Origin of the sequence: Aequoribacter fuscus, from assembly GCF_009910365.1 — a bacterium.
GTDB lineage: Bacteria > Pseudomonadota > Gammaproteobacteria > Pseudomonadales > Halieaceae > Aequoribacter > Aequoribacter fuscus.
The window spans coordinates 2,533,225-2,648,567 of sequence record NZ_CP036423.1; the positions used below are offsets into that span (position 1 = coordinate 2,533,225).

Below are 115,343 nucleotides of genomic sequence, written 5' to 3' on the forward strand. Positions count from 1 at the left end.
TGACCAGCCCTATGGTAAACAGCTGCATCATCTCGCGCGCGTAGTTTTCGTCGGGGCGTATGTTGCGCGCAGGGTCGGCCTTTTCATTGCGGACCATGCTTAAGTATTCGCCCATCATGGGGTTTAGAGTCACGTCTTTCAGCAGTTCGCGATAGTTACCCAGCGCGTTCTTGGCCAGAACATCATGGTAGTTCGCGACACCACGCACGTCGTTAAACAAGGCGTCAGAGATGTCGGAGATCACAAAAATCTGGCTCAGCGCAAACGCCATGCGCTGGCGCAGTTGGTCTTCGCCGTAGACAAAGGTTTCCCATAACACGTCACTGAGCAAGTTACGCTTGTACCAATCAAGCTCTAGGTTGCTCTTATCTAGCGGATTTAAGCCCGCCGCTCGCACTCGGTCATCTAGTGCCACTAGCACCTGCGATTGCGGCGCGACCAGCTGGTCGTTAATCCAAGTCTCATAATCGTAGTCGTCGGACCTAAGCGCCATCAGCGTCGCCTCGGTTACCCCAAATGACGCTTGCGTTAAAAACCGCGCGCCATCAATTGCCGCATCATCTTTTGCCAGCTCAAAAAAAGTGGGCTCGGGCTCGGGCGTATTTGTGACGGGTGGATTCGTTGTGCCTGACGACGGTGCCGGGTTAGAGGCACCGCCACCGCCGCCCCCACCGCACGCAGTAAGCAATACAAGGCTTGCTAGAAGTAATAGACGTAGACGTAACACGCGAACTCCGCGGACATTAAGTACCCATGGAGCATAGCGCATTAAAATGCGAGGAAGAAGCATGAAATCGAATGCAGAACTGGGCCGGATTACCGCCAAAGTAAACGGCGCTCGAGCAGCGATCGCATGTCGCGGCGACCATCTGCAATCACCATGACGTTAACGTGCCCTGCGATCACACGATGGATAATACGATAGGGCTTAAAGCGAATTTCACGGAATTCGCGCATACCCAGCGCCAATCATTCTTGCGGGTAGGCACCGCGTTCAGGGTTACTAGCAAGGCCGATCAACGCTTTCTCTATTTTATCAAGAACATAATCGGCTTTGCCCGGCACATCCTGCTGCTCGATATAACCGTACAAATCTTCGAGGTCGGCAGCCGCATCATCAGTCAAATAGACCGAGTGTCCCATCAGTCTGTCTTGCCCCGATTACGAAGTCGAGCGATGACATCGGCGGCGGGTTGAACTTTCCCCTGCTCAACCTGAAGCTGCCCCAACGCGAGCATCTTAAGCAAAGCCATAGTTTCTTGTGTGTGCTCGTAAGTCTTTATGTCCTGCATAACAGCCTTAACTTCACCATTCTGAGTAATCACTAGGGGCTCATCCCGAGACGAAAGATTCCTCACAATTTCGGCCGCATGCGCTTTTAAATAACTAATGGGTTTAATTTGATCGGATAATTTCATACGCACCTCGCTTCAGACCAAAAATAGTCTCAATATAGGTCACCGGTCAATGCGTAGCTCAAGAACAGACCGAGAGCTCCTATGCTTTACTCACCTCGCTCCCTACATATTTGCCAAGATAAACGAGACATCTTTCTCTAACTGGATTAGGCGCTGGGCTTTCCGTTATCAGCAACGCGGGGTTTTGTGGACCAACGGCAAGCCCTGCAACCTTCGACCCTCACAATAACAACAAAACTCTTTCGATTTAACGCTTAGTTGCAACCAAAACACTGAATCGCCGCTAATTTGCTAGACGCCTTTCAGTCGCACACAATAGCGAAGCGCGATCCGAGTAATCTGCTCTTCTTTGAATCGTTTCTTTGTAAGAGCCCCCTATCACAAGAGAACCCTAGCTCAAAGAGGAAGAGTTTAGGGGGTTACGGTCAGAGATCATATTGCCTGTTGGCTAGAGAGGCGAATCGACAGTGATTCGCCATCTCAGATGATGGCAAAAGATTGAATTAAGAAACCCAAACTATCCAATAACTATTACAAAGATAATTTGAGAACGTCTAATAATCTATCTTCCCAATTATCAGGTGTAATCTGAAAACAATTGAATATTTTAGAACAATCTAGTTGAGAGTTAGATGGGCGCTTGGCCGGGGTCGGAAATTGGTCAGAGCTGATGGCATTTACCTTGGGCGCCTTGTCGAGCAGACCAATTGCAACGGCGTCTTTGAATATTTTCTCGGCAAAACCATGCCAACTGGTAGAGGGGAGGCCTGTAAAGTGGTAAATGCCCCAGGGGATCTCAGCGCAGTCCTTAGCATCGATGATTTCTGCAATCGCGAGACAGCAGGCGGCTATCCCCGCAGCGCTAGTTGGCGCTCCCCATTGGTCGGCAACCACACCGAGTTCATCGCGTTCGGCCCCTAGCCGCAGCATGGTCTTAACGAAGTTATTGCCGTGGGCACCAAATACCCAGGCGGTGCGAAGGATAATATGTCGCTCGAGATATTCGGCAATGGCTTGCTCACCGGCCAGTTTCGACTCGCCATATATACCTGTTGGCCCTGTTGGATCGCTTTCTTCATAAGGAGCTAGGGTGTCGCCTGCAAACACATAGTCGGTAGAAATGTGAATAAGCGCCGCGCCATGGGCCTGGCAGGCCTTAGCTAAATTCGCTGCCCCGTAAGCATTGATCGCAAACGCCCTGTCAGGCTCACTCTCAGCCTTGTCGACCGCGGTATAAGCGGCACAGTTGATAACCACATGAGGGCGCTCTCGCGCGATGACGTCGGCAACTTGTTGCTCATCGCTGATATCCAACCCTTTGCGATCAAAACATATCCAATCATGACGACTATTTTCTGCCAGGCATTTAAAATCATGACCGACTTGCCCGTTACTTCCTGTCACCAATATTTTCACAATTACTGCCCTGTATAGCATGGCAGTTGGTCGGGATTGATATCTGCCAAGCGCTTAGCGCTAGCGTCTTTAGCTGACAGCTGTGGTATGTCTATTGGCCAAGGAATGTTGAGCGCCGCGTCTGACCAGAGCAGCGCACCTTCGTCCTCAGGATGATAGTAGTCGGTACACTTGTACTCAAAATCGGCTGTCACCGACGTGACTACAAAGCCGTGGGCAAACCCTGGCGGTACATAAAACTGACGCTTGTTTTCAGCGCTAAGTTCAACCCATGCAGCTTTACCAAAGGTCGGGGAGCCAACACGTATATCGACGGCAACATCAAATACACTCCCGCTGACTACACGCACCAACTTACCTTGCGGGTAATTGAGCTGGAAATGTAGTCCGCGCAACACACCTTTGCTTGAGCGCGAATGGTTATCCTGAACGAACTCGGGAATACCAGCTGTTTTATAACGCTCCGCGGAGTATGTTTCCAAGAAAAAACCGCGATCATCGCCAAATACGCGCGGCTCAATAATCAAAACGCCCGGCAGGGCAGTTTCTGTCACGTTCATAGTGGTCCTAACGAATGTCGTATTTAACGATCTCAACCAAATAGCGGCCGTAATCGTTTTTCTGCAGCGGTTTGGCCAAGGCCATCAGTTGTTCGTCGTTAATCCAATGCTTACGCCAAGCAATCTCTTCTGGACAGCAAACTTTTAAGCCTTGACGTTTCTCGATGGTCTGTACGAATGAGGCGGCTTCGATCAGTGAGTCGTGGGTACCGGTGTCTAACCAAGCGGTGCCGCGGCCCATCACTTCAACATCCAAGGAGCCACGCTGTAAATAGGCATTGTTAATATCGGTAATCTCTAATTCGCCGCGAGGTGAAGGTTCAACAGCCTTGGCGATATCCACAACATACTTGTCGTAAAAGTAAAGGCCAGTGACTGCATAACGCGACTTGGGCTGAGCTGGCTTTTCTTCGATGGTTTGAGCGACGCCATCGGCATCAAATGAGACTACGCCGTAGCGTTCGGGATCGTGTACTGGATAAGCAAACACGGACGCGCCATTTTCTCTAGCCGCAGCGCGTTCTAGTGATTTTTGCAGGTCGTGACCGAAGAATAAGTTGTCGCCTAACACCAGTGCACAGCTGTCGCCATTGATAAACTGCTCACCAATCAAAAAGGCCTGTGCCAGGCCATCGGGTGAAGGTTGCACTGCGTAGCTCAGCGATAAACCCCAAGCTGAACCGTCGCCAAGTAGCTGCTTAAAGCGCGGCGTGTCCTGCGGTGTCGAAATAATCAAGATCTCTCTAATACCCGCAAGCATAAGGGTGCTTAGGGGGTAGTAGATCATTGGCTTGTCATATACCGGCAGCAGTTGTTTTGAAACAGCAAGAGTGACGGGGTGTAAGCGTGTACCGGAACCACCGGCCAGAATAATACCTTTCATATGACCTCCTTACGCCGACAAACCGAGGCGTTCGCCTTGGTAGCTACCGTCGAGTACTCGCGACCACCACGCTTCGTTGTCCAAATACCACTCGACCGTTTTGCGAATGCCAGATTCAAAGCTTTCTTCAGGGACCCAGTCCAATTCGCGTTGGATCTTGCTCGCGTCAATGGCATATCGCAGGTCGTGGCCGGGGCGATCCGCAACATGGGTAATCAGGTCGCGATATTGATCAACGCCTTCCGGTTTTTCGGGACGCAGATCCTCCAAAATATCGCAGATGGTGTGAACCACATCGATGTTACGTTTTTCATTATGACCACCAATGTTATAGGTCTCGCCAACTTTGCCATCAAACACCACTCTGACCAGCGCGCGGGCGTGGTCTTCGACATACAGCCAGTCGCGGATTTGTAGGCCCTCACCATAAACCGGAAGTGTCTTTCCGTGGATCGCATTGAGGATTAGCAGCGGGATCAGTTTCTCTGGGAAGTGATAGGGTCCGTAGTTGTTTGAGCAGTTAGTGACCACGACCGGCAAACCGTAGGTGCGGTGCCAAGCGCGTACCAAATGATCAGAGCCCGCTTTTGATGCTGAGTAGGGCGAGCTTGGAGCGTAATGTGTGGTCTCAGTAAACAGGTCGTCTGTGCCGTGCAGGTCGCCATAAACTTCGTCGGTGGAGATATGGTGGAAACGGAATGACTCTCGCGCCTCTCCAACCAAACTCAACCAATAATGGCGCGCGGCCTCCAACATACAATAAGTGCCTACCATGTTGGTTTCAATGAACGCCGAAGGACCATCGATAGAGCGATCGACGTGTGACTCGGCGGCCAGGTGCATGACCTTGTCGGGGCAGTGGTCGGCAAACACGCGTTGTAATTCGGCCAGGTTACAAATATCAACTTGCTCGAAGGTATACAGTGGGCTGCCATCAATTTCACGTAATGATTCTAAATTACCCGCATAGGTAAGTTTGTCGACGTTAACTACGCCGTATTGTTTGTCCCGAATGAGGTGGCGAACAACCGCCGAGCCAATAAAGCCAGCGCCGCCAGTGACCAAGACTTTCATGAAATCTATTCCTAACTTGGTGATAGACCAATGCACTTTTGTGCACACGAGAGATTGCTAAATTCTCTCATACTATCGATGCTCCACGAATAAAATCTTCACTAAGTTTTTCTATATTTTTGAAAAAGCAAATGCAATATTAGTTAAAGCTGCAGCTCGGTCATTTTTGACGTACCGATCGGTTCGAGAGTTTCTAACCTGCACAATATCCCGCTTGGAAGAACCCCGATTGTCTGTGGCCATATGAAGTACCTCCCCACTAATACCCAAATGCGAACATTACTACCTCACAATGCCTCAAAGCATAACGTTCCAGTCCTCAGCGGTGCCGCAATAAATGAAAAGATTTTTAGTCAAGGTCCATGAAATGGAGCTACACAACGTACCTGTTATCAGACTTCCCATAGGACTGGAGTTCTTCCCCCCCCCCACCATTACCACCTGTTAATTAGCCACCCACCCAACCCCGTAGTACAATCGCGCCACTGCACAAAGCACAAGAACTGCCTATGCCCGCAAAACTCAAACTTTTGCTCTTGCTCGTAGCCGACGCTGTCGTTATCTGCACCGGCCAAATCGCAACCTTATTGCTACTAAACCAGTGGTACCAAAACCCACTGACACCAGCCGTATCGACTCTAGCGTTTATTTTGGTGAGCTGGCTAAACGGCTTTTACAAAACCAGCATCTCGCACGTAGGCATCGGTGCGGTTAAGCAAGCCCTGGTGGCCGTCACCGTTAGCGGTCTCTCTATTTTCTTACTTGATGAATCCGCAAGGCTCACTCTATTTTCATCGGTACTCGCACTGATCGGCGTTATTGGCTACCGCGTATTCGCGCGCGAAGTCTTGTTCCAACAACGTCACTCTACCGCAGCGCGCACACTGGTATACGGCGCGGGGTCTGCAGGCGTGCAGTTCGTAACCGCCTCTATGCAGGGCGACACCCACAACGTGGTGGGCTATATCGACGACGACCCAGCCCTATGCAACACCTCTATCCATGGGCGCAACGTTTACCCTTCTAAGAACATAGAAACCTTAATCGAAAAGTACAAGGTCCAAATTATTGTATTGGCCTTGCCGTCTGTCTCTAAAGCAGAACGTAAACGCATTATCGAATCGCTTATCCCATTGCCGGTACGTGTGGTAACCGTACCCACCTACGAAGATCTCATCGAAGGTAAACAGCGCATAACCCAAACCGAGGATATCTCTATTGAGGACTTACTGGGCCGCGACCCCGTACCTCCTCTAGACCAGTACATGAAAGCCCGCACCACCGATAAAGTGTGCTTGGTGACCGGCGCGGGTGGCTCTATTGGCTCTGAACTGTGCCGCCAAATTGTAAAGTGCAAACCCAAACATCTTGTGCTGCTGGACGTAAGCGAACCCGCTCTCTTTGCCATAGAGCAAGAGCTGCTGCGCAACAACTTTACCAAACTAACCTGCTGCTTGGGCTCAGTCACCAACCCAGATTTCGTCGCCAGAGTATTTAACGACCACAACGTCGACTGCGTTTACCACGCCGCAGCCTACAAGCACGTACCCATGGTAGAGGCCAACCCCCTAGCAGGGTTAATAAACAACGTGGAAGGCACCCAAAACGTGCTGAATGCGGCCCTAAACCATAGGTGCGAATCGTTCACGCTGATATCAACCGACAAAGCCGTGCGCCCCACCAACGTCATGGGTGCTACCAAACGCCTAGCCGAAATGGCCTGCCAACTTGCAGCGGAGTCAAACACTGGCCCTACGGTTATATCGATGGTGCGCTTTGGTAATGTATTGGGCTCGTCGGGCTCGGTCATACCCACCTTTCAGCAACAAATTAAACGCGGTGGCCCAGTTACCTTAACCCACCCTGAAATTACGCGCTATTTCATGACCATACCCGAGGCAGCACAGCTGGTTATTCAAGCGGCTGGCATGGCGGAAAGCGGCGACCTGTTCCTATTAGATATGGGCACACCCGTTAAAATTATTGATCTTGCCGAGCGTTTAATCAGGCTATCTGGCAAGTCGGTTAAACGCGACACCAACAACGAAACGATGGGTGAAATTGAAATTAAAATTACAGGCCTGCGCCCTGGCGAAAAGCTTTACGAAGAGCTATTGGTCGATGCCGATGCACAGCCCACCGCGCACGCCAAAATCATGCGCGCCCGCGAGCAGTATGTTTCGTTGCAGGCCCTCGAGGTGGGCATGCAGGACTTAATCAGCCACCTAAATCAATCCAATACCGCGCAATTCAAACTGACGCTTGCAGAACTTGTGGTGGGTTACAAACCATCGGAGCCAACACAAGGTGTTTAAGAAACTCCTACAGCCTTTGCTGCATCTTGGCTTTCTGTTCACGCGACCACTGACCGTGGGCGTGCGTGCCATTTGCTACAGCGCAGAAAGCAACAGCATTCTGCTAGTTAAACATACATATTCTGAAGGGTGGGCCTTACCGGGTGGAGGTGTTGAGGTAGGGGAATCGATGCTTGCCGCACTGAAGCGCGAGGTAAGTGAAGAGACGGGCCTAGAGTGCAAATCGGCCCGTGTATTGGATACGTACCACAACAGCTCGATATCAAAACGAGACCACGTGGTTATTTACCTCGTGGAAGATTGGCAAGAAGAGCAGGCGCACGAGCCACCAAAATTAGAGATTGCCGAGACGGCTTGGTTTAGGTTGGATGAGTTGCCCGATGAGTTGACACCCTGCTCGGAGTTCGGGCTACAACGATACCAGCCGAATTGTTCGTGACTAAAGCTAACCGAGCAGACCGGAGGGTACATACTGCTATTTGATAAGCGCTACTTATCGCGCATCGCAGTGTATTTGTTAATTTTTGCACACGTTAGTGAGGGTTTATAATTAGCGAGTATCACTACAAACTACAATATGAGTAGCGAATTGCTCCAACAATAAATTTGGGTTCGTTTTGTTATTTTTTAAACCTTATCGCTTTTGCTAATTGATTAAACGCTTTTTGCTCATAACGAATTAATTTACTGTGCCGATCATTCTTTTCAAACAGCAAACCCGCCATATCGTTATCAGCTTTTACCATTTTATAGATCAGATTAAATACCGGTAAGGTTTCTTTTCTGGAAGGTCTGACTTCAGGCCCACCAAAATCCCGCAGTGCCTTCATAACAAATCCAGGCTTAAAATCAGGTAATCTTTCATCATTATAACGATCGTTATAGGAAGTCATTTTATGATCAAGAATTAGTCGTGATTGATACAAGGTAATTATACTTTCTATTGCCTGATCTCGAGCATATCCAATACCAATAAGCTCCTCAGAATAGTCTAAAAATTCATCAGGTAATCGATCTGTGTTTAATTGAGTAAAAGAATATTTTTTAGCATTACCTGCACTGGCAAGCTTTCCACTTAGAGTTCTAGGCCCTCGCGATTTTTGCGCATTTGCCTTATTGGCGAGCAATTTCTTTATCGAGATTTTCATGATCAGATAAACCCTTTTGCTCAAGCATTTGAATTTCCAATGTCATTTTTTTAAACAACAAGGGGGCAAACCGCAAAGACTCCAATGACTGCATCAGCAAACGAATATTTTTGATTTGACGCTCTATTAACCGGTCAATGATATCAACTTTATCGATGACATAACCAAAGGCACGACCTCTAAGCGAAACGATAGTAAATCCATTATTTGACAGCCTTTCTTGAAGATCCTTTTCATCTTTTTTACTCAACGACTGCCCAGTAAACGAGTTATACAATTGATCAAAAACTTGAAGGGCAACAGTTTCACCCATAAACCGTTCATTTTGATCGACAAGGAGCAATGCCATCTTCATAAGAACTAGATGCTCTTTGTCCCGGTGATAAGACTTCAACCACCATGAACACTCTGCGATTTGCCGAACTAACTCACCGGCAAACCCTTCTGGATGATCGTAACTCGCTAAATAATCATCGACAAAATGCCTGAACTCATCTTGCTCGTGATAAACAGAATTAATGGGCAACTGAATCACTTTATTGTCCGCCACAACAGCCTGAGGAATCTTGAATGTAACAGCGCCCAATACGGCAAGCAATACAATAAAATCAGTATAAATTGTCGATAAAATGTGGATAAAAATCAGTCAGAAATGTGAAGAATGACACCGGGGTTCTTTAATGGATCGCCGGTAAATTCTATACCGTAACTCTCGAGGCACGCCTTGATCGATAAGAGTACAGCAGTATTTGCAACAGGTATTCCTTCCTGAGACTCATATCGCCTAAGAGTTTTCATACTAATGCCACTTTTTTTAGCCAACTCCAAACCACTGAAGTTTAACATTGCACGGGCTGATCTAATTTGACTTGAGGATATCACAAAAAGAGCCTATAATGTCTCATTATGAGACTTTTATTGCTTTATATTATACATATTGGAGAATACCATGCTTGAAGAATTATTTGAAAAGTTTGATGGCGCTTTCGCAGAAAATACAATTCGCGCCTATAAATCAGATTTTAATCACTTCAACCAATGGTGCTTGCAAAACAATTTGGACACACTAAAAACCACCGGCGATGATTGGAAAGACTATATCGAATACTGTGCTGAAAACTTATCTACGGCCACCGTCAGACGCCGCATTGATTCACTATCAAGCATGTTCAAACTAGCCTCATTAGAATGCCACGCAGACCACCCAGAGGTTGTCTTAGCTCTTAAACGAATGCACCGCAAAAAAGGCCGAGCACAAAAACAAGCCGAACCATTAACTAAACATGTAAGAGATAAATTACTCGCTGTTTGTACTGATGACACGCGCGGAATGCGCAATAAAGTTCTACTTATGCTTGGCTATGAGACAATGCGCAGACGCTCGGAACTTTGCAACTTCAGGTTCGAAAACTTACAAATCATGCCAAACGGAAAAAAAGCCATTTTCATGACCAAATCAAAAACAGACCAATATGGCCAAGGAAAGCTGCTGCCTATATCCGATGAATTATTCGAATTAATTGGTGACTGGGAAAAAATCGTTGGCAGTGGTTATATACTTCGCGGCATCAACCAAAACCTTCAATTTACGAAGCAACTATCGCCGGCAACTATTAATAGAATCCTAAAACAACTCCAACAAGAAGCTGACTTAATACTCAATAAAGAGTTATCAGGACACTCATTTAGGGTTGGAAGAGCTTTAGATCTTCTTTTAGAAGGTGAACCATTTGAGAAGATAATGTTACGGGGTGGTTGGCGAAGTGAATCTACAACCATACGTTACCTAAGAGCTTGGCAAGAAATTAGCCAGGCTTAGAAGCCAAAGTCATGACTTCAGATAAAACATCACACGTCTTTTGAATTTCAGCCTCAGTCAATGTAGGGTGCACCAAGAACATCAATGAAGTTTCACCCAACTCTTTTGCCACAGGCAAGCGCTCTTTGGGGCGATAAGGGGTATTATCGAAAGCTTTTTCTAAGTAGACTTCTGAACAAGAACCAGAATAACATGGCACACCTCGAGAATTAATCGCGTCAATGATGCGGTCACGATTCCAACCAGTATTTAATTGACCTGGCCTAACAAAAACATAACATTTATATGCTGCGTGCTGACAAGCTGTGTCTAAACTGCATCCAGCACAGCTAGCGCATTTAAGATAGGGGACACGTAAAGCAAGGAATTTGGAGGCTGTTTCCCAAATTTTGATTTGGTTTTGTTGCCTTAATTTTGTCCAATCTGACATTCTATTTAATTGAATTCGACCTACAACAGCTTGAATTTCAGTCATTCGCCAATTAGTACCAAAACTTTCGTGCAGCCAACGAAATCCCGGTGGATGCTCACGCTCATAAACCGCTTCGTAACTTTTACCATGATCTTTATAAGACCACATTTTACGCCAAAGGAATTCATCATTTGTGGTAACCATGCCACCTTCTCCAGCGGTGGTCATAATTTTATCCTGGCAAAAACTCCACGCCCCGACATGACCTATAGAGCCTACAGACTTTCCTTTGTATTTCGCACCATGCGCTTGTGCACAATCCTCAATTACTGTAAGGCCATGTTCTTCAGCTAAGGCCATAATTGGATCCATATCCGCAGTCATCCCAGCGAGATGCACAACAATAACAGCTTTAGTTTTAGGGCTTATAACAGTAGTAATAGTTTCGGCACTAATATTTTGGGAATTAGCATCAATATCGGCAAAAACTGGGATTGCGCCTGCTGTAACGACAGAAGAAACAGAAGCTAAAAAGGTTCTAGGAGTGACAATTACTTCATCACCTTTACCAATATCTAAAACTTTCAGAGCAACATCTAGCGCAAGGGTTCCGTTACCAAGGGCAATAGCATATTTAGCATCAGACCAAGCGGCAAATTCTTTTTCAAATTCACGACATTCTTGTCCAGTCCAGTAGTTAACTTTATTTGATAATAGAGTTTGCTTGACAGCTTCAGCTTCTTCTTCAGTAAAACTAGGCCAGGGCGAAAATTGAGTATTTAACATTTACTAGATGCCTTTTGTCATATTGTAAAAATATAAATAGAATTAATATGGCAACACTAAATTAACATACCACCGTCGACACCTATTATTTGACCAGTCACATACGAAGACATGTCTGAACCTAAAAAAACAGCTAAAGATCCAACCTCTTCTTGTTGACCTATTCTTCCCATAGCAACAGAATTAACTCGATCTTGGAACATCTTGTCAGAGATAGATCTTGACATATCCGAATCTATGAAGCCAGGTGCTATTGCATTCACACGTATGTTCTTTTCGGCTAGTTCTTTAGCAAGGGATTTAGTTATACCAATAACAGCGGCTTTAGAACCACCGTAAACTGATTGTCCAGCATTTCCATTTGTACCAATAATTGACGACAAATTAATAATACTGCCAGAATTATTCTTTGACATAATACGCGAAGCGTATTGACACATAAAAATGATACTAAATGAGTTAATAGAGAAAGTATCAAAGATTTGCTTTTTGCTTACCATGCCAATTAAAGCATCGTCCAAAATACCAGCATTATTTACAAGCACATCTAATTTTTTTGATTTTTTTAAAAATTCTCTAAACGCTAATTTAACAGATTCAGGGTCAGAGACATCACAGATAAAAGGTTCGGCTTTACCGCCTTGAGAATGAATAAAAGTGACAACTTCATTTACCTTTTGTTCATTTCTTCCATTAACAAAAACAACCGCTCCATGTTCTGCAAAAAGAAGAGCTGTCGTGTAACCAATTCCACGAGTTGCACCCGTAACAATACAAACTTTATTATTTAAAAGCATTAGATATTCCTAAAAAATATAAATTATCGTATAAAGCGATTTTTAAGAACTGAATAATCACTTCTCAATGAAATAATTGATTTCTCTGCTGCATCACTCTTAACGTAAGAATGAGAGTCAACTATTGACATATACCCTAGGGTAACACCAGGGAATATTGTTGAGCGTGTTCCTAAAAAGCAGCAAGCGCCTACATGAGAACATCCATTTGCAGCACAGTATGGTGAGAAAACTGTATTATCTCCAATAACAGCTTCATGACCAACACTTGAATGTACATTTAAAACTACATTATCTCCTATTTGAGCAAACGCATTTACAATGGTGTAAGGCGCAATTATACAACCAACCCCAAGTTTTGCAGTCTTGGAGATAAATGCAGAAGGGTGAATATATGTATAGAATTTTGCACCTTTAGAAATTAACTTATCAAAAATCGTTTTTCTGTAGGAAACATTACCGATTGCAATAATAAAATAATCATCATCACTTGGAATATAATCGTCGAGTTTACCAAGATACGAAAGCTCGTTTTGTATTTTCTTATCGTCCAAAATTCCCTTTAATTTGAAATTCATTAAAAATGAACTATCACACAAAAGGTAATCAATCAACTCTAAACAAAAACCACCACCACCAACAATAATTAGATTGTTCATAAATTCAATTCTTTATCTATAATCGGCTCTAATTATTCGTGAAAAATAGACAAATAAATCTTTTCCATCCCAGACGTGATCAAAATCTAATGCCGAACCAATTTTACAAACTCGGTCAATTTGAGATTCATTAAATTGTAAACATAATGAATCAACTCTTGGTCTATCTAGGCCATACTGACTCAATGTCTGAGTTTTGGGGGAAGTAAAAGGAATCATTTCTGATAATTCGTTAATAAAGGTAACTAAAATCAAACCATTTCCAACATGAAACGACATGTGATCATTCGGTGTTGGCGAATTTATAAAAATAATTTTAGAAAAATCACGATTCAATAAATATAAATCATCAAATTCAACCGACATTGATGAAATTGAAACAAACTTATCCATTATTTCAGAATTATTGAGTTCCAAACCATAGTCAAGGCGATCATTTATATCAAGGAAAAAGCGAAAACTGGCTTGATCTCCAATCCAAAAAAGCCTCAGAGGAGAACTGCAAGCCTGCTGATTAAAAGTTTTAATATCATTTAAAAATGATTTGAAAATAATCTCCTTTTTGGCATCGTCAGCTTCATTAAAGGACGACTGATCAATAACACAAATTGATTCTCTATCAGGAAAATAAATATCTCTTGTATAGGACGGTGCTGATATTTTTCTTAAGTTTTTAATTGATTCATCGCCCCCCCAAAAAACACGCAAATGAGCAAGTTCAGAGAAAAATGTAGTTATTTGGTCATCACGTTCATAAGACAGCAACAATATTCTAGATACAACATTTTTATATCTTTCAATTAAAGACATTTTCTTGAAAATTGATATCATTATATTAATTTGTTCTGATTCTTTTGACGAAATCCTAACAATATTCATATTGCCCATTAAGAGTGATATAAATAATGAATATACAAAAATGGTATCAACATTACTTGGGCAAATATGGAAAACAGTACCCAAGGGAGACGAATTCTTACAGTATATTTTTTCAAAGTTTTTTACTTTTGATTTACGAAACCAATAAGCTAACGCCTGTAAATCTGGATATTTTCTAAATTCAATGCTTAATAGTTCTTTTGAAAATTCACAAATAAATTCTATAGTGGTAGGAGAAAATGGCTGTTCAACATTTCGATTAAGAGAATAACTTTTAAATTTATCTAAAGTTAAACGCTTATCCTGAATGAGCAATTTAATCAAGTTACACCTTCCTTGTATCACTACAGCCACGTAATTCAGCTTGCGGTAGACGACCATTTACTTTGAAATATTTTCCATTTAAACCACATGAGCAATCGTCCTCACCATACAAGACACCAACATCTTCAGTTAAAATAGAATTTCCTGGATAACTAGTTGGTAAAATACTTATAACTTGTATTAGCCCTTCTTTACCATGATCCAACACCGCGTAGTCAGATTTATCTCTTATTAAGATGTCAGAGTAATTGGACGCATGTAACATACCAGCAGAACACTCCATGAATACCGATCCAACTTGCTCAATCATTCCATAATAATTGTATACATATACTAACTTAAGCTGATCATTTAGTCGTTTTTTAAATGTCTCATTTGAAATATTAAGATCTACTAGTTTTTTCCACCCACCGCCATGAATCATTAATGAATCTGGATGAACTACAAAAGAAAAATCCAATTCTTCAAGTCTTTCAATAAGTTTGCTCCATATTAAAAAAGTAAATCCAAAGAAAAATATAGGCTCATCCTCATACTTTTTAATAAAGGCAATAAATTCCTCTACCTTTAGATCCAGATTTTGGTCAAGACAATAAAAATGGTCACGACCAAAAACAGAATAACCTATAATACCGGCAGCTCTAGCATTAAATTTAGTTCTATCTTGGAGCAATTCTTTACTATCAATAATACACATCGGAATGCGTTTGTTACCTATGAAAAAGCTTGAAATTTTATTCAATACTTTAGATTGTCTACTAGCAGTAGCTTTATTAAGATAAATTTTTGAAACTGATCCGGTTGTTCCACTAGAATTCAAAGTTTTAAAAAGATGCTCTTTAGAAATACTCAACAAATTATTGTTTTTAAATAGCCGTACCGGTAAATAGGGATACTCACTTAGTTCTACAAAATCTTCCCGATAGTCAAAAAACTCTACAAAACGTCGGTAACCTTCACAATTTATGGAATGATGGATATGTAAATCTCCCAAAATATCCAGTATAAAAGCCCTTTTCTCGGATTTATTTAGAGAATAAGGATTCTCAAAAAATAAATTATCTACTCTCTCATTAATATCCATTTTATTTTTTCAATGCCTTATAATCTTTTTTGCCATTATCATTAAGGGGGAAGGAATCTATCACGTAGAACTTTATATAATTTCCATTAATTTTAAAATTTTTTTGAATACAAATTGCGAGTTTCTGAAATTCATAAGACTTAATTGAAAAAACGTTTAAGAGATCTTCTTCACCATCAACCATAAAATCATCATGGAATAAATCTGATAAACGCATTTCTATTTCGTCTAAACTATATCTAAACCCTGCAATTTTGATATATCGCTTGGCTCTTCCTGTAATAAAGAAAAATCCATCTTTATCAACATAACCAAGATCCCCAGTTCTCAATTCAGACAAGCCTGTTAATGCAGCAAAGTCACTGAATTTTTCGATATAACCCATCATTACATTAGGTCCAGAGTAAATAATTTCAGATTCACTAGACAGCCTTAATTTTCCTCCCGGAATAGCAATCCCTATTGATAGCAATTTATCCATGAGCATATTAGGAGGCACATAACTTATTCTAGCTGTAGCTTCTGTTTGACCATACATAACAAAAAACTCTTTATTATAAGTCTCTGCATATTCCAAGATCTTCTTTTTAAATCTTTCTTTAAGATTACCACCCGCTTGGGTAATAAACCTTAATGAAGGGTATTTATTCTTATAAAATCCAGTTCTCAGCAAAGCTTCATGTAAAAAAGGTACGCCAGAAATATTAGTACAATTATTTGCTTGAAACATATCAATAAAATCTTTATCAAAAGGTGTTTTCTTAGTTATTACAACTGAAGCATTACAGTTTAAATGAGAATTTAGAATTGATAGCCCATAAGAATAGCTTAATGGCATTGAACAGAAACCTCTATCATTACAAGTTAGATTCAAGTAAACACTTATCGAATCTGCATTAGACTGAAGAGCTTCATACGATAATGCAACAAGTTTTGGTGAGCCTGTTGATCCAGAAGTAGAAAGCAGTAAGGCTACCTCTTGATTGGGTACTACCCTTTGATGATTCAATTCTAATATTCTATTTTTTGAAAAAATTGCCGAAGGATTATAGAGTTCAATATATTTTTTTAAATCTTCCTCCATAATATTTTCCGGCAAAAGCAAAGGAATAATTTTTAATTTTAAACACGCAATATAAGTAGCGACGCAATTAATAGAATTATCCATCACTATCAAAAAAATTGATCTCTTTTTAAAGTGGCTGAAACTTTCTGCAAATGTCGTAACTAAAATATTAAAACGTTCGAATGATAAACTGTCATCATCGGATATCAAAAAAACATCCGATGATGAGGAGATATTTTCCCAGAAGTACATATTAATCTAAATATTTCTGAACAATCTCTTTGGCTTTAGCAAATGTGCTCATTTCAATAACATCATCTGTATCAATCATAATATCAAATTCATCTTCAAGGCTTACTATCAATGACATATGGGCTACTGAATCCCACTGAGGTATTGATGCATACTGCAATGAATCCACAACCAAACTTTCTTCAATATTTAGCGTTTCTATAAAACATTTTTTTAAAGAACTTTCAAAAGTTGACATTTTACACTCCTTAAAGTCATATATTTACAACATTAAAAAATACAGTTAGAGTAAAAATCATTAACTAATTATGATTTATTAACCCCAGTAAACTTAGGCATTGTAGCCTCACCCGCTGCAGATATTCCTTCTCGCATAAGTACTTTTTTTATAGTTAAGAATAATATTTTAATATCTAACCATAAATTATGATTATCTACATACCATACATCAAGTTTAAACTTATCATCCCAACTAATAGCATTACGGCCATTAACCTGCGCCCAACCAGTTATACCCGGACGTACGTTATGTCTTCGCGCCTGTTCATCAGAATATATAGGCAAATATTCAACGAGCAATGGTCTTGGACCCACAAGGCTCATGTCGCCTTTAATTACATTATAAAGACCTGGCAATTCATCTAAACTTGTTGATCTCAAAAAACGGCCAAAGCGTGTTAATCGCTGATCGTCAGATAACGCGTTCCCATCTTTATCAGCAGCATCCAACATAGAACGGAATTTAAAAATCTTAAAAGGCCTTCCATTTAAACCCGGCCGTACTTGTGTAAAAAGTATAGGTGATCCAATGTTAAATTTTATTAAAATCCCAACCAGTAAAATAACTGGCCAAAACGCCATAAACGCTAAAAACGCAAAGAACATATCAAAGATTCGTTTCACGAAACTACTCCGGTAACCCAATCAAACAACTGATCCGCAAATAAATCACGATTAAATTGAATTTTTGCCAATTGCTTATCTCGCATACCCATTCTTTTTAATTCACGTCTATCATTTGCTGCTTATTCAAGAACATTAGCAAAAGCTGAAGGATTTTCTGGTATAATAGAGCAATCCACATTGCTCATGTTTGATAAAATCATCAAACAAACCGAGATAGTTGTTTAAGACTGGTAACTCGGAAGCAATATAATCAAAAAACTTATTTGGCGATGTAATATAATAAAAAACAGGTACATTTGCAAATAGCTGCAAACCAATATCAGCACCTGCCATTATACCGGCTAACGTTTTGTTATCTACTGGATCATGGGAAATAACATTATCAAGGCCAAGGCATCGAGTGAGTTTTTGCAAGCTGGGCTTCATTTTTCCTTGGCCTATTAGAATGATTTTTATAACTTCTCGCTTACACTTTTTTAACTCTAATGCTGAATTTAAAAACACATTAGCCATACCATGTGTACTAGTAAAAACCTCCATGAGATCATCTGGATTTACACCAGTAGGTCGCCAAGCTTTATCATAGTTTTCGAAAAATGAAATATCCCAGCCATTAGGAATAGCAATTATAAAATCAAATAGGCACTTCAAATTACCTTCAAAGAATTGCATAAACTGACTCAAACCCGACTTTAAGATAAATCTTGAATAATAATAGTTTCTGTTAAAAGCCATATCTAAATAAATCAGTTAACTATAAAGTCTCTAGCCGTTCAACCAATCTAAGTGCAAGCTTATCGAAGTCATGTTCTTTAATAAGGAAATTGTAACCAGCTTCACCAAACCTTTGAAGCTCAGCATCAGTTATTGAACAAATATATTTTAAAGCATGTATCATTGATGTTATAGAATCAGGCTTCACACAAATACCACCTCTTGATAATTCAACAGTATTACCTGGGGAATCAATTGCAAGAACAATTGCTTTCTTAGCCAACATATAATCAAATATTTTATTTGGGCTGACACCGTATTGATACAGTTCGGGCAAATTTTGCGACCCACAATAACATGCATCAGAATAACTTAATAAATGCAACACTTCACGCTTCGGAACTGCATCAAAAAAATATATATGCTCTGAATCAGACATTTTTTTTAAATTTTCTTCTAACTGCCCCTTTCCAATAAGAACAAATGCAACCGAACTGTTACTCGACATTTCATTTGCAGCTGTGACAAAAAGTTCTAACCCGTTCGGAACTCCCATACTGCCTGTATGCATAACAACACGTTTATATTTGGCACGAATAACCTTTAATTGTTTGTCTAAGCTACTATTGCGTGACCATTCAAAATCGTTAATATAACCATTTGGAATATATAAAAAATTATTCTTCCTTAATCCCTTTGCTTCCATATATAAATTAGCATTTTTGAGGGGCGATATAACTAAGTCTGAATATCTGTAACCCACACGCTCAATTAGAGCAAGTAAAATATATAATGGATGCCATTTTTTTAGCCCTAGCAACAAATTTAATGATAATGGCCATAAATCTCTAACTTCGAAGACTAATTTTGCGTTGTATTTTTTTGACCACTTTAAACAAGCAAAAAAATGAAAAGGGTGAACAGATGATATTATGATAACGTCTGGTGAACGTAACCCTAACTCCTCAACCAAATCATGCTGCCATACTCTAAAAGAATAAGTAAGCATATTTAAAATACGCTTCAAACCATTCCCAAGATAATTTGGTGTTTTGAACCATACGAACGGAACACCATCAATGATATCGTATACAACTGGATCACGTTGTGGGATTTGAGATTTTTCTTTATGTAGATGGTGAAAGGAAGCAGAAATGACTACTGGGGAATGGCCACACTTCTTAAGTGACTTAGTAAGATAATATGAACGACCATCTTTAGGGCTCCTAGAACTCCCAGCGTAATGATTATAATACCAAATAACCATTTTATTCAGGGCGCCTAATCAATCTCGCAGGAGTAGCTGCAACAACACAACCATTTTCTACATCTTTTAACACAACAGAACCCAATCCAACCATTGCATTTTCTCCAACTTTAACCTTCTGTATAATTGTTGCATTAGGAGCAACCCATGCGTTCCTGCCTATCTCAACGCCACCACTTAAACTAGAGCAAGCTATGATGAATGCGCCATTACGTATAATGCAGTTATGCGCTATATGAACTAAATTATCAATTTTAACATTATCTTCAATTAGAGTATTACCTAGCGTACCCCTAGCAATACAAGTATTAGAACCAACCTCAACATTATTACCAATATTAACACCGCCAAGATGTATAAATTTTATAGGCTTTCCATTAATTTCTCTTTCATAACCGAAGCCGTCACCACCAATACTTGTATTAGAACGAATTAAGCAATTCTCACCTATATAAGTACCTCTATTAATAACGACATTACTCTCAATAACAGTATTAGGTCCTACAAAAACCCCATTTTCTATAACAACATTTTCTCCAAGTTTAACACTCGAGTGAACTTGTGGTTTAGCATCATCTAATTGAAACCCAATCACAGAGTTAATTACTTCAAGCGCACGAATAAAATCAAAACGCGGATTAGGACTTAACAAAACATTCTGAGAAATACTATCTTGTGGAGCAATTAAAACCGCATCGTGAATATTTAAGTCAGTAGTTTTTGTAAACATTAGTGAATTTGATTCTGGAGAATTAGAGTTAGCCACTCCAAAAATCTTAAAACTACCATCGCCACAAAATGGTATGTTTAAAATTTGTGATAGCCATCCTAAAGTAATTGGTTTTTGAAAATTATACATATATATATTCCTTGATTAATCTATACAATTAATCTGATAACTTCAAAGCATTCGGCATATTCAGTGCCAATTTGGACACCACGAGTTCGAGCTAACGAGTTAATAAATTGACGGGATATGTAAGGCCTAGCACCTTGTGATTTATACTCACCAAGAGCCAATGCCTTAGCGCCAACATTATCTATATTTAATTTTACGAAACATGTAGAAGCAGATGTTAGGTTGTTCCATATCAATTCATAACCAAGTATTGATTTATGCTTAAATGCTCGAATAGCTTCCTCTGTAACGGTTTTATGGTCCTGATGGATATCATTGGTTGAAGGGGTAAGAATCAAATCATAATCTTTCTTATTTCTTAACACTATTAAATCATCAAGAATTTGCTGCCGATGACTGGGAAATGTTCTTACCCGGTATGATAAAACCGTAACATTTTCACTGTTAATCCCTAAAGCAGCAGTGGCATTAATGACTTCTGTCCGTAAAACATTTATATCAAATCCAACCGGAACAGAATCTTCGGCTGCAGAAAAAGCAACATAATCAACAGAACAACCTTGTGAAATGAACTTATTTATTGTTCCACCAGCACCTAATTCACCATCATCTGTATGAGGAGCTAAAACTAAAATATTTTTAAACATTAAGAATCCTTCAATTCATTAATATACCATAAACATGATAAAATTATTGACCAGTCCTTTAGCTGATTGGTATGACTAACGTAGTTTGATAAAAAACTTGGTAAATATTGTTTATTAGAGGAAATGTATTTATTAACAAATAAAATATTTGAATCATTTTCAAAGTAATCAGATGTATCAAAACCACGCTTGAAAATATTCCAAATTATTTTACTACTGATTTGACCATTGAACATTTTTCGCAAAATATATTTTGTGAATCCAAATCTGATAAAATTAGATTTGTTTTTTGAATTAACATAATCAACAAGCCGATAATCTAAAAATGGCAACCTTGTTTCAATACTAAAAGCCATAGAATTTCGATCTTCATAACGTAGGAGTGTTGGCAAACTTGTATATGTTAAATCCTGTAAAGATAAATTATTAATAGAGGAAAAGTCATATTGAAATTTACGCGGAGAAGATTTTTTTCTTAAAAACTTTTTTTTAATCAGTTCAAAATCGTAACCATTAAAAAGAATCTCGTAGAATACATTAAATAAACTAAAAACAGAAAACCTATTAAAATATAAATATTTCTTATAACCACAAAAAAGCTCATCGGCACCCTGCCCACCGAGCATTACAGTAATCTTTTGCTCATTAGCTTTTTGAAAAACTAAATATTGCGCGACAATAGAAGTACCTAAAAATGGTGCTTCTTGCACATCAATAACATCATTTACTAAGTCAAGAAAAGATTTATTTGAATTTTTGGGTTCAACGTTTATTAAATCAAGACCACATTTATCAGAATGTCGTTTAGCATTGAAATACTCACTTTGTTTATCTTTACTACCAAAACAAAAAGCTTTTAATTTAGTATCTATAGATTTTGAAGTAACAAATGAAATTATAGATGAATCCACACCACCTGACTGTGATATACCGATAGCTCTATCAGCAATCAATCTAGTGTTAACAGAATCTATTAAAATATCACGTAATTCGGAAAAATCCTCATTATAAAATGTACATTTATTTATTTGATAGTAAAAATTAGTTTCTAATTTATTATCAAATAACCTAGATACAGATCCCGGTTTAACAGGAAATACATTTTGATACGGTGAATGATTAAACTCATCATAGAATCCGTTTTCAATACCAAATGATACATATTCATCATTAATATCTAAATCAAGATGTTTTGCTATAAGTTTTGCAGAAGATGAAATTATAAATTTTGATTTATACTTATAATAATAAAGTGGCTTAATACCATATCTATCTCTTATAAAATAAACATTATTATCTAGAATGTTGAAAAAAACAATTGCAAACATGCCATTGAATTCTTCAACAATCTTAGGGCCATATTTTCGGATTAATTTATAAATAACAACAGTGTCTGAAGATGTTTGATCAATTTCGTATTTTTTGATTAAGTCCTTAAAGTTATAAATTGAACCATTAAAAAGTAGAAAGTTATGGCCATCATCAGTATATGGCTGATTAGAATTATCAGATAAGTCAAAAATTTTTAATCTAGTATGATATGCTTGTAAATCTTCATTAAAAAAATGACCACTTGCATCTGGACCACGTCTCTTAAGAAAACGATCACAAATATCTAAATCTAAATTTATGTTTATTGAAAAAACTAATCCACACATAATTGTTCTTCAAACCTATATTTATTTTTATTATCAATACTAAATACTGCAGAGTCCAAATTGTTTATTTCATCTATTACAGTATTAATAGATTTACTATCAAGTTCAGTAAAAAAAACATTCTCGATGTTAAAATTCTTGACAACATCAATTTTTGAAGAAATTATTAATTTATTCATATAATAATATTCAAAGATTTTTACCGGTAATGCATCATGTGCAATCAATGAAAGTTTAGGAATACAAAAACCAACATCAAACAAATCAAAATATTCTTTTGCTTCATCAAGACAAATATCATTTACATAAATAATATTAGGAGGTAAATTTTTAACCATATGTTTAATTGAATCATCGTTAATACTACCAATTAAATAAAGTTTTTCACTTCTATTTTTAAAAACATCAATCAGCAAATCAATTGAACGCGTTTTTGTAAGTGTCCCAAAATAGCCAAAAGATTTTTGGCGATTTTTATAGTTTATATATTGATTTTCATCAATTAGAATATCCTGTGAGGGCAAATTATATACAAGCTGAGCATCATATTTATTACACACACAAAGAGAAGGCGAAATGATTTTTAATTTAAAAAAAATTCTGCAACTTTTTAGGCAAATCATATACACAAAACTAACAAATTTCCTTAAAAATCTTGGAATGTAATTTTTGATAAGTATATCTTTTTCAACATCTTCGTGAGAGTCAAAAACAAAATTTTTATAACCTAAAAAAAACAAAAAAGGTAGTAAAAGTAATAGAATAGGGTCATGTAGAATAATTACATAATCTTTATTTAATTTTTTTAGTATTTTTATCAAATTAAACATTTTAAATTTGTCACTGCAAACACGTAGGCGACTGTAATCAAAATTATCATTAGGTGGTTTGTCACATGTAACATAAATAGCTTCTTTTGAATTTTTTTCCAAAAACAATTGCCACCGAAAATAAACGCGCGTATCATAAAATTTATGCAAGATACTTAAATTGATAAATCCATGATCCGAAACAGAAAATTCAGCAACTCTATATTTTTTATTCTTGCAGTTATGCAATTCTGGATATCTCCTTTCGTTTCTAATTCAAATATTATATCAAATTTGTTATTAATTGCATTTATTTTTTTTAGTATTACACATAAAAATAAAAAATTGATTTTTGATTATTTCTATTTTTCTTTTCTATTATACATGGGCCTTATTTCTTTAATCTTTAATGAGAAAAACCAGATTGAAACATATTTTTATTACCTTGTGTTTGTTTTTTTATTTTCAATAATATTTGCTATTGAAAAAAGGAGTTTAAACTCTAATGACGTATTTGTTTTTATAATAATATTTTTAGTAAATATTTTATTTATGTTTTCAGAGAAAACATTGATATATAGAGAAATACTTTATTTTAATTTCGAGTCAGCGACATATTCCAAACCACTAACTTTATATTTTTCTATTTCTTCTATAATTTTTGCATTTAGTTTGAACAATTTTAAAGAAATAAAATACAAGGTTACATTTTCTTTATTGTTACTTTTTAGTATATATTTAGCAATTATGGCCGGCGGAAGGGCTGAATTCCTTTCTCTTTTTCTAATATTGATTTACATCTTTAGAAGTAAATTCATATATATACAATTTTTTTTACCGGTTTTAATATTATTTTTTTATTATAATGTTGAGTTACTCGAGAGTTTTAATTCTTTATACAGAATTTTCAATTCATTTGATATAACAAATAAATCAAATTTATCAATGCGTGACGAATTGTTATTTATTTTTGTTAACAATATTGATATTGATTGTATAGTTTTCGGCTGCGGAATAAACTCTTTTCAAGAATTGAACAATCTAAATATTGGACTTTATCCACACAATTTAATTCTTGAATTAATTTATAGTGTAGGAATATTTGGTCTAATTTTATTTACATTTATTTTTTATAAAAGCTATAAGAAAATAGGGCAATTAGAAAAAAATATATTAGTATTTATCACAATTGTTTCATTTATATCAGGTCAGCTCATTACAAACTTTTTGATGTTTTATTTATTAAACAATAACAAAAAATCTTAATGAAATTTTTTATTTATATTTATTTTTTTAAGATTAATAATTTTTATATATATCATGATATTTTAAAAATTCTAGTGAATAACGCTCTTAAGAATGTAACCATTTTTTTGCAACAAAGCCAATTATTTTATATAGAATTTTTTGTTTCTTTGTATATAAATTTAATAAAAATATAAAAAATCTTACTCTATTTATATTTCAGAATGAATTAGGCAGGGAGATTGATAACTTATTTAAAAATTTACTAATTAATCATTAGTGATAAGTCTTAAGATTTATAAACCTTGTTATCAATTTTGAAAAATAAACCAATATTTTTCTTAAATTATCCCAATTATTATAATTTGAATAATGATTCAATTTTGTAGGATCTTCATAAGAAATTAGTTCTGCATATGAAATCTCAAGTTTTTTTGCTACGTAATTTCGTAATGAATATTCTAGTTTTTCATCAAGAGGTTGATTTTTAAGCTTTTCAATAAAAGTTTCTCGATTTCCTTGGTTTGATAATATGAGACTTGAATAATGAAGTTTCCTTTTATCGAATCCATACTTATTAATTAAATATATATTTTGAAAATAAGAAGTAAATAATGATTCACCGTGTTTATATTCATACTCCTCATAATCAAACTCATCCTTCAATATAGAAATAGCATCATTTTTATTGTAAAAAGAAAAATTTAGTGGACATATTACTGTAGTTCTATTTATAAAAGGAATTTTTATATAGTATTCAAAAAAACTCATAAATTTATAACCTTTTATAGAACCATTTCCATGTCTTTTAAATACATCTTTCAAAATTAAAGCATCCATTGATGAGTGCTGCCATGATGGAACACTTACACCCTCAGTTGTAAAATTAGAGCCATTCAAAATATATTTTATTTTATATTTATGTATACATTTATATAACAATGAAAAAAATATATGATCTTGTATTGAGTCTTGATTCGCTAAATTTGATTTAAGCATTGCTAAATGCATATTTTTTACAGATGACCACGGCACAACATGTGTAATTAAATCAAAATTCGTATTTTCAATTATTTTTTTTATATTTGAAACTGCAGTCTTACTATTCCATCCAGTGTCAACATGCACTAAAAGTGGATTTAAATTATATAATTTACATAAATAAACAAGGTAAGAACTATCAACACCACCACTTAAACCAACTATACAATCATATTTATTATTACTCTTTAATGATTCAAAGAATTCTTTTTCTTTATTAAAGTGTTTGCTATTTTTATAACCTTCTTCATCTTTTTTAAATTTTTTACAATGATTGCAAACGCCATATTCGTCAATGATTATACCAGGATCACTATCATCCATTACACATACATTACAAATCAATTTTCCATCCTTTTCTAAAGTGTTCCAATTGCGAATTACTTAAATAACTAGGAAGTATACCTTTTTGACTTCCTTTAAAAGTGAACAGAGCGCCACAAGACACATTATCAATATATGTATCAATTTCTTTCAAATTATCAATACATGAAATACCACCAGAATAAATTATATTTTTCTTTTTTATCTCATCCGAAAAATATAATAATATATCTCTATCAAAACCTGTTAATGTTCCTTCCTTTTTTATTACTTTTAGTACATATTCAGAACATTCAACAGAATTAATAATTTCTTTAATTTTTAACAATGAATTATTATAAGTATCTTTAAATTTTTTAAAAAAATTAATTTTTATATCGAATCCAATTACTAAGCTTTGTAATCCATAGTTTTCTCTAACAAAGTTCAGCAAATGAAAATTATTTTGGTTTGTAATTTTAATTTTATCGAATCCAATTTCAAACAATGTTCTAATTTTCTCTAAGCTATCAATATTTCCTGAATAACAAAGTGGACATCTTGATATAGAGCTTAATTGTGTAAGAAAATGTATATAATGTTCAGTAAATGCAATATCATTTAATTGTGTAATACATATTTCATCTACAGAATAATCATTGTAGATCTTTACAATGTTAAGAGGGCAACCAATATATTCATGGTTTTTAAATTTTTCCCCCTTTACACAGTCATAATCTTTAAGCAAAATTTCAATATTTATTCGCATAACTTTAACATTTCATCAAAAAATCGCATACCATCAATTCCACTTCTTTCTGGATGAAATTGTATACCGATTTTATACTTGTCTTTTACAACTGAACAAAACTTTTCATTTTTAAATATTGAAGATAAATAGCAAAATTTTGATACCATATAATATCCATGAACAAAATAAAACCGCTCATTATATATATCATTATATATATTTTTATTATTATAATTCCAACCAACATTCAACTTCTTATCTTTAAATCTTTTTACCTCACCACTTATTAACCCTAATCCAAATTCAGTCCCCTCTTCACTTTTGTCTAGTAAAACTTGAGCACCTAAGCAAATACCTATTAATCTTAATTTATCGTTTTCGCAATTTTTAAATTTATAATAAATACTTGTTTTCTTTAAATTCTTTACTAAAGCATCAAAACTTCCAATACCAGGTAATATGTAGATATCAGAATAAGAAATTTCATTGATTTCATCTATTATCTCAAAATCTCTGTTTATTGATTCGAGTAAAGATGCTATTGTTTTATAATTACCAATACCACAATCAATTATTTTTATCATTAAGATAAAGCCTTAAACAGGTTAATGTTAAAATCAAATACATAGCTAAACTGAAATTACTGTAATTTATTACGAATTCAATATATTCAACTGATATTAAGCAAATTATCAATATTCCAACTAAATTGATTATTTGCCAGGTCAAGTCTATATGATTTTTCTTATAGTGAAAAAGTATAAATGAAATTGTTGAAGCAATTAACTTTAGCGAAACAAAAAGAGACATTATATTTATCAGTTCAGAAACACCCGCCCAAGATTGTCCCAAGAAATAGCTAAGAATTTTATCGTCAATATTTTTCATTATTAAAAATAGCATAAGACTCAAAAAAATTAATATTTTTAATATTAAATTTGATTCTTTTTTATCGTTTTTCGTTAATGATGCTCTTAAATATTCACCAATGCTTTTTGAAACTAAACCGATTGGTGTATATGATATTCTTGTTGCCATTGTAAATAATCCCAACATAATTGGACTAAATTTATTTTCAATGAATATGATCGGTATATATGCAGAAAATGAACCGGTTAACTCTGCTGGACAAGTATAAACTATATATCTTTTATATTTTTTTAAATATATTTTCAACTTCTTTAACGTAAATTTGTTAAATTTTAACTTTTGATTCTTTTTATAGAAGGCATATATTAATAAATTTATAAATATATTTGAAATTACAATCAAAAATACATCATTTTTTAATTTCAATAAAATCAATGGTATAATTAAGTTTAGTAAAGCTTGTATAAATCTTATTTTGTTTAAGCTTTTTATTTCATTTTCTAATACAAGTTTTATTATTTCAAAATTTACTAGCTGCACTGATAATGCCAATAAAATTGATAAAATATATTCTTTATTATTTATTATTATACTTATCGCTAATAAAAAAAATGTCAAAAATAATATTACTATTAGTAAAAATGCATTATTTCTTTTTCTTAAAATGCTTTTTTTTTCGTACAAAGATAAATCAAGTTTTAACGTATTAAACATCGATATAATTACACTTAATGCAATTATTTTTGCATATATTCCAAATTTTTCGGGACCGAGAATGTTCCCAAATATTAGGAATGCGAGGATATTTATCCCATGACATATTATTACTACTGAAGAGAATCTAATTATATTTAACATCGAGATATGGATGCATTGGTAAACTTAATACAGTATCGGATAATTTTGTAGCTACAGGGAAGTCTTCATCAGTATAATTTAGATGTCTAAATGCTGTTTGTTGATGCATACACGTACCATAATAAATCATGGTCGGTACTCCTTTGGCTTTAAATTCAGCCATTACTTGGTCTCTGTCATCTACTTGCAAAGTGTATTGCGCCCAAGAACTCAAATAATTTCTTGGAATAGTAGGTATATTATAGAGATTACTCAATTCTTCGTTGTAGTGTTGAGCCACCTTATTTCGAGCCTTTAATTCTGAAGGAAATGCCTCCAATTTTTCTAACAGTATTGCCGCCTGGATAGTGTCAAGTCTTGAGTTCATACCAATTCTAACGTTATCGTACTTATCTTTTCCTTTACCATGCACACGATAAGAAATTAGCAGTTCAGCAAACTCATCATTATCAGTAAAAACTGCACCACCGTCTCCGTAGCAACCTAAAGGTTTCGCTGGAAAAAAGCTTGTTGTAGATATATCACCAAAGGAACCCGCCCTCTTTCCATTAATTTCCCCTCCGAAACCTTGAGCAGCGTCTTCAATAATTTTCAAATCGTATTTGTCTGCTATCTTTCGTAGAGCGGGATAATTAGCTGGCAGACCAAATAAATCAACAGCAATAATCGCTTTTGGTCTGAGTTTTCCCTCATTTATGACGTGTTGAATTCTTTTTTCTAAATCTTGAGGGCAAATATTAAATGTATCTTTATTGGAATCAACAAATATTGGAGTTGCTCCTTCAAAAGCTATTGCTTCTGCCGTTGCAAAGAATGTAAACGTTGGACAAAAAACAGCATCCCCTTGTTTGACATCAAGCACCATAAGAGCAAGCGTTAATGCATCTGTTCCGTTAGCGCAACTTACAGTATTTTTTACACCCACATACTCCGACAGTTTCGACTCTAATTCCTCTACCTCAGGGCCCATGATATATTGACCATGGTCTAACACCGCTTGAATGCGAGCATCGATTTTTTCTTTTAAGTACTGATATTGCGCAGCTAAATCTATAAATTGCATTTTATATCTACTTCTCCAAATTATTTAATTGAAACAAAACCATTTTCTAACTGGTATTGCTCACCTGTGTATTCACACCTTGCAATACCACTTCCCTCTAGCGGTAGTTTTAGTTGTTCGCCGTATATGCTTATCCAGCCAATTTGTTTGGCCGGTACGCCCACCATAAGCGCAAATGGTTTTACATCTTTATTAATTACTGCACCAGCCCCCACAAGAGCATATTCCCCAATAGTCACACCACAGACTATGGTGCAATTCGCGCCTAATGTTGCACCTCGTTTCACTAAAGTGTCACGGTATTCTGTCTTTCGTTCAATGAATGAACGTGGATTATAGACGTTGGTAAATACCATGCTTGGTCCACAAAATACGTCATCTTCAAGGTAAACATTGTCATAAACTGATACATTATTTTGTATTTTACATTTATCACCTATGATGACTTTATTTCCTACAAAAACGTTTTGACCAAGTGATACCCCTCTACCTATTCTTGCTCCACCGCAAACGTGAACAAAGTGCCAAATTTTACTTTCATCTCCGATTTCGGCACCATCATCAACCACTGCAGTCTCATGTTTATAAAAGTTCATTTTTTTTCTTTTTTAAATAGGGATGTGCGCATGAGAGATCACGACTCAACGAAGCCGTTCTGATTTTCTCTACTGTCTCAATTGCTGTTCTATTATCGTCAATTCCATAGCCATTATTATCGAGAATTCTTTGATAACTTTGCGTATGGAGATCAGTAAAACCTCCTGAAAACTCTAACTCTTCCCCTTCAACAAGGATACTGCGGTAGGTTGATTTTTCCCCATGAACGGCATTATCAGGTAGATAATCTGCATCTATTGACAAGAACCATCTAACTCGGGCTCTTTTATATTCAAGGTAACCTGCTGTGGTTTTTTCATCACGATAATGCACTTCATTTTTTACAATATCACCAAAAATGAAATGTAACATGTCGTAAAAATGGACCCCAATATTTGTCGCAACACCTCCAGATTTATGGTCGAATCCTTTCCATGACTTCATGTACCATTTCCCTCTAGATGTTAAATAGGTAAGGTCTACATCAAAAACTTTATCTTCTGGCGCTTCAGCCACTTTATCTCTTAAAGCTATAATTGATGGATGTAGTCGAAGCTGAAGAATTGAATTAACTTTTGCGCCATACTTTTCTTCATATACTGCCAAAATATCTAAATCTTCTGAAGAAAGAACGAGTGGTTTTTCGCAAATTACATCAATACCTTTTTTTAGCGCAAACTTCATATGTGGTGCATGCAAATAATTAGGGGAACAAATAGACACATAATCTAATTTCTCCCCTTTCAGTGTCTGATCCTCTACAAAGGCTTCAAATTCTTCAAACTCTGTAAAGAATTCCGCATCAGGAAAATGACTGTCCATAATACCAACAGAGTCATTGATATCCATTGCCACCACTAGATCATTCCCCGTTTCTTTGATGGCTTTTAAATGCCTTGGCGCTATGTAACCAGACGCCCCAATCAAAGCAAATTTTTTCATAATTAACCCTTATTACAACCTGATATCTGAAGCACCAATAGGTAAAACATATTTCACGTCATACAAGACATGATTCTTCTTACCTAATTTACGAATTTTTTGTTCTCCCCATGACTTATAATCACTGTGATCTACGGCAAGAACAATCGCATCATAAATCCCATCTACAAGTTCTGAAATTAGAGATAAATTATATTCATGCTTCACTTCCTTTGGATCAGCCCAATGATCATAAACATCGACATTCATATTAAAACTTTTAAGCTCATCAACCATATCAATAATTTTTGTATTACGAACATCTGGGCAATCGCCTTTGAAAGTAAAGCCAAGAACCAATACACGAGCCTCATCGATGTGAATTTTTCTTTTCGCTACCGCTTTCACTAATTGAGTTGCGGTATATTGACCCATTCCGTCATTAATTCTACGACCTGCCAAAATAACCTCAGGTTGATAACCAACTTCTTTCGCTTTGTAGGTCAAATAATAAGGATCTACTGAAATGCAATGGCCGCCAACTAACCCTGGTTTAAATGGTAGAAAGTTCCACTTTGTACCCGCCGCATCCAATACCTCTTGAGTATCGATACCAAGGATATTAAAAATTTTTGCAAACTCGTTAATAATCGCGATATTTAAATCACGTTGAGTATTTTCAATAACTTTCGCTGCCTCAGCTACTTTTATGGAGGAAGCTTTATGAGTTCCAGCCAGAATGATAGATCTGTATAGCTCGTCGATTAAAATAGAAATTTCAGGCGTTGAACCGCTTGTTATTTTTTTAATTTTTGTAAGTGTATTTACTTTATCGCCAGGATTAATTCTTTCGGGACTATAACCTGCATAGAAATCAACGTTAAATCTTAATCCAGATTCTTTTTCAATAATTGGGATGCAAACTTCTTCTGTTGCTCCAGGATAAACAGTTGACTCATAAACAACCACATCCCCTTGTTTTATAACAGCCGCCAACATTGAAGACGCTTTTCTTAATGGCGTTAAATCTGGAGCATTATTTTCATCTATGGGCGTAGGCACTGTAACGATGTAAAAATTTGCTTCAGTTAAGTCTTCAACGACTGAACTAAATTTCAATCCCCCTGATGCCAACAACTCTTCTGATGAAACCTCTAAAGTAAAATCATTGCCAGCCTCTAATTCAGAAATTCTTTTGGTATTAATATCAAATCCGATGACATTTCGATGTTTACCAAACTCAACAGCTAGTGGTAGCCCCACATAACCCAAACCAATGATGGCTAATTTTGCGTTTTTTAATTCCAATTTACTTTCCCATTGTAATGTTAAATTTGATATGACCCATTATCGCGCGCCGGACTCTTCCACTTCGGCCTGCAAAAGGTCGATTTCGAGTTTGAGCGCTTCATATTCATTTTGCTTCCGTTTTAGAAAACGCAAGGTCATCGCCGTTTTTTCTGCAACGCCCTTGGGCGTCAGCAAATAAACGTAAGCCCTTTTGTCCTGGCTTCGTGCAAAGTTGCTCATTTTGATCCACCCAACATCAGCTAACGCTTTCAGGCAATAATTGATACTACCTAATGAAACACCCAACTCGTCGGCGAGCTGGCGCTGCGAGAGCTCTGGATTGTCAGACAGCTGCCGAAGCAGCTTAAGTTTGAGTTCGTCTTGGCTCATGTGGGTTCTTGTATCGATGGTGTGGGTAGCGTCTGGTTCCTGCTATCTACCGGACGGATGAAGCTTGGCGTTTCAGGCGACGAAAAGTGTTCCAGGTACGGGTGGCCGGCGTGAATTTAATTTCCTGGCTTGCTGATCATAAGAGCCCTTATCACCACCCAGCAACGCATTCCATTTTTATGAAGTAACATTCATTAATCTCAACACATAAGAGCACTTATCACTAAAAGCGCCCTAGCCTATCTGAGTGACCATTTACCTTGCTGCCAACAACCGGCGAGAGAAAAGCCTACTCGCCGAGATCCTTGGCATATTGAGCGTAAAGGATGTCCGCAAAATCTGTCTCAGTCAGAACTTCAAGCACAAGATCTCTCACTGCGTCAGCTAACAGATCATTGTCATCGGATAAATCAAAATCACTGAGGGAAAGAAACTCTAAAGCGACGGCAAGGGCTGTGCGTTTGTTGGCGTCTGACAATGCATGTGCTACAGCAATACTTGACGCGTATTTAGCCGCAATCTCAAAAACATCCTCCAGACCTTCATACCATATCGCGTTATCAATCCGAGAGAGCGCACCCTGCAACTTACCCAAATCAGGAGCCCCTTTGAACCCAGCTTCGGTTTTTAGTATCTGCTCATTGATGTCGACGACACGCTCGAGCGGAAACCGAATCAGCTGCATTACATGTCAGCCAATTTCGCGAATGTATTCTTGTGAACCTGCATGACGAGCTTGGTTTTAGAGCGAACAATCTCTTTGCCCGCTGGGCCCGACAAATCGAGCTCCCGCACAAGCTTTACCTTGGGTCTTGCAACGGGCTTCAAACCATATTTCTCGACGATTTTGTTCATACCCACCTCCTGAGCCGACATCCTGCCAAGCGAAATAGTGCCAATGCTTCGCTCTTGAATTATTGCACGGATCCCGATCCAGTCATATCTGTTAATGAGTCGTTCCACTCGGCATCAAGATTTTGTCTGAGCGTACGCCTCGCATACGCCTTCAACTCGTCCCGCCTAGCATCGGTCATTACTGACTCATACTTGCCATTCTCGACAGCCTCCAAAAGCTCAGGCTCTTCTGGTTCAAGTTCGACGTGATTTTTTCGCGCATTCTTTACGCGCCCGCTAACTACCAATCCAACTCGGTTGCGCAATCTTCAAGGTCTTCATCCATACCCTCAATGATCGAATCACGCATCCCAGGCACAGACAAAAAGTACAGAGTCTCAGCTTCTGCTTCGCTAAGCCCTTTGTCCATTGTTCACCTACCGCCCATCAGCCGCAAGCTCCGCCTGCAGCTGCTCGATCTCGGCCTTCAGCGCATCGTACTCGTCCATCTTGCGACGCAAGAACCTAGCGGTCAACGCGGCCTTCTCAGCAATGCCTTTTGGTGTTAGCAAGTAAGCGTAAACGCGTTTATCTTCGTTACGCGCAAAGTTACCGGCTTTAATCCAGCCGATATCAATTAAAGCCTTAACACAATAATTCACCCCACCCAAAGACACACCTAAGTGCTTGGCCAGGTCGCGCTGCGACATATTGGAGTTTGACTCCAGCGTTCGCATGACGCGGAGCTTGAGTTCGTCTTGTGACATGATTTTGTTTCAGGCAGGCTACCGCACGGCATGCATACCGTGCTTGATGTTCATAACGTGAACAGTATGCCCGATCGATATTAAAAATTCATTACTGGCGCTGGGTTTTTAGATTACGGTTTGGTTAGATTTGGTGGGGCGGTGCGCCACCACATGGTGGAAAGCGGCTTGATCCGCGAAGTTTACCAATAGAATTTCATGAACTGGGCCGCTAGTGCACACGCGTTACCGCGGACGCGATATCATACTATTGCGTCACGCCTGAGAGAAGCTAGGCTTTCAGGAAGCACAATCAACGTGTGGGCGCTTGGTATCCATCGAAAGGAGACTGAGACTGAATCGCATTAGGATGGTGTACAGATATCGTCACGTCTGTTTCGCGACCCCCAAACATCGAGACACCCTCTAAAAAAGAATTCCTGAAGATTTCAATGGTGGCAACGCGACTCTCTTTTTCAAACACCAAGATGATTTGGTCAGATACCGTTGATGCCGTCATCGTCCAACCCGACCCAACCGTACTTGTAGAAAAGTACTTAAGCAGCTCAGCTGGACTCTGTCCAGCGCTTAGCGCTATTCTGCCCGCCCAACCGGCACCTGTACCCAAAATGACGGTCTGGCTTTTTTGGATTTCTGAAGACTCAGGTAGCGGCAAATCGTAGAGTAAGTAAGAGATGATTAATTTAGTGTCGTCTTGGTAACGGTCACTGAACGTACTACACCCTGTCAGCACCCCAAGTAGCAGTATCACTGCACATGCTCTGATCATCACATCCACCTCTTTGATAGTACTCACACTTTATGGGACTGATCAAAGGCATTCAATTGGCAAATAATGAATCTTGAACAGAGTGCTGCTAATCCGACCTTGCCTCTGAGAACGCATAATGACGAACCAACACAATCAACACACCCAGCATGCCGCCCAGCATGGTGCCTAATACACAAATTAATGCGCGCTTGGGCTTCGACTTTTCTTCCGGGACAACGGCAGGGTCAATCGTTTTAAATACATATTCCGGGCGCACCTCCGCCAGCATAATCGTCTCGGTTTGGCTTTGAATGAGCTCAAAAAACATGGTTTGAAGCTCTGCTAGCGACGTATTGCTTATCTGTTCTTTGAGGTACTCGATCGATCGTTTGGCCTCGGCTACGTCTTGATCTTTAACGGCTTGATTGATGTCGTCTACCAACCAGCTTACCCACTGCTGCGCAACGTAGGGCGATTGATGCTCGATGCTTACAGTAACAAAGGCTGTTTCTTTGTCTTCTGACACACTGAGTATGTCAGTGAAGGCGTTGTAAGCCTCTTGCATAGAAGGCTCAGCTTGTTTGGGTGGCGCAACGTCACGCACCCACACGTTACCCTTAACGTCGTATAGCTCGGTGTCGTACTCTATGGCATTAGCGCTGGCGTCCCAGGCTTTTGTTGCCATTAAATCGGGTAAGATATTTCGACGCCGGATAAAATCCGACAAAAATGCGCGCGATTTAAGCAACTCTTTCGCTAAGCCTGATTTACTCGAATCACCGCCACCGGGTAAAGATATACCAGCAAGACTCGCTAAGCCACCGTACTGCTTCATTAAAGAGCTCATACCGCTTGTACTCTCTGCTGGAGCCAACAACGCGCTCGAAGTGTAGATATTGGGCATTATCAGTGCCACGACTACCGCAATAACGCCAGCCAGGGCAGTAATAGCGGAAATAACCCATTTACCAGCCCACAACACCATGAACAGTTCTTTTAAATCGATTTCGTCATCGGCCACAAAAGGGTATTGCGGGGTCACAGGCGCGTTTTGATTTTGCACAGGTTCATTCATGTTATAACCCCGCCACTGCAGCCACTGAAACAAGCGACTGATACACGATTTGCGTAATTTCTCGCCAGCTCGCTAAACGCTCTTTGTACTGAGTGTTCACAGGCACGACAATGGTATCACCGGGCTGGATTTGATTGGATGTGCCGCTAAAGCGCCACCAGTTAGTCTCAAGCGTTTGCACAGTACCATTGGCTCGCACGATGTACATGGCTTTGTCGTCGGCACGCGCAGACAAACCCGCAGATAAGCTCAAGTAATCTTGAAGAGCATATTGATTCTGAAATATATGAGAACCAGGCTGCTGAACCTCACCAACCACCGTCACCGTGCGGTTGCGTTTGGGGATGACCAACGCGTCTCCGTCGGTCAATTCAATATCAGCTAAGGGATCACCCGCTAGCGCTGCAGGCACATCGACCAGCAAACGCCCTTGCCCCTCGAACGTCTCTAGCGCTTGGGTTATTTGAGTAACATCAGCTAAGGTACTGCCCACCGTCTCTTCGGTAAGCAAGCGCGTGGCGAAGGTTTTACGAATATCAGCTGCAAAAAGCATGGCTCGCTCAGACTCTTTTCGCGCCACATCCTCACGGGTAAATACCGCTCCTTCAGGAAAAGCTTCTTCAGTAAACCCACCGGCCCGGGCAATGACGCTACTCAGTCGCTCACCTTTTTGAACTAAATATTCTCCAGGAAACACCACTTCTCCACTTATTGTGATCGAATCTTGAGGGCTCCAGTCCGGTATATCTCTGACGGTAAGATGATCGCGACTCTGCAGTAGCGAGCTTGTTTCTGGATCCAGTTCGCGAACCAGTGAAACTTCTCTGTATGTCGCGATCAAGCTTCCCCGCGATCGCTCACGCAAAGTCCTTAGCTCAGCCGCAGACAAATAAGCAGAGTCTTTTAAGCCCCCTCCTGCTTTAACTAAGTCAGCCAGCTTAGCGCCTGAGACCAACGGGTACGATCCAGGTGCACGCACGGCACCCGATATTGTGACAATTTGGACTGGCTCACCCTGTCGTGCCTGGGCAGTCAATTTAGCTAAAATCGGTTGCAACAAGATTTCACGACTATACTCCCTGGGATCATCACCCTCGGTCGTTTCATCCATCGAGGAATCTTTGCGCGCTTGTGCAAAATCGACCCGATCGGCACTCATTTCGTCGTCGGAAAGTTTTACAGCGCGGCGGCTTTTAGCTTCCGTCACCTTTGACTTTTGCAGCGTGTCTTCCTCGGCAAACGGCAACGAAAATACGATGAGCTGGTCGTACTCACGCAATTCAGGGTCAGAATTTGAGCCCGGGCTAGCGATGGCGTCCGCCAAGCTAAATTGAGTCACTGAGATGTCAAGCAACGTGTTTTTATAGCTGATAATAAGCGCATATTCTAAATCAGCGGTACGATGCAAATCGGATCTGGCATCCTCAATTAAATCGGACACCCTCAATCCTGGTTTCCAGCCGTAGGTACCGGGACGATGCACTGCGCCTTTAAGCTCTACCATACTGGCTAGCTGTCCGCTGGTTTTAGGGACTCGAATCTGATCTCCGTTTTCTACTGCCAAAGTCTTACTACCGGCTTGGGTTAAATCCAAATTCAAAGCCGCAGGCAAACCACCCGCATCCGACAGGCGAGTCAAAATCGCAGCATTAGGATACGCCTGCTGAGTGAACCCCCCCGCCATAGACACCAGGTCCTGCACGGTCTCGGTACCCTGCACCTCGTACACCATGGGGCGCTTAACTTCGCCAAGCACCTCAACCGATCCAGCGTAAGGGGGCACGAATACCACGTCGCCCGACTGTAGACGAATATCGCCAGAGGCGTCGCCCCGCAGCAGTAAATCGTAGGCATCAAATGTCGCAACTATCTGACTGTGACGCTTAACCTGTATATTGCGAAGGCTACCTATATCTGACACACCACCGGCTTGAAACAAGGCCTGCGTTACGGTCGTTAATGCGCTAACCGAATACGCACCCGGTACAGATACCTCACCCGCCATAAATATCCCAATGGCCCTTAGACGCCCCATACTGACAACAGCTTCAACCCCTATAAGCTGCTGTGCGACACGTGTTTTAATAATCGCTCGAGCATCTTCAAACGTTAATCCCGCCAGCGTAACCGAACCCAGCTTAGGAAAAATCACATCGCCATTTCGGCCCACCTGAAGCACAAACTCTTCGTTTTCTTTGCCGAACAACTGCACCGTTAACTGGTCGCCCACCCCTAACCGGTAAGACTCCGGTACGGGTGCGTCATCCGTCGGCGCAAAGGTCGACACCTTACGATTGAATAAATCACGCCCATACCGGGCGGGTGCACCGTCGTCCTCGTCCACACTCTCTGGCTCTGCTATCCAGTATTCTTCTCGAGGTCGGGGATTATCAATCGGCATGATCGACTCCCCCTGCGCACCCAGGGTATCGATAGTTGTGGCCGAAGGCGTGTTAGGAAGGGTAATGCCGTATTGTTTTGCTAACGCTTGTTGTTGGGCTGGCGGCAAAGCCTGCAGTTGCTGCAACATCTGCGGTGTTACCCCCGCCGGCAGGCCCTGCGCCGTAGCGTGAGCTGTAAACACAATAGCAAAAACACCTATCCACTTCCGCATAATCATTCCTGTTGCTGCTTTGTAAGTATGAGTCGAGTGCCGTCAGCACTAACGACTTGATCAATTTTAACAATGCGCCCGATATCATCGAGCGTAATTTCATTATTATAATAAAACTCAGATTCGCATTGCTGAACCCACTTTGCAAGTGGCGCGTTACGGTATATCCAATCGCTGCACCTATGGACCTGCGCGGTACCCAAACCCTCTTGATAAAGGCGCTCTTGGCCATCAGCGTCTATAATTAGGGTAGACGTTAAACCCAGCCCGACCACCGAACGTATCATCCAGCCATCAAACGCAATGGCGTCACCTCGCGAACCGGCAAAAACAATTAAGCCCTCACGATCGAGCGCCACTACACCCACATCAGTTCGTCCAAACTGTGCCCGCCAAAGATACTGTGCCTGCGCTGGTTCTTTAAAGCTGAGCAGTCCACGCAAGGTATTGAGCTGCGAAGAGTGAAAGGTGCAGCTAGTCAGCACCAGCGTAAATGCAGCTACAGCAAGTTTCATTATCCTCATGGCAGCATTCGCCCTACTGTTCCCACAAGCCCATCAAAGCGAGTATCGCGTAAGTCCCAGAACAAATTTCCTGAGTGATTTTCTAACCTTTGACCACCATCTCTCTGAATGGGGCGCATTCGAGTGCTGTAAGCCGAACGCGTATTACTGCCAAACAATCCATTCAGCGGGATTTTAAAGTAAAAACCCTTATCGAAACTACCCTCACCGAACGTATCAAAGGGCACATCAGTCAGAGTAGCCCAAAGACCCACCTGCCAACCGTTGTCGAACGTTCGCCTAAGCTCAAATGTAGCGCCCAAATCCTTGGCTAAATAACGACCGACATGCACGCCCGCATCGTAGTTGTAAAATGGCGAGGCCCAATAAGCGCTCACAAATCCCGTTGCCACCGAGTAATCAAGCAAATCCAAACTTTTATCAAAGGCGCGCTGACGCACGTAAGCGGCACTCAGGCCAAACGCAAGACGAGACTGCGCAGGCCAGTACAGCATTTCGCCCCCAATCCCCGAGTACATCTCCTCTAACACGCCGCCAAACAGTCGATAGTGCAGACTGGAACTCAAGCTGTCGCGTCCCTCTAGCATTAAAGAATCGAGCCCCGTCTCTCCTTCCGTTAAATACTTAACAATATCTGATCGAACTTTTGGTAAAACTGAATCGGAATTTTTACGGCGGCTTTCGTCAAATGTGTTGGTAATATCGACACCATACACACCCTTTAGTGCCCAGTGATTCGAAATTGCATACTCGGCGCCTATCTGCACATAAACTTGATATCGCGCGGGGTCATCTGGATCGAATAGCTGCAGTCGGTTATTCAGATCCGCTGTTATATTAATTTTTCCGGTAGTGAAGTCGGTTTGCTGACGCGGCCCAAGCAGATCTGCACCTCCCAACACCCGAATTTGACGCGATAAAGTGTCTTGGATGAGCGGCAAGGTAGATGGCCTGGGCACGACCACCGAAGAGGCTCTATGACCACCGTCTTCAGCAATTAAGTACAGCTTTTTCACGCTCGGAGGCAAATGCAGATCGGCCAAAGCAACGTGACGCGCAATCGCATCGGCCCAAAGCGGATAGATTTTATTACCCACAATTAACTCTGCCTGACTGCCATCGTCGCTCAGTCGACCCGCAACCAATAGTAAACCGGATCGCTCCACGTCATACAGCAATCGATCATACCAGCTGCGTTTGTTTATTTGAGGTGGCAATTGACTCTGCGGCAGGTCTCGACTCGAGATAAATTCGGGAGGCGCATATCTAGCAGGCCTGGCCTTGGTATCGAGCGCAGCGCTGAACGAGAAAGACACATTATCGCCATGCTGATGAGACACCCCCAGGGTAATGCCGGGCAGAGCTTCCCACTCTAAGCCATACGATACTGGGCTAGAGGGCGTATATGGACGAGCACCTGTGCGATTAAACTCGTACTGATCATCGTTATACTCAATCACGGCTTTAACGGGCAACGATTTAAACTGGTATGCCAAACCAACAAACAACCCTACGTTAGGACCAGAAAAAAAGTTATCAAAAGAAAACTCACCGCCGCTACCCGTAAAAGCGGTTCTTTGTTTAAAGCGATCGCTGACGTAACCCAAAGGATTCGTTATATTCTGCTGCCCAGCTAAACGGCCCCATGCCATACCGAGCGTAGCATCCCATTGCCCCATACCTTTGGAGGCCACCACATACTCCGACCCAAAAACCCCGGTTCCCACTGCGTCGCGAATGCCCACACTCACCTGAGGAAGCAACAACTGCTCTTGCCAAAGCCGGGCTTTAATCTCGTAGTTTCGATCCCAGTAAAAAAAATCGTTAAAACCCGTATATCGGAACGTCGCCTCTAACCAAGGGGTCGCCTGGTAGGTAAACATGTAAGATTTGTGCAGTCCATCCCACGCGCCTGTTACGGTGAACGTACCATCAGGCGCCATGCGGGCCGACGGAATATCGATAAGTCCTGTCGTACCGTAATCAGAAGCATGCGAACCCGCAGCTAAAAGGGTGAGCCCTATCGCGCAACAGAATGTTTTTTTCACCAGCACATCACGACTAAAAAAACTGACCCTAAACGAAACAGGGCACCTGAGTGCCCTGCTGCATGCCCTACTGTGGTTTTTAACCACCCGTGCCTGTAGTACCTGTAGTACCTGTAGTACCTGTAGTACCTGTAGTACCTGTAGTACCTGTAGTACCTGTAGTACCTGTAGTACCTGTAGTACCTGTAGTACCTGTAGTACCTGTAGTACCTGTAGTACCTGTAGTACCTGTAGTACCTGTAGTCTCGCCGTCAGTTGTGCCACCGTCAGTTGTGCCACCGTCGGTTGTGCCACCGTCAGTTGTGCCACCGTCAGTTGTGCCACCGTCAGTTGTGCCACCGTCAGTTGTGCCACCGTCAGTTGTGCCACCGTCGGTTGTGCCACCACCCGGAGCTTTATTGTCTTGCGCCGCGTTTACGGCCGCCGCTACCGCCGCCAAACCTGCAACACCCACAGCAACCGCCGTTGCAACGGACATACCCGCAACAGCACCCCCAGCCGCACCTGCCGTGCCTGCCGTGCCTGCACTTCCGGCCGTACTACTTGAAGATCCCGCCTCTGTGCCCGCAGTATTACTACCCTCTGCCGGCGCCGACGAACCAGATGAAGGAGCCTGTGGTTCTTGCGCAACTGCGCCTACTGGCCCAATGGCTAGCAAGGCAGAAAGAACTATCGCGATGTTTTTCTGTTTCATTGTGACACCCAATCCTTTTTTGCGTCTTTACAAAGTTTAAATATTAGGAAGCGTAGTTTACACCACTTCACGCCAAATACCAAAGGCCGAACATTAACACTATTTAACCCCAAAATAGGCATTCGTTGAAAAATGAGCTGACTTTAGGCTAACCATAAGCTCATAGACCACTCTTTGGCTGAATAACACACACTCGACGGCTTAGTACTCGCCAACTCGACAAGTACAGCATCCATAACACCATGTACCCACAAATCCACTCTGATGTGCTCTTCAGTCCCACCCATTGAAACAAAGCAAAAGGTATGCCACAAAAAACGATAGCAATACCGACACCGGTTAATGTATTGGCCTGGCGAGGGTAAACACCGGGGCGGCTCAAAAAAGCAAACACCAAATTGTGCAAGTGTTCATTGTCTGCTGCAAACGGAGATCGGCCGCTCATCACTCGGCGCGCCATGCTAAAAAGCAGATCAGCCACAGGGTAAAAGATTAAAGCCAGTAAATACCAAACAGAGACGCCCCCAGAATTTGACACCACAATTAAGCAAAACCCCACTATCGCACCCAATAAATAGGCGCCGCCATCGCCTAAAAAGAAACGCCCAGTCGCCAAGTTGTAAATCAAGAATAAAGCGCAAGCTATGGCTATCGAATATAAAAAACCCTGTAACTCAGATGGCGCGACACCAGCTAGCGCTAGGGTCACGGTAAAGGCAACACCAGACACCAGCCCATTTGCCCCGTCGGCGGTGTTAAATGCATTAGGCAAAAAACCCAAACAAAGCGCCGTAAACGCACCGGCCAACACGGTGTTGCGCAGTAACCAACCGTCGATAAACCCTATACCTACGGGCAATAGCCTAAACTCAGGCCAAATCAGCAGAGTAGCACCGGCAAAGCCCAGCATAGTCAGAAATCGAAATCGAGCGCTCAGTAAGCCGTACCAATCCTCGAACAACCCCACCAAAAAAAACGGCAAAGACCCCAACAAAATGGCGGCCGTTGTATGGTTTACTGCATTGGTCCCTAACGACAGACCCTGAAAGCCCAGATTGAGACCCAAATACGCGGCAATCATCACGCCACCAATTCGGGTGGATTCGATCTGAGAAAGTCCATGTTTGTTTGCCGAATCGGCACCGCCAAAATTCAAAAGATAGTGGCATATTAAAATCGCAAGTAGGCCCGAAATACCCGCCAATACAGTGCCGATAACGAGTAAGAGCAACGATCGCCCAACACTCAAGCCTAAACGGTCATTCACGGGATACTGCTCCTCACGTTATCCGGTTGGGTTGCTAACATGGCTTTTTGCACGGCATTTTCACTCAGGCGATGTTTGTCTAAACAGTGATGCCGCCACAGCAACTGATACGCCACTTCACCTTGCTCACCCATAGGAGGTGTTCGCTCGAGCACATAATAGATATTAAACGCTTCAAGTGTGGGCCATGGTGGCGCAAGCTCGCCCTGTTCTGGTGCGCTTTCGGGCCCCACCAGCGCATTCCAGCGCGCGCACGCGGCAGAGGCGTATCGACCCATCTCATCGGTATAGCCCGATCGTTTCATTCTGGCCAAGTACTTACGCCATCGATAATTTTGGGCCTGTTCAGGTACAAATGAACGCGGCTTGTCAGTGACTGGTGGGGTCAATTGCCACCGCAAAACATCGACCAACGCGCCATCATCCGTCAAACCTACCATTAAAAACCAACCGTCGTTTTTTTGCGGATACGGTGCAAACATATTCCACAATTGATCTAGACGCGCCGTTTGCACCAAGGGCTGCGACCACTGATAAAACTGCGAGACCCCCTTTAGCCAGCTTTCAGACAGCTTCGCTTTAGCCTCATTCGGCAAAGCCGACACGTTGCCAGCCAGAACCACGGCCGCAGCAATGAGTGCAGCACTTTGCCGAATCCGGCCGGGTCTGGGCATCTCGTCGCGCCACGGCATGGCTACTGACGTTAGACGCCCAAAGGCTCCCCGGTTATGGCCAATCCACGTGTAGATTGAGTCCCCCACCACACCCACTGCCGACAAGGGATAGGCAATCCAGGTAAAACGCCCGCCACGACGAACGCATTCCACCAGAGCGGCCCAGCGCAGGTATCGATTGCCCTCTACTTCCAGCACCCAACTAAACTCTTGCTCTAATATTGTGCCCACTTCGGGCGTGTCTTGAGCGGGCTCGACGCGAGCATTTAATGCAAACACTGATCGAATCAACACACAGGTTTTGTGGCAAAACACACAGGTTTTGTCGTAATACATAACCATGGGAGCGTGTGGTTTAGGCGCAAAAACGCGAGCCAGATAATCCCAGATTTGCGTCGGCAATAAGACCAACAGCGACGCGATTGAGATAAAAGGAAACAGCCCCACATTCAAATTGAACAAAAATCCAATTTCCAGAGTGATGAAGCAGAAAGCTGCCAAGCCTCGCGCCCACGCATTAAACCAAGGCGACAGTGCCACGATGGGGCCCAATAACTCCAACCACCAAACATAATGTGTTAGGGGTACCGTCAGCCAGTGCCAGTCGCGCCAATAAGGTGCCAGAAGGTGCGCCACCTGATCATTGTGCAGCGCATAATAAATAGCAGTTCCGTCAACTGTCCATTCACTACCATTTTTTAGAAACGCGGAAAAGAAATACACAGACAAAATCTGCAGCACTAATGCCACACTACCACCGCCGACGTAGCGTTGCTCTAAGCTCGGCTTGGCAACCATGGTGGCGTCCACCGACAGTCGTTCTCCCCAAGGTAAAAACAAGCCCCAAAACAGCAGCAGAATCAACAAATTGTCGCCGCCCTGAAGCAAAATAGGATTGCGGTTGTGAAGCGACACTAGCAATACAAACGCAAAGAAAGTGACCCAGCGAGTTCGCACGCCTGCAATCAGCAGCAATGCCACGGCAATATTGGCAGCAAACAAGGTGTGCACCCACCAGAGTCCGTCGGCCAACCAATACAGCGAGAACCGCCAGTCACTGGCGGCGGCCTTAGAGGCAGCGACCGAGTAGGCGCCGTAATCCGACATAAACCAGCCAATATCACTCCACCGAATGAGCAAATCGGCAATCAGCAGTGTGCCCACGGCAATGCGAAGCGCGGCCAGAGCACGAATATCTACGGCAAACGGGTTTTGCAAATCACCCCCCAAATACTTATCGCGGGTAGTCTAACCAATAGCGTAGCCAAGAAAAGCCCCAAAACATTACCAAACGGTTAGACTTTGACGCAAATCACACAAAATAGATAGGCTTGGTCGGCTCATTCGTCTTGAATGGCCATCTCTCTGCCGTTTTTTTACCCAAACCTATATTTAAACCGCAATCGTGCGCGTATTATTCCGACATGAAACGCATTCTCTCCATCGACGGCGGCGGCATTCGCGGCATTATTCCAGCCTTGGTCTTGGCACACCTCGAAGACACCACAGGCAAACCGGTAGCCGACTTATTTGATCTAGTGGTGGGCACCAGCACCGGCGGCATACTGGCGTGCGCATTGACCCGCGCGGGCCCTTTGCGGCGGCCACTGTACAGCGCACACGACCTGGTCGAGCTGTACCGCGAACGCGGGCACGATGTGTTCAACGGCTCGGTGTGGCAGCGTATAAGCACCTTGGGCGGCGTACTCGATGAAATGTACGACCACAAAGGGCTCGAGGGCGTCCTGCACCACTACTTGGGCGACTCGCTACTGTGCCAAGCGCTTGCGCCCACCATGGTCACGGCCTACGACATTGAGCGGCGCGAGACCATCTTCTTTAAAAGCTGGCGCGAGCGCTTTAACCACATTAACTGCGTACAGGCCTGCCGCGCCACCTCTGCAGCACCCACCTACTTTGAACCCGCGCTTGTCGATTTAGACGAACAGGAACGCGCACTGATAGACGGCGGCGTGTTCATAAACAGCCCGTCGGTATCGGCTTACGCCGAGGCTTTAAAACTGTTCCCCGGCGAGGAGTTTCAAATGCTCAGCCTAGGCACGGGCGAACTGACCCGCAAAATCCCGATTGAAGATAGCCGTACTTGGGGGAAGGCTGGCTGGCTTATGCCGCTGCTGAGCTGTATGTTTGATGGCATGGCCGATGCGGCCGACCACCAAATGCGGCTGTTTTTAGGGAACAACTACCGGCGCTTACAGCTCAACTTAGCCGGCGCGAGCGACGATATGGACGACGCCTCACCTGAGAACATCAATGCACTTGCCGAACTGGCAAGAGATCTGATCGCCAAAGAGCACGAAACGCTAACGCAAATTAAATACTGGTTTCAGCCCGAGCTCTAGGTCAACCCTTACTGCGCGGCGCAGTTCCTAAGCCCTGCTTATGTGCATTCCTTTTAACACCAAATCGGGCTCATAATCCCCAAATTCGCCAAGTTGATCGCGCATCCACTGGCCCGCGCCACCCGTAAACACCCACTGTGCTTGCTGCAAATTGTGCCGATCACGAATCGATTCAATCGCACCGATTTGCGCATGCGCAATGCCAAAGCGCACGCACTCTGCCGTGCTTTGCCCAAGCGCGAGGGCATGTGCCACGGGGTCATCAAAACGCACCTTACCGGTGCTCGACAGCAGCGCTTTTTCACTGAGTGCCGCGCCGGGAATAATCACCCCCCCAAGGTGCTGACCGTTGGCCGCGACCACATCTAGGGTAAGGGCCGACCCTGCGTCGACCACCACCACGTGGGCCTGACGTGGATACCAGGCACCCAACATGGCCAGCCAGCGGTCTATGCCCATACGCTCTGGCTGGGCATACGAATTTTTTAAGCCCAAGTGCTCGGCGGGTGTGTGCAGCTGCACAATAGGTACGACATAGCGTGATTCCAACACAGCAACCAAGCCGTCAACAAGCTCTTGCTGAGCAACCGAGGCAAGCACCACACGGTCGATGAGCGGCGTATTGGGCAAGCCCTCCCAGAAGCTGGGTTCGGCAATGCCTTGCGCTTGGGTTTCGCCGGAAGACATTAGGCGCCACTTGGCGCGGCTGTTGCCTAAGTCGATGTGCAGTTCGGTTTGTGTGCTCACGGCATTGGGCTCGGATGTAAAACGTTATTATCGCTCATGCCTTGGTACAGTAAAAGTCAGAGTAAGAAGTGGCGTCGCATATAACACGCATCTTTAGCCCATATTGCCTGCCAATCGGCACTGCGAGCTATTATTTCGCCAAAAGAATAGCCTACTATACCAAGGCAACGTTAACGGCAACTAAACCAGCAAGGTTTTTGCCAGCCCTCGCCCGAGCCAAGCCAACAGTACTGAGGCCAACACCATTGAATGCCATAATCGATGAATTAACCCAACTCCTTGTCCAACTCGGACCATCCTGGGGCATGGGCTTTATTTTTGCGCTCGCCTTCATAGAGGCTTGCCCGGGGCTGGGCCTGTTCATCTCGGGCGTACTGCTATTAGCCACCGCAACGGCTTTATATACCAATGATGTGTTAAGCCTGCAGCAAATTACGATGTGTGCATTTACCGGAGCGATCATTGCCGACCACGTAGGCTATTACTTGGGCCGCTTTATCGGACCGCGGTTTCATCATTCAAACTTTGCGCAACGGCACGCTGAACGCATCGCGAAAACAGAGCGTTTGCTGCGCCGCTTTGGCCTAGCGGCAATACCCGTGGGCCGTTTAATTCCCGCGGTGCGCAGTATCACCCCCATGCTGCTGGGTTTAAGCGGCGTCTCGCGCCTACGCTTTAGCCTTATTGACCTACTGGCCTGTGCGTTTTGGGCAACGGCTTTGGGTGCGCTGGCAAGCGGCATAACACTCGCAATTGAATAAAACTGAGCTACACTAACAGTGCGTCAGTTGGCGTAAAGCCAAAGCCTGCGCTCACACGACAATACAACAATAAAACGCGCCCTCACCTTGAGCTGGCGCCAGCGATAGAGAGATGGAACATGTACCGCCGCGATGCGCTTAAACTGTGTCTAACGACTTTGGGGATAGCATTAAGTCCGTCCTTGCAGCGCGCCTTTGCCCAAGAGACCTCGTTGCACGACGCCACTGGGTCGATCTTGTCGGAGGTCCAACACAACACCTTGGCCGGTTTAGCCGAACTCATCATACCCACCACCGATACCCCCGGGGCAATCGCTGCCGGTGTACCCGAGTTTATCGCCCACCTGTATAGCCATTGGTTTACCGACAACGAACGAGAAACCCTGCGACAAGGTCTCGCCAGACTTGAGCAGCGCGCACAAGAGAGTCAGGGATGCCAGTTTTTTTCAAGCCAGCCAAGATTTTCAAATTGCTGAGTTAGCAGCAGAGGAAGCCGCGGCCCTGTCCTACGTATCGACTGCACCGGTCAAAGGCGTGGCTACGCGTGAGCACGACCCCAACGCACCTTTTTTTACCCGCCTCAAAGAGCTGGTAGTGCTTGGCTATTACACCTCCGAAATCGGCTGCAAACAGGAGCAAATCTACAGCCCCATGCACGGTAGTTACGAAGGTGAGCTACTCTATTCTGACTTTAATCGCCGCTTTAGCTCGTAGGATTCAGTATGCAAACCACAGATTTCGACGCGATTGTGATTGGCTCGGGTATCACGGGGGGCTGGGCCGCAAAAGAGCTGACCGAACAAGGCTTAAAAGTACTCATGGTCGATCGTGGCCAGATGATCGAGCACGGCAAAGACTACATTACCGAGCACCAACCGCCCTGGGCCGATGCCCTGCGCGGCAAACCCCTGCGCGATTTGTATCAACAAGACTACCCCGTGCAGAGTCGCAACTACTTGTTCGACGAAACCACTCGGCATTACTTTAACAACGACAAAGATAACCCCTACGCCAATCAAGACCAATTTACGTGGTTCCGCACCGATGTTGTGGGGGGGCGTTCCTTACTGTGGGGGCGTCAAGTCTATCGCTGGAGTGACTTGGATTTTGGCGCAAATCTGGCCGACGGGCACGGTATCGATTGGCCCATTCGCTACCAAGATATCGAGCCGTGGTATCGCAAGGTCGAGGAATTCATCGGCGTCAGCGGTCAAGCCGAGGGCCTCGCGCACTTACCCGACAGCGTATTTTTACCAGCCATGAGCATGAATGTGGTGGAAGAACACGCTAAAGCCAAAATTGAACAGCACTTTGATGATCGGATCATGACCATCGGTCGCGCTGCCGTGCTGACCCAGCCACACCTGGGACGTGGCGCTTGTCACTATTGCGGGCCGTGCCACCGCGGCTGTTCGGTGGGCGCGTATTTTTCGACCCAAAGCTCTACTCTGCCCGCAGCGCGCGCCACGGGCAACCTCACCCTGTTGGCCAATACCGCGGCAGAGCGCATTGACTATGACAGCAGCCTACAACGTGCCACGGGCGTTACTACAGTGAACACCCAAACGCTGGAGCGCAAACGCTTCAGTGCCAAGCTGATTTTTGTGTGCTCTTCTTCCATCGCGAGCGCCGCTTTATTGCTTAACTCTCGCTCCGAGGCCTTCCCCACCGGTCTGGCCAACCGCAGCGGCACCCTGGGCCACTACCTGATGGATCACACTTACCGCACCGGCGCTACCGGCGTGTTTACGCAGTTTAATGACTTTATTGATCGCGGTAATCGACCCAATGGCATTTATATTCCGCGCTTTCAAAACATCGGCAAACAAGATCGCGATTTTGTGCGCGGCTACAATTTCCAGGGTGCCGCCATGCGCATACCCCTGCAGGCTCAGGCCCTGTCGACTCCGGGATTCGGTGCAGACTACAAACACAGTTTACGCACGCCAGGGCCTTGGATCATGTATTTGATGGGGTTCGGTGAATGCCTACCGCGCTACGAAAACCGCATGGAATTACTGCATGACAAAACCGATCGACTCGGGCTACCGCAAATCCGGTTTCATTTTGAATGGAGCGATAACGAGCACAAGATTCGCGCTGACATCATGCGCGAAGCTCAGGCGATGCTCGAGGCCGCGGGTGCTGTGGCGATCAACCCCTTCAACTGGGTGGGGCTGGGCGGTGAAGCCATTCACGAAATGGGGACCGCGCGCATGGGTAAAGACCCGGCAAGCTCGGTACTGAACAAATGGAATCAGGCGCACGACGTGCCCAATGTGTTTGTCACCGACGGTGCGTGTATGACCTCATCATCCAGCGTTAACCCATCGCTGACGTACATGGCGCTGACGGCCCGGGCCGCGAACTATGCCGCGCAACAACTCGCAGAGGGGCTTCTGTAGTCCGCAATCAATAAGTGCTCGGTAAGCAACCTCAGTCGAGCCGCACTGGCCTGCTACGCCGGCACACCCTGACACATGGCGCAGTAGTACAGGCGCCGCCCCGAGAGGTCCACTTTCGTCACTTTGGTGCCGCACTCGTAACAAGGCCTACCTTGGCGCGCGAACACGTGATGGCGAAACTGACTTCGCTTCACGCCTTGTTCCTTAAGCAGCGCCACACGCTCAAGATCATTGGTAATGCCGGCTGTTTTATAGGCGCGCTTGCTAATGTCTAAGGTCGCCTCCCCCAACGCCATGCGCTGCGCTGGGCTTAAATCTTTGGGTCGAAGATTTGGGTTAACGCGTGCTTCAAACAAAATTTCAGACCGTAAGTAATTACCCACTCCGGCTAAAAACCCCTGATCTAAGTACAAGTGCGCCAGTTTGCGCCCCTGAAACTTGGCGTGCTCCAGTTGCTCGACAACGCGTTGCGGCACCAAGTCTTTGCTCAAAATATCAGGGCCAATGCGGGATAAAAATTTGTGCGTTATCAGCTCGTCAGCGGTTAGCACCTCGATATCCGAGGCACTGTACAACACAGCACTGTGAGTGGCCGTGTGCAAAGCCACACGCAAGGAGCGATTGGTTTTGGGCATGCGATCGCGTTTGACGACATACCAACGCCCGTACAGCTGATTGTGAGAATACAGCGTTAGATCATTGTCAAAGTGGGTCAGCAGCGCCTTGCCTCGAGTTTCGAGGTCAGTGACGCGCAAACCCGATAGCATGCCCTCGAATTCCTGCAGGCGCGGCAGGCCGAATTCAACGTGCTCGATCACGCGCCCGGCGACCACTTTGGCGATACGATCGGCGGCTCGGCGAATTTCGGGTCCTTCAGGCATAGCGTGTTTTCGTCATTGGTTAAGGCGAATGAATGGGGCGTAAGCAACGCTCTTAACCAATACGCAACAATCGCTGTTCTTGATTCATTTGCTCAGATATTCGTCCGCATTGATCGCTCACGAACCCCAATGGGTCGCGCGCGCCAGAGCAGAACGTGTGCTTTACACCAGGGTCACTTATACTTGGCGCCTGATTAACATCCACGGCGAGCGCATGACCCCTGTTTTTGAGCGAATTCTTGCAAGCTTTCGGCAACAAAGCTTTATGCAAACCCTTGGTGCACAGCTTACCGACGCCAAAGAGGGCGAAGTCAGCATCGAGCTGCCTTTTTCTGACGCTCTATGTCAGCAACAGGGTTTTTTGCATGCAGGCGTTGTGGCAACACTCGCCGATAACGTATGCGGCTATGCCGCACTGACTCAAACCCCCGACGGTGCCGATGTGGTCACTGCAGAATTCAAAATTAATTTTGTACGCCCCGCCATTGGTGAGCGACTCGTCGCCCAAGGCACCGTAGAGACGGTGGGCAAACGCTTGTGTGTCTGCCGCGGCGAGGTCAGCGCGATTTCACAAGGCACCCGCAAAACCGTGGCACTGGTGCAGGCCACCGTCGCTATTGTTTAAGGACGCAATCGGTGACTAGGCACTCAGTGCGCGACCATAGCGCTGGGCAATTTGCTCGGCAGCAATTTTACCCGATACCGCCGCAGACTCGGTGCCAATTTTGCCCTTGGGTGCATTCCCGTCCCCGACCATGTACAGGCCTCGAATAGGCGTATTCACCGGCATACAACGCCCGACCGCGCGACGCCCCGCAGGATACTTGCCGCTAAACTTGGCCTTGACCAAAATCTCAGCCTCGTGTTTAAAGCCCGGAAAATTCGCCTCTAACTCATCAATGGTGCGCTGCAATTCTTCGTCTAAATTCGCGTCTTCAAAGTGCTCGGGCGCACCATAGGCTGTGTGAACATACTTACCCTCGGGAGAATATTGCCCGGGCGAGATCGCCGAGGGAATTTCTAAGTAAATTAAATTGCGGTTGTTGCTAAACACCATACAGCCGTCAAAATCGGGGACCAGGGGGCGATCCATAACAAACGCCACGTGGTAAATGGGCACGGGCGTCGCGTTAGTGTGCAGCTGCTCGACATAGCTGCGCTCGAACATCGACTCGCCGCCACAAAAGTTTACGGTGGCGTCTGGCCCGAGGTTCGAGACCACCACATCGGCGGGTATAAACTCCTCATCGCCGGCCGCGTTTTTAACCTGTACACCCGTGACTTGACCGTTTTCAGTTTGAATCGATTTGCACACGGTGTGGCACAGCACCTTACCGCCTTTGCGCTCGATACCCGCGACCAAGGCGTTCATCAAAGCCAAATTGCCCTGGCGGGCCAAACCGAAGCGCGTGCCCTTGCTGCTGTGTTTTAAGAATAAAAAGAAGTCGTGGGCGCTCAGCTCATGCGTGCGCACCCCCATCAAGGCCGAACAGTAGCCGTCGAAGAGCTGCTTGACGCCCTCGTTGTCGGTGTACTGGTCGAACCATTCGCGCAAACTGATATTGTCTAGGGGTAGCCAGTCTAGGAGTGCGGTTTTGATATGACCCAGCAGTTTGGCCGCCTCGGCTTCGTCCTGCATCGCAAAGGTTACCATGCCCGCCAAGCCGCCACCCCCTGGCGGCAAATCGTAATCCCCATGGGGCATTCGATAGCGCATGCGACCCGTCACGTCTACCATATCCATCTCGACATTTAGGGCATCAAAGGCCTGGCGAATAGCGCTGGACGGACCCATAGGCACCATCATGGCACCCGTTGTTACCAAATAGTCACCCCATTGCCGATGCGAGCAGCGACCACCTGGGTACGGTGACTTTTCAAGCACAGTAACATCAAAGCCCTGTGCCACCAGGTAAGCCGCGGAACACAAGCCACCAATACCGGCTCCCAGAACGATGATTTTAGGCGAATTCATAGCGCATCCTTTTTATTGTGTTGTGTCATGCGGTCAGCGAGCCCCATGGCTCTGCGCGCACCATCATCATTACGATGCTATCAGCTTGAATTTAAAATAGGAATTAAAGATTGTATAAATAGACTAAAAAAGCGGTAACGTTGGTGACAGCCGTCAATTGCTGGGGCGGAATTAACCCAACTCGGTCAACGCAACAAGCGCTTGCTGCGCAAGATGAGCCGGCACAAAGATATGATCATGATAATACCCTGCTACCACATTTGCGCTGATGTCACGGCGTGCTAACTGAGCTGACATCGCGGCCGTTAAACCTACCGCTTCGAGGCTGGAGTGCACGGTCAAGGTAATACAACAAAACACCGCGTGGTACTCCAAGCCATGCTCATCGGCTACGTCTCTGGGCACAACCAAAGTCATGCCCTCGACCTCACGTACCATCGCGATAGGCTGGAGATTTGCGTGATCCCCATACTGCGCATGGGCAAAAGATACAAATACGTACTCGCCAGCAAGCAGGCTAGGCGCCATGGATTTCAGTAAAGTCGCTAGGTTGGTTTCCCCCGTCATGCTTGTCCTTTCTGCAACTATCTCGAGTCGTGTTATTGGCCTAGCGAGCTTGCGGTTTTAACACCCCTAGGCTTGAGGCCGCAAACTCACCTCGCCGCCATGAAAGCTCTGCAGCCCCAGCGTTGTTTCGATTTGAATCGCGCCGTCGCGGTCCACACCCCGCTCGGTGCCCGCTATGCGCGCATCACCCATCAGTATATTCACTGGCTGGTCACGGTAGGCATCGAGCGCTTGCCAAGCTTCCCGCCAAGGTGCAAAGCCGCGCTCCTCCCAGTGTTGGAGCAAGGGCAATACATGATTTAACACACTGGCAATCAGCTCTGCGCGCGAGGGTTTGACGCCCTGCTGATACACATCGGTCCAGGCTTGATCAATTCCGTCTTGCGCATATTCAGGCATGTTGACGTTTAAGCCCATGCCCACCACGACGGAGCATGGGCCCGCCATATCACCGGTTAACTCAATTAAAATGCCACCTAGCTTTTGCTGCTCGACCACAATATCGTTGGGCCACTTCAGCTGCGCGGTCGCTACACCTAAATCCTCTAGAGCCCGCACAACGGCAACGCCTATCGCCAAAGACAACCCCTGCAAAGCGGCGGCACCACCCTGCACCTGCCAACCCACCGACAAATACATGTTGCGCGCGTAGGGGCTAACCCAGGCTTTGCCGCGTCGACCGCGACCCGCCGTTTGCTGCTCGGCGCTAACGACAATGGCTTTACCGGGAATTGCGCGGTCGCTCATCGCCTCTTGGCAGAGGCGATTGGTCGAGTCGATTTGCTGTAGCACCTGGAGCTCGCCAATCAGGCTTTTGGCTGTGTCGTTAACAGCGCCCAGTACGTCGTTATCCGTTAGCAAATCCAAACCGCCGACAATGCGGTGCCCAACACTTTTCACCGCCTCTAAAGCTATGCCCGCTTCTTGTAACTTTTGCAGCTGCTTCCATATGGCGACTCGGCTAACGCCCGCAGCGTCCGCCAAAGCCTGTCCCGAATGCCACTCGCCGTCGGCTAAAACCTGTAATAATTGCGTATTCACGTGCTGCTCCTGTGTGTAAGCTCAGTGTAGCAAATGTCACGACCCTAGCCCTAGCCTCATCAGGCAAGGTATCTTGCATGTCTCGCCTTGACACGCCAACACTAGGTATTCGAGATTAGCAATGAAGGATTAAATCGCATCGCACATGGCTCAACATACGCGTTTTATTACACCAACTCGCAACGTGCTAGCACTACTTGTGCTGGTCGTGGGCATCGGTCAGGTGGCCATGCTTTGGCACACGACCTTGGGCTACGACAATTTAATACGCGCCATATTGGGCTTTACCAATATCTTAACGGCTCTGGGTTTGTTGGGCACATCGCGTTTGCCGCTGTTGGGCACCACCATCATGCTGTCTTGTAGCATCATGTTAGATGCCCAATGGTTCCGATCGGGTACAACCGACAGCACCCTCGTATTTAGTCTACTGTGTGTGGGTATGCTGGGTGGACTCGCTCTGGCGATTTTGACTGCCCGAGCGCAAGTCGCAGATTCAAAAGCTAATTAATCTTATACTCCACGCACGCCAAAGATAAGAATTATTCTCACCCAGTTATTGACAATCATTCTCATTTGCATTTAGATTACACCCATCACAACACAATCAGGAATGTATTGCCATGCGCGCCAAAGCTCTACCCCTTTCAATTGCTGCCATTCTTGCCAGCGGGGTCGTAACCACCCAAGCAGATGAAGCCCCCACTGCACAGGCGGATCGCGCTATTCCGATGCCGGTCATCGAGGTGGTCGGCAAGCGCGTTGACGACGCTAAGCGCTTAACCGGTTCGGTGGTAATGGTCGATCGCGAGCAAATCGAGGCTATCCAGCCGCTCTCCACTGAAGACGCATTACGCCGCGTACCCGGTATTAACATTAAAAGCGAAGAAGAAACCTCGATAGTGGCCAACTTTGGCATTCGCGGCTTATCGGCTAGCGAGTCGAAATCGCTGATGCTAGAAGACGGTGTGCCCGTCGCACCGGGTTTATTTATTGGCAACGAGCGCTATTTCAATCCACGCATCCAGCGGGTTGAAAACATAGAGGTCTTAAAAGGCTCGGCGTCCTTGCGCTATGGTCCCTCGACCATTGGCGGCGTGGTGAACTATCAAACCAAAAATCCGCAAGAAGGTGTGCTCATTAGCGCTCGTGCCGGTTCCTACGATATGCGTGAAGTGTCAATCGAGGCCGGTGCCACCACCGTCAGCGGCGATGCCTTCATGGGCGTAGTGGCCACGCATGCTGAGAGCGATGGCTTCATGAACAAAGGCTACGACATGGACGACGTCATGATCAAAGCCGGGCTGGCCATTAACGATGCGCATACACTCGGCTTAAAAGTCTCTTGGTACGACAACGACGCCAACATTTCTTATCGTGGCTTGTTGCTGGACGACTATCGCAAAGGCGCCGAGTACAACCCCGCGCCCGATGACTACTTTTTAACCGATCGCCAAAGCGCCGACGTGAGCCACGAATGGGTTCTTAACAGCCAAGCCACATTAAAAACAGTGGCTTACTACAGCGAGGTCACCCGCGACTACTGGCGCTACAGCGTCGATACTGCGGCCTCAACCACAGCGGGGCGCTGGGTGTATACCGACGCGTTAACCGGCAACAACCGCGCCTTCGAGCGCGTAGGTTTTGAATCGCGCTTACAGCTGACCAACACCTGGTTCGGCCTTGATGGTGAAGCAGAGTTTGGCCTGCGCTATATGGAAGAAGAGTCAAACGACACTCGCATTCGTGCCACGCGCACCGCCGACCGCACGGGAATTAACGACCGTCATCGCGTCGACAGCGCCGACGATATGGCCGCGTACGTACAAAACCGCTTCGAAATTAACGACCGTCTGGCCCTAACACCGGGCTTGCGTGTCGAGTCTTACGAACAGCGACGCGTTATCTTAAGTGACAACAACGCCTCGGCAAAAACCCGCAACACCGAGTGGTTACCCGGCCTTGGCGCGACCTACGAAGTGAACGATGCCGCGCAAATTTTCGGCGGCGTGTATCGCGCTTTCTCGCCTGCGGCTAATGAGGTCGCTCTGGATGGTCTGCAAGATCAACAGCTCGACGGCGAGCGCTCGACCAACTTTGAATTTGGCGTGCGCGGCACACAAGGCGCACTGAACTACGAAGTGGCGGCTTTTTACATGGACTTCGACAACCAGGTCGTAACCGGCAACTCTGACCCTAACTTATCACAAAGCAACGCCGGTCAAACGACGCATGCGGGTATGGAAGCAAGCTTCGGTTACGTGTTTGGCAATGGCTTTAGTATCGATGCCAACGCCACCTGGGTGCCAGAGTCAGACTTCGAGACCGGCGACTACCGCGGCAACCGCCTACCTTACGCTCCCAAAGTGTTGGCTAACTTAAGCCTCAACTACCAGCGCGGTGACTTTAGTGGCGGCGTATTGGTGCACCACCGCGGCGAGCAATACGGCACTCCTGACAACCAGATCGCTTTACCAACCGGTGCGGCGGGCGGCATTTGGGGCGGACGCTTAGCTGCCTACACCATTACCGATGCAGTGGCTCAGTACGAAGTTAACAGTAACTTGACCGTGTTCGGATCGGTAAAAAACCTAATGGATGAGCGCGCCATTACTGGCCTTCGCCAAGGCATCTATGTAGCGCCAGGTCGCAGTGTCGAGATGGGCGTACGTATTCGACTGTAACTCCGCAAATGCGGTGTGATCGGTAAGACTCCCACCGCGTTTACCACTACCGCAAGCTCCCCCGGCTGTGCGGTAACCTTTGGCCGCGGCCCCCCTGCCGCGGCTTTTTTATTCAGTATGTTGCAAGCAAGATCAGCGAATACAAACTGCTTGCAGCTCAATATCCAGGGCCTTCAACACCGCCATTATCGTCTCAAATCTTGGCTTCGCACCAGGCACCAGTGCCTTATAAAGCGATTCCCGACCCAAACCTGTCGTATTGGCGATCTTAGCCATGCCTCTGGCTCTGGCGACGTGCCCGATCGCGCGCAAGAGCTCGTCGGTATCGCCGTCGTGTAGCACCAAACTCAAGTACTCAGCAACAGCCTCTTTAGATTGGAGGTACTCGGTTATATCAAAAGATTCTAGTTCGTCGCTATGATAACTCTTGGGCATTGGCCAGTTCCCCTGCTAAGGTATTTATTGCATACGCTCCGTATCCACTGGGATACAATCTCATAATTTACGGTTCCCGCGCAAGCCCAATATCAGGTACAGCTATGACCCCAATTATCAGCAAACTAGACCACGTAAGCATCGCAGTCACTGACCTAGCGAGCGCCGTAAAAGACTATCAAACCTTGTTCAACACAACGCTTAACGCCCGCGCATCGAGCACTGAAAACGAGGCCTGGCTTTACACCGGCAACATCTGGCTGCGCTTGCACCAAAGCGACGATGCCAGCGGCCTACACCACATGGCCTTTGCCTGTAGCGACTGGGCAAACGCCCAGCGACGCATTAAACAGTTTACACTGGCGATCGATGAACCCGCGGCACCAGAAGCAAAGAGTAGTACAGTGCGCCTAAATCCCGAGCGCACGCGCGGACTATCACTCAGTTTGATGCTACAAGTTGCGCCCTCGCAAGATGCTGTAAAGACATCGCGCGACGTCACAGGGCTGGACCATGTGGTCATCAAAACCGCCCAACCCGAACATACCGGATTTGTCTATGGCTCGATATTGGGCCTTGATTGCCGCATGGATTTGAGCAACCCAAAATGGGATTCGCGCTTAATTTTTTATCGCTGTGGTGATTTGATTGTCGAGCTTTATCACCCCTTAAGTCGTCGCGAGCAGGACGCCCCCGACAGCTTTTTTGGATTGACCTGGCGCGTGGCAGACGTGAACGCAACTCGCACACGACTGCTCGACTCAGGCGTTCTCGTGTCTGAGCTACGACCCGGTCGCAAACCTGGCACGGCAGTATTTACGGTTAAGTCACATACGCAGGACGTGCCTACACTGTTTATCGGGCCAGCGTAAAAAACCACCTATTGCCAAACGCAGAGTCACAACACTCAGTAGCGCAACAGAAGAATCCATCCATACAGTGATATCGAGCAACAAGCGCTCCCGTGGTGCCGATATGTGCACCGCGCCAACTGGGAGTCTCCCGCGGATCTGAAGCGTGATTTTCGGAGCGCGAGCATCCTTAAAGACGGACGAGCGGTCTTCAATATCCCAGGCAATAAATACCGGTTAGTCGCGTGGATTAACTACGCCTACAAAGTCGTATACATCCGTTTCATCGGAACACACGCCCAGTACGATTTAATTGATGCGCAAACCGTTTAATCGAACAAGAGGTTACGATGGACATACAGCCAATAAAAACTGAATCGGATTATCAGCGAACATTGAGTCAAATCGAGGATCTCATGTCGGCTCAGCTCAACACTGAGCAGGGCGACAAACTGGATGTATTGGTTACACTAGTTGAAGCCTACGAGACCAAGCAGTTCCCCTTAGATCTGCCAGACCCCATCGAGGCCATTAAATTCCAGATGGAGCGGCTTGGTCTCAGTGCTAAGCATTTAGAGCCTATGATCGGGCGCCGCAACCGTGTATACGAAGTATTAAATCGTCGTCGAGCGCTGACGCTACCGATGATACGCAAGCTCCACGCAGAGCTGGGCATTCCAGCCGAAGCACTCATCAAACCCATCAAAGTTGCGGCCTAAACCCTAAGCCTTTGGGTTAAGCCCCCTTTGGCGCCCCGGGCAAACCGGCATAGTAGTGCCCTGCGGTCATTCCACCGTCCACCACCAGCTCCATACCCATGCAGTAACTGGCATCATCGGATGCCAGATAAGCCGCAGCGGCTGCAATGTCCGATGGGTCGCCGGCACGCTGGCTTGGGTAACGCGCGTACGCTTTGTTGACATCTTCGCGCTTGTTCCCCTGTGGGTTAGACAAGGGCGTGTCGATACCGCCTGGGTGGATAGAGTTTACACGAATACCCCGTGGGCCCCACTCCAGCGCTAACGATTTGGTTAAACCTCGCACTGCAAACTTAGTAGCACCGTAAATCGACACCGCGTTCGCACCTTCGAGCCCGTCGGACGAGCTCATGTTAATGACACTACCACCGCGTTTCTCGAGTAGCGGCAACGCCGCCTGGCAACCGTAAATAACCCCCATCAAATTGACGTGAATGAGCATTTCGATTTGAGCATCGCTGTAGCCTTCAAAGGGCGCAAAGAACAAGACACCCGCGTTGTTTACCAGAATATCCAAACCACCAAATTGTGCTTCGACGGCATGCATCGCCTTGGCCCAATCGTCTCGCGAGCTGACGTCTTGGCGCAAAAACTGCGCGCTATCCCCATAGGCCTGGATAGAGCTTTTTCCCAAATCCTCATTTACATCGGTGACCAACACCTTGGCGCCTTCGGCAATAAAGCGTTTCACAATGCCAGCGCCAATACCGCTGGCTCCCCCCGTCACTAGCGCGACTTTCCCTTTCAACCGTTGCATAACTTTTTCCCTGCGTGATTATTCTTGTTTTGATTCTACGATGTCCGACCACGTATCGCCATGTGACGACGACCGTGTGACGTGCCAAATTATAGTCCAGATGCGCGTGCACCCATTCATGCCGTGCTGGGCAATATTCTGCAAGCGCACGCATGAAAATTACAGTACAGTGCGTTAAGCGATAGAGGTGCCGATGACAACAATAACAGCGAATCTTAGAACACAGCTCACCTACGGTTTTGGTGCCGTGGCCTACGGCATTAAAGACAACGGCTTTGGATATTTTTTACTGCTGTTTTACGGCACAGTCGTGGGCTTAGAACCCGGGCTGGTGGGCACCGCCATTTTTATCGCGCTGGTATTCGACGCCATCAGCGACCCCATTATTGGTTACTGGTCCGACAACACGCGCTCCCGATGGGGACGCCGACATCCCTTCATGTATGCCGCTGCAGTCCCTGTGGCCATCAGTTATTGGTTGTTGTGGAACCCACCTGAGTGGGGGCAAACGGGCCTGTTTTGGTACCTTGTGTCTCTTGCCGTATTAATTCGCACTTTTATCACGCTGTATGAAACACCGAGTTCCGCGTTAATGCCAGAGCTGAGTACCGACTACGCCCAACGCACCTCGATTCAGGCCTGGCGTCAGTTTTTTGGCTGGAGCGGCGGCAATTTCATGAGCGTAATGATGTTTGGCTTGCTGCTGGTACCGACCGAGCAATACGCTATTGGTACCCTGAATCGCGAAGGCTACGAAACGTATGGGGTAATCTCATCGGTACTGATCTTTCTGGCCATTATCATCTCAGCGGCCGGCACCCATAACCAAATTCCGCATCTACGTGTTCCACCCAAACGTGACCAGCGAGGTCTGGCCGCTATTTTTAAAGAGCTGTTTCAAACACTGGGTGAAAAAAGCTTCATGGCGCTGTTCGCCGCCAGCCTGTTCGGTGCTATGGCCACCGGGCTTGCCGGCGCCATGAGCTACATTTTGCTGACCTACTTTTGGGGCTTGTCGTCTAGCCAAATCTTTATTTACACCTCGCTGGTTTTTATTTCGGCGGGCATTGGTTTGGCGGTAGCGCCCTGGTTTGTGAAGCGCTGGGGCAAGAAAGCGGCGGCGATTCGCCTAGGTGCCATGGCGTTTTCGGTCGCACCTGCGCCAGTGCTGTTGCGCCTTATGGGCCTAATGCCTGAAAACGGCGACCCCATCCTATTTCCGCTCATTGCGATCATTAATACCGTCGATCTCGGCTTAATTATCGCCTGCCAGGCCGTGCTGTATTCTATGGTGGCTGACCTAGTCGAGAACAACGAATTGCGCACCGGCAAGCGCAGCGAAGGCGTCTTTTTTGCGGCTATTACCTTTATTCGCAAAACCAACCAGGGCTTAGGCGCCTTTGCTGCCGGTATTATTTTAAGCCTGATTGCCTTTCCTCAAGGCGCCTCTCAGGCCGAGGTCTCAGACGAAACGCTTCGAAGTTTAGGTTTATGGCACGCACCCAGCCTGCTGATATTGTGGTCACTCATGCTGTTTTGCATCAGCCGCTATCAGCTCAGTAAAGACGATCATGAATCGAATTTGCAGAAGCTCAGAACACGCTCTTAGGGCTTTAGCATTTTTCCATCAAAAGCGCTCAGTCCCTCGTGCTTTACGAGTATTACTGTAAATATATCAGACCAGCCACTGCTTGAACTGGATTTACATTTGACGATTAACGTACTATAAAAAGCATTCTTAAAAGTACTTTTAACCGCACTCAATCGGCACGAGACCTACGAGGAAACCATGGCAACTATCACAGCAAACGAGCTCAAAACCAAAGGCATAACAGCGGTGGATACAGCGCTCGCCGAAGAGCCTACCGTTCAAATTACAGTGCGAGGTTCGGCCAAATACGTGGTGATGCGTTGCGAACACTACAACAAATTACGAGAGCAAGAGCTTGATCTTGCCATTCGCGAAAGCAGGGCAGAATTTGAACGCGGCGACTACGTTATCGAATCAGTAGAAGAGCACATGCGCCGAGTTCTGGAATGATGCCGTATACCCTGATTTACACAAAGCGCTATCTGAAACGCGCATCCAAATTTTTAAAGGCACGACCGGAGATTCACGCACAATACAAAAAAACGCTGATGCTGTTGGAGCTGAATCCCTTTCACCCCTCGTTACGCCTGCACTCGCTGAGTGGACGAAGCGATGGCGCCTACTCCGTCTCGATTAATATGAGCTATCGTATTGTGCTAGACATCGTATTCGTAGACGACAACATCGTACTTTTGGATATCGGCACCCACGACCAAGTTTATTGATCTAACCGTGCCATACGCCACTTAAGCTTAGCCATGTGACCCAAATACACAGAGATTTCATTCAACGGCGTACCTGGCACAATGCGTTTTGCGTAAACGTCCATACTCAAATCCAAGACCGCACGATTTTCAGGGTAGGCCTCTACGGCCCAATCCGCAAATTGGCTCGCTGTGGCGATATCCGATGCCATCAGCGCTTGAGTTTTCTGTAAAAATGCATCTATACCACCCGCAGCCTCAATCACCGCCAGCGCGATTGTTCGCGTTCTGGGCGCTTGCCAGTGTGAGGGTACGCCATCCCACCAGCCGGTGTACTGCCGCACCACCATTTTGGCGAGGTCCGTCACTGTGTTGTAGTAAGGATCCAGATCGGGGTGATCTTTTAGCTCGGGCGGCAACTCCACACTATGAATAATGGCATCTTGGCTCAATCCCGCATTCAGGCCCTCAGTGACTTGCGCCACAATCGATTCAAAGGCGCTGGCGACCGTATCGAGCTTTTCTTGAACGAGGTCCGCGCCTTGAATCGCCGGTCCGTGCATAGGCAGCAGCGTATCGGGCTTGGTCGCCGCCATGGCACGCAGCGCTTGGGCCCATTCGTCGATGTGCCGCTGGCGACGTTTACCATTGCCGGCGTTGGGCAAAAACGGCTGATGAAAGTCACCGCTGACCACAATGTTCCGCTCGGGCGCATGAATCCAAACGTGGTCTTCAGTCTCGCCACGGGCAGTGTGTAATACAAAGGTCTCGCCGCCCATAACCAAGGTTTTGGTCCCGGTAAAGGTCTCGGTTGGAGCGACCATTTCGGCCATGGTACGCGGAATATCTCTGGGGTCTTGGTTATTCATACGCGCATTCGCAAAATCAGCCAGCTGAACATCTAAGCCCATTTCGGTAAGGAACGCGTCAGAGGCAATAATGCGTGGCGTCATACCCGCTTGCTGAAAAGCCCACGCACCGTAAGCGTGGTCCAAATGATGGTGGGTAAAAATAATGGTATGTAGTGGCTTGTCACTGAGTTCTTTTAAAACATCAATCAGCACAGGGCCTGCCGGCGCATAGCCGGTATCCAATAACAGCAAGCCTTCGTCGGTTTCCATGACCGTCACATTCACCCAAGGCATGACGATGAACCACGTGCGTGAATCAATTTGCTGAACGTCCATCATGTCGCGCGCATCTTGCCGGGCTTCTTCAGAGGTACGACTGGCCATGTGGTGCGCAATCGCTCGCGACGAGGGGCCACCAAACCCATCGTGCTTACTGGACGACATCGATTGCGCAATATGTGGGTATTCCATTACTACGGCGCGCGTGTACTGAAACAGCTCACCGGGCTTTGGTGCGTCCAGTGAGGCCTCATCGGCGACTGCCACACCGTTGCCACATGCGACCAGCGCAAGACCCGCGGCCCAAGACTTAACGAATTGATTCATTGGCTTGCCTTATTATTTTTCGTTGCCTCATTATGCGCCCCAGCGGCTTCAGAACAAGTCACTGACTCGCATTCAAGCAACCTATACGTAACCCCTTTGGCTTATCGAGCCCTATTAAAGACCATCACAAAAAGGCCTAGTATGGGGCTGTCGACGAAGCCTTTGGAATAACCATAATGTGTGTAGTAAGAACCCCTTGGATAAAAAATCTGACAGCACTGCTTGCTGTTTTGCTGAGCTTTCCTGTATTGGCAAATGATCAGCCATTACTGAAAGGCGTCCCCGAACGAGCGCCAAACGTGGTATTCGTGCTGCTAGACGACGTCGGGTTTGGAGCCACATCGACCTTTGGTGGCCCAGTGAGCACCCCGACCCTCGATGCCCTAGCCGAGCAAGGCCTGCGCTTTAACCGCTTTCATACCACCGCCATCTGCTCGCCCACTCGCGCCTCACTACTGACTGGACGCGACGCGCACGCCGCTAACGTAGGCGCGGTATTAAACTCCTCTAACCAGCTAGAGGGATACCAAGGCATTATCCGACCCGATACCGCCACAATTGCGCACATCCTGAAGGATCAGGGCTATCGCACTGCGGCTTTCGGGAAATGGCACCTCGCCCCACCTTGGGAAACAACACCCATTGGTCCCTTTGACCGCTGGCCTGTTGGTCTTGGCTTTGAAAAATTCTACGGGTTTTTAGGTGGCGAGACCGACCAGTTTGACCCCACGCTTTACCGCGACACTTCGCCGGTGTCGAGACCGCAGGGCCACGACTATCACGTGACAGAAGACCTGGCCGACGAAGCCATTAAATGGCTGCGTTTAGGACACAGCTTGCGGAGTGAGCAGCCATTTTTTATGTACTTTGCCACTGGCGCAGCGCACGCGCCCTTGCAGGTGCCAAAGCAGTGGATTGAGGCTTACAAGGGTCAGTTTGATGGCGGATGGGACGCCATGCGCGAGCACATCCTCAAACGCCAAATCGCTTTGGGTGTGGTGCCCGAAGGTACGCCATTAACCCCCCGCCCCAATGCCCTACCCGCCTGGGACTCGCTCTCGGATAAGCAGAAACAGGTGGCCGCACGACTGATGGAAACCTTTGCCGGCTTTTTGGCGCACACCGACCATCAAATTGGTCGTTTGGTGCAAACCCTCAAAGATCTCAAAGAGTTCGACAATACACTATTTGTGTATATCGCAGGCGATAACGGTAGCAGCGCCGAGGGTGGTTTGGCGGGCAGTATCAATTATATGGGGGCCTTGCAGGGTTTATCCGAGACGCTCGACGAACAAGTGGCCGCCTTGGATCGCATTGGCGATGCAAGCACCTACCCACAGTACCCAGCGGGCTGGGCCTGGGCACTGACCTCACCTTTTCAGTGGGTGAAGCAGGTTGCCTCGCATTTGGGCGGCACGCGCGTGGGCACGGTGATTTCCTGGCCCAACACTATTAAAGATGCCGGCGGCCTACGGCAGCAGTTTACCCACGTGAATGACATCGTGCCCACAGTCCTCGAAGCCGCAGGTATTCAGGAGCCCCAGGTAGTGGCAGGTGTAGCGCAAAAATCCATGGACGGTGTGAGTCTTTTACCCGCACTCAAAGACGCGGCCGCGCCAGAGCACAAAACAACGCAACTGTTCGAGGTAAACGGCAATCGCGCCATTTACCACGAGGGCTGGATGGCCTCGGCGTTTCACAAACGCTACCCCTGGAGCGTAGGTGTACGCGCCGGCGCCACCCCCATGGAAGACGACGAATGGGAGCTGTACAACCTGAACGAGGACTACAGCCAGGCCAATAATTTGGCCAGCACTTATCCCGACAAGCTCGCCGAACTGCAACAAGTCTTTGAGCAAGAAGCAAAGAGCTTGGGCATTTGGCCCATTCAAAGCGCCATGGATGCGATGAACACTCACCCCATTCCCAACTTGCGCCAAGGCCGCACCGAATTTACCTACTACCCGGGCGCCGTGGGTATTGCTGAAACCCAAGCACCCCCCATTTACAACCGCTCGTGGTCACTCAGCGCAAAACTCTCAGGCGCCCAACCTACGGGCGTTATCGCCACCATGGGCGGCTTGGTTAGCGGCTGGAGCTTGTACTTAAACGCCAACAGCCAAGCCGAATTTAAGTACCGCAACTTTGAAAAAGGCGAGGTGCTACTGACCTCGGGTCCAGTGATATCGAGCGACACGACCGTCGGCGTCGTCTTCGACTACGACGGCGGTGGCTGGGCGCGTGGCGGGCAGTTTAGCTTGATTGTAAACGGCAAAATCTTAGTGCAGGACCGCATTCAATTAACACCACCGGCCTACTTCTCGATCGACGAGACCTTTGATATTGGTATCGACACAGGCTCACCGGCAGGCAACTACCCAGCCGACCAACAGGGCTACCCCTTTGCCAGGGGAATTATCGAGTCTGTGACAATCACAATAAACTAGCCCACAAAAAAGCCGGCGAATGCCGGCTTTCGAATCTAAGGTTCTCAGAAGATCTAGCGCAATGTGCAAGCCTGCTCTCTTTTCTCAATCGCAGCGTCGCATTTAGAGCCCTCTTTTTTACAACGTTTATTCTCATCTTTCCGAGCTTTTTGACAGTTCTTTATGAACTTATCCATATTCTTTTGTTCGTTTTTGGTCAAACGATTAGCAACGTCGCCAGCAGACATCGGCGCATTTTGCATGATAATACGGGCTTTCGAAAAGTTAGGCTTTAGACTGTACACTTTTACCAGTCCAATCAACTCTTCTTCAGCGCCTAGAACTTCTCCCGTATCAGGATCAACAAAACCTTCTCCCAGAGTGACGACTTTTAAAATTTCATCTTTCTTTAAAAATCCTTCTCCATAATTCAGATAGACCTCATCATCGGAGGCTTTTGCAATTTTGACTGGGAACAAGTTTTGGGTAAGCGATTCCGCCAAGCCTCTGGATGCAGCTGCACTCAGATTATCAAACGCCTCAATACCTATCCCGCGGCATGGGTTAGATTCGCTATCACTCGTATTAACACCGTCTTCTTTTGTTATATTTTCGCTCAACCGGATCTCTCCAGTCATTACATCAACAACTCGAACATCCAAACCAAGTTTCGCGCGACATTCGCTCATGATCAGCAAGTTTTTAGCCTCCAAACCTAACTGGGTAACTCGGCCGTAAATTAGATAATCGACACCGCCGAACCCTCCAAGGCTTTGTGCTCCGCCATCAACTAGTCCTTCCATCGACATGTTTTGCTCGGTCAGCAATTGATCCAGACGGCCTCGCTCCATCAGCATAAACTTGCCGGTTTTTGAAAGCGCGGTCTCGATCGCAGTTTGTATATTACGAGTGTCATAATCCCGAAAAGAACTATCGAACGTGCCGACCGCAACGATCGGCTTGTTTCCCTGTGAAAATACGACTGGAGCAAAAAAAACAAAAACCAATAATGCAATATTTTTATAAAAATTCATGGTATCCCCTAATTAAATTTTTCGACCACGCTTCTCGACTGGAGCGCTTCTGTTTGACGACGACCCTGCTTCTGGCGCCTTTTCCAATATTCTCACCAGATCACCCTTAGCTGGGCCCTCACCTTCAAGCAATTTTGCTTTGGAGAACTTATCCGTGGTTGATGTTACCTGTAACTTCCCAAGGAAAATCTCCTCCGAGCCCAAATTCAACCCGGTTGCTTCGTCAATAAGCTCTTCTCCAGGCTGAAAAACAGCGAGAATGTCACCCTGATCCAAAATAGACGACCCATAATTTAAATAAATAACCGAGCCGCCTTTAACGACCTCAATGGGAAAAATACTAGTGGCGATCAGTGAAGCAACTTTTTTAGCGGCCATGCGCTGCACGTCCGCGAGAGGATCTCCCGCTCCCTTTGCAGTTGCGAAGCTACCAGTTGCCATGCCACCCGCGGATTTGACCATCGCTTCAGCAGTTTCTGCTTTTCGGATTTCGCCAGTCGATGCATCTACCACCTTGATATCAACCGCCATTTCCGTAATGAGACTCGCTGTCGCAAACTGCCCTGTTGCCATACCTGATTTGCGCTGACCTAATTTCGTGATTGATCCGTAAACAAGATAATCAACGCCGGCAATGTTGTAACCACCATTCGCCGTTCTACCGTCGCCCACCTCATTATTCATTCCTTGCTCAGCCAGAATTTCATCGACCCGCGCGCGCTCCATGATCTTGAAACGCCCGACTTTGGCCATTTGTGTTTCCAGCATTGCCTGAAAATTCTCGCCTTTTGCATTACGACTCCAGTCGTTTACGGTTTCTTTGATAGTTGAAATACCTACGATTGGTAAGTCCTGTGCTGCCAACAGCGTTGACGAGGCTAGAAACAAAAATGCAACGAATAATTTGTAAAGCTGCGCCATACTTCCCCCTTTCCTTTCTAAGTGTGCGAACGTTCCGGGCCTGAACTCTCGCTGTTCATTAATATTTATTTCTGGGCACCTATGTAAACACTACGCTCAAGAACCTCTTTCGGATCAGACTGAGAAATTGGCTTTTCCGACAAGACTTAAGGGTTATACCAAATCGGTGACGAGTAGGCTCGATCAACGGTTGTCATGGGCGTACCCTCGGGGAATTGTGTCCCCAAACGCGCCCGGTCATACGCGGTCCATCTGGGTTTAGGAATTTCAAGCACACGCACATAGTAAAACGCGCGCTGAGCTGGGTCAAACTCCGGGTCCTGCCAGTACGCCCTCAGAACGGGCGCACCAATGGTGTTTTGGTAGGTCGCTTCTTGCTCGTTTACCGTATTACCCACCGACTGACGATTACGACCATCGTCGTCAGGCAAGCGTCCACCCGCCAACGCAACATCGTAAATACGTTCCTGCATTTGCCCCGCAGCATCAATGTAGCCTTTAATGACTTGTACCCGGTCAAGATTGGCGCCATCGGGGTCCCGCTCGGCATGAATCATCAAAATGGGTCTTTGATCGCCAGAGGCTTTTGATAAATCCCCCCCCATAGGGACGCCTTTTTGATAACCGAAACGATCGAAATCAGGGGCAAAAAAGTCTTCTTGAGTGTAATCAAAGCCGCCAAACAAGCGCAGTCGAATACGTGAACCCGTGGTCGCGTAAACCTCTTTGCGCTGCATAGCCTCAAAAATCGCCTCGCGGGTATTTTCGCGCGCCCACACTGCGGCTAAGCCCGAGGCCAGAGCCATACTGTGGTCTTGCTGCACTTCGTGTGAACCGGGTCGCCCTGTAATGGGCTCATTGACCCGAAAGCTTGAACCGGGCTCGGTGGCGGTGACCTTACCAAAGAAGTTATCTTCCTCCGCGGTAGATAGTGCCGTGTGGGAATCGGTGGATCCAACCATGCCGAACTTAAAGGGGTTAACGCCCAGAGTTGCCTCTAACGCCATACCGCGCTGCAGGGCATCGCGGGCATATTCGTAGGTCAACATGTCTTGCGTTTTGGGCTCGGGCCCAAAACTACCGTTGTCCCAAGTGCCGTAGTCGGCGTATTCGTCATTGGGCGATAGCAAGGGGTGCGCTTCGCCGTCGCCTTTGATTTGGGTTACCTCATACATAGGCTCCCACCGCGCCCGTAATGTGGCGTATTCGGCGGTGATGGGTTCACCCGTTAAGCGGTCTTTATCGCTGAACATCAAGCCATTCGATAGGTTGCCGTTGTGGGCCAGGGCCAACAATTTGCCACCAGTGTTTTGTTCGTACTCTGCCATCCACAGCCAAAGATCCTTCGGGTCTTTCGATTGGTAAGCAGAAAACGGAATAATTTGGTTAGCGTAATCCGCATTGTCTTTAAAAATCACGTTGCGATGCAGGTTCGACCCACCCGGTGCCAGAGTCCACTCAAACCCAATAAAACTGGTAAACACGCCAGGTTGGTAATGTTGGTCAGCAAAGCCGGTAACGCGAGACCAAATATCGGTGGCGATGGGCTCTGAGGCTGCACCGAGTGGATCGCGCGCTTTATCGAGCCCGCCACGCTGCCATAAGCTGTACGCTTTGATCATATTTTCAACTTTGCCGGTACTGGCAAGGTCGTACACCTTACGGCCAAAATCCTCTGCCAAAAGTGCGGCGTTTTGTTCGCGTAAGGCCACCGGTAAACCCATATTCTCAGCGTGATCAGTCACCACTAAAAAATCGAGCGGCCGGTAAAGCTTTGCCGGTGTTCCAGTACTTGAGAGCACCTCCTCGCCTTTGGCAAACCGGTAAGCGTCGTCGGGCGTCCGCAAACTTCCGACCAAGCCAGCGTCGGTCGAATAGGTTGTGTGCAAGTGGGTATCACCAAAGTACACATTTTTGGGGAAGTCAGCGCTTAGTGTCTGCGAGTAGTTCGTGGGCTGTTTAACGATGGGGGTAATGGGCAGGGTTTCAGCTTGGGCCGAGCAAGCGGCAACCAATAAGGCTAGGGCCGTCGCAGTACCTAAACAATGCGACTGAGTATGCAGCTTCGATTTCATGGTGATCTCTTCTTATGTTTTGTATTAGGCAATGAGGGCCCGTTTGAACGTTATGCGAAGCGTAACCTAGGCGTCAGTCTTTTTGCCAGTCAGATACTGGGTCTTTGCAAGCCAAAATAGGCGCAGAGAGGTAACATCAACACCAAAAAAAAGCGCCCCAGAGGAGCGCCAATAACGATAACCATTGAGGTTACGCAGAGTTTCCGAGGAAACCGTGCCCTGTTGGCAACTTACACGCGTCCAGTCAGTCAACGCCTTGAATTGCAAGCGGCTAATATCCTTAGGTGTACTAATGAACGCTGGCACCTAGGGATTTTTGTTCGGGCTGCACACATCTCAGCTTGCGTCGAGCCAGTCCAGTAAGGCATGAGCAACGGCCATAGGTTGCTCCATGGGCAGCATATGACCCGACTGGGCAATAATTACGCTCGACATACCGCACCGTGAGGCCATGGCTTGCTGATTTTCCGTTGTAATCACGCGATCACTGTCGGCAATAACAGCAAGCTTTGCTCGGCTAAAACGGGATAAAAATTGTGTTCGATCGGGCCTTGTAGCCATCGCTTTTTGATGTGCAATGAAACGTTCTGCACCATAGTGCTCTATGTCAGATTGCCTCGCTGTTTGTAAGTCAGCTCGCGCAAGATTATCGGGGTGGTAGGTCAAAGCACTCGCTTCAGCTGCCAGGCGGTAATAGCCACCCTGCTGTGCTTGGGCAATTCGCTCGGCGCGTATCGCTCGTGTCTGGTCTGTATCCGCGGCGGCACTGCTATTAATTAAGGCTATACCAAGCACTTGGGGACCTGCCGCGGCCGCCACTGCGAGGGCCACCATACCACCGAAGGAATGACCTATCAGATAGACCGACTCACTACCCACCTCGCCCAGTACAGATTCAGCGATTGCTTCAACAGACTCATAGGGCGGCAGAAAAATTGAGCGACAGTCCCAGCCCCTCGCTTGCATCACCGTGATCACCTTGTGCCAGCTGGCAGGCGTGTTGTTCACCCCGTGCAGAAATACAAGGCCCATTACTGTTCCCTAAACAAAACCGTAGGAAAAGAGTAAAAGCTTTTATTTTAACTGTCTATTTTTATATATAAAAATTTATATATCAGATACTTTCTCGAGCGTCGTAATCGACTCTTCACACCATCGCAGCTCCTCGGCAACGAGACCTATGCGTCGACGGTACAACAGTGTGCTACTGAAACGAGCGTTGTGTGGGTCATCGCAGTCTGCGGGAAAGTTTGTCACCAGGGCTTGGTATTTCGCCCGCAGATCCTGCTCGTAACGATTCAAAAATCTTTTGCGATGCCACAGCAAACGAGCGATAGCATCAGGGCCTTTGGACCACGCCGAGAACAACATTGATAAAAAATCATCACGGGTTACAGGCGGTTCTGGATCGGTATCTAGCCAACGCGCCAGCGCAGCTTTGCCGGACTCTGTCAGTTTAAAGAGTTTTTTGTCAGGCCGCGCCGTTTGTGCCTGAATCTCGAAGGTCGCATACCCATGCTGTTCAAGCTTAGCGAGGATAGGGTAGATTTGGCTGGCATTCGCAGGTCGAAATGACTGTAAATCCTTAACAACGTCATACCCTGTTCTTGGTTGTCGCAACAAAATACCCATAACAGAATAGGTTATCGTGTTAAATCTCATAGTCGGCTTTCGATACGCTGCTGTTTATAGCGCCCATTGTACCGTCTTATTCTGGCCAGGCACCAATAAAGCACTGCGGCCCAGAGGTACTGGCGCAACGCAAAGTGGTTTGAGTTTACGAAAAGAATGCAGGAGCGCGAGCCAGCTGGAAGTAACTCGCGTCCTGTTAAAACAAGGCGCTAAGGATCCATGCTCTCGCCCATGCCGGCGTACACAATGCCGCCATCGACTGCGATGGTTTCACCAATGACATAGTTGCCCGAACGGGCTGCTAAGAAAATGGCCGTTGCCGCCATGTCTTCATCGTTTCCAACGCGTTTGTTAGGAATACCCTGTGCCACGGCATCGGCGTGGTCACGCGCAGCGCGGTTCATTTCAGAAGCGAAGGCACCGGGGGCAATCGCAGTGACATAAATATTGTCGCGCACCAAACGCGCCGCCATACGCTTAGTCAAATTGATCACCGCCGCCTTAGATGCTTGATAACTGTAGGTCTCCCATGGGTTTAAGCGCAGGCCATCGATCGAGGCGATATTAATCACTTTGGAAGGCGTTGCTTGGGTGGCGTTCCCCTGCAATGCAGGGTACAGAGCTTGAGTCAAAAAGAACGGTGACTTCACATTCAAATCCATCACCTTATCCCAGCCTGCTTCCGGGAAATCCTCGAAGTTTGCACCCCAGGCCGCACCGGCATTGTTGACCAGAATATCCAGCGACGACTCGTGCTCGGCATAGGCCGCCGCTAAGGCTTTGCAGCCCTCCACGGTCGAGATGTCCGCCGGCAGTGAAATACAATTTGGGCCTAGCTCAGCCGCTACCGCATCGCACACATCTGCTTTACGCGACGAAATATACACTTTAGCGCCTTGGGCGATGTAGCCCTTAGCGATCATTAGGCCGATGCCGCGCGATCCACCGGTAACCAAAGCCACGCGTCCTTCCAGTGAAAACAATGAACTCGTATCCATGTCGTACTCCTATTTAAATTATTTGAACTTTGGGTACGTTATCGAAAACCCCACGGAGCCGCAAGGTATTCGGTCGACCTTTTTGCGAATTCAAGGCATAAAAAAACGCCCGCAGCCAACGCTACAGGCGTCTTCATAGCCAAGGCCTTAGCTTAGCGAGCGCATTCGTCAACCCAACCGCGAATATCGCGCGCCGTCACACGGCTGATATCGGTCACAGTTGAGGTAAATAGTTCCGCACCATGCGCCGTGCCCATAACTTGCCGGCATTGGGCTTGCACCCCTGCATTCATAAGCTTGCGATAAAAGTCGATACCTTCATCTCGCAAGGGGTCGCACTCATTGACGCTGACCATAGTGGGTGGAAAGTCTTTCAGTTCATCGTTGCCAGCGAAGTACGGCCACGCCAGCGGATTCTTGGCCAACAGTTCATCCATACCGTACGCCATAGCACCGTGGTTATTCCCAATGGTAATGAAGATGCCATCGTTTTCGGAGCTGGAGGGAAACTCCGGTCGTGGCCATTCACCCGAAATATAGGGGCAAAGCGCATACAAACCGGCTTGCTTGTCACCGTGGCCGTCACGAATCAGCTTCATAGTTGTCGCAATGCTTAAATTACCGCCACCACTCTCGCCGGCAATGATCATGCGCGCCGGGTCAATATTAAAGGTTTCAGCCTGCTCGTATGCCCACAAAAAGCCCGAGACACAATCGTTTAAGCCCGCCGGGAATGGCGCGACTTCAGGCACACTGGAGGGTGTCAGGCAGTTCCTAAAATCGACCATCACAACCGCCAAGCCCTGGTGCGCAATCATGCGACCCCAGGTTTGGTAGGTGCCAAAAAAGCAGGATAAGGTCATCATGCCGCCGCCGTGAATGTAATACACACAGGGCAGCGTCTCGTCGGTATCGGGGCGCATGACCGACAAATGAATGATGTTGCCGTCAGGTTCTGACTGAATCGAGTGCTTCTCGATTCGCAAGCCCTCTTTGGGTGCGACTTTGATGTTGTCCATCGCACCAAACATACCTTCCATGGTTTGCCGGCGCGCAATACCCTCGGGGCTGTTGGCATCGGCTAACAAGACCTCACGATTCGGCACATCCACCGGTGGCTCGTCAGTACCCGATAGCTGGCCCATAATTTTTAGGGCCTGTTTTAGGCGTGGATCTAACCTGGGATCCTGATCGGGGTCATACTTCATACAACATTCCTTATTATTGTTAAAACTTGCGTTATGTTTGGGCTCTTTGTGACACCATAGTTTGCCCTAGCTCTCACGCATCAAATAAATATCGCTACGGTTTGGCGTGCCGCCATCACCGCGCGCCCCTTATCATCCCACAGCGTCATAGCCTGCGACGAATAGCCGTGCTCGGCCTGCTCTGAAACAGCGCGCAATAGCCACCAACCCGATTCACTAGCTGGCTGATCGCTTAAGACATCAATGGACCAGGTCATGGTGCTAACAGGCGCACCCTTGGAAAACTTAATCATCGATGCCGGGGGCAATGCGTCAGCCAGCGCGATAACAGGCGTTAAGCCCTCGGGCAGTTCATCGTCATCATGGCGCAACCAGACCGTCATGTCGGGCTCGTGATCTGGAGTACAGGGTGTAGCGCCATCTGCCAGCCGTCCACGAAAATGCTGCGTAAAACCCGGCACACCATTGCGGTTGAAAAAGTCACGGCTATCGTTCACATCGGGCACCGCGGGTACAGGTATATCTAAATATGTTTGCTCTGACGGTCGCTCAGCACCAAAACACAGTAAGGCTCTGGCGGCCATTCCGGCCTCGCCCACTAAATCGACGCCCACAAAAGCCGCCGACTTACCGCGACGCAATAACGTTGGGGTAATGACCAACTCACCCACGGCGGGGCCGATAAAAGCAAACTGCGCCGAACGCAAAGGGGGCAACTTTTCATTAGAGCGCACAGCGGCCTCGAAGCATAAAGCCGCCGATAAACCACCGTAGGCCGTGCGCCCCTGCAGCCAATCATCGGGAAGCGTGACCGAAAAGCTGTCGCCGTTTTGAGACATCGCGGCCAAAAGCTGCTTAAAAGGAGTACCAGACATAGGGTTTACCGCCGTAAAAAGCCATGGAGCTTAGCGCGCCTTGCGCAGAATATCACCCCCTTGGCGGGGGCTTTTATTGACTTGTTGCGACCGAGATCATTGCTTGTAAGACGTTCGCAGCAACAGCCCGCTCACTGAATCCGCGTAATCACTGGTAACACATAGTCGCCCGATAATGCCTCCGGTTTAGGTAAGTACAAGCGGGTTACCACATGAAAATACGACTCGGGTATCGGCAGCCAGTTAGACACGCCCTCGGCCGGTGGGCGCGCCGATAAGGTCAGCACCAAACTGCCATCGTCTTCGTACTGTAGCCCCGGGGTGCGGTCACCAATGGAATAACGACCCAAGCTGTTCTTGGTCAATTGGGAGGTTTTCGCATCGTAGGCGGTAATCGACCAAAACGCATCGACGGGCGGCAACTCGCCCTTGGCAAACCGCAGTTGATACACGCGATCACCCTGCAAAAACTCGCCCATTTGGTCTGTCACCGAGGCGGGATACATGGCTTCTTCGGGTTGATTGATGTAACCGCCGCGAGCAATTTCAGCGCGCAACAAATAGTCCAAACCTGGGTCGGCAATTTTATCGGATATCATCCAGCCGTTGGCCACGCGCGTCGGTTTAAAGCCGCGCTGAGTTAATAGCTTAGGACCCTGCACGATGGCACAACCTAAACCCAGTAATTCATTGGCGCTCAGTTTATTGATATCAAAATTAGAATTTGGCCCCAAACCAAAACGATCAAATTCTGCCAATAAGCCCTCAGCACTGGGCGGCACGGGCATAGCTTTAAGCGCCTCGTTCAGTACAGCAAAGTACTGAATGCTTTGGTGGGGGTTAACCGCTGATGCCGACACTGGCTCTGGCCCCCTCTGGCCGATCAATTGTATCTTCTGAGCCATTGCGCGAGCCTCGGCTTCATCGGCGGTGTCTTGCGCAAGGACTCGACCCAACATCCAATTGGTATCGGTCGCCAGACGCACCACCTCAACACCGGGTTCTACCACGCCACCCGTCGGCCCAACTAAGGCGTACCGGCCGGCTTTGCCCTGATTCGTTCGAGTGCCAACGTGTGTAGGTTTACCGTACAAATCCATGAACGCCAGCGTGTAATACCTGTCGCCCATGTCGGGGACCTCAAGGTAAACAGGGCCTTCCGATAAATCGACCCACGCATTCATGTACAACGTATCGACGTTCGGCGCGCGCAGCTGCCCTTGGGTCTCTGGCGTTAATAAATGCGGATAAATGGCAACGTCGTTCACCGCAGAAGCGACAGGCTGTCCTTCCCGCGTCCAATGAGTCTCGTTAAATTTTTGCTTGTGTAAATCGACAATCGGAAAGCCGTACACATAGGCCTGTAGTCCCACGCTTTGCGCATAAACAAACTCGATATCGGTCTGCGCCGCGCACGCCTCGATCGCAGGAAGCGGCATCGCTGCCAGTAGAGCATCAAACATCCTTACCTCTTTTTACCTTTTGCCAAGCCCCGGGGGAAAGTAAAATCTTGAAATAAATATCTCATTAGGCCGTTACGTCATCGCGACTCAGCGTACGAATTTCTTCCCAATCAATAATTAAGTGCCGCCGCGTAAACTGCCACCGACCGCTGTTTTTACTCAGCCGATCCTGGTAGCGAATGTGCCAACTCAGAATCTTTTTCTCGCCGTCTAATATTTGGATGTGGTCAGCAATGCAGTAGGTTTCTGCGACGATCTCAGCACCTTCGCGCTGCGCGGTGACGTTCATGACATTATGGCGCGTGCGCAGAAAGATTTTCTCTAAGGTGTCGATAAGCTCCAAACACCCGTCGAGGCCCTCGTTGTAAAACCCAGGGCCATCGATTAAGCAATTCTCGGCCAATGCTTGGCGCCATAGATCCTTGTCTAAACGGTCGGCACCGCGAGCATAGATATCAGCAAGGTCACGCACGATCGCGACCGGGTTTGTGGTTGGCATGGTTATTCACCTTATTATTCTTAACACTGTTAAGCAGTGTAACCGACCGGCCAAAAGCCTCAAGTGAAGAGCGTAGTCCGCTCAGCTTATTTTAGGCGCTAAAAAAGCCACGCTCGCACATTAGGGGAGGATGTGAACGCGAGCGCAGCAGGAGATGATCTGAGTCTACTTGGCAGGCTTTGCTTTGTACTTGTTTAATACGGCAGTGCGCAGCTCACTGAATTCTTCATCCGTGATCAAGCCTTCGCGCTTGGCGTCGCCCAAATCACGAAGTTCTTGCGCAAGGCTGCTACGACCGGGGTGCGGCATAGGGGCCATATGGGGCATGAACATCCCATTTTTATCGCCAAGCTTGATGACTTTTACACCCTTGGGCGCGTAGGGCAGCTCCTGCGCATCGATCAACATCTCGATATCGATGTCTTCGCCCTCGGGCATGTCATCAGCGCTGCCCACCCACCGATCTACCTCACCATTGGGGCCACGAGTTTCAATACGAACCATGCCTTCACCCGGTGCTTCACCGTCGTTTAGAAAGACTTCGACTTCTTTCTCGATGGCGTCACTGCCCAAACGCTTTACAAATACGCGATGCTCGCCCACTTCCATGGCATGGCCCTCGAACTGTGAAGCACATTGGCTCACACAATCTTCTAACGAATCAGCGGCTGGTGCGGCGGTGGTGGTCGTCTTGGCTGCAATCACACAACCCGGCAAAGCGCCCAGTAACGCAATAGCAAGCAGTGATTTCTTAAACATGGTCGGCTCCTGTACGGACGTTCTTCAATGATGTGCAGTGTACCGCCGCCGACCACCGAAGCCAGAACCTTGCGTTAAAGCGTTAACACATCGCGTTAAGACGTTTATAAACCCAGCTGAGCGCGTGCATGGGCGGCAAAGCCCGACCCCGCTTGCGCAAATAAATAGAATGCCGAGATCCCGTGATGCTCTAACTCTTCGGCTTCCTCGGGGAAGCGCACGACGGCGGCCATGTGACCGGGATAACCGAGCTCTTGAAGTAAGCGGGTCACGACCATATTTTCTTGATGGTTGGTTAGCGCCAGCATCACAAGTTTGACCTCTGACAAATCGATACGCGACCAAAAATCGGGGTCTGTGGCATCGGCGGCAATCACGCGCCGGTGGTCAGCCATGTGTTTCAGCAACTTATGATCGTTATCGTCCACACCCAAAACACCGTAGCCGTATTCCGTCGCCAAATCCTCGTAAGCGCCCGTTCCGATATTACCCATTCCCAACACAATGACTTTTACGCCCTGGGTATCTGGGTGCGATTGGCGCAGTTTAATCGACTCAAAGGACCGCAGCTTGGGCTGCCAACGTCGGTACCAGGAGTGCGCCTTGGTATTGAGCGGCGATGACAAAATAAAACTCACTGCAATGGCCAAGCTGATTGCACCACTCCATTGCGCATCGACCCAGCCCGCGCTAGCCGCGACCGCGAGCACAATTAACCCAAATTCGCTGTAGTTACCCAGCGCCATCGAGCTTAAAAACGACACGCGCGCAGGTGCATGTAGCCTGGTTAATAAAGGAAAATAGAGGAAGGGCTTTAACAGCGATAACAAGCCAATCACCACCGCAATTGCGACGATTTGCGGCTCGGGCCAGCCCGATAAACCAATAAGCAAAAAGAAGCTGACCAAGAACAAATCTTTAAACTGCATTAGGTTTCGAGACAGCTCTTTCGCCTTTTGATGTCCCGCCAAGCTCGCGGCAATAATCAGCGCACCCAAATCACCTTTAACGCCCACCATCTCGCACAAAGCTGCGCCACCCAAGGCCAAGGTAAGTCCTGCCAGGGTAAACAACTCACCGTAGCCACAATAACTCAACAAGCGCAGCATGACCGGACGCAGAGGCACCAACAAAAACAGGGCCAGTGCTTCTAAGGTCGGCACCTTACCTGCGGCGAAGGCTAAAAACACCACAGCCGCCAAATCCTGCACAATCAGAATACCCACCGCCAACTTAGCGTGCCGCGATGCGCTCTCACCTCGCTCTTGCAGCACCTGTATCACAAACACGGTACTGGAAAATGTCAGCGCAAACGCAATCACCGCGGTTGCCATCCACGATAGCGTCAACAAGCCTAAGGCCACACAAGCCGCCAACAAGGCCATAAAAAACGCCTGTGTCGCCAGCATGTGCAGTAAGGTAGTGCCCCAAACTTGGGGCTTGAGCAAATCTTTAAACTCCAGCTTCAAGCCGATGGTAAACAGCAGCAAGGTAATACCAATATCCGATAGGGTCTGCAAAAACTCACCCGCTTGGGCGTCTAATTCGTGCAAAGCAAACCCTGCCGCCAAATAGCCCAACAGCGCCGGCAAACCCAAAGCGCGCGCGCCTATTCCAAACCCAAGGGCCACCAAAATAATCAGCGGATCGAACATTGTGCTACCTAACCGAAACGAGAATGCCTACCTTAGCAGAAAGCGAGTACCACTAGGGAGAGTTAACACATGCAGCAACTTATTTTGGTTTAAGGCCCTAGACTCCGAGGTCTGGTATCAAATGAGCGCACAAACTCGTGATTTGTTTTGCGATCAGTCAGTGCGCTGCTTTGACCGAGCGCGGTTGGCGAGGCTGTCGGCGAGATTGTCTGAGCACGAGACGCTAGGCGAGTGCGAGTTTTCGAGCCGTCGCCATTAGCGCGAGGGCGCGAGCAAAATAAATCGAGAGGTGGGCGCGGATCAGTATCTCTTCAGAACCAAAGGTATAACGACCCCCTCGCCCCGGCCGAAACAAAAAAGCACGCCCGAAAGCGTGCCTTTCAGAGCAAAGAATCGCTTATTCCGCTGGCGTCACGATATCCAACAGCTCTACTTCAAAAATCAAAGTAGACGACGGACCAATTTTCGCACCCGCACCGCGGCTGCCGTACGCAAGGTCAGAGGGAATATAGAAGGTAAACTTAGAACCCACGGGCATTAACTGCAGACCCTCAGTCCAACCAGCAATGACTTGGTTTAGACCAAACTCTGCAGGCTCGCCGCGCGAATAGCTTGAGTCAAATTCTTCGCCGTCTAATAGCGTACCGCGATAGTGAACACGAACCACGTCAGTCGCCGCAGGCTTAGCGCCATCGCCCATCGATTCGACTTTGTACTGCAAGCCTGATTCGGTGGTCATGACACCTTCTTTGGTCGCATTTTCAGCCAAGAAAGCCTCACCCTCAGCGGCGTTAGCAGCACCGGCCTCGGCAGCTTCGGTTTCCATTTTGGCTTGCATACGTGCCTGGAAAGCCGCCATTTCAGCAGCAATTTCCTCGTCGGTCAGTTTTGACTCGGCGCCAGACAAAGCGTCCTGTACGCCAGCAGCAAAGGCGTCTGCATCAACTTCTAGAGATTCAGCGACCATACGCTCGCCCATGTTGTAAGCCATGCCGTAGCTAAAACGCTGTTCGGGAGTATCGAGTGCCGCGCTAGTTGCTGGAGCTTCTTCTTTTGGTTGGCAGGCGGCCAACACCACAAGGCTGCTCAGAGCCACTGACATTGCGAGTTTTTTCATGAGTTGCTTCCTTTGGTTCAATGAGTGTTGCCAAGATAAATTGGCGTTGTTGACAAGTGCGCTAGACTAACACCACACCCTAGCCCTGACCAGCCGTAGCGCGGTATTGTGAGGCAATTCGAGAGGCCAATGCTGCCCACGCAGCCTGATCAGACACCGGGAGCACGGCCAAGTTCTGTTCGATCAAGGCGCTTACGTCAACAGAGGTTGCGTGCGCGCTGATCTCACCTACCAAATGATCGGAGGCGAAGGCTGCGTACACTATCGCCTGAACTTGCTTTTCCAGCGACAGCTCAAGCGCTTGCAGGGCTTGTCGGGGGTCTTGTAAAACACCAATGCCTTTCCATCTTCGACGCAAGGCTCGCACTGGTTCAATACCTTGCTCACGGAGCTCTGCCGTGCTTTGCAAAAGACTCGCCGCGCGCTCTTCAGATAACACCACACCGTGTTCGGCAAGCCACAAGGCGGCAAGCACAAAATTGACGTCGACGCCCAGCCGATCTTGGGCTTCTAGTAGCAAAGATTGTAGCGGCTCATGCGCGTACACCTTGAGTGAGAACTGCCACAACGAATGTTCCTGCAACATGCCGTGTTTCCTATTGCCGAGGCGTGTATCATAGCGCTTTTTTTACTGTGCCGTTGGTCCATGATCATTCTTAAAGACATTAGTATTCGCCGCGGGCCAGAACTCCTGATCGAAAATGCCAACCTGACCATTAACCCAGGTCAGAAACTGGCGCTGATTGGTGCAAATGGCTGCGGCAAATCCAGCTTCTTTGCCATGCTGATTGGGCATCTTGCCGCCGACAAAGGCGATATTACCGGCATGGCCAACTTGCGGTTGGCGCATATGGCGCAAGAAGTGAGCGCAGTCGATTTGTCGGCGCACGACTACGTCTTCGCTGGGCATGAGCAGGCGTACACAACTTATCAAGCGCTTAAGAAAGCAGAACGTGACGAAGACTACGAGCAAGTCGCCAAGTTACATCAACGCTTGGATGAGCACGATTGGTATGCCGTAGAACGCGAGGCCAGCCGCTTGCTAGAAGGCTTGGGCTTCCCGCCGGAGCAACACAACAAAAAAGTGGCAGACTTTTCCGGTGGCTGGCGTATTCGGTTGAATTTGGCGCGGGCCCTGCTGACGCCGTCAGATATTTTGCTGCTGGATGAGCCCACCAACCACTTAGATTTGGACGCCACGGTTTGGCTGCAAAACTGGCTCAATCAATACCAAGGCACGATTGTGTTGATATCGCACGACCGCGATTTTATCGACGCTGTGTGCGAGCGTATCGTGCACATCGAGCACTGTGGCTTGCATGCCTACAAAGGCAACTACTCGCAATTTGAGGAACAACGCGCCGAGCGCTTGGCTCAGCAGCAAGCCATCTTTGAAAAACAAAGCAAACGAGTCGCCGAGATCGAAGCTTTCGTCGCCCGCTTTCGCTACAAAGCGACAAAAGCCAAACAGGCACAAAGCCGCCTCAAAGAACTCGAGCGCCTGCCCAAAGTGGCGGCGGTACAAGCGGAGTCGCCCTTCCAGTTCCGATTCTTAGACCCAAAAGCGGCGTCTGACCCCTTACTAAAATTGGAAAAGGCTGACATTGGCTATGGCGCGACAGCGGTGCTTAACACCGTCGAGCTGACCCTGCGTCCCGAAAGCCGCATTGGCCTTATTGGACGCAATGGCGCGGGTAAAAGTACCTTGTTAAAAGCCTTGGTTGGCGACCTTGCGCTATTGCAAGGCAAGCGCGAAACGGGCGCGCACTGTGCCATTGGTTATTTTAACCAGCATCAACTAGAAGCCCTGGATCTAAACGCCAGCCCCTTGCAGCACTTACTGCGCCTAAGACCTGATGTACGTGATCAGGACGCGCTTAACTTTTTAGGTGGCTTTGACTTTAAAGGCGAAATGGCCACCGACCCCATTGCGCCCCGCAGCGGTGGCGAAAAAGCGCGGTTAGCGCTTGCGCAAATTGTGTGGCTCGCACCGAACGTCCTCATTTTAGACGAACCCACCAACCACCTCGACTTAATGATGCGAGCTGCGCTTGAGTACGCACTGCAAAGCTTTGCCGGTGCGGTTGTGTTGGTCACCCACGACCGCCATCTATTGCGCAATTGCATCGATGAGCTCTACCTCGTCGATGCTGGTCGGGTCAAACTCTACGAACAAGATCTGGCGCACTACGAGCAATGGATACTGAGCGACAAGACCCAATCCAATATCGAAACCAACGAGCCTAAGGCTACGATTGCCGCCAATAAAAAAGCCCAGCGCCAAGATGCGGCGGCCAGACGGGCGCGCTTGCAGCCCCTGCAAAAAGCGGCGAATCAAGCAGAGGCCAAGGCCAGCAGACTCGAGGCTGAACTTGTCAGTGTGCGCGAGGCACTCGCCGATGAGAGCTTATATACCCCCGAGCGCAAGCAAGAACTGACCGATTTGGTCGCGCGAGAAGGTCGTTTAGTGCGCGACCTTGCCGCAGCGGAAGAGGCATGGTTCGAGGCACAAGAAGCCCTGGAAACCTTTGCCGCAGAAAGCGACTAGTCGTCCGGCGTCCACGATGCCTTTGACGTAATTAACCGTTCTTTTGCAGATCGAGAAAGCGCTTTAATTTGAGACTCGTACTGGCAGGCTTGGCTTCTAGAATCGCAGCCCTGCTGCCAAACGATCGCCACAGGCCGTCGAACCCGAGTGTAACGCGCACCGCCCACAATCTCGCCATTATGCTGCCTAAGACGACGCTCCGCATCCGTCGTGACACCCGTGTACAAGGTGCCATCAGCGCAATTTAAGATGTATACGATCCAACTGCTTTGTTTCATCTGTTACCGCCTAGGTACGGCATTACCATCCATAGCATGATGGCATAACTCTGAACCACGAGAACCTTGAACTCAAACACTTAGCCCCCATAAAGCCTGTGTAGGCAAAGTCAAAAAGCTTAGAGCTTCGGGGCTCACTGACCAATCCAAGCTCTAAAGTTGCTCAGGGCGCTTGTAAGCTTAAACCACAATGCTATCATCACTTTTTTTAACCTAAACGAGGAAACGTCATGAGCGACATTCTACACGTAAGCGACGCTGCGTTTGACACAGCAGTTTTAAAATCACCCGTACCGGTATTGGTGGACTTTTGGGCAGCATGGTGTGGCCCTTGCAAAATGATCGCACCCATTCTTGATGAAATCGCACCTGAGTTCGATGGCCGTTTGCAGATAGCCAAAGTCGACGTCGATGCCAACCCAGAAACGGCACCCAAATACGGCATTCGCGGTATACCCACACTCATCATCTTCAAAGACGGCGCTGTCGCCGGGACCAAAGTGGGCGCGTTATCAAAAACCCAGTTGGTTGAATTTATTAACGAAACATTGGGCTAGACCGCACAAAGCCGCAAAAAAGTAGACGCGCTCGCAAGGGCGTGCTACTTTTACCCCATTGAGCGCATCCACTGCGCTTGTATGCTCCACCTTAACCAATCTTACGCAAGCCGCAAGGCACGCATTGCTCGAGCAATGCGCAGTGCATAGTTCTAACACATCAAAACGAACCCTCTATGAATCTGACAGACCTGAAGACTAAATCCACGCAAGAACTCATCGACATCGCAAAAGAAATCGGCCTCGACAACATGGCCCGATCGCGCAAACAAGACATCATCTTCGCCATTTTAAAACGACACGCAAAAAGCGGCGAAGACATCTACGGCGATGGTGTCCTCGAAATCTTGTCAGATGGTTTTGGCTTTTTACGTTCGGCCGACAGCTCCTACCTAGCTGGCCCCGATGACATTTACGTATCACCCAGCCAAATTCGCCGCTTCAACCTGCGAACAGGCGACACAATTTCTGGCAAAATTCGCCCACCCAAAGACAGTGAGCGCTACTTTGCCCTGTTAAAGGTTGGCGATGTTAACTTCGACAAACCTGAAAACTCCAAGCACAAAATCCTCTTCGAAAACTTAACCCCCCTCTTCCCAGATCAGCGTTTAATGCTAGAGAAGGGCAATGGCAGTTCAGAAGACCTTACCGGGCGCATCATCGATTTGGTTGCCCCCATCGGCAAAGGTCAGCGGGGCTTGTTGGTGGCGCCACCCAAGGCGGGTAAAACCATCATGATGCAGAACATTGCGCAAGCGATTATCAGCAATAATCCCGAGTGCTACGTTATCGTGCTACTTATCGACGAGCGCCCAGAGGAAGTCACCGAAATGCAGCGCTCGGTGGGTGTGCGAGGCGCCGAAGTTGTTGCCTCTACCTTTGACGAGCCCCCCTCACGCCACGTGCAAGTGGCCGACATGGTCATCGAAAAGGCCAAACGTCTGGTAGAGCACAAGCGCGATGTGATCATCCTGCTGGACTCTATTACCCGTTTGGCACGCGCCTACAACACGGTAATACCGAGCTCTGGTAAAGTACTCACCGGTGGTGTCGATGCCCACGCACTGGAACGCCCCAAGCGCTTCTTTGGTGCCGCGCGTAACATCGAAGAAGGCGGCAGCCTGTCGATTATCGCCACAGCGCTAACCGAAACTGGCTCAAAAATGGATGAGGTCATCTACGAAGAGTTTAAAGGCACGGGTAACATGGAATTGCACCTTGACCGTAAGGTTGCCGAGAAACGCGTGTACCCCGCCATCAACATCCGTCGCTCTGGCACGCGCCGCGAGGAGCTGCTTACCGGTGAAGAAGAACTGCAGCGCATGTGGATTTTGCGCAAGCTTCTGCACGGAATGGAAGATCTGCCTGCGATCGAATTCTTGTTGGACAAACTCAAAGATACCAAAACCAACGACGAATTCTTTATGTCGATGAAGCGCAAGTAACCCTCCCCTTTGGGCGCCGTTAGTGCGGCGCTCATCAACACTTTCACACAGACTGCCAATAGATCACTTAAGAACGACGGCCTTAGCCGAGTGGCTGCAGCCTGTTTCGCGCGGAGCGTCACGCGACAGGACGTCGCGTGCGGAGCGTGCCACGGACGGCCTAGCAGCGTTCCGTAAGAAATTGGGTGAGACGTGAAGGCGGATCGGTAGTTGCAGGCCTAAATAGAATATCAATCCGCTTCCGCCTCGTCATTTATTTTGCTCGCGCCCTCTCGCTAATGGCGACGGCTCAAAAACTCGCACTCGTCTATCGCCTCGTGCTCAAACATTTTCGCCGACAGCCTCGCCAACCGCGCTCGGTCAAAGCAGCACACTGAGTGTTCGCAAAACAAATCACGATCCTGTGCGCTGGCTTCATTACACGATTTAACTGCATGGAGGCTTAAGTGGCTCAGCAAAGCCTAATTTGACCTCCAGTGATGACTAACGCCCAATGACTACCGCTAATTTTGTCTTAAGCTTAATCAGTCTCTTCTTCACGATTTTTAAGACGGTCGTATGGTAGCCCTGAAACTATGATGTACACTTATAAGTACAAAATTTTGTACAAGGAACTGAGCATGCGACGCATCAATCTAGAGCAAGACATTAAGCCACTGTCGGAATTTCGAGCGGGAACATCAAACTTCATTCGCCAAGTGAATGAAACGCATCGCCCCTTGCTCATCACTCAGCGCGGCAAAGGTGTCGCGGTATTACTCGACGTCTCTGAATACGAGTCAATGCGTGAGAAACTCGAAATTTTAGAAGACATCTATCTCGCGGAAAGCCAATTGGGCGCAGGTGGGGGCATCGATTCCGAGACCGCAAAATCAAAACTATTGGAGCGTCTCAAAACGTGAAAATCCAGTGGTCGCCAGTTGCCCTTGATAGAGCAAGCGAATGCGCTGCCTATATTGCGGTAGACAAGCCAGCGGCCGCAAAAGACTGGATATATGAACTTTTTGACAGCGTAGGCTTACTGGCATCAACACCCTATATGGGACGCGTTGTACCGGAACTCAACAATGCGCGCTATCGCGAAATTCTGTTCGGCAACTACCGCGTAATCTACAGCATCAAAGCCGAACACATCGAAATTCTGACCATCCGAGGCGTCAGGCAGATTTTGGCTTCAGAAAAGTTTGATTAGCACTAATCCGGCCCCGCCTTGTTATTGTTTTGCTCACGCACGCCTTCCTCTCGCTGTGTACCATGAATCAACTGATGAGCACTATCGAACTGGGCACTACTTAATCTGTCAAAAGTGTAAAGCTTAGCCGAACGGCTGCAGCCTGTTTCGCGCGGAGCGTCACGCGACAGGACGTCGCGTGCGCAGCGAGCCACGGATGGCCTTGAAGCGTTCCGCAAGAAATTGGCTGAGACGTGATGGCGGATCCTGATACCTAAGCCTCTAAAAGAATGACATCTATTCGCCACTCAGGGTGGTTCCCGCTACAATGACGTTTTGCCTTTAGAGTCACCCGCATGAGTTACAAAAACCTGCGTGAATTTATTGCCGCCCTAGAAAAAAAAGGCGATCTGGTTCGCATAAAACAGCCCATCGACCCCAATCTAGAAATGACGGAAATTGCCGATCGCACTCTGAGAAAAGGCGGGCCAGCACTGCTGTTCGAGAACCCGACGCAAGGCAAAATGCCGGTGCTTGCCAATTTGTTTGGCACGCAAGAACGCGTTGCTATGGGTATGGGCGCAGACTCGATCACGGCGCTTCGCGAGATTGGCGAAATTTTAGCCTACCTGCGCCAACCCGATCCGCCAAAGGGTTTTAGAGATGCTCTAGACAAAGCACCACTGCTGAAACAAGTGCTTAATATGGCGCCCAAGGTTGTGCGCAACGCCGAGTGTCAGCGTCATGCCAAACACGGTGACGAGGTGAATTTAGACGACCTACCGATTCAGACCTGTTGGCCTGGTGATGTGGGCCCACTGGTGACTTGGCCCTTAGTGATTACGCGAGGCCCTAATAAAGAACGCCAAAACTTAGGCATTTACAGAATGCAAAAGATTGGCCGCAATAAACTCATTCTACGCTGGTTAAGCCATCGAGGCGGCGCGCTCGATTACCGCGATTGGCAACAAAAACACCCAGGCAAACCCTACCCCGTCGCACTGGCGTTGGGCGCAGATCCGGCCACCACGCTTGGCGCGGTCACACCGGTACCCGACACCCTCTCGGAGTACGCGTTTGCGGGTTTATTGCGGGGCAGCAAAACCGAGGTGGTCGAATGCTTGTCACCCATTTGTAAAGAGCACGGCTTGCAGGTGCCTGCCTCGGCCGAGATTATTTTAGAAGGGTACTTAATGCCCGGCGAAGAGGCGGACGAAGGCCCCTTTGGTGACCATACAGGCTACTACAACGAGGTCGAACGCTTCCCCGTCTTTACGGTAGAGACCATGACCTACCGCGAAGACCCGATCTACCATAGCACCTACACCGGCCGCCCACCCGATGAGCCCGCCATTTTGGGCGTCGCCCTAAACGAAGTGTTTGTGCCGATTTTGAAAAAGCAGTTCCCCGAGATCGTAGACTTTTATCTGCCACCCGAAGGTTGTAGCTATCGCTTGGCCGTAGTGACCATGCGCAAAGAATATCCCGGACACGCCAAACGCGTGATGCTGGGCATTTGGTCGTTTTTACGGCAATTTATGTACACCAAATTTATTATCGTGACCGACGAAGATGTGAACGCGCGCAATTGGGAGGACATTATCTGGGCGATGACGACCCGAATGGACCCCAAGCGCGACAGCGTGTTTATCGAGAACACCCCCATCGACTACCTCGATTTTGCGTCACCGGTGGCGGGACTTGGATCGAAGGTCGGTTTTGATGCCACCAACAAATGGCCAGGAGAAACCGATCGCGAGTGGGGCACGACCATCACAATGTCGGACGACGTGAAGACTAGAATCGACGAAATTTGGAGCGAACTGGGCATCGACAAATAAGACGGTGGTCACAGACGCCGATCAAGCGGACTGGCTTTACGGCGCAGCGCGCTCAAACCACAAAATTGACGCCTCGCGATCGTCTATCGCCAAACACACTTTGGCTAAACACTGCGCAGTAAACGCGGATTGCTGCGCCTGATAGCTCTTTTCGAGGTGTGTTTTGGCTACACCCCAAATCGCTTGCTTGGCGGCCAATCGACCTTGCAGCAACAAGCCAGCAGCGGAGTTCGCTTCATCGCCAAGCCACACGGCAAGCTTTTTAGAAGGACTTGAAGGTAACGCCGCCGAGGGCGCATGCGCAAATTCCGCCAGCACTGTTTTTGGCCACGCTTTTTTGTAATGTGCACCCGCAAGCTCAATCGCTTGCTGTCCATGCCCCTCACGTAAAAGCGCAGAAAAAACCGCCAGCAGGATATCGTCTTGCGCCTGGTCTGATTTGGTTAAGGATTGATAGGCGGCCAACATATCTTGTGCCGCTCTGCACTCAGCCAATCGATGTTTTAGCGCAATGGTCAAACGCGCCAAACGCTCTTTGTTGGGCATAACACCTGCGGGCAAGGTCGCCAACAACCCCATAACCGCACGGTGATCGGCGAGTAAGGTTTTCACCGCGAGTTTAACGCGTTGCACAGCGACCGTGGCCTTTAGCGCTTCGGGCAACTTAGCCAAGTAATCATTAGCAACCGTATACTCGCCTTGCAAGTAGCTCAGCTGAGCGCGCAGCCATACACTAGCGCTTTGCAGATCCGAATCAGACAGGGTCAAAGCATCGAGCTGCGCCTCGGCGCGCTTTAAATCACCGTGGTCAATATCAGCCTGGATAGTGGCGAGCTTGAGCCACTCATCTTGTCGACACTTACTGGCGGAGCGAAGCGCGTCGGTAACGGCCTTGGAATCGCCCAGCACCGCTTTTTCTAATGCCTGCTCCAGCGACTCCTGGGTGCGACGCTGTTTGCGCCCCAAATGCCAGCGACCAATAGACCCGGGCGCACTGACAATAGAACGAAGTAAGCGGAAGACCACACTACTGGCAAAAATGCCGCCGGCGAGCACAATGGCAAATACCCAAACGGTGCTCTCGATACGCCACCCTTGAAAAGTCAGTAACACGTACCCGGGGTCACTGCGAACAACAAGAACTAGAGCCAAACCCAGCAGCAGGCCGATAAAGAGGTGTTGCAAGGGGCGACTCATTGCGCACCCTTGTCAGCTTGCGCTGCATCGGCTGGCAAGCCCATGTAACGCGCTAAGGCTTCCAGCGAGCGGTCGAGCGTTGGCAAATCCGCAACCAAACGCACCGTTTGTAGCTCAGCTGTACGCTGCTGCAAATACGCCATGCTCGCAGCATCAGTGATACTGTAATCCAGAAGCCATTGCTCAACTTGCTTTAGGGCCCCTAAATACAAAGTCTGGTCTCTCGCCAACAGAGCGACTTGCGCCTGCGCCAGCAATAAGCGAATGCTCTGACGCACCATGGCTGACTGCGCAGGGCTCATCCAAGTCTGGTCTTGCTCCACCCTCTGTACGCTGAAATACGCCTTCAACTTGGCTGTAAAGGATTGCCACGCCCCCAGTGCAGAGTCGGTAGACGCCTGAGGATCCGGGGTTTGGGCACCTTGGCGGCCGATTGTCGGCGTTAAAGCCGCCTCAGCCAAACGCTCGGAAATAGCCGCAATCTGAAAATACACGCCGTCGATGTCTACCGGTGCGACCAACATCAGTGCCTCGCGATCCTGAGCCAAGGCCATGCGCACCAGGCCAAGTCTTGGATCATCTAAGGCTTTTAAACTGTCGTCGACGGCATTGAGCAAACCCAGCGCCACAGTGATATCGCCACCTAAGGTCAATCGCTGATTCGCCAAACGCAGCAAATAACGCGCCTCTGCCAAACGCCAAATGCGCTGATCGGCGGCATCGAACTGACGCAAGACCTCGCGCTGAGCGGTATAGGCCTCTCGCATTGCATCCACTTCTTGCGCCAATGCCGAACGCTCGCGCTCAACAAGACTCTGTGTTTGATTAACCCTCTGCTCTGTTTGCGCGAAGGCAGATTGCCAGAGGTCCCGTTCTGCCGCAGGATCGGGCAAGCGATTAAACTGGTCTTGCAATGCGTTTACTTGATTCTGCAGGCGCGCTTCGCGCTCCAGGACTACCGGTGCATAGCGCCAAAAACCAAAACCTAAGCCAGCGCACAAGATAATCACCAACAGCAGGGCCAAACGTCCTGACCACGGGGCCTTCGCTTTAGGTACTGTGGGTGAATTAATAGCCCCGGCTGCGCTTGCACCTTGGCCAGACTGGGTCGAAGCGTCCGATACTTTGGTTGCCGTCGTTACACCAGAGGATTGCGAGTTCTCAGACTGGCCTGCCTCATCACCGGACGCCGACTCAGCAGGGTTTACGGCGGCGTCTGTGTCACTGCCATTGTGCTCGAGGTCATCACTCACCGAGACTTCAGGCAAGCTTGCCTTGCCATCGGCACTGACGGCAATAACCGGGGCACTTTCGTCTTTGGGCTTATCGGGATCACTCACGTCGAGCTCCTTTCGCGGCAAGCATAAGCGCTGCCACCATATCCTTATCTAGGGCACTGCGGGCCACGACCAAACGTAAACCGGCCGCGCTGTAGGTATCAGCCACTCGCTGCGAGGGCACGATAACAGGCACGCCTTGTAACAGGGCACTATTCCCATTTACTGTATCCAACACGTTCGCTAAGGTCTCGCCGCTTTGCGTTAGTACTGCAATCGGACTGTCTGCAAGCAGATCACACATCTGGGCTTTATGGCAAGCCTCTGGACCTAATCGGCGGTACCCTTCCCACAAACTCACGCGACTGCCCCGCTGCACCAGAGTATCCCTGAGTGTCTGGCGCCCCCCCTCACCTTTGACAACCAACACCGACCGAGGCTCCGAAAACCAGGTGTGTTGCAGTAAGCCCTCGGTAGTTAAGGCATTGGCACCATCGGCCAAGACGCCGATATCGTTCAGGGCACGGACCGTCTGTTCTCCAATACCAAAGATCTTTGCGCTCTTCGGCACAGCCTGCGCGTTAACACGTTGGGCAAACGCGGCAACCGCATTCGTGCTGATAAAAATTAAGGTATCTAACTCACTAAAATCAGGCGGAGCCACGCGTTCTAAGAACTCAATGCGCAGCATGGGTACCGAAACACCGTTAAAGCCTTCAGCCTCTAAAAGTTCTAATAAGTGCCCTGCCTGCGCGGCAGGACGAGTCACTATGACTGCCGGCTTAGGCGCCATATACCTCGGCCAATATCGCCTCGGCCCCCTGGTTTAACAGCTCATTCGCCACCTGTTGCCCTAAGACTTCGGCGTCTTCAACCTTGCCGCGAGCCTCGGCCCGCAAAATCGATGAACCATCAACAGCACCCACCAAACCTCGCAACCACAGGGTATCGCCCTCGGTCACACAAAAGGCCGCGATAGGCACTTGGCACCCGCCGTTTAGGGTTTGATTTAACGCGCGCTCAGCGGTGACCTCAGCTGCCGTTTTGGGGTGGTGCAATACCTGAATCAAGTCACGCGTTGGTTCGTCATCACTGCGCAACTCGATACCAACCGCACCCTGACCTCCGGCCGGCAAAGATTGCTCGGGCGTTAATCGGGAACGAATTCGATCTTCAAATCCCAATCGAATCAGACCCGCTGCCGCTAAAATAATCGCGTCGTACTGGCCATCGTCTAACTTCGCCAGACGCGTATTCACATTGCCACGTAAAAAGTTCACCACAAGATCAGGTCGATACGACCTCAGCTGACATTCGCGTCGCAGGCTCGAGGTGCCCACAATGGCACCTTGGGGCAGGGCATCAATCGACTCGTAAGTATTGCTCACAAAGGCATCATTTGGCGCTTCACGCTCGCAAATTGGTCCTAAACACAGCCCCTCAGGAAAGCTCATGGGCACGTCTTTCATAGAGTGCACAGCGATATCGGCACGACCCTCTAGCAGTGCTGTTTCAAGCTCTTTGACAAACAAGCCCTTGCCTCCAATTTTTGCGAGCGGCGAATCCAGCAGCTGATCCCCGCGCGAAGTCATACCCAACAGCTCAACCGCAAGCCCAGGATGCGCCATCTCTAGAGCATCTTTTACGTAATGCGCCTGCCACAGGGCTAGGGGCGATTCTCGAGTTGCGATCACAATTTTTGCCATGGGAACCTCTTTGTTAAAAACGCATGATACCAGTTAGCCCGCCATGCCAAAACATTGTTGGTGGAAACGTGAAGGCGGATCGTTAAACGCTGGCCTGAAGAAAAATATAAACCCGCGCCTGCCTCGTCATTTATTTTGCTCGCGCCCTCGCGCTAATGGCGACGGGTCAAAGCAGCGCACTGAGTGTTCGCAAAACAAATCACGAGTCCGTACGCTAGCTCCATCTCAAGATTTTACAACTCTAGGCTTAAACGATCCGATGCCACACATGTTAGGAAGGATGCGATACTGAGCCGAGCGGCTGCAGCCTGTTTCGCGCGGAACGTCACGCGACAGGACGTCGCGTGCGTAGCGTGCCACGGATGGCCTTGAAGCGATCCGCAAGAAATTGGCTGAGACGTGAAGGCGGATCGTTTAACCATTGTTAGCCAACGCGATAACGCGCAGGGCCAATAAACTGGTATACTGCGCGCCTTTATTTATGCCGATAACGCCGGAGATCAACATGGCGGAAACCAAAAATACCAGTACTTTATGGGGCGGTCGTTTCAGCGAGGGAACCGACGCCTTCGTGCAGCGCTTTACCGCCTCCGTGACCTTCGACCAGCGCATGGCTGAGGAGGACATCGAGGGCTCACTTGCACACGCCGCCATGCTAAATGCCGTGGGGGTGTTGACTGACGACGAACTGGGCCAAATTCAAACGGGTCTAGCGCAAATTAAAGGTGAGATTGCCGCGGGTGAATTCCCCTGGTCAATTGAGCTTGAAGATGTTCACATGAACATCGAAAGTCGTTTAACGCAATTGATCGGCATGGCGGGCAAAAAACTCCATACCGGGCGCTCACGCAACGATCAGGTCGCGACCGATATCCGATTGCACTTGCGCAAAAGTATTGATGTGATTGCCGCCGAAATTACGCGGCTACAAAATGGCATTATCGGCCTAGCCGCGCAACACACACTGACCATTATGCCCGGCTTTACGCACCTGCAAACCGCGCAACCGGTATCGTTTGGTCACCACTTATTGGCCTGGAACGAAATGCTCGAGCGTGACTACTCGCGCTTAATCGACTGTCGCGAACGCATGAACATGTGCCCTCTAGGCGCCGCTGCGCTTGCGGGAACGAGCTATCCGATCGATCGCCACCAAACGGCCAGTGCATTGGGATTTCGTGCTCCTACCGAAAACTCATTGGATTCGGTCTCTGACCGTGACTTCGCGGTAGAGTTTTGTGCTTTTGCGGCACTGACCATGACGCACCTATCGCGCATGTCCGAAGAGCTGGTGCTTTGGACCTCGGCACAGTTTGATTTTGTGCGCTTACCCGATCGTTTTTGCACAGGCTCATCGATCATGCCGCAAAAGAAAAACCCCGACGTACCCGAGCTGGTGCGCGGTAAAACTGGCCGCACGAATGGCCATTTAATGTCTATGCTGACGCTCATGAAAAGTCAGCCTCTGGCCTATAACAAAGATAACCAAGAAGACAAAGAACCACTGTTTGACGCCATTGACACGGTTCGTGACTCCTTGCGTGCGTTTGCCGATATGGTACCCAATATTCAACCCAACGCCGAAGCCATGCGTGCCGCGACTCTGAAAGGTTTTGCTACAGCGACCGACTTGGCCGATTACCTCGTACGCAAGGGCTTACCGTTTAGAGACGCACACGAAGTTGTGGGCTCTGCCGTGGGTCTGTGCGTCGAGCGTAAAATTGATTTAAGTGATTTAAGCCTAGAAGAGCTGCAAGGTTTTCATAGCCTTATTGAAGCTGATGTTTTCGATGCGCTGACACTGGAAGGCTCATTGAAAGCACGCGATCACATTGGCGGCACAGCACCCAACCAAGTCACCGCTGCGTGCCAGCGCGCTTTGGCGAAAGTAGCGGAGCGTGCGCTATGAAAAAGCTCCTGCTAATCATTGCCTGCGCGGGCTTGCTAAACGGCTGCGGCCAAATGGGGCCCCTCGTACCGGCTGACAACAGCGAACAGACGACTAAGGAATCGCAGTGACACTTCCTCCATTTTTTTCGTATGCAAGCTCATCGCTGAACTGCGAGAGTGTGGCGCTTAGCCAAGTTGCCGATCAGTTCGGGACTCCGAGCTATGTGTACAGTAAGGCGGCCATTACCGAAGCGATGAGCGCCTATTTAAATGCCCTGGGCGATCATCCCGGCATGATTTGCTACGCGGTTAAAGCCAACAGCAACTTAGCCGTGCTGCAATTGCTGGCGAAGCTTGGCGCGGGCTTTGATATTGTAAGCGCCGGCGAGCTCGCGCGCGTTTTAGCCGCCGGCGGACGCGCTGACAAAGTAGTGTTTTCCGGTGTCGCAAAAAAACGCGAAGAAATGGTCGCGGCCCTAGAAGCGGGCATTCACTGCTTTAACGTCGAATCGGTAGCTGAACTCGAGCTGTTGGCTGAAGTGGCGCAGGAACTTGGCAAAGAGGCGCCAGTATCATTGCGGGTCAACCCCGACGTCGACGCGAAAACACACCCTTACATCTCAACGGGCCTTGCAGAGAATAAATTCGGCATAAGCATGGAGCACGCGTACCAAGCCTATGCCTTTGTTCATGCCACCGAGGGTTTACGCGTCATTGGCATCGACTGCCACATAGGCTCGCAGCTGACCGAACTTGCGCCCTTTAAAGACGCGCTTGATCGCGTATTAGATTTGGTTGATCGCCTTCGCGAAGCCGGCATCGTGCTAGAGCACGTCGACGCCGGCGGTGGTTTAGGCGTGCGCTATAAAGACGAAACACCACCTGATATTACCGACTACGTGCGTGCCCTAAAAGGCCCACTGGCGGCGCGCGGTCTGGGCTTAATGCTCGAACCAGGTCGTTCGATCGTGGCTAACGCCGGGACCTTAATCACGCAAGTGGATTTCTTAAAGACGACCGAAAAACACAATTTTGCCCTGGTTGATGCGGCCATGAATGATCTGCTTCGCCCAGCACTGTATCAGGCGTGGATGGACATCAAGCCCCTTGAAGTCAACTCGGACGTGACTGAAAAAGCCTGGAACATTGTGGGCCCTGTGTGTGAAACCGGCGACTTTTTAGGCAAGGACCGGCGACTGGCGTTATCCGCTGGCGACCGACTAGCGGTACTCGGTGCCGGCGCGTATGGCTTCGTCATGGCGTCGAACTACAACACACGCCCTCGCGCCGCCGAAATCATGATCGATGGCGACCAAATGCACCTTGTGCGCGAACGAGAGACCGTTGCAGACTTGTTTAAACACGAGCACCTACTGTAGGAGCTGCCATGACCATTCGCTTCACCAAAATGCACGGCCTGGGTAATGACTTTTTCGTCTTAGACCTGCGCGCTCAAGATGTGGAGCTAACATCAGAACGCATTTTAGCGTGGAGCGATCGCCATCGCGGCGTCGGTTTTGATCAGCTACTTGTCTTAGAACCCGCCACACAAACAGGCGTAGATTTTAAATACCGTATATTTAACGCCGATGGCTCCGAAGTTGAACATTGCGGCAATGGAGCTCGCTGCGTGGCACGCTTTGCTCAGCGCAGCAGCGGCCAATCTGACTTTGTTTGCGAAACGGCTAGAGGTTTACTGACCCTCAGCGTACTGGATGATCAGCAGGTCAAGGTCGCTATGGGTATTCCGACATTTAAGCCCAGCGAAATTCCCTTCGTCGCCGACGATGCAGCGCTCAACTACAATCTACCTTTATACCCCGACCAAGCATCGCAAATTAAAGTGGGCGCTTTAGCGATCGGCAACCCCCATGCAGTCGTTTGGGTGAGCTCAACAGCGGCCGCCCCGGTTGAGGAGTTAGGCCCCATACTCGAGTCCCACCCTAGATTTCCAAACCGCGTGAACGTTGGCTTTGCCGAACGGGTCGACGAACACGAAATAAACCTCAGGGTGTTTGAGCGTGGTGTCGGCGAAACCGAAGCCTGTGGCACTGGCGCTTGCGCCGCAGCCATTCACGGCATGTTAACGCAAGGTCTTGTCAGTCCCGTATCTGTGCACCTACCCGGCGGCACTTTGCAAATAGATTGGCAGGGCATGGGCGAGCAGGTCATAATGACGGGGCCAGCCACCTTTGTATACGATGGCGAACTATCAGAATAAACGGACGATGTTGTGAACGAAAGCAAAGATCCAAGCACACTGAACGACAGTGCTATTGAAGCCTACTTATTAGAACACCCCGAGTTTTTTAAAGACAAAGCGGAATTATTAACCCAGCTAAGCCTGCCTCACGGCGGGCATGGCGCCGTGTCGCTAGTTGAACGCCAACAAGCAGCCCTGCGTGAACGCAATGTAGAGCTTCGCCATCAATTGAGCGATCTCACACGCATTGCAGAGGACAACGATAAACGCTTCCATTTAACCAGCGCACTGGTGCAGGATTTGATCAAAGCCGACTCCAAAGATGCCATAAAGCAAAGCTTTGAACGCCACATCAAAGACGGTTTCGGCAATGCCTATGCGGGACTCAGGTGGTTTGATTCAAGTGATGCACTCGATGCCGCCAAAGCCACGCTTGGCAGTCTGATCAATACTGGCAAACCCTTCGCTGGCGCGCTGCGTGAAGCAGAGATGCGCTTTTTGTTTGGCCCAGCTGCCATCGCGGGTTCGGCTTGTATTGTGACTCTGGGTGACAAAACTCCGGAAGGCTTGGTTGCCCTTGGCAGCAAAAGTGCTAACGATTTCGGCTCCGACACGGGTACGTTGTTTATTGAACACGTAGCGAGCGTTATCAATAGCTTAGCCACTCGATTAAGCGGCTAAGCGCATCATGTATGCAGCGCTCAAGACCTCCGAAGCTGCAGCGCAATTCATTACCTACGCGCGCGATGTCAAGCAACTCTCTGCTCACACCTTAAAACACTACCAACGTGATATCGACAGCTTTGTTGCTCAACTCGAGCCGAGCGACGCAGACAACATTCATTCGCTTAAGGAATACCACGTACGATCTTGGGCAAACAGCCTAAGACGCAAGGGCTTAGCGCCCGCCAGTATCGCTCGACATTTATCGTCGGTTCGTTCGTGGTTCCAATTTTGCGCCAAACGCTTTGGTTTAAGTCACAACCCAGCCGCAGGCGTCAGGGCACCCAAGCAAGCCCGCAAACTCCCCAAGGCTATGGATGCAGACCAAATTAATCAGTGCCTCGTTGCACCTTCAGAATCTGATCTTGATACTCGCGATCTTGCCATGGCAGAGCTTTTGTACTCCTGTGGTTTGCGATTATCGGAACTGCAATCACTAACGCTTGCACAAATCGATATTCAACAGCGCCTCGTGACGGTCACCGGTAAAGGCAACAAAACCCGCCAAATACCCATTGGCGGCGTCGCTTTAGATGCTCTGAAAAAGTGGATGCGACAACACCCTTTAGCGGGCGACTTGCAGGCCAGCACGCCCGTATTCACAACCCGCCAAGGTAAGGCGCTATCGCCTCGATCGATTCAGACACGCCTCGACCGATTGGCCAAGCACAATGCTATTCCGGTGCACGTGCACCCACACATGATGCGCCACTCTTTTGCAAGCCACCTACTCGAATCCAGTGGCGACTTACGCGCAGTGCAAGAACTATTGGGCCATAGCAATATCAGTACCACGCAAATTTATACGCACTTAGATTTTCAGCATCTGGCCAAAACCTATGACGCCGCCCACCCCCGGGCCAAACGCCAAAAAGGGAAAGCATGAGCCAAATTCAGTTAATTACCTTCGATCTTGACGACACCTTGTGGGCAGTGAAACCGGCCCTTATTCGCGCCGAACAAGAGCAGAACGATTGGCTCAAACAACATCGTCCGGGCACCGTCGAACACCACACGCATGAGAGCCTATTCGAATTTAAAAAATCGGTCTGGAAGCGTCACCCAGAACTTGCGCATCACATCAGTAAAATGCGCGAACAAAGCCTGTATGAACTTCAAATTGCCGTAGGCTACACGCCCGAAGACGCGCGAATAGGCGCAAAAGAGGCGTTCGAGGTGTTTTTGCATTTTCGACACAAGGTCGAGCTCTACGAAAACGCCCTGCGAGTCCTCGAGTTGCTGCATCCGCACTATACTTTGGGCGCCATAACCAACGGCAATGCTGACGTTTACAAAACCGACGCTGCAGAATACTTTGATTTTGCCATTCTGGCCGAAGAAGTCGGAGCCTCTAAACCGGCACCCATTGCGTTTGAAGAGGCGCTAAAACGCTCGGGCTTCCGCGCTCATCAAGCAGCCCATATCGGCGACCATTGGGAGCACGACGTACTCGGTGCTCGCAATGCAGGTTTTCATGCGATATGGCTCAACGCGAGCAATGTCGGCTGGCCACACGATTCCGAGCCGCCTTTGACCATTCAGTCGCTGGATGAATTACCCAACTTAGTCGCTTCGCTCGGGGAATTTTGAACGACGCCCGCGATAGTGCGCGCCACCAAGTTTTTGAAGAACGCATGATCGAGCTGAGCGCCTGCTGCCTGTTTCGCGCGGAACGTCACGCGACACGACGTCGCGTGCGTAGCGTGCCACGGATGGCCGTGAAGCGATCCGCAAGAAATTGGCTGAGACGTGAAGGCGGATCGTTAAACGTCCACCACTGAAACAAATACTTAAACCGCTTCTTCGCCAGTTTCGCCGGTGCGGATACGGATCACTTGCTCAAGCGGTGAAACAAAGATTTTGCCATCGCCAATTTTGCCAGTACTGGCAGATTTAAGGATTGCATCGATGGTTGCATCAACTTGCGATTCGGCAACGGCAATTTCAAGTTTCAACTTAGGCAGAAAGTCTACGACGTACTCAGCGCCGCGATACAGTTCGGTGTGCCCTCGCTGACGGCCAAAGCCTTTGACCTCCGTGACCGTTATTCCCTGAACGCCGATTTCCGAAAGAGCCAGGCGCACGTCGTCCATTTTAAACGGCTTAATAATCGCGGTGACCAATTTCATGCGGTATATCCTTGTGGGTCTTAGATAGGCATAGCCTAACACAAATTTCATCAAACCAATGAAACATGGGCTCTATAAAATCTTGTCAAAAAAAAGGGGGCCATTGGCCCCCGAAGATGCACACATAGGTGTGCCCGCAAGACTTTAGTTCGATCCACCGAACTCTGGGTAAGCTTCCATACCGCATTCTGAGATATCGACACCTTCGTACTCTTCTTCTTCAGAGACACGCAGACCGATAACCGCTTTGATAATCGTAAATACGATGAAGCTGGTCACGAACACCCATACAAAAATGGTAAGTGCACCGATGATTTGACCCATGAAGCTGACATCGCTGTTTGTGACTGGGACTAACAGCAGACCCAACAAACCAACGACACCGTGGACTGAAATCGCACCGACGGGATCGTCGATTTTCAGCTTGTCTAGGGTGATGATCGAGAACACAACCAAGACACCACCGATCGCACCAAAGATAGTTGCTTGCAAGGCGGTCGGAGTGTCAGGACCCGCAGTGATTGCTACCAAGCCGGCCAAAGCACCGTTCAACGCCATGGTGAGGTCGGCTTTTCCGAACATGAAACGCGCTGTTATCAACGCAGCAATTAAGCCACCTGCTGCCGCAGCGTTGGTGTTCATGAATACAACCGCTACCGCGTTAGCACTTTCGACAGAAGCCGTTGCCAACACCGAGCCACCGTTAAAGCCAAACCAGCCCATCCATAGGATGAAGGTACCGAGCGTCGCTAAGGGCAAATTTGCGCCCGGGATCGGGTGAATTGAGCCATCCGCGCCGTATTTTCCTTTACGCGCACCAACCAACATCACACCTGCTAAAGCCGCAGCTGCACCAGCCATGTGCACGATGCCTGATCCCGCGAAGTCAACGAATCCTAAGTCACCTAGGTTATACATGCCGAATACGGAATTGCCACCCCAAGTCCAGGAACCTTCCATTGGGTAGATAAAGCCCGTCATAACAACGGCAAAGGCCAAAAACGCCCAGAGTTTCATACGCTCTGCTACCGCGCCAGATACAATCGACATAGCCGTGGCTACGAAGACGACCTGAAAGAAGAAGTCAGCCGAAGGTGCGTAAGTAGCCGCTTCCTCTGCCCCTGTGACACCGTCACCAGTAATCGTCGATAAGAAAATATCGCCGCCGTACATGATGGCGTAGCCGCAAATCATGTACATGGTGCAGGCAATCGCGTACAACGCGACGTTTTTGGTTAAGATTTCAGTGGTGTTCTTGGCTCGTACTAAGCCCGCCTCGAGCATAGAGAAGCCCGCTGCCATCCACATGACTAAGGCGCCGCATACCAGAAAATAAAAGGTATCGAGCGCGTACTGTAATTGAAATATTTCGTTTTCCATAACAATGCTCTCTCGTAATTTACAGGATGACTAGATAGCCTCTTCCCCGGTTTCGCCAGTTCGAATTCGAATCACCTGCTCTAGCGATGAAACGAATACCTTGCCGTCGCCAATTTTGCCGGTATTAGCCGCTTTGGTGATCGCCTCAATGGTCTGATCAGCCAATGCCTCCGCTACCGCAATCTCAATTTTTACCTTAGGTAAAAAGTCGACCACGTACTCCGCACCTCGGTACAACTCGGTGTGCCCTTTCTGCCGCCCAAAGCCTTTGACTTCGGTCACAGTAATACCCTGTACTCCGATTTCAGACAGTGCTTCACGCACGTCATCAAGCTTAAATGGCTTAACAATTGCTGTTATGAGTTTCATATTGCTCTCCTGTTGCGTACGCAGCCCTGCGCGGGCTGCGATCTCGAAATGCGATTACAGACTTTTTGAGATTGACAAGATCAAACGATCATCAGAGCCTGCGACGACGTCATCGTCTAAGTCAGTGCCCACAAACGCTAATCCGAAGTCAACACCGCCGGCGCTAAAGCCCAGCGTGGCACTGTAGTCAGAGTATGAGTCTTCACCTGGGCCCCAGAAATCCGCGGCGTCGATATCGCTGTATCCGTAGTGCAAATCAAGTGACAAACCTTCGGTTAATGCCATCGAATAGCCAACGTAGGGGTACACGAAGTCAGGGCCACCATCGCCGAGGTATTCCGACGAGTAGTTCACGCCAAAGCTAAAATCGCCGTAGCTGAGGGCGAGCGCGTATTCTTGATAATCGAACTCAGCGTCACCTTCGTAGTCGAAGTAAATATAGCTAACGTCGTAGCCAAGATCGCCCATGCTACCGCCATAGCCAAAGTAAAGGTCCATTTCGGTGCTCGACTCGGTGCCAAACTCAACGTTTGACATCCAAGTGCCTGCGTAAAAGCCCGATTCAGCGGCGTAGTCGAACCCACCCTGAATAGCGCCTTTTTCGCCCGTCTGCGAAATGCCGCGGAACGAGTAGTCGGATACCAGCGATACGTTGCCACTAATTTCTGCGGATGCTTGTGCGGCACCCGTTAATGCCAAAGCAGCGACCAAAGCGGAAAGTTTTGTTTTGTTGAACATGTGTTGTCTCCTTTAGAGTATGTAATGTGTGCACTTCGACCAGCGACACTAGGCCTGGTGCATCTGTTGCACGATCTCTTTTGCACCCCGCGTGCCAAGAAGCATTTTTTTTCATATACGTCAGTGGTTTAAGCTAAAATTCACGAGAAATCTAAAGCCAAATATGAATTCCCGTGAGGCATCATCCGCCCCAAAAAAGCGCTGGGCACCAAGGTGGTGCACCAAATCGGTTCACATTGATGACTTTTGACGTACACAGCACTTTTTGTTCGAAACACAAAGCTCTACACTGTGCATAACACATTAGGAGACACGCTCATGGCGCTCAAACCGCCCCCAATTGGCGATCTACTTAGCCAATTTAAAGGGCTCGCTGAAGATAGCGGGCTAAAACAAGAGCTAGATAAGAATTCCAAGGCCCTCATGCAAACCATGCTGGCAAAATTAGACGTGGTAACGCGCGAGGAATTCGATGCACAGTGCGCGCTGCTAGCGCGCGCACAACAACGCATTGCGGAGCTTGAAGCGCAAATCAAGCTACTCGAAGAAAACGGTTAACCCAGTAGCTCCGCGCTAGTTTGCGCGCCGACATCAACATTTGCTCAAGGAAGAGCTATGCAATTATCTGTGATAAAAGCCCGTGCTTTGGTGGGCATCGATGCCCCCTTAGTGCGAGTAGAAACCCACTTGAGTAGCGGCTTACCCGGCTTCAACTTAGTGGGTATGCCCGAGACCACCGTGCGCGAGAGCAAAGATCGCGTTCGCAGCGCAATTATTAACAGCCATTTTGATTTTCCCGATGCCAAAATCACCGTTAATCTTGCGCCAGCCGATTTGCCCAAAGAAGGTGGCCGCTTTGATTTAGCCATTGCGCTGGGCGTTCTCGCTGCGTCAGGCCAAATCAATACACAAAAATTATCGCAATACGAGTTTATCGGTGAATTGGGTCTTGATGGTGCATTGCACCCAGTTACGGGCGTGCTGGCCAGCGCCCACGCGTGCGCCACTTCAGACTGCAAACTCATGGTTAGCCAGGCCTGTGCACCTCAAGCCGCCCAAGTGCCCGACTGTTTCGTGATGGGCGCAGAATCTCTGCTCGATGTCTGCGCGCAATTGCGCAACGCCAAACCTGTCCGCATACAAAGTAACCGGGCAACACTTGCACATAAAAGACTGCCCGATCTGAGTGAGGTAAGAGGCCAACTCGAGGCGAAACGCGCGCTCGAGATCGCCGCAGCAGGCGGACATAATGTGTTCTTATATGGCCCACCGGGGACCGGAAAAACCCTGCTCGCGAGCCGCCTTGCCGGTCTCCTGCCGCCGCTGAGCACAGCTGATTTATTGGAGGTACGGCTTATTCAGGACTTAATGACCAGTAATAGTGCAAGTGATGAACGCCCATTTCGTGCACCTCACCACAGCGCTAGCGCTGTCGCTCTGGTGGGCGGCGGTTCCAAACCCAAACCGGGGGAAATCACCTTGGCCCATCGCGGTGTATTATTTTTGGATGAGATCGCAGAGTTCCCGCGCGCAACCTTGGATATGTTGCGTGAACCCCTAGAATCGGGGTCGGTGCGCATTAATCGCGCTAAAGCTAGCGTCACCTACCCCGCTAACTTCCAGTTAATTGCGGCGGCCAACCCTTGCCCCTGCGGATATTTGGGTGATCCAGAGCGCCGTTGCCGATGCAGCAACGATCAGATCGAGCGCTATCAGGCGCGTTTATCGGGACCTCTGCTTGACCGCATCGATTTGTTTTGTCGAGTCGAACGCCTAGATGCCAGAACCCTATTGGAACAGGGTGATCATGGGGAAGCATCGGCAATCGTAGCCGCTCGAGTCGCTCAAGCGCAGGCCTGCGCACAGCAACGCCAAAACGCACTGAACGCCAGAGCCCAAGGCGACACCCTAGCAAATGAACACTGCAGCGATGCCGCCAAACACACGCTGACTCTGGCGGCTGATAAATTTCAGTTATCGGGGCGCTCGGTGCACAGAGCCTTGCGAGTGGCTCGGACCATCGCCGATCTTGCGGATGCGAAGATGATCGAAAAAAACCACATGCTAGAAGCGCTCAGCTACCGACAAATTAACTTTAACAGAGGTCCTTTCTAACAGCTTTGCCCGCTAAAATTTGATACCCTAGCGCTTTTTTTAGGCACCCCTATTCGTGACGACACTGAACCCCGCGCAACGTGACGCTGTTCGCTATTTAGACGGCCCTTTGCTAGTACTCGCTGGTGCCGGCAGCGGTAAAACCAGTGTGATCACCCAAAAAATTGCGTATCTGGTAGAGCAATGCGAACTACCACCTAAAAAAGTGGTGGCGGTCACCTTTACCAATAAAGCGGCCCGCGAAATGCGTACCCGCGTCAATAGCATCTGCGAAAAAGCCAAGGGCTTATGGGTCAGTACGTTCCATCAGCTGGGTTTATCTATTGTTCGTAAAGAGCACCATCTGCTGGGCCTTCGCCCTGGCTTTAGTATCTTTGACCAACAAGATGCTGTAACCATCATGAAAGAGCTACTCGTACAGGAGCTGAATACCGACCCAGACCAAGCGCCCTTGATCCTAAACGCCATCAGCGCCTACAAGGCTGATGGTATTACCCCGGAGCAAGCGCAGAGCACCGCCGAGACCCATTTAGATATCCTACACAGCGCATGCTACGAGCGATATCAACGGGCCTTGCGCGCCTACAACAGTCTGGACTTTGACGATTTGATCTTCTTGCCCAACATCCTATTTCGCGAGCACCTCGACGTAAAAGATCGCTGGCAAAACCGCGTTCGCTATATGTTGGTCGACGAGTATCAGGATACAAACGGCAGCCAGTATGAGCTGATTCGACATTTAATGGGCACTAACTCGGGTCTCACCGTCGTGGGTGATGACGACCAGTCGATCTACGCGTGGCGTGGCGCCAAACCCGAAAATCTGGTTGCTTTAGGCGAGGACTTTCCCAACTTAAAAGTCATCAAACTTGAGCAAAACTATCGCTCAACGGCGACAATTTTGCAGTGTGCCAACGAGCTCATCGCCAACAACCCACACATTTATGACAAAGCGCTATGGAGCGAGCTGGGGCGAGGCGACAAAGTAAGAATTCAAGCAGCGGCCGACGAGCATGCCGAGGCCGAACAAGTCGTTGCTGAAATTATCGACCACAAAATGCGCCGCGGCTTGCGCTACGGCGCGTACGCTATTCTGTATCGAGGCAATCACCAAGCGCGGTTGTTAGAACTCGAACTGCAGCGCTTTCAGATTCCGTACCAGCTAAGTGGAGGCACCTCGTTTTTTGCGCGTAACGAAGTTAAAGACATCCTCTGTTATTTACGCTTACTGGTAAACCCAGACGATGACAACGCGTTTTTGCGCATCTGCAATGTGCCTAAACGTAAGATCGGAGCGGTGACCCTAGAAGCCGTAGGTCGCTTTGCGCACGAGCATCACATCAGCCTGAAGGACGCGGCCAGTCGTGCAAACCAGATTGAAGACTTGGCAGCAGCGGCACAAAATGCGCTGACCGAATTTGCCGAGTGGCTCGCGCACTGGGAACGCGAGTGCTTTGAGGCGCGCGACGCCAAACCCATTCGCGCCATGATCGATGACCTTAACTACGAGGGGCACTTACAGCTAACGAGTTCTTCAGATGACGTCGCAGCAAGGCGTATGGGCAACGTCGAGTTTTTGGTCGCCAGCCTGGACAAAGTCATCGAAGACCAAGATCTAACACTAGAGGAAGCAATAGCAAGACTGATGCTGCGCGACCTGATGGAGCAGCAAGAAGAAGAACGCTCTGGACCCGACAGTGTGCAATTAATGACCCTACATGCGGCTAAAGGCTTAGAGTTTCCGCATGTCTACCTCATAGGTTTTGAGGAAAATATCCTGCCACACCGCAACAGCATCGAAGCCGATACTGTCGAAGAGGAGCGTCGCTTAGCCTATGTTGGCATTACCCGCGCGCGCGAGACCTTAACCATTTCTTACGCTCGCAAGCGGCGCCAGTTTGGCGAAAACATGAGCTGCGAGCCTAGTCGCTTTGTAGATGAGTTACCGACGGACTTACTAGAGCGCTACGACGACGAGGAACAATCGGCTGAAGTGAACGCGGCACGTGGCTCGGAAACGCTCGCAGGACTTCGAAATCTACTGGGTTAAAACAAAAATGGCGCACCGAGGCGCGCCATTCTGCAATTGAGCGGTTTTTAGCCCTGCGGCTGCATGAAATCGATCGCTGCATAGATTTCGTCATCAGAACAGTCACCGCAAGTGCCTTTAACAGGCATCGCGCCAATACCGTTCACACCGTTGGCATACACAGTATCTTTGCCTTTGGCGTCGATTCGGGCAATCCAGTCTGAGCTGCCGGTTTTAGGTGCACCTAATACACCCACGCTGTGACAAGCCGTGCAATAGGTGTTGTAAACTTGCTCACCGCTGCGCGGTCCTGAGCTGGCAAGTGCGCCGGCACCACCGCAGGTAGTGTCGCCCTGCATACACACTTTACCTGCCGGCGCGATACGCGCCTCGATATCAGAGCGCTGTTTATCCGACAGAGCCCAAGCAGCCGACGCGACCATTACCGCGAAAATTGCAATCACAGATTTTTTGAACATGATCCTACCCCTTTCTCCAAAGTGGCGGCATTATAGCGATAAACACCCAGATTAAAAACCGGGAACATTTGTGAGTGCGCATTAATTTGGGCAAACTGTGTTAAGAATCAACAAAAAGGGCTAAACATGCATCTGTACAACTACGATCCCGCACCCAACCCTCAGCGCTTGGTGTACTTTATGAAGCTAAAAGGCTTGGAGTTGCCCACCACCCAAATTGATTTGGGTGCACTCGAGCAACTTAAACCCGAATACCAAGCCATTAACGCCAGCGGCACCGTTCCCTGCTTGGTTATAGATTCGGGCGAGCAACTCACAGAAGTGATTGCAATTTGCCAATATCTAGAATTACTGCACCCCGATACGCCACTCATGGGGGCAACCGCCCTAGAAAAGGCCCAGGTACTGGAATGGGATCATAAAATTTTTACCACCTTGTTGAGCGCAGTGGCCGATATGTTACGTAACGGCAACCCCGCGTTTGAGGGACGCGCGCTGCCAGGCCCCCTCAACTTGGCGCAAATTCCAGCCCTGGTTGAGCGTGGACAGGTGCGGATTCAACACTGCTGGGACGTACTAAATACGGCGCTCGAGGGTAAAGATTTCTTAGTCGGCAACAGCGTCACGCTGGCCGATATCGACTTGTATGTCGCGATGAACTTTGCTGGCTGGGTACGTGAGCGTGTTCCAGAGACCGCGAGCAATCTCTTAGCGTTTCGCGATCGCGTAAAAGCCCTTCTGGATTAGGTCTAGAGTCCACATAATGAGGCTAAGCCGCCGTTTTTGGATCGCACTGACAATCTGCCTAGGTGCGTGTTCTGACCATAGCGGCGAAGCTATCCTAAGCGATTACGAAGCGCGACTTAGTCGCACTTTAGACCTTAACTTCGAGTCGATGGCGATCGCTGCAGCACCCCGCAAGCCAAGAGCAGAGGCGTTGCAACTTGAGCTGCAGAACTCCGACATTGGCACGCTCGATTTTTTGGCGTTAACGGGCTGTGAGCTTCAAATCACCATTGGTAAGCGCAACTCAAGTCTGGGTAAATTAGCGCCGCCCTCACAGCGTTTACTGCTCGATTTAGAATTCTTACGCCATGCGCCTGCCTGCATTGCGCACCTGGAGTCTAAAGCTGACCAACAAGAGTTGGTGTCTCTACTCGAACAGAGCCAAATTCTTAAACAGCAGCAATTAGCACGACAAATTCACAACGCCACGCTCGCGGGCCCCGAGTGGCATCAATTCTGGAAACCCCAGAAAATCCCAGTAGGCTACCCAAGCGACACCACCAGCGACCAGGTACTTCAAGCCTTAGATGCGATAACGGCCATGGCGGACAATTGGCTAAGGGGCGACTATGTCGCCGACAGCCAAATGTTCGAAACGCACTTGAACACTCTTCGGTCAGGCGATGGCGGCGTGATACTTAGCGCCACCCAAACAGGTCACGAGTTTTTTAGCCGCTGGAACACAACCCTAGGCGAGTACACACAACAACATGCCTGCTCTCCGGAGAGTCGAAGAACCATTCTTGAAACTGTGATCGCCAAATACTTTGCTGGAAGCGTACAGCAATGGCTCGCCCCAATCATGAGCCGAGCCGAAAACATTCAGCAGGCAAGCAATCAGCTAGAAAACTTACTCAGCCAAGCGAGTTCGGCTGAATACAATCGTTGGCGGGAGCAGCGAGACGATTACATTCAGGCGATGAAATCATTGACCGTCGCCCACGTTAAGACGCTTAAACGGGTGATCAATCCCTGTTAGATCCATCCAAAAAAAGGGGGCCTAAGGCCCCCTTTGCGATACTTCTCATCTAACGGCGTTAGAAGTTTTTGCGCACATTCAAACCGAAAGTGCGCGGCGGGCTTGGGTAACCGTTGAAACTGCCAGCCTGTGCAACCGATGGGAAGTTGGTCATAAGATACTCGTCGTTAAACAAGTTGCGCGCCCACACGCTGACCTCCCAACCATCGATGTCCATGCCCGCAGATGCATTCACAACGTTCATCTCACGCGTCGCAGCACCTACAGCATTTAAGGTCGCAAATGATGGGTCTAATGCGCCGCCATCCTGAATATCCACCTCGCTCTCGTACTGGTAATCGGCCCGAACATAGCCTTCATAACCTGACCACTGGAAGTTATAGGTCGCGGCTAACGATAAACTTTGCTCGTGAATGCCCCCAGGTTGGGTTCCAGAAATATCGCCCAAAGCAGACCCTTTAAAGCTGTCGTACTTGGGATCGAGGAATACGCCCGAGAAGGCCAAAGTAAGCGATTCAGTGGCATTGTAGGCTAAATCAATTTCAAGACCTTGCGCCGACTGACTACCCGCATTTGCTAGGGCAAATGCCGCACCGGTAAAGGTGTTCGACTGAAAGCCCTCAATGGTCTGATCAAACACCGCCACATTGACAAAGCCCCAATCAAAGGCGCCTTTCAAGCCCAGCTCGAACACTTCGCTCTCTTCAGGGCCCGCCAAGCGCGTACCTACAACCAAGTTAGCTGGAAGCGTCGCGCCCGCAGCAGTTAAGGCAGACACCTCTGCCGCAGTAGGACGCGAATCACGCGACAGGTTCCATGACGTCGCCTTGTATCCCGTTGATAAGCTTGCATAGACGTTAATAGACTCGGTCCAGTCATACGCTAAGCGCGCTGTATAGGTGACTTTCGAGTCATCCGACGTTCCGCTGTTGCCGGCGTTCGGATAACCCAATAACTGCGGCAAAAACTGCAGGGCCTGTAAACCCAACAGTGGGTTTTGCGAGGGGTCGCTCAAATCTAAGGCAGACACGCCGGCTACTACCCCTTGCTGCAGCTGTAAGAAACCTGCCGCACCTTCGGGCGTTGAGGTGACTAATCCAACGTTCTCGGCGCTGAAGGGTAACCCGCCAAATACCAAGGGGAACTGCTGAGCTAGCGTAAACCCTACCAAAGCATTTAAACCATCTAGTCCATCCAAGTCTAACTTTGAAAACGCGTCTGAGTTTTCTTGGCGAAGGCTCGTATCTTTTTCGTCTTGGATGTAGCTCAAACCAACCGTCGCGGTTAAACGATCATTCAACGCTATGTCCATCTGACCGAAAATCGATGTTGCTTGGTTGCTTTGCTTCGCGTATTCGCGCACTGCCACGCCATTGTGGAACGTGCCAGGTGCATAGCCTAGCACGGCTTCTAAGCCCAATACGGTGCCGGCACCACCCGTTAAAATATCAACGTAACCTGAGAACGCTGTACCAAAATCTAAACCATTACGATAATCGATATCTTCGTCAAAATAGAAAATACCCGCGACCCAATCGGTTTTATCGGTGCTACCCGAAATACGCAACTCTTGGGTAAAAGTTTGAATATCGGTCGAGGTGGGCTGATTACCAATTAAGTCAGCACCACCATAGTCCACATCAGAAAATGGCTGATTCAAAAATGAATCTCGGTAAGCGGTAATCGAGGTCAAATCAAAACCACCGAAATCAAATTCGGCGTTGATGGTAACACCACTGTTTTTAGCGATATTGATACTGTCGTTGTTGTAATAAACGTCGTAGCTAAAGGGGTTTTCAGCGTCAAGCGCACCACCCAAAGCCACTACCGCTGCGCCTGTCGGGCCGTTAACAACGTTACCCACGGTACAGCAGATTTCGTCAAGCTCGTCGTAATCTGCAATGATGCGGATACGGCTAGTATCGGAAGGCTCGATCAATAAATCGGCCCGAACGCCCCAACGGTCGCGATCAGACACATCATTACCGGTAGTCAAGTTATCGGCGTAACCGTCACGCTTATTCACAGAGCCGCTTACACTCATAGCAACCGTATCGCTTAAACCGGTGCTGTAATAGCCTTTAGCAGTTTTGTTATTGTAATTACCCAAGCCCAGTTCGATGTAACCTTCGGGTTCGTAAGTCGGCGCCGCGGTAACCACACTCACCACACCCGCCGAAGCGTTTTTACCAAACAGGGTGCTCTGGGGGCCACGCAAGACTTCGATGCGCTCAAGTTTGGGCAAATCAGAGATTTGGCTTTGCGCGCGCGAGCGATATACACCGTCCACGAATACCGCCACTGACGGCTCAATGCCGGGATTGTTCGCACCATTACCAAAACCACGAATAATAAAAGTGGTCTGGTTCGAGTTTTGCAACTGCGACACTCGTAGCGAAGGCACCACCGACTGCAAATCTAGTACATCGCGGATTTCCGCCTGTTCGATTGTTTCCGCCGACGTGACAGTTACCGCGATCGGCACTTCTTGCAGCGTTTGCGCTCGTTTTGAGGCAGTGACAATAATTTCTTCAAGTGCCCCCTGCGCTTGGGAGAAAGTGCTAGAAAGCGCTAAGGGAACGGCGATGCTTAAGATTTTTAACTTATTCGACTTCATGTGGATACCTCACGATTCACAGATCTTATTAGCGGGCTGACCTCACCCAGAGCTAGTGTACCCACTTGCGTTGCTAATTTGCTTAAATGTGACCATTTTTTAACGTGAATTTTTAATGTATGTGCCTTTTACAGAATCTTTAGCCCTGGGCAGCGCGCACAAGAGTCGCACTGTCTTGACGAGTAAAAGTGTTCAATAAATACCTTTAGCAGCAAAAAATATCGCTTCACTAACACCCTGCTTTTGCTTATGAGAAATAGGCGTTATATGCTATACCGCTTAAAACAATGCCAAATTCTGGCTGATTGGTGATTTATGAAGGGCATTATTTTTACCGAATTTTTCGACTTGGTAGAGGAAGCATTTGGATTTGAAATTGCAGCGCAATTAATCGACCAATGTGATCTACCCTCCGGGGGAGCCTACACGGCGGTCGGGACGTATGATCACACCGAAATTTTGGCTTTGGTAGGCATGCTGAGCAAGCTTACCGCCGTGCCAGCACCCGCACTAATGGTAAGTTACGGTAAATTTCTCTACCCAAAACTGCATGCGCAATTGGACAGCATGGGCCTAAACTTTGGCAGTAGCTTCGAACTATTTAAAGCTCTCCACGAAGTCATTCACCCTGAAGTACTCAAACTTTACCCTGATGCTGAGCTCCCGGAATTTGAGGCGACGCCGCTTTCGGACAACCAGCTTCTGCTTAAATATCGCTCATGCCGTCCATTAGCCCACGTAGCCGAGGGGTTAATTTACGGAGCTGGAGACCTCTATCAAGAAAACCTCTCAGTGCAGCTTGAACACAAGAATGCAACCGACGATTTCCATACTGACATAACCATCACTCGCGCATGAACGAGTCAACTGAAGACCCAAAGGTTGCGTATTTGAGGAAGCGCCTTGAACTTGAAAAATCGGCTAGACAGCAAGCCGAAGGCCTGCTGGAGTCGAAAAGCCGAGAACTCTTTGAAATCAATAAAATTTTAGAGCGCAGTAACGAACAATTAGACGAGCAAGTCCAACAGCGCACCAGCGCACTACTCGCGCAAACGAAACTTGCAGAAGACAACGCGAGCAGACTGAACTCCGCGGTAGAGCGCTTGGAAATTATCCTAACCGCTGCACGTGCTGTTAGCTGGACCTACGACATCACCCACCACACATTTCGCGTGAACGGTGGCGATACTAGCCTACTCCAATTTAAACTAGACGAAGTTGTCGACTTCAAAAAATTGAAACAGGCTTTGCATCCAGACGACCACGCCATTTTTCGCGAAACCTTCTCGGAACTGAGTTACTTAAAATCAAAAATCGATATTCGTCTGCGCTTCAAAGACCAAGATGATCAGTACCGGTGGTTTGCATTAAGTGCCGTCATGTCTCGCTCAGAGGCGCAAGACCCTATTCTGCTTGGCGCCTTGATCGACGTTCAAGACCACGTCAAACGCGAAGAAGAGGCCTGGGCCTTGTCGAATATTGACTCATTAACCCAGGTGGCCAACCGCCATTACTTCGAGCAACTGTTCGCTAAAGCAAAACAACAATCGCAAGACTTTGGCACCGGCTTTACTTTGGGTTTGGTCGATATAAACGAGTTTCGGTTAATTAACGAAAGCTTTGGTCAGCGCACAGCGGATTGGACTCTACAGGCCCTTGCCGACTTGTTGGTCGATCGTTTTGAGGACAAGGGGTCAATTGCGCGTCTAGCCGCTGACGAGTTCGTGATTTTATTCAACAGCGACGTCAAAGCCACGCAGGCCTTTGATCATTTGGAGCAACTCGTTACCTCGATCGATCATTTTGAGTTGAACAACGGTGAGCGCGTCGCCATCACTCTCAGTGCCGGTGCTGCCTGCTTCCCTTACGACGGACAACAATTCGATAATTTGCTGCAAGCGGTGCAAACTGCGAACCAACAAAGTAAGCAGTCGCGTTTCAGTAGCCCCAAGTGCGTCATGTATCACCCCGGCATGGATGTGAGCCGACAACGAGACCGCAACATACGGCAGAACTTGCACCGAGCCGTGACTCAGGATGAGTTTTCGTTCGCACTGCAACCTCTTGCGACCAAAGACGGCAAGTGGCTTGCAGCCGAGGCGCTACTGCGCTGGACCAAGGGCCCGCGTTATTGCTCGACGCTTGACTTTATAACCGTTGCCGAAAGCTGTGGCTTAATCCTGCCCATCGGCGAATGGGTCATTAAAAACGCCATACAGCAGCTCAGCGCCATACAAAAGATCAGGCCCGACTTTTGGCTATCCATCAATATCTCACCAGCTCAATTCCAGCATCAGGACTTGGCGTCAACTATTCAAGGGGCCGCCGAGGGAACAGAAGTCGATTTGTCTCGTTTGGCCATCGAGGTTACCGAAAGCCTTTTTCTGGACGATCTCACACGCGTGCAAAACAGCTTAGATCGCATCAAAGCACTGGGTTGCACTATAGCGATCGATGATTTCGGATCGGGCTATTCAAGCTTGGGCTACGTGCAACAACTGCCTATTGACTACATTAAAATCGACAAACGTTTTGTGGATCAAATTACCGAACACTCTGAAAGCCACAACATCACCAAAGCGATTATCGACATGAGTCACTCACTGCACAGCAAAGTCGTAGCGGAGGGGGTCGAGACCTTGTTGCAGGTCGAAGCCTTAGCGGCACTAAACTGCGACGCGATGCAGGGTTACTATTTTGCGCGACCCATGGCACCCGAACAGTTTTTGGCAGAGCTGAAGCACAACAGCGAACGTTTTGTGGCAGAGTAGCGCCTCTTATTGCGTTACACTGCTTTGCGATTCCGATATCCTTATGGTTTTTGATCTGTGGATGCAGTATGACCCAAGGCTTTCAATTTGACGATAGGCTCAGCGCGCTTGACGAAATTATGCTGCGCGCCGAGAGCAATCCAAAAACCCGCAACTGGGTGCTGTCACTCGTTATACTCGATAAAAAGCCCAACACTGCCCGTCTACTAGAACAATTAGAGCGTGCCAGTAGAGAGTTTGTTCGTTTACGCCAAGTGGTGGTTCCGGCTCTCACGCCGGTCGGCTTCGCGCGCTGGCAGGCGGCAGAGTACTTTGACCCGCAAGAGCACTTTGAACACGTCGCGCTACCTCGCGGCAGCTCGTTTGATGATCTACTGCAACTCGCCTGCAATTTTATCAACAGGCCCGGCGACTTAAAGCGTCCTTTATGGGAAGCGATGTTGGTGGATAACGTAAAGCACCCCGAAGGTAAATCCGCATTTATGCTGCGCATGCATCACGCCATCGCGGACGGAATGGGCGCTGTACAGCTGTTTTTATCGTTATTTGATACTCAAGCCGATGGCACGCCACGCGAGTTTCTCGACCCGCCTTCGGCGCAACCCATGTCTTGGTTAGCGCGGGCTACTGCAGATGTGCGTGACAGCTTACCCGATGCCAAACGCCTTGCGACAGGCGCAGCAAAGGTTGCACTGGCTCACCTAGCATCGCCGGTTAAACAGTGGCGAGAAGATAAGGCTTTGGTGGATTCAGTGCTCCGACTTTATGGCACCAAAGGCGCGCCAGGCTCACCATTGTTAGCAGAGCGTGGTATGTCACGGAAATTTTTGGCGTGGGATTTTCCGTTTCCACCCTTTAAGCAGGCACTCAAAAATCTGGGCTGGTCGGTTAATGATGGTTACCTGACCGCGCTAACACTAGGGTTAAAGCGTTACCATGAAGAATTGCATTGCCCCCTAGAAAGCATGCCTTTGACCATACCGGTGAATGTCAGACGCGGCAATGATAGCGAGCAAACCGCAGGCAACCACATTGCGCCTGTGAAACTCGCGCTGCCCATGGATCTAGAAGACCCTCATGAAATTGCGGCAGATATTGGCGCCAAGGTTCGTTCGGCGGTGCAAGAACCCGCCTTAGGATTAATGTC

118 protein-coding genes (2 of these 118 only partly in view) are annotated in these 115,343 nt (G+C 48.1%); 39 read left to right on the top strand and 79 right to left on the bottom strand.

Annotated features, from left to right (window positions below):
* The 8 genes from EYZ66_RS11420 to rfbB form a co-directional block, all read right to left on the bottom strand.
* Window positions 1-727, bottom strand: partial view of a DUF1800 domain-containing protein gene (locus tag EYZ66_RS11420; protein ID WP_160195676.1) — the start only. Its footprint begins 1,082 nt before the window's first position; the window shows 727 of its 1,809 coding nt (coding positions 1-727); its start codon is at window positions 725-727; its stop codon lies beyond the left edge, outside the window.
* Between the two features lie 89 nt (window positions 728-816).
* A complete protein-coding gene (locus EYZ66_RS14230; protein WP_216088994.1) occupies window positions 817-957 on the bottom strand; it encodes a hypothetical protein in 141 nt (46 codons plus the stop codon).
* 12 nt (window positions 958-969) lie between these two features.
* Window positions 970-1,143 (bottom strand): type II toxin-antitoxin system RelE/ParE family toxin, encoded by a 174-nt coding sequence (locus EYZ66_RS14235; protein ID WP_009577035.1) that lies wholly within the window; start codon window positions 1,141-1,143, stop codon window positions 970-972.
* The gene (locus EYZ66_RS11430) at window positions 1,143-1,418 is read right to left on the bottom strand and encodes a type II toxin-antitoxin system Phd/YefM family antitoxin (protein WP_009577034.1); all 276 of its coding nucleotides are present in this window, start codon (window positions 1,416-1,418) and stop codon (window positions 1,143-1,145) included. The genes EYZ66_RS14235 and EYZ66_RS11430 overlap by 1 nt, the downstream gene beginning before the upstream one ends.
* Before the next feature lie 531 nt (window positions 1,419-1,949).
* Complete coding sequence (gene rfbD / locus EYZ66_RS11435; protein WP_139042635.1) at window positions 1,950-2,834, bottom strand: dTDP-4-dehydrorhamnose reductase; 885 nt, start codon at window positions 2,832-2,834, stop codon at window positions 1,950-1,952.
* A 2-nt stretch (window positions 2,835-2,836) separates the two neighbouring features.
* Entirely contained in the window at window positions 2,837-3,394 is a 558-nt protein-coding gene (rfbC, locus tag EYZ66_RS11440) for a dTDP-4-dehydrorhamnose 3,5-epimerase (RefSeq protein WP_009577032.1), read from the bottom strand.
* Between the two features lie 7 nt (window positions 3,395-3,401).
* Window positions 3,402-4,277 carry a glucose-1-phosphate thymidylyltransferase RfbA gene (rfbA, locus tag EYZ66_RS11445; RefSeq protein WP_009577031.1) on the bottom strand — a complete coding sequence of 292 codons (876 nt, stop codon included), beginning with the start codon at window positions 4,275-4,277 and terminating at the stop codon, window positions 3,402-3,404.
* Window positions 4,278-4,286: 9 nt separating this feature from the next.
* Window positions 4,287-5,351, bottom strand: coding sequence for a dTDP-glucose 4,6-dehydratase (rfbB, locus tag EYZ66_RS11450; protein WP_009577030.1), 1,065 nt, complete (start codon window positions 5,349-5,351; stop codon window positions 4,287-4,289).
* 509 nt (window positions 5,352-5,860) lie between these two features.
* On the opposite strand from rfbB, the gene EYZ66_RS11455 reads away from it, so the two are divergent.
* Together EYZ66_RS11455 and EYZ66_RS11460 are read left to right on the top strand one after the other, a co-directional pair.
* Window positions 5,861-7,666, top strand: coding sequence for a polysaccharide biosynthesis protein (locus EYZ66_RS11455; RefSeq protein WP_009576425.1), 1,806 nt, complete (start codon window positions 5,861-5,863; stop codon window positions 7,664-7,666).
* Complete coding sequence (locus tag EYZ66_RS11460) at window positions 7,659-8,105, top strand: NUDIX domain-containing protein (RefSeq protein ID WP_050793436.1); 447 nt, start codon at window positions 7,659-7,661, stop codon at window positions 8,103-8,105. The genes EYZ66_RS11455 and EYZ66_RS11460 overlap by 8 nt, the downstream gene beginning before the upstream one ends.
* A 181-nt stretch (window positions 8,106-8,286) precedes the next feature.
* Here the strand turns inward: EYZ66_RS11460 and EYZ66_RS11465 are convergent, their stop codons facing one another.
* The 3 genes from EYZ66_RS11465 to EYZ66_RS11475 all read right to left on the bottom strand — a co-directional run bounded on the left by EYZ66_RS11465 (window position 8,287) and on the right by EYZ66_RS11475 (window position 9,696).
* A complete protein-coding gene (locus EYZ66_RS11465; protein WP_040816908.1) occupies window positions 8,287-8,814 on the bottom strand; it encodes a hypothetical protein in 528 nt (175 codons plus the stop codon).
* A complete protein-coding gene (locus EYZ66_RS11470) occupies window positions 8,780-9,349 on the bottom strand; it encodes a hypothetical protein (protein WP_160195677.1) in 570 nt (189 codons plus the stop codon). The genes EYZ66_RS11465 and EYZ66_RS11470 overlap by 35 nt, the downstream gene beginning before the upstream one ends.
* A gap of 107 nt (window positions 9,350-9,456) precedes the next feature.
* Window positions 9,457-9,696 (bottom strand): helix-turn-helix domain-containing protein, encoded by a 240-nt coding sequence (locus EYZ66_RS11475; protein ID WP_083814396.1) that lies wholly within the window; start codon window positions 9,694-9,696, stop codon window positions 9,457-9,459.
* A gap of 67 nt (window positions 9,697-9,763) precedes the next feature.
* Here EYZ66_RS11475 and EYZ66_RS11480 point away from each other — a divergent pair, with 67 nt between their 5' ends.
* Window positions 9,764-10,633 carry a tyrosine-type recombinase/integrase gene (locus tag EYZ66_RS11480; RefSeq protein WP_009576429.1) on the top strand — a complete coding sequence of 290 codons (870 nt, stop codon included), beginning with the start codon at window positions 9,764-9,766 and terminating at the stop codon, window positions 10,631-10,633.
* Here EYZ66_RS11480 and EYZ66_RS11485 read toward each other — a convergent pair.
* The 35 genes from EYZ66_RS11485 to EYZ66_RS11655 form a co-directional block, all read right to left on the bottom strand.
* Window positions 10,620-11,831, bottom strand: coding sequence for a DegT/DnrJ/EryC1/StrS family aminotransferase (locus EYZ66_RS11485; protein ID WP_009576430.1), 1,212 nt, complete (start codon window positions 11,829-11,831; stop codon window positions 10,620-10,622). The two genes, EYZ66_RS11480 and EYZ66_RS11485, sit on opposite strands and share 14 nt — an antisense overlap.
* 56 nt (window positions 11,832-11,887) lie before the next feature.
* Window positions 11,888-12,628: an SDR family NAD(P)-dependent oxidoreductase gene (locus tag EYZ66_RS11490; RefSeq protein WP_009576431.1), complete on the bottom strand. Its 741-nt coding sequence runs from the start codon at window positions 12,626-12,628 to the stop codon at window positions 11,888-11,890.
* A 23-nt stretch (window positions 12,629-12,651) separates the two neighbouring features.
* Window positions 12,652-13,287 (bottom strand): acetyltransferase, encoded by a 636-nt coding sequence (locus EYZ66_RS11495; protein ID WP_040816912.1) that lies wholly within the window; start codon window positions 13,285-13,287, stop codon window positions 12,652-12,654.
* Between the two features lie 12 nt (window positions 13,288-13,299).
* Entirely contained in the window at window positions 13,300-14,490 is a 1,191-nt protein-coding gene (locus EYZ66_RS11500; protein ID WP_009576432.1) for an acyl-CoA reductase, read from the bottom strand.
* A 1-nt stretch (window position 14,491) separates the two neighbouring features.
* Complete coding sequence (locus EYZ66_RS11505) at window positions 14,492-15,574, bottom strand: LuxE/PaaK family acyltransferase (RefSeq protein WP_009576433.1); 1,083 nt, start codon at window positions 15,572-15,574, stop codon at window positions 14,492-14,494.
* Window position 15,575: 1 nt separating this feature from the next.
* The gene (locus EYZ66_RS11510) at window positions 15,576-16,850 is read right to left on the bottom strand and encodes an AMP-binding protein (protein WP_158027010.1); all 1,275 of its coding nucleotides are present in this window, start codon (window positions 16,848-16,850) and stop codon (window positions 15,576-15,578) included.
* A gap of 43 nt (window positions 16,851-16,893) precedes the next feature.
* Window positions 16,894-17,130, bottom strand: coding sequence for an acyl carrier protein (locus EYZ66_RS11515; RefSeq protein ID WP_009576435.1), 237 nt, complete (start codon window positions 17,128-17,130; stop codon window positions 16,894-16,896).
* Window positions 17,131-17,198: 68 nt separating this feature from the next.
* Entirely contained in the window at window positions 17,199-17,795 is a 597-nt protein-coding gene (locus EYZ66_RS11520) for a sugar transferase (protein ID WP_040816914.1), read from the bottom strand.
* A 135-nt stretch (window positions 17,796-17,930) separates the two neighbouring features.
* Window positions 17,931-18,470: a glycosyltransferase family protein gene (locus tag EYZ66_RS11525; protein WP_139042600.1), complete on the bottom strand. Its 540-nt coding sequence runs from the start codon at window positions 18,468-18,470 to the stop codon at window positions 17,931-17,933.
* Between the two features lie 82 nt (window positions 18,471-18,552).
* Window positions 18,553-19,779, bottom strand: coding sequence for a glycosyltransferase family 4 protein (locus tag EYZ66_RS11530; protein ID WP_009576437.1), 1,227 nt, complete (start codon window positions 19,777-19,779; stop codon window positions 18,553-18,555).
* A 1-nt stretch (window position 19,780) separates the two neighbouring features.
* Window positions 19,781-20,638: a UDP-3-O-(3-hydroxymyristoyl)glucosamine N-acyltransferase gene (locus EYZ66_RS11535; RefSeq protein WP_009576438.1), complete on the bottom strand. Its 858-nt coding sequence runs from the start codon at window positions 20,636-20,638 to the stop codon at window positions 19,781-19,783.
* A 20-nt stretch (window positions 20,639-20,658) separates the two neighbouring features.
* Window positions 20,659-21,285 carry a PIG-L deacetylase family protein gene (locus tag EYZ66_RS11540; protein ID WP_040816919.1) on the bottom strand — a complete coding sequence of 209 codons (627 nt, stop codon included), beginning with the start codon at window positions 21,283-21,285 and terminating at the stop codon, window positions 20,659-20,661.
* Window positions 21,285-22,943 (bottom strand): asparagine synthase (glutamine-hydrolyzing), encoded by a 1,659-nt coding sequence (gene asnB, locus EYZ66_RS11545; RefSeq protein ID WP_009576439.1) that lies wholly within the window; start codon window positions 22,941-22,943, stop codon window positions 21,285-21,287. Before asnB ends, EYZ66_RS11540 begins: the two co-directional genes overlap by 1 nt.
* A complete protein-coding gene (locus EYZ66_RS11550) occupies window positions 22,931-23,875 on the bottom strand; it encodes a glycosyltransferase family protein (RefSeq protein ID WP_160195678.1) in 945 nt (314 codons plus the stop codon). Before EYZ66_RS11550 ends, asnB begins: the two co-directional genes overlap by 13 nt.
* 1,398 nt (window positions 23,876-25,273) lie before the next feature.
* The gene (locus EYZ66_RS11555; protein ID WP_050793438.1) at window positions 25,274-26,362 is read right to left on the bottom strand and encodes an N-acetyl sugar amidotransferase; all 1,089 of its coding nucleotides are present in this window, start codon (window positions 26,360-26,362) and stop codon (window positions 25,274-25,276) included.
* Between the two features lie 10 nt (window positions 26,363-26,372).
* Window positions 26,373-27,110, bottom strand: coding sequence for a HisA/HisF-related TIM barrel protein (locus EYZ66_RS11560; protein WP_040816922.1), 738 nt, complete (start codon window positions 27,108-27,110; stop codon window positions 26,373-26,375).
* Window positions 27,101-27,676 (bottom strand): imidazole glycerol phosphate synthase subunit HisH, encoded by a 576-nt coding sequence (hisH, locus tag EYZ66_RS11565; RefSeq protein ID WP_040816924.1) that lies wholly within the window; start codon window positions 27,674-27,676, stop codon window positions 27,101-27,103. The genes EYZ66_RS11560 and hisH overlap by 10 nt, the downstream gene beginning before the upstream one ends.
* Entirely contained in the window at window positions 27,660-28,676 is a 1,017-nt protein-coding gene (locus EYZ66_RS11570) for an MATE family efflux transporter (RefSeq protein WP_040816925.1), read from the bottom strand. The genes hisH and EYZ66_RS11570 overlap by 17 nt, the downstream gene beginning before the upstream one ends.
* Before the next feature lie 127 nt (window positions 28,677-28,803).
* Window positions 28,804-29,883, bottom strand: a complete 1,080-nt coding sequence (locus EYZ66_RS11575) for a DegT/DnrJ/EryC1/StrS family aminotransferase (RefSeq protein WP_009576444.1) — start codon at window positions 29,881-29,883, stop codon at window positions 28,804-28,806.
* Window positions 29,884-29,903: 20 nt separating this feature from the next.
* Entirely contained in the window at window positions 29,904-30,479 is a 576-nt protein-coding gene (locus EYZ66_RS11580; RefSeq protein WP_040816927.1) for an acyltransferase, read from the bottom strand.
* Entirely contained in the window at window positions 30,466-31,422 is a 957-nt protein-coding gene (locus tag EYZ66_RS11585; protein WP_009576446.1) for a Gfo/Idh/MocA family protein, read from the bottom strand. The genes EYZ66_RS11580 and EYZ66_RS11585 overlap by 14 nt, the downstream gene beginning before the upstream one ends.
* 12 nt (window positions 31,423-31,434) lie before the next feature.
* Window positions 31,435-32,709, bottom strand: a complete 1,275-nt coding sequence (gene tviB / locus EYZ66_RS11590; RefSeq protein ID WP_009576447.1) for a Vi polysaccharide biosynthesis UDP-N-acetylglucosamine C-6 dehydrogenase TviB — start codon at window positions 32,707-32,709, stop codon at window positions 31,435-31,437.
* 39 nt (window positions 32,710-32,748) lie between these two features.
* On the bottom strand, window positions 32,749-33,081 hold the full coding sequence (locus tag EYZ66_RS11595) for a MarR family EPS-associated transcriptional regulator (protein ID WP_009576448.1): 333 nt from the start codon (window positions 33,079-33,081) through the stop codon (window positions 32,749-32,751).
* Between the two features lie 289 nt (window positions 33,082-33,370).
* The gene (locus EYZ66_RS11600; RefSeq protein WP_009576449.1) at window positions 33,371-33,766 is read right to left on the bottom strand and encodes a type II toxin-antitoxin system death-on-curing family toxin; all 396 of its coding nucleotides are present in this window, start codon (window positions 33,764-33,766) and stop codon (window positions 33,371-33,373) included.
* Window positions 33,766-33,936, bottom strand: coding sequence for a hypothetical protein (locus EYZ66_RS11605; protein ID WP_009576450.1), 171 nt, complete (start codon window positions 33,934-33,936; stop codon window positions 33,766-33,768). The genes EYZ66_RS11600 and EYZ66_RS11605 overlap by 1 nt, the downstream gene beginning before the upstream one ends.
* Window positions 33,937-34,216: 280 nt before the next feature.
* Complete coding sequence (locus EYZ66_RS14300) at window positions 34,217-34,345, bottom strand: hypothetical protein (RefSeq protein WP_009576451.1); 129 nt, start codon at window positions 34,343-34,345, stop codon at window positions 34,217-34,219.
* A 7-nt stretch (window positions 34,346-34,352) separates the two neighbouring features.
* On the bottom strand, window positions 34,353-34,682 hold the full coding sequence (locus EYZ66_RS11615; protein ID WP_040816929.1) for a MarR family EPS-associated transcriptional regulator: 330 nt from the start codon (window positions 34,680-34,682) through the stop codon (window positions 34,353-34,355).
* Window positions 34,683-34,974: 292 nt separating this feature from the next.
* Window positions 34,975-35,451, bottom strand: a complete 477-nt coding sequence (locus EYZ66_RS11620; protein WP_040816930.1) for a hypothetical protein — start codon at window positions 35,449-35,451, stop codon at window positions 34,975-34,977.
* Window positions 35,452-35,539: 88 nt separating this feature from the next.
* The gene (locus tag EYZ66_RS11625) at window positions 35,540-36,508 is read right to left on the bottom strand and encodes a Wzz/FepE/Etk N-terminal domain-containing protein (RefSeq protein ID WP_009576454.1); all 969 of its coding nucleotides are present in this window, start codon (window positions 36,506-36,508) and stop codon (window positions 35,540-35,542) included.
* Window position 36,509: 1 nt separating this feature from the next.
* Window positions 36,510-39,122 (bottom strand): SLBB domain-containing protein, encoded by a 2,613-nt coding sequence (locus tag EYZ66_RS11630; protein WP_009576455.1) that lies wholly within the window; start codon window positions 39,120-39,122, stop codon window positions 36,510-36,512.
* Between the two features lie 2 nt (window positions 39,123-39,124).
* The gene (locus EYZ66_RS11635) at window positions 39,125-39,637 is read right to left on the bottom strand and encodes a hypothetical protein (RefSeq protein ID WP_009576456.1); all 513 of its coding nucleotides are present in this window, start codon (window positions 39,635-39,637) and stop codon (window positions 39,125-39,127) included.
* A 5-nt stretch (window positions 39,638-39,642) separates the two neighbouring features.
* Window positions 39,643-41,694, bottom strand: a complete 2,052-nt coding sequence (locus EYZ66_RS11640) for a YjbH domain-containing protein (protein WP_160195679.1) — start codon at window positions 41,692-41,694, stop codon at window positions 39,643-39,645.
* Window positions 41,695-41,773: 79 nt separating this feature from the next.
* A complete protein-coding gene (locus EYZ66_RS11645; protein WP_160195680.1) occupies window positions 41,774-42,388 on the bottom strand; it encodes a hypothetical protein in 615 nt (204 codons plus the stop codon).
* A gap of 160 nt (window positions 42,389-42,548) precedes the next feature.
* The gene (locus EYZ66_RS11650; RefSeq protein ID WP_009575162.1) at window positions 42,549-43,655 is read right to left on the bottom strand and encodes a glycosyltransferase family 4 protein; all 1,107 of its coding nucleotides are present in this window, start codon (window positions 43,653-43,655) and stop codon (window positions 42,549-42,551) included.
* Window positions 43,652-45,547, bottom strand: coding sequence for a hypothetical protein (locus EYZ66_RS11655; RefSeq protein WP_040816241.1), 1,896 nt, complete (start codon window positions 45,545-45,547; stop codon window positions 43,652-43,654). Before EYZ66_RS11655 ends, EYZ66_RS11650 begins: the two co-directional genes overlap by 4 nt.
* Window positions 45,548-45,753: 206 nt before the next feature.
* Here EYZ66_RS11655 and EYZ66_RS11660 point away from each other — a divergent pair, with 206 nt between their 5' ends.
* Window positions 45,754-46,692: a patatin-like phospholipase family protein gene (locus EYZ66_RS11660; RefSeq protein WP_009575164.1), complete on the top strand. Its 939-nt coding sequence runs from the start codon at window positions 45,754-45,756 to the stop codon at window positions 46,690-46,692.
* Window positions 46,693-46,719: 27 nt separating this feature from the next.
* Here EYZ66_RS11660 and EYZ66_RS11665 read toward each other — a convergent pair whose 3' ends face one another.
* The gene (locus EYZ66_RS11665; protein ID WP_009575165.1) at window positions 46,720-47,439 is read right to left on the bottom strand and encodes a type III pantothenate kinase; all 720 of its coding nucleotides are present in this window, start codon (window positions 47,437-47,439) and stop codon (window positions 46,720-46,722) included.
* 245 nt (window positions 47,440-47,684) lie between these two features.
* Between EYZ66_RS11665 and EYZ66_RS11670 the strand changes: the two genes are divergently transcribed.
* The 4 genes from EYZ66_RS11670 (at window position 47,685) to EYZ66_RS11685 (ending at window position 50,605) form a co-directional block, all read left to right on the top strand.
* On the top strand, window positions 47,685-48,200 hold the full coding sequence (locus EYZ66_RS11670; protein ID WP_235714685.1) for a DedA family protein: 516 nt from the start codon (window positions 47,685-47,687) through the stop codon (window positions 48,198-48,200).
* Between the two features lie 119 nt (window positions 48,201-48,319).
* Window positions 48,320-48,676: a gluconate 2-dehydrogenase subunit 3 family protein gene (locus EYZ66_RS14360; RefSeq protein ID WP_009575168.1), complete on the top strand. Its 357-nt coding sequence runs from the start codon at window positions 48,320-48,322 to the stop codon at window positions 48,674-48,676.
* On the top strand, window positions 48,606-48,914 hold the full coding sequence (locus tag EYZ66_RS14365) for a gluconate 2-dehydrogenase subunit 3 family protein (protein WP_083814346.1): 309 nt from the start codon (window positions 48,606-48,608) through the stop codon (window positions 48,912-48,914). Before EYZ66_RS14360 ends, EYZ66_RS14365 begins: the two co-directional genes overlap by 71 nt.
* Window positions 48,915-48,922: 8 nt before the next feature.
* Entirely contained in the window at window positions 48,923-50,605 is a 1,683-nt protein-coding gene (locus EYZ66_RS11685; protein WP_009575170.1) for a GMC oxidoreductase, read from the top strand.
* Window positions 50,606-50,658: 53 nt separating this feature from the next.
* Here the strand turns inward: EYZ66_RS11685 and nei are convergent, their stop codons facing one another.
* Window positions 50,659-51,486, bottom strand: a complete 828-nt coding sequence (gene nei / locus EYZ66_RS11690; RefSeq protein ID WP_009575171.1) for an endonuclease VIII — start codon at window positions 51,484-51,486, stop codon at window positions 50,659-50,661.
* 214 nt (window positions 51,487-51,700) lie between these two features.
* Here nei and EYZ66_RS11695 point away from each other — a divergent pair, with 214 nt between their 5' ends.
* Window positions 51,701-52,111 (top strand): PaaI family thioesterase, encoded by a 411-nt coding sequence (locus tag EYZ66_RS11695; RefSeq protein ID WP_009575172.1) that lies wholly within the window; start codon window positions 51,701-51,703, stop codon window positions 52,109-52,111.
* 15 nt (window positions 52,112-52,126) lie between these two features.
* On the opposite strand, the gene EYZ66_RS11700 is transcribed toward EYZ66_RS11695, so the two are convergent.
* The 3 genes from EYZ66_RS11700 to birA all read right to left on the bottom strand — a co-directional run bounded on the left by EYZ66_RS11700 (window position 52,127) and on the right by birA (window position 55,069).
* Window positions 52,127-53,461, bottom strand: a complete 1,335-nt coding sequence (locus EYZ66_RS11700; RefSeq protein WP_009575173.1) for a phytoene desaturase family protein — start codon at window positions 53,459-53,461, stop codon at window positions 52,127-52,129.
* 171 nt (window positions 53,462-53,632) lie between these two features.
* Window positions 53,633-54,028: an ACT domain-containing protein gene (locus tag EYZ66_RS11705; RefSeq protein ID WP_009575174.1), complete on the bottom strand. Its 396-nt coding sequence runs from the start codon at window positions 54,026-54,028 to the stop codon at window positions 53,633-53,635.
* 66 nt (window positions 54,029-54,094) lie between these two features.
* Window positions 54,095-55,069, bottom strand: coding sequence for a bifunctional biotin--[acetyl-CoA-carboxylase] ligase/biotin operon repressor BirA (birA, locus tag EYZ66_RS11710; RefSeq protein WP_009575175.1), 975 nt, complete (start codon window positions 55,067-55,069; stop codon window positions 54,095-54,097).
* 145 nt (window positions 55,070-55,214) lie between these two features.
* On the opposite strand from birA, the gene EYZ66_RS11715 reads away from it, so the two are divergent.
* Together EYZ66_RS11715 and EYZ66_RS11720 are read left to right on the top strand one after the other, a co-directional pair.
* The gene (locus EYZ66_RS11715) at window positions 55,215-55,580 is read left to right on the top strand and encodes a hypothetical protein (protein ID WP_009575176.1); all 366 of its coding nucleotides are present in this window, start codon (window positions 55,215-55,217) and stop codon (window positions 55,578-55,580) included.
* Between the two features lie 112 nt (window positions 55,581-55,692).
* Entirely contained in the window at window positions 55,693-57,753 is a 2,061-nt protein-coding gene (locus tag EYZ66_RS11720; RefSeq protein WP_160195681.1) for a TonB-dependent receptor family protein, read from the top strand.
* A 132-nt stretch (window positions 57,754-57,885) separates the two neighbouring features.
* Here EYZ66_RS11720 and EYZ66_RS11725 read toward each other — a convergent pair whose 3' ends face one another.
* Window positions 57,886-58,188 carry an addiction module antidote protein gene (locus EYZ66_RS11725; RefSeq protein WP_009575178.1) on the bottom strand — a complete coding sequence of 101 codons (303 nt, stop codon included), beginning with the start codon at window positions 58,186-58,188 and terminating at the stop codon, window positions 57,886-57,888.
* Between the two features lie 104 nt (window positions 58,189-58,292).
* Between EYZ66_RS11725 and EYZ66_RS11730 the strand changes: the two genes are divergently transcribed.
* From EYZ66_RS11730 to EYZ66_RS11740, 3 genes are all read left to right on the top strand, one after another.
* Window positions 58,293-59,060 (top strand): VOC family protein, encoded by a 768-nt coding sequence (locus tag EYZ66_RS11730; protein WP_009575179.1) that lies wholly within the window; start codon window positions 58,293-58,295, stop codon window positions 59,058-59,060.
* A gap of 72 nt (window positions 59,061-59,132) precedes the next feature.
* Window positions 59,133-59,372 carry a type II toxin-antitoxin system HigB family toxin gene (locus EYZ66_RS11735; RefSeq protein WP_268869516.1) on the top strand — a complete coding sequence of 80 codons (240 nt, stop codon included), beginning with the start codon at window positions 59,133-59,135 and terminating at the stop codon, window positions 59,370-59,372.
* A 17-nt stretch (window positions 59,373-59,389) separates the two neighbouring features.
* Window positions 59,390-59,758: a helix-turn-helix domain-containing protein gene (locus tag EYZ66_RS11740; protein WP_009575182.1), complete on the top strand. Its 369-nt coding sequence runs from the start codon at window positions 59,390-59,392 to the stop codon at window positions 59,756-59,758.
* Between the two features lie 16 nt (window positions 59,759-59,774).
* On the opposite strand, the gene EYZ66_RS11745 is transcribed toward EYZ66_RS11740, so the two are convergent.
* A complete protein-coding gene (locus tag EYZ66_RS11745) occupies window positions 59,775-60,554 on the bottom strand; it encodes a glucose 1-dehydrogenase (protein WP_009575183.1) in 780 nt (259 codons plus the stop codon).
* 193 nt (window positions 60,555-60,747) lie between these two features.
* On the opposite strand from EYZ66_RS11745, the gene EYZ66_RS11750 reads away from it, so the two are divergent.
* The 3 genes from EYZ66_RS11750 to EYZ66_RS11760 all read left to right on the top strand — a co-directional run bounded on the left by EYZ66_RS11750 (window position 60,748) and on the right by EYZ66_RS11760 (window position 62,870).
* Window positions 60,748-62,163 carry an MFS transporter gene (locus EYZ66_RS11750; RefSeq protein WP_009575184.1) on the top strand — a complete coding sequence of 472 codons (1,416 nt, stop codon included), beginning with the start codon at window positions 60,748-60,750 and terminating at the stop codon, window positions 62,161-62,163.
* 180 nt (window positions 62,164-62,343) lie between these two features.
* Entirely contained in the window at window positions 62,344-62,595 is a 252-nt protein-coding gene (locus tag EYZ66_RS11755; RefSeq protein WP_009575185.1) for a type II toxin-antitoxin system Phd/YefM family antitoxin, read from the top strand.
* Window positions 62,592-62,870, top strand: coding sequence for a type II toxin-antitoxin system RelE/ParE family toxin (locus EYZ66_RS11760; protein ID WP_009575186.1), 279 nt, complete (start codon window positions 62,592-62,594; stop codon window positions 62,868-62,870). The genes EYZ66_RS11755 and EYZ66_RS11760 overlap by 4 nt, the downstream gene beginning before the upstream one ends.
* Here EYZ66_RS11760 and EYZ66_RS11765 read toward each other — a convergent pair.
* Complete coding sequence (locus EYZ66_RS11765) at window positions 62,864-64,306, bottom strand: MBL fold metallo-hydrolase (protein WP_009575187.1); 1,443 nt, start codon at window positions 64,304-64,306, stop codon at window positions 62,864-62,866. The genes EYZ66_RS11760 and EYZ66_RS11765 overlap by 7 nt on opposite strands.
* Window positions 64,307-64,482: 176 nt before the next feature.
* Here EYZ66_RS11765 and EYZ66_RS11770 point away from each other — a divergent pair, with 176 nt between their 5' ends.
* Complete coding sequence (locus EYZ66_RS11770; RefSeq protein ID WP_160195682.1) at window positions 64,483-66,753, top strand: arylsulfatase; 2,271 nt, start codon at window positions 64,483-64,485, stop codon at window positions 66,751-66,753.
* Between the two features lie 53 nt (window positions 66,754-66,806).
* On the opposite strand, the gene EYZ66_RS11775 is transcribed toward EYZ66_RS11770, so the two are convergent.
* From EYZ66_RS11775 to EYZ66_RS11840, 14 genes are all read right to left on the bottom strand, one after another.
* Window positions 66,807-67,766: a CsgG/HfaB family protein gene (locus EYZ66_RS11775; RefSeq protein WP_009575189.1), complete on the bottom strand. Its 960-nt coding sequence runs from the start codon at window positions 67,764-67,766 to the stop codon at window positions 66,807-66,809.
* 12 nt (window positions 67,767-67,778) lie between these two features.
* Entirely contained in the window at window positions 67,779-68,687 is a 909-nt protein-coding gene (locus EYZ66_RS11780; protein ID WP_009575190.1) for a CsgG/HfaB family protein, read from the bottom strand.
* A gap of 146 nt (window positions 68,688-68,833) precedes the next feature.
* Entirely contained in the window at window positions 68,834-70,762 is a 1,929-nt protein-coding gene (locus tag EYZ66_RS11785; RefSeq protein ID WP_009575191.1) for a DUF3604 domain-containing protein, read from the bottom strand.
* Window positions 70,763-71,098: 336 nt separating this feature from the next.
* The gene (locus tag EYZ66_RS11790) at window positions 71,099-71,794 is read right to left on the bottom strand and encodes an alpha/beta fold hydrolase (RefSeq protein ID WP_009575193.1); all 696 of its coding nucleotides are present in this window, start codon (window positions 71,792-71,794) and stop codon (window positions 71,099-71,101) included.
* A gap of 75 nt (window positions 71,795-71,869) precedes the next feature.
* The gene (locus EYZ66_RS11795) at window positions 71,870-72,424 is read right to left on the bottom strand and encodes a PadR family transcriptional regulator (protein WP_050793384.1); all 555 of its coding nucleotides are present in this window, start codon (window positions 72,422-72,424) and stop codon (window positions 71,870-71,872) included.
* Between the two features lie 179 nt (window positions 72,425-72,603).
* Window positions 72,604-73,392 carry an SDR family NAD(P)-dependent oxidoreductase gene (locus EYZ66_RS11800; protein ID WP_009575195.1) on the bottom strand — a complete coding sequence of 263 codons (789 nt, stop codon included), beginning with the start codon at window positions 73,390-73,392 and terminating at the stop codon, window positions 72,604-72,606.
* Window positions 73,393-73,544: 152 nt separating this feature from the next.
* Window positions 73,545-74,600, bottom strand: coding sequence for an alpha/beta hydrolase fold domain-containing protein (locus tag EYZ66_RS11805; RefSeq protein ID WP_009575197.1), 1,056 nt, complete (start codon window positions 74,598-74,600; stop codon window positions 73,545-73,547).
* An 80-nt stretch (window positions 74,601-74,680) separates the two neighbouring features.
* A complete protein-coding gene (locus EYZ66_RS11810) occupies window positions 74,681-75,475 on the bottom strand; it encodes a thioesterase family protein (protein ID WP_009575198.1) in 795 nt (264 codons plus the stop codon).
* 131 nt (window positions 75,476-75,606) lie between these two features.
* The gene (locus tag EYZ66_RS11815; protein WP_009575199.1) at window positions 75,607-76,938 is read right to left on the bottom strand and encodes a DUF1254 domain-containing protein; all 1,332 of its coding nucleotides are present in this window, start codon (window positions 76,936-76,938) and stop codon (window positions 75,607-75,609) included.
* Between the two features lie 64 nt (window positions 76,939-77,002).
* Window positions 77,003-77,437, bottom strand: coding sequence for a nuclear transport factor 2 family protein (locus EYZ66_RS11820; protein WP_009575200.1), 435 nt, complete (start codon window positions 77,435-77,437; stop codon window positions 77,003-77,005).
* A 165-nt stretch (window positions 77,438-77,602) separates the two neighbouring features.
* A complete protein-coding gene (locus EYZ66_RS11825) occupies window positions 77,603-78,196 on the bottom strand; it encodes a hypothetical protein (protein WP_009575201.1) in 594 nt (197 codons plus the stop codon).
* 104 nt (window positions 78,197-78,300) lie between these two features.
* Entirely contained in the window at window positions 78,301-79,851 is a 1,551-nt protein-coding gene (locus EYZ66_RS11830) for a cation:proton antiporter family protein (RefSeq protein WP_009575202.1), read from the bottom strand.
* A gap of 397 nt (window positions 79,852-80,248) precedes the next feature.
* Entirely contained in the window at window positions 80,249-80,968 is a 720-nt protein-coding gene (gene bamJ, locus EYZ66_RS11835; protein WP_009575059.1) for a BamJ family beta-barrel-assembly machinery protein, read from the bottom strand.
* A 79-nt stretch (window positions 80,969-81,047) separates the two neighbouring features.
* On the bottom strand, window positions 81,048-81,554 hold the full coding sequence (locus EYZ66_RS11840) for a TIGR02444 family protein (RefSeq protein WP_009575058.1): 507 nt from the start codon (window positions 81,552-81,554) through the stop codon (window positions 81,048-81,050).
* A 60-nt stretch (window positions 81,555-81,614) separates the two neighbouring features.
* On the opposite strand from EYZ66_RS11840, the gene EYZ66_RS11845 reads away from it, so the two are divergent.
* Window positions 81,615-83,516, top strand: coding sequence for an ABC-F family ATP-binding cassette domain-containing protein (locus EYZ66_RS11845; RefSeq protein WP_040816167.1), 1,902 nt, complete (start codon window positions 81,615-81,617; stop codon window positions 83,514-83,516).
* Here EYZ66_RS11845 and EYZ66_RS11850 read toward each other — a convergent pair.
* The gene (locus tag EYZ66_RS11850) at window positions 83,513-83,794 is read right to left on the bottom strand and encodes a GIY-YIG nuclease family protein (protein WP_009575055.1); all 282 of its coding nucleotides are present in this window, start codon (window positions 83,792-83,794) and stop codon (window positions 83,513-83,515) included. The genes EYZ66_RS11845 and EYZ66_RS11850 overlap by 4 nt on opposite strands.
* Window positions 83,795-84,024: 230 nt before the next feature.
* Between EYZ66_RS11850 and trxA the strand changes: the two genes are divergently transcribed.
* From trxA to ubiD, 5 genes are all read left to right on the top strand, one after another.
* Complete coding sequence (gene trxA, locus EYZ66_RS11855; RefSeq protein WP_009575053.1) at window positions 84,025-84,351, top strand: thioredoxin TrxA; 327 nt, start codon at window positions 84,025-84,027, stop codon at window positions 84,349-84,351.
* Between the two features lie 176 nt (window positions 84,352-84,527).
* The gene (rho, locus tag EYZ66_RS11860; RefSeq protein WP_009575051.1) at window positions 84,528-85,796 is read left to right on the top strand and encodes a transcription termination factor Rho; all 1,269 of its coding nucleotides are present in this window, start codon (window positions 84,528-84,530) and stop codon (window positions 85,794-85,796) included.
* A gap of 620 nt (window positions 85,797-86,416) precedes the next feature.
* Window positions 86,417-86,698, top strand: coding sequence for a type II toxin-antitoxin system Phd/YefM family antitoxin (locus EYZ66_RS11865; RefSeq protein WP_009577342.1), 282 nt, complete (start codon window positions 86,417-86,419; stop codon window positions 86,696-86,698).
* Complete coding sequence (locus EYZ66_RS11870) at window positions 86,695-86,988, top strand: type II toxin-antitoxin system RelE/ParE family toxin (RefSeq protein WP_009577343.1); 294 nt, start codon at window positions 86,695-86,697, stop codon at window positions 86,986-86,988. The genes EYZ66_RS11865 and EYZ66_RS11870 overlap by 4 nt, the downstream gene beginning before the upstream one ends.
* Before the next feature lie 335 nt (window positions 86,989-87,323).
* Window positions 87,324-88,808 carry a 4-hydroxy-3-polyprenylbenzoate decarboxylase gene (gene ubiD / locus EYZ66_RS11875; RefSeq protein WP_009577229.1) on the top strand — a complete coding sequence of 495 codons (1,485 nt, stop codon included), beginning with the start codon at window positions 87,324-87,326 and terminating at the stop codon, window positions 88,806-88,808.
* Between the two features lie 36 nt (window positions 88,809-88,844).
* On the opposite strand, the gene EYZ66_RS11880 is transcribed toward ubiD, so the two are convergent.
* Genes EYZ66_RS11880 through hemC form a run of 4 tightly spaced genes read right to left on the bottom strand, consistent with a single transcriptional unit; the run spans window position 88,845 to window position 92,988 of the window.
* Window positions 88,845-90,005 carry a heme biosynthesis HemY N-terminal domain-containing protein gene (locus EYZ66_RS11880; protein WP_009577228.1) on the bottom strand — a complete coding sequence of 387 codons (1,161 nt, stop codon included), beginning with the start codon at window positions 90,003-90,005 and terminating at the stop codon, window positions 88,845-88,847.
* Window positions 90,002-91,345: a uroporphyrinogen-III C-methyltransferase gene (locus EYZ66_RS11885; RefSeq protein ID WP_009577227.1), complete on the bottom strand. Its 1,344-nt coding sequence runs from the start codon at window positions 91,343-91,345 to the stop codon at window positions 90,002-90,004. Before EYZ66_RS11885 ends, EYZ66_RS11880 begins: the two co-directional genes overlap by 4 nt.
* The gene (locus tag EYZ66_RS11890; RefSeq protein WP_040817939.1) at window positions 91,338-92,075 is read right to left on the bottom strand and encodes a uroporphyrinogen-III synthase; all 738 of its coding nucleotides are present in this window, start codon (window positions 92,073-92,075) and stop codon (window positions 91,338-91,340) included. The genes EYZ66_RS11885 and EYZ66_RS11890 overlap by 8 nt, the downstream gene beginning before the upstream one ends.
* Window positions 92,065-92,988 carry a hydroxymethylbilane synthase gene (hemC, locus tag EYZ66_RS11895; RefSeq protein ID WP_160195683.1) on the bottom strand — a complete coding sequence of 308 codons (924 nt, stop codon included), beginning with the start codon at window positions 92,986-92,988 and terminating at the stop codon, window positions 92,065-92,067. Before hemC ends, EYZ66_RS11890 begins: the two co-directional genes overlap by 11 nt.
* Window positions 92,989-93,493: 505 nt before the next feature.
* On the opposite strand from hemC, the gene argH reads away from it, so the two are divergent.
* The 7 genes from argH to EYZ66_RS11930 are packed head-to-tail and all read left to right on the top strand — an operon-like array spanning window position 93,494 to window position 99,394.
* Window positions 93,494-94,897, top strand: a complete 1,404-nt coding sequence (argH, locus tag EYZ66_RS11900) for an argininosuccinate lyase (protein WP_009577217.1) — start codon at window positions 93,494-93,496, stop codon at window positions 94,895-94,897.
* Window positions 94,894-95,007: an LPS translocon maturation chaperone LptM gene (gene lptM / locus EYZ66_RS14405; protein WP_009577218.1), complete on the top strand. Its 114-nt coding sequence runs from the start codon at window positions 94,894-94,896 to the stop codon at window positions 95,005-95,007. The genes argH and lptM overlap by 4 nt, the downstream gene beginning before the upstream one ends.
* On the top strand, window positions 95,004-96,257 hold the full coding sequence (gene lysA, locus EYZ66_RS11910; protein WP_244948414.1) for a diaminopimelate decarboxylase: 1,254 nt from the start codon (window positions 95,004-95,006) through the stop codon (window positions 96,255-96,257). The genes lptM and lysA overlap by 4 nt, the downstream gene beginning before the upstream one ends.
* An 8-nt stretch (window positions 96,258-96,265) precedes the next feature.
* Window positions 96,266-97,099 (top strand): diaminopimelate epimerase, encoded by an 834-nt coding sequence (dapF, locus tag EYZ66_RS11915; protein WP_009575880.1) that lies wholly within the window; start codon window positions 96,266-96,268, stop codon window positions 97,097-97,099.
* A 12-nt stretch (window positions 97,100-97,111) separates the two neighbouring features.
* On the top strand, window positions 97,112-97,762 hold the full coding sequence (locus EYZ66_RS11920; protein WP_009575881.1) for a DUF484 family protein: 651 nt from the start codon (window positions 97,112-97,114) through the stop codon (window positions 97,760-97,762).
* Between the two features lie 7 nt (window positions 97,763-97,769).
* Window positions 97,770-98,690: a tyrosine recombinase XerC gene (gene xerC, locus EYZ66_RS11925; RefSeq protein ID WP_009575882.1), complete on the top strand. Its 921-nt coding sequence runs from the start codon at window positions 97,770-97,772 to the stop codon at window positions 98,688-98,690.
* Complete coding sequence (locus EYZ66_RS11930; RefSeq protein WP_009575883.1) at window positions 98,687-99,394, top strand: HAD family hydrolase; 708 nt, start codon at window positions 98,687-98,689, stop codon at window positions 99,392-99,394. The genes xerC and EYZ66_RS11930 overlap by 4 nt, the downstream gene beginning before the upstream one ends.
* A gap of 200 nt (window positions 99,395-99,594) precedes the next feature.
* Here EYZ66_RS11930 and EYZ66_RS11935 read toward each other — a convergent pair whose 3' ends face one another.
* The 4 genes from EYZ66_RS11935 to EYZ66_RS11950 all read right to left on the bottom strand — a co-directional run bounded on the left by EYZ66_RS11935 (window position 99,595) and on the right by EYZ66_RS11950 (window position 102,420).
* Window positions 99,595-99,933: a P-II family nitrogen regulator gene (locus EYZ66_RS11935; protein WP_160195684.1), complete on the bottom strand. Its 339-nt coding sequence runs from the start codon at window positions 99,931-99,933 to the stop codon at window positions 99,595-99,597.
* 144 nt (window positions 99,934-100,077) lie between these two features.
* Entirely contained in the window at window positions 100,078-101,313 is a 1,236-nt protein-coding gene (locus tag EYZ66_RS11940; protein WP_009575711.1) for an ammonium transporter, read from the bottom strand.
* Window positions 101,314-101,343: 30 nt separating this feature from the next.
* Complete coding sequence (glnK, locus tag EYZ66_RS11945) at window positions 101,344-101,682, bottom strand: P-II family nitrogen regulator (RefSeq protein WP_009575713.1); 339 nt, start codon at window positions 101,680-101,682, stop codon at window positions 101,344-101,346.
* A 54-nt stretch (window positions 101,683-101,736) separates the two neighbouring features.
* Window positions 101,737-102,420 carry a TorF family putative porin gene (locus tag EYZ66_RS11950; RefSeq protein WP_009575714.1) on the bottom strand — a complete coding sequence of 228 codons (684 nt, stop codon included), beginning with the start codon at window positions 102,418-102,420 and terminating at the stop codon, window positions 101,737-101,739.
* Window positions 102,421-102,738: 318 nt separating this feature from the next.
* Between EYZ66_RS11950 and EYZ66_RS11955 the strand changes: the two genes are divergently transcribed.
* The 3 genes from EYZ66_RS11955 to EYZ66_RS11965 are packed head-to-tail and all read left to right on the top strand — an operon-like array spanning window position 102,739 to window position 106,585.
* The gene (locus tag EYZ66_RS11955) at window positions 102,739-102,978 is read left to right on the top strand and encodes an accessory factor UbiK family protein (protein ID WP_009575715.1); all 240 of its coding nucleotides are present in this window, start codon (window positions 102,739-102,741) and stop codon (window positions 102,976-102,978) included.
* A 57-nt stretch (window positions 102,979-103,035) separates the two neighbouring features.
* Window positions 103,036-104,535, top strand: coding sequence for a YifB family Mg chelatase-like AAA ATPase (locus EYZ66_RS11960; RefSeq protein WP_009575716.1), 1,500 nt, complete (start codon window positions 103,036-103,038; stop codon window positions 104,533-104,535).
* Between the two features lie 55 nt (window positions 104,536-104,590).
* Window positions 104,591-106,585 carry a UvrD-helicase domain-containing protein gene (locus EYZ66_RS11965; RefSeq protein WP_009575717.1) on the top strand — a complete coding sequence of 665 codons (1,995 nt, stop codon included), beginning with the start codon at window positions 104,591-104,593 and terminating at the stop codon, window positions 106,583-106,585.
* 47 nt (window positions 106,586-106,632) lie between these two features.
* Here EYZ66_RS11965 and EYZ66_RS11970 read toward each other — a convergent pair whose 3' ends face one another.
* A complete protein-coding gene (locus tag EYZ66_RS11970; protein ID WP_009575718.1) occupies window positions 106,633-107,043 on the bottom strand; it encodes a c-type cytochrome in 411 nt (136 codons plus the stop codon).
* 126 nt (window positions 107,044-107,169) lie between these two features.
* Here EYZ66_RS11970 and EYZ66_RS11975 point away from each other — a divergent pair, with 126 nt between their 5' ends.
* Together EYZ66_RS11975 and EYZ66_RS11980 are read left to right on the top strand one after the other, a co-directional pair.
* The gene (locus EYZ66_RS11975; protein ID WP_009575719.1) at window positions 107,170-107,790 is read left to right on the top strand and encodes a glutathione S-transferase family protein; all 621 of its coding nucleotides are present in this window, start codon (window positions 107,170-107,172) and stop codon (window positions 107,788-107,790) included.
* A gap of 16 nt (window positions 107,791-107,806) precedes the next feature.
* Window positions 107,807-108,808 carry a DUF3080 family protein gene (locus tag EYZ66_RS11980; RefSeq protein WP_050793407.1) on the top strand — a complete coding sequence of 334 codons (1,002 nt, stop codon included), beginning with the start codon at window positions 107,807-107,809 and terminating at the stop codon, window positions 108,806-108,808.
* Window positions 108,809-108,866: 58 nt separating this feature from the next.
* On the opposite strand, the gene EYZ66_RS11985 is transcribed toward EYZ66_RS11980, so the two are convergent.
* Window positions 108,867-111,425: a TonB-dependent receptor gene (locus tag EYZ66_RS11985; RefSeq protein WP_009575721.1), complete on the bottom strand. Its 2,559-nt coding sequence runs from the start codon at window positions 111,423-111,425 to the stop codon at window positions 108,867-108,869.
* Between the two features lie 315 nt (window positions 111,426-111,740).
* Here EYZ66_RS11985 and EYZ66_RS11990 point away from each other — a divergent pair, with 315 nt between their 5' ends.
* The 3 genes from EYZ66_RS11990 to EYZ66_RS12000 all read left to right on the top strand — a co-directional run.
* Entirely contained in the window at window positions 111,741-112,283 is a 543-nt protein-coding gene (locus EYZ66_RS11990) for a heme NO-binding domain-containing protein (protein WP_009575722.1), read from the top strand.
* Window positions 112,280-114,196 carry a putative bifunctional diguanylate cyclase/phosphodiesterase gene (locus EYZ66_RS11995; protein ID WP_009575723.1) on the top strand — a complete coding sequence of 639 codons (1,917 nt, stop codon included), beginning with the start codon at window positions 112,280-112,282 and terminating at the stop codon, window positions 114,194-114,196. Before EYZ66_RS11990 ends, EYZ66_RS11995 begins: the two co-directional genes overlap by 4 nt.
* A gap of 68 nt (window positions 114,197-114,264) precedes the next feature.
* A protein-coding gene (locus EYZ66_RS12000; RefSeq protein WP_009575724.1) for a wax ester/triacylglycerol synthase domain-containing protein crosses the window boundary here: on the top strand, window positions 114,265-115,343 show its 5' portion. 313 nt of this gene lie beyond the right edge of the window; 1,079 of the gene's 1,392 nt are visible here — the first part of the coding sequence; it begins with the start codon at window positions 114,265-114,267; its stop codon lies off the right edge, out of view.

What these genes read in the sequence shown, in the direction of transcription:
- EYZ66_RS14230 (WP_216088994.1), bottom strand. Translation starts at nt 957, where the DNA reads ATGCGCGAATTCCGTGAAATTCGCTTTAAGCCCTATCGTATTATCCAT.
- EYZ66_RS14235 (WP_009577035.1), bottom strand. Translation starts at nt 1,143, where the DNA reads ATGGGACACTCGGTCTATTTGACTGATGATGCGGCTGCCGACCTCGAA.
- EYZ66_RS11430 (WP_009577034.1), bottom strand. Translation starts at nt 1,418, where the DNA reads ATGAAATTATCCGATCAAATTAAACCCATTAGTTATTTAAAAGCGCAT.
- rfbC (WP_009577032.1), bottom strand. Translation starts at nt 3,394, where the DNA reads ATGAACGTGACAGAAACTGCCCTGCCGGGCGTTTTGATTATTGAGCCG.
- rfbA (WP_009577031.1), bottom strand. Translation starts at nt 4,277, where the DNA reads ATGAAAGGTATTATTCTGGCCGGTGGTTCCGGTACACGCTTACACCCC.
- rfbB (WP_009577030.1), bottom strand. Translation starts at nt 5,351, where the DNA reads ATGAAAGTCTTGGTCACTGGCGGCGCTGGCTTTATTGGCTCGGCGGTT.
- EYZ66_RS11455 (WP_009576425.1), top strand. Translation starts at nt 5,861, where the DNA reads ATGCCCGCAAAACTCAAACTTTTGCTCTTGCTCGTAGCCGACGCTGTC.
- EYZ66_RS11465 (WP_040816908.1), bottom strand. Translation starts at nt 8,814, where the DNA reads ATGAAAATCTCGATAAAGAAATTGCTCGCCAATAAGGCAAATGCGCAA.
- EYZ66_RS11480 (WP_009576429.1), top strand. Translation starts at nt 9,764, where the DNA reads ATGCTTGAAGAATTATTTGAAAAGTTTGATGGCGCTTTCGCAGAAAAT.
- EYZ66_RS11485 (WP_009576430.1), bottom strand. Translation starts at nt 11,831, where the DNA reads ATGTTAAATACTCAATTTTCGCCCTGGCCTAGTTTTACTGAAGAAGAA.
- EYZ66_RS11490 (WP_009576431.1), bottom strand. Translation starts at nt 12,628, where the DNA reads ATGCTTTTAAATAATAAAGTTTGTATTGTTACGGGTGCAACTCGTGGA.
- EYZ66_RS11495 (WP_040816912.1), bottom strand. Translation starts at nt 13,287, where the DNA reads ATGAACAATCTAATTATTGTTGGTGGTGGTGGTTTTTGTTTAGAGTTG.
- EYZ66_RS11505 (WP_009576433.1), bottom strand. Translation starts at nt 15,574, where the DNA reads ATGGATATTAATGAGAGAGTAGATAATTTATTTTTTGAGAATCCTTAT.
- EYZ66_RS11515 (WP_009576435.1), bottom strand. Translation starts at nt 17,130, where the DNA reads ATGTCAACTTTTGAAAGTTCTTTAAAAAAATGTTTTATAGAAACGCTA.
- EYZ66_RS11525 (WP_139042600.1), bottom strand. Translation starts at nt 18,470, where the DNA reads ATGCAATTCTTTGAAGGTAATTTGAAGTGCCTATTTGATTTTATAATT.
- EYZ66_RS11530 (WP_009576437.1), bottom strand. Translation starts at nt 19,779, where the DNA reads ATGGTTATTTGGTATTATAATCATTACGCTGGGAGTTCTAGGAGCCCT.
- EYZ66_RS11535 (WP_009576438.1), bottom strand. Translation starts at nt 20,638, where the DNA reads ATGTATAATTTTCAAAAACCAATTACTTTAGGATGGCTATCACAAATT.
- EYZ66_RS11540 (WP_040816919.1), bottom strand. Translation starts at nt 21,285, where the DNA reads ATGTTTAAAAATATTTTAGTTTTAGCTCCTCATACAGATGATGGTGAA.
- asnB (WP_009576439.1), bottom strand. Translation starts at nt 22,943, where the DNA reads ATGTGTGGATTAGTTTTTTCAATAAACATAAATTTAGATTTAGATATT.
- EYZ66_RS11555 (WP_050793438.1), bottom strand. Translation starts at nt 26,362, where the DNA reads ATGGATGATAGTGATCCTGGTATAATCATTGACGAATATGGCGTTTGC.
- EYZ66_RS11560 (WP_040816922.1), bottom strand. Translation starts at nt 27,110, where the DNA reads ATGCGAATAAATATTGAAATTTTGCTTAAAGATTATGACTGTGTAAAG.
- hisH (WP_040816924.1), bottom strand. Translation starts at nt 27,676, where the DNA reads ATGATAAAAATAATTGATTGTGGTATTGGTAATTATAAAACAATAGCA.
- EYZ66_RS11570 (WP_040816925.1), bottom strand. Translation starts at nt 28,676, where the DNA reads ATGTTTAATACGTTAAAACTTGATTTATCTTTGTACGAAAAAAAAAGC.
- EYZ66_RS11575 (WP_009576444.1), bottom strand. Translation starts at nt 29,883, where the DNA reads ATGCAATTTATAGATTTAGCTGCGCAATATCAGTACTTAAAAGAAAAA.
- EYZ66_RS11580 (WP_040816927.1), bottom strand. Translation starts at nt 30,479, where the DNA reads ATGAACTTTTATAAACATGAGACTGCAGTGGTTGATGATGGTGCCGAA.
- EYZ66_RS11585 (WP_009576446.1), bottom strand. Translation starts at nt 31,422, where the DNA reads ATGAAAAAATTTGCTTTGATTGGGGCGTCTGGTTACATAGCGCCAAGG.
- EYZ66_RS11595 (WP_009576448.1), bottom strand. Translation starts at nt 33,081, where the DNA reads ATGAGCCAAGACGAACTCAAACTTAAGCTGCTTCGGCAGCTGTCTGAC.
- EYZ66_RS11600 (WP_009576449.1), bottom strand. Translation starts at nt 33,766, where the DNA reads ATGCAGCTGATTCGGTTTCCGCTCGAGCGTGTCGTCGACATCAATGAG.
- EYZ66_RS11605 (WP_009576450.1), bottom strand. Translation starts at nt 33,936, where the DNA reads ATGAACAAAATCGTCGAGAAATATGGTTTGAAGCCCGTTGCAAGACCC.
- EYZ66_RS14300 (WP_009576451.1), bottom strand. Translation starts at nt 34,345, where the DNA reads ATGGACAAAGGGCTTAGCGAAGCAGAAGCTGAGACTCTGTACTTTTTG.
- EYZ66_RS11615 (WP_040816929.1), bottom strand. Translation starts at nt 34,682, where the DNA reads ATGTCACAAGACGAACTCAAGCTCCGCGTCATGCGAACGCTGGAGTCA.
- EYZ66_RS11620 (WP_040816930.1), bottom strand. Translation starts at nt 35,451, where the DNA reads ATGATCAGAGCATGTGCAGTGATACTGCTACTTGGGGTGCTGACAGGG.
- EYZ66_RS11625 (WP_009576454.1), bottom strand. Translation starts at nt 36,508, where the DNA reads ATGAATGAACCTGTGCAAAATCAAAACGCGCCTGTGACCCCGCAATAC.
- EYZ66_RS11630 (WP_009576455.1), bottom strand. Translation starts at nt 39,122, where the DNA reads ATGCGGAAGTGGATAGGTGTTTTTGCTATTGTGTTTACAGCTCACGCT.
- EYZ66_RS11635 (WP_009576456.1), bottom strand. Translation starts at nt 39,637, where the DNA reads ATGAAACTTGCTGTAGCTGCATTTACGCTGGTGCTGACTAGCTGCACC.
- EYZ66_RS11645 (WP_160195680.1), bottom strand. Translation starts at nt 42,388, where the DNA reads ATGAAACAGAAAAACATCGCGATAGTTCTTTCTGCCTTGCTAGCCATT.
- EYZ66_RS11660 (WP_009575164.1), top strand. Translation starts at nt 45,754, where the DNA reads ATGAAACGCATTCTCTCCATCGACGGCGGCGGCATTCGCGGCATTATT.
- EYZ66_RS14360 (WP_009575168.1), top strand. Translation starts at nt 48,320, where the DNA reads ATGTACCGCCGCGATGCGCTTAAACTGTGTCTAACGACTTTGGGGATA.
- EYZ66_RS11685 (WP_009575170.1), top strand. Translation starts at nt 48,923, where the DNA reads ATGCAAACCACAGATTTCGACGCGATTGTGATTGGCTCGGGTATCACG.
- nei (WP_009575171.1), bottom strand. Translation starts at nt 51,486, where the DNA reads ATGCCTGAAGGACCCGAAATTCGCCGAGCCGCCGATCGTATCGCCAAA.
- EYZ66_RS11695 (WP_009575172.1), top strand. Translation starts at nt 51,701, where the DNA reads ATGACCCCTGTTTTTGAGCGAATTCTTGCAAGCTTTCGGCAACAAAGC.
- EYZ66_RS11700 (WP_009575173.1), bottom strand. Translation starts at nt 53,461, where the DNA reads ATGAATTCGCCTAAAATCATCGTTCTGGGAGCCGGTATTGGTGGCTTG.
- EYZ66_RS11705 (WP_009575174.1), bottom strand. Translation starts at nt 54,028, where the DNA reads ATGACGGGGGAAACCAACCTAGCGACTTTACTGAAATCCATGGCGCCT.
- EYZ66_RS11715 (WP_009575176.1), top strand. Translation starts at nt 55,215, where the DNA reads ATGGCTCAACATACGCGTTTTATTACACCAACTCGCAACGTGCTAGCA.
- EYZ66_RS11720 (WP_160195681.1), top strand. Translation starts at nt 55,693, where the DNA reads ATGCGCGCCAAAGCTCTACCCCTTTCAATTGCTGCCATTCTTGCCAGC.
- EYZ66_RS11725 (WP_009575178.1), bottom strand. Translation starts at nt 58,188, where the DNA reads ATGCCCAAGAGTTATCATAGCGACGAACTAGAATCTTTTGATATAACC.
- EYZ66_RS11730 (WP_009575179.1), top strand. Translation starts at nt 58,293, where the DNA reads ATGACCCCAATTATCAGCAAACTAGACCACGTAAGCATCGCAGTCACT.
- EYZ66_RS11740 (WP_009575182.1), top strand. Translation starts at nt 59,390, where the DNA reads ATGGACATACAGCCAATAAAAACTGAATCGGATTATCAGCGAACATTG.
- EYZ66_RS11745 (WP_009575183.1), bottom strand. Translation starts at nt 60,554, where the DNA reads ATGCAACGGTTGAAAGGGAAAGTCGCGCTAGTGACGGGGGGAGCCAGC.
- EYZ66_RS11750 (WP_009575184.1), top strand. Translation starts at nt 60,748, where the DNA reads ATGACAACAATAACAGCGAATCTTAGAACACAGCTCACCTACGGTTTT.
- EYZ66_RS11755 (WP_009575185.1), top strand. Translation starts at nt 62,344, where the DNA reads ATGGCAACTATCACAGCAAACGAGCTCAAAACCAAAGGCATAACAGCG.
- EYZ66_RS11760 (WP_009575186.1), top strand. Translation starts at nt 62,592, where the DNA reads ATGATGCCGTATACCCTGATTTACACAAAGCGCTATCTGAAACGCGCA.
- EYZ66_RS11765 (WP_009575187.1), bottom strand. Translation starts at nt 64,306, where the DNA reads ATGAATCAATTCGTTAAGTCTTGGGCCGCGGGTCTTGCGCTGGTCGCA.
- EYZ66_RS11770 (WP_160195682.1), top strand. Translation starts at nt 64,483, where the DNA reads ATGTGTGTAGTAAGAACCCCTTGGATAAAAAATCTGACAGCACTGCTT.
- EYZ66_RS11775 (WP_009575189.1), bottom strand. Translation starts at nt 67,766, where the DNA reads ATGAATTTTTATAAAAATATTGCATTATTGGTTTTTGTTTTTTTTGCT.
- EYZ66_RS11780 (WP_009575190.1), bottom strand. Translation starts at nt 68,687, where the DNA reads ATGGCGCAGCTTTACAAATTATTCGTTGCATTTTTGTTTCTAGCCTCG.
- EYZ66_RS11785 (WP_009575191.1), bottom strand. Translation starts at nt 70,762, where the DNA reads ATGAAATCGAAGCTGCATACTCAGTCGCATTGTTTAGGTACTGCGACG.
- EYZ66_RS11790 (WP_009575193.1), bottom strand. Translation starts at nt 71,794, where the DNA reads ATGGGCCTTGTATTTCTGCACGGGGTGAACAACACGCCTGCCAGCTGG.
- EYZ66_RS11795 (WP_050793384.1), bottom strand. Translation starts at nt 72,424, where the DNA reads ATGAGATTTAACACGATAACCTATTCTGTTATGGGTATTTTGTTGCGA.
- EYZ66_RS11800 (WP_009575195.1), bottom strand. Translation starts at nt 73,392, where the DNA reads ATGGATACGAGTTCATTGTTTTCACTGGAAGGACGCGTGGCTTTGGTT.
- EYZ66_RS11805 (WP_009575197.1), bottom strand. Translation starts at nt 74,600, where the DNA reads ATGAAGTATGACCCCGATCAGGATCCCAGGTTAGATCCACGCCTAAAA.
- EYZ66_RS11810 (WP_009575198.1), bottom strand. Translation starts at nt 75,475, where the DNA reads ATGTCTGGTACTCCTTTTAAGCAGCTTTTGGCCGCGATGTCTCAAAAC.
- EYZ66_RS11815 (WP_009575199.1), bottom strand. Translation starts at nt 76,938, where the DNA reads ATGTTTGATGCTCTACTGGCAGCGATGCCGCTTCCTGCGATCGAGGCG.
- EYZ66_RS11820 (WP_009575200.1), bottom strand. Translation starts at nt 77,437, where the DNA reads ATGCCAACCACAAACCCGGTCGCGATCGTGCGTGACCTTGCTGATATC.
- EYZ66_RS11825 (WP_009575201.1), bottom strand. Translation starts at nt 78,196, where the DNA reads ATGTTTAAGAAATCACTGCTTGCTATTGCGTTACTGGGCGCTTTGCCG.
- EYZ66_RS11830 (WP_009575202.1), bottom strand. Translation starts at nt 79,851, where the DNA reads ATGTTCGATCCGCTGATTATTTTGGTGGCCCTTGGGTTTGGAATAGGC.
- bamJ (WP_009575059.1), bottom strand. Translation starts at nt 80,968, where the DNA reads ATGAAAAAACTCGCAATGTCAGTGGCTCTGAGCAGCCTTGTGGTGTTG.
- EYZ66_RS11840 (WP_009575058.1), bottom strand. Translation starts at nt 81,554, where the DNA reads ATGTTGCAGGAACATTCGTTGTGGCAGTTCTCACTCAAGGTGTACGCG.
- EYZ66_RS11845 (WP_040816167.1), top strand. Translation starts at nt 81,615, where the DNA reads ATGATCATTCTTAAAGACATTAGTATTCGCCGCGGGCCAGAACTCCTG.
- EYZ66_RS11850 (WP_009575055.1), bottom strand. Translation starts at nt 83,794, where the DNA reads ATGAAACAAAGCAGTTGGATCGTATACATCTTAAATTGCGCTGATGGC.
- trxA (WP_009575053.1), top strand. Translation starts at nt 84,025, where the DNA reads ATGAGCGACATTCTACACGTAAGCGACGCTGCGTTTGACACAGCAGTT.
- rho (WP_009575051.1), top strand. Translation starts at nt 84,528, where the DNA reads ATGAATCTGACAGACCTGAAGACTAAATCCACGCAAGAACTCATCGAC.
- EYZ66_RS11865 (WP_009577342.1), top strand. Translation starts at nt 86,417, where the DNA reads ATGCGACGCATCAATCTAGAGCAAGACATTAAGCCACTGTCGGAATTT.
- ubiD (WP_009577229.1), top strand. Translation starts at nt 87,324, where the DNA reads ATGAGTTACAAAAACCTGCGTGAATTTATTGCCGCCCTAGAAAAAAAA.
- EYZ66_RS11880 (WP_009577228.1), bottom strand. Translation starts at nt 90,005, where the DNA reads ATGAGTCGCCCCTTGCAACACCTCTTTATCGGCCTGCTGCTGGGTTTG.
- EYZ66_RS11890 (WP_040817939.1), bottom strand. Translation starts at nt 92,075, where the DNA reads ATGGCGCCTAAGCCGGCAGTCATAGTGACTCGTCCTGCCGCGCAGGCA.
- hemC (WP_160195683.1), bottom strand. Translation starts at nt 92,988, where the DNA reads ATGGCAAAAATTGTGATCGCAACTCGAGAATCGCCCCTAGCCCTGTGG.
- argH (WP_009577217.1), top strand. Translation starts at nt 93,494, where the DNA reads ATGGCGGAAACCAAAAATACCAGTACTTTATGGGGCGGTCGTTTCAGC.
- lptM (WP_009577218.1), top strand. Translation starts at nt 94,894, where the DNA reads ATGAAAAAGCTCCTGCTAATCATTGCCTGCGCGGGCTTGCTAAACGGC.
- dapF (WP_009575880.1), top strand. Translation starts at nt 96,266, where the DNA reads ATGACCATTCGCTTCACCAAAATGCACGGCCTGGGTAATGACTTTTTC.
- xerC (WP_009575882.1), top strand. Translation starts at nt 97,770, where the DNA reads ATGTATGCAGCGCTCAAGACCTCCGAAGCTGCAGCGCAATTCATTACC.
- EYZ66_RS11930 (WP_009575883.1), top strand. Translation starts at nt 98,687, where the DNA reads ATGAGCCAAATTCAGTTAATTACCTTCGATCTTGACGACACCTTGTGG.
- EYZ66_RS11935 (WP_160195684.1), bottom strand. Translation starts at nt 99,933, where the DNA reads ATGAAATTGGTCACCGCGATTATTAAGCCGTTTAAAATGGACGACGTG.
- EYZ66_RS11940 (WP_009575711.1), bottom strand. Translation starts at nt 101,313, where the DNA reads ATGGAAAACGAAATATTTCAATTACAGTACGCGCTCGATACCTTTTAT.
- glnK (WP_009575713.1), bottom strand. Translation starts at nt 101,682, where the DNA reads ATGAAACTCATAACAGCAATTGTTAAGCCATTTAAGCTTGATGACGTG.
- EYZ66_RS11950 (WP_009575714.1), bottom strand. Translation starts at nt 102,420, where the DNA reads ATGTTCAACAAAACAAAACTTTCCGCTTTGGTCGCTGCTTTGGCATTA.
- EYZ66_RS11955 (WP_009575715.1), top strand. Translation starts at nt 102,739, where the DNA reads ATGGCGCTCAAACCGCCCCCAATTGGCGATCTACTTAGCCAATTTAAA.
- EYZ66_RS11960 (WP_009575716.1), top strand. Translation starts at nt 103,036, where the DNA reads ATGCAATTATCTGTGATAAAAGCCCGTGCTTTGGTGGGCATCGATGCC.
- EYZ66_RS11970 (WP_009575718.1), bottom strand. Translation starts at nt 107,043, where the DNA reads ATGTTCAAAAAATCTGTGATTGCAATTTTCGCGGTAATGGTCGCGTCG.
- EYZ66_RS11975 (WP_009575719.1), top strand. Translation starts at nt 107,170, where the DNA reads ATGCATCTGTACAACTACGATCCCGCACCCAACCCTCAGCGCTTGGTG.
- EYZ66_RS11980 (WP_050793407.1), top strand. Translation starts at nt 107,807, where the DNA reads ATGAGGCTAAGCCGCCGTTTTTGGATCGCACTGACAATCTGCCTAGGT.
- EYZ66_RS11985 (WP_009575721.1), bottom strand. Translation starts at nt 111,425, where the DNA reads ATGAAGTCGAATAAGTTAAAAATCTTAAGCATCGCCGTTCCCTTAGCG.
- EYZ66_RS11990 (WP_009575722.1), top strand. Translation starts at nt 111,741, where the DNA reads ATGAAGGGCATTATTTTTACCGAATTTTTCGACTTGGTAGAGGAAGCA.
- EYZ66_RS11995 (WP_009575723.1), top strand. Translation starts at nt 112,280, where the DNA reads ATGAACGAGTCAACTGAAGACCCAAAGGTTGCGTATTTGAGGAAGCGC.